The sequence below is a fragment of the Curtobacterium sp. JUb34 genome, assembly GCF_003755065.1.
Classification (GTDB): domain Bacteria; phylum Actinomycetota; class Actinomycetes; order Actinomycetales; family Microbacteriaceae; genus Curtobacterium.
This window is the reverse complement of record NZ_RJVH01000003.1, coordinates 343,938-457,364: the sequence shown is the minus strand read 5'-3', so window position 1 is coordinate 457,364 and position 113,427 is coordinate 343,938. Positions and strand designations below refer to the sequence as shown.

The 113,427-nt window shown below is 70.9% G+C and carries 101 protein-coding genes, 4 tRNA genes and 1 riboswitch (1 of these 106 cut by a window edge); of the genes, 44 read left to right on the top strand and 61 right to left on the bottom strand.

Annotated features, from left to right (window positions below; all coding sequences use genetic code 11):
* Positions 1–58: 58 nt before the first annotated feature.
* Positions 59–331 carry a DUF4031 domain-containing protein gene (locus EDF63_RS13305; RefSeq protein WP_123313478.1) on the top strand — a complete coding sequence of 91 codons (273 nt, stop codon included), beginning with the start codon at positions 59–61 and terminating at the stop codon, positions 329–331.
* Positions 332–635: 304 nt separating this feature from the next.
* Here the strand turns inward: EDF63_RS13305 and EDF63_RS18725 are convergent, their stop codons facing one another.
* Both EDF63_RS18725 and EDF63_RS13295 read right to left on the bottom strand, forming a co-directional pair.
* Positions 636–1,625 (bottom strand): hypothetical protein, encoded by a 990-nt coding sequence (locus tag EDF63_RS18725; protein ID WP_185021438.1) that lies wholly within the window; start codon positions 1,623–1,625, stop codon positions 636–638.
* Between the two features lie 2 nt (positions 1,626–1,627).
* Positions 1,628–4,537, bottom strand: a complete 2,910-nt coding sequence (locus EDF63_RS13295; protein ID WP_123313477.1) for an Rne/Rng family ribonuclease — start codon at positions 4,535–4,537, stop codon at positions 1,628–1,630.
* 349 nt (positions 4,538–4,886) lie between these two features.
* Here EDF63_RS13295 and EDF63_RS13290 point away from each other — a divergent pair, with 349 nt between their 5' ends.
* Entirely contained in the window at positions 4,887–5,489 is a 603-nt protein-coding gene (locus tag EDF63_RS13290) for a vitamin K epoxide reductase family protein (RefSeq protein ID WP_260233111.1), read from the top strand.
* 133 nt (positions 5,490–5,622) lie between these two features.
* Positions 5,623–6,474, top strand: a complete 852-nt coding sequence (locus tag EDF63_RS13285; RefSeq protein ID WP_123313475.1) for a thioredoxin domain-containing protein — start codon at positions 5,623–5,625, stop codon at positions 6,472–6,474.
* A 74-nt stretch (positions 6,475–6,548) separates the two neighbouring features.
* Here the strand turns inward: EDF63_RS13285 and EDF63_RS13280 are convergent, their stop codons facing one another.
* The 5 genes from EDF63_RS13280 to ileS are packed head-to-tail and all read right to left on the bottom strand — an operon-like array spanning position 6,549 to position 13,006.
* Positions 6,549–7,397, bottom strand: coding sequence for a thioredoxin domain-containing protein (locus tag EDF63_RS13280; protein ID WP_123313474.1), 849 nt, complete (start codon positions 7,395–7,397; stop codon positions 6,549–6,551).
* A gap of 14 nt (positions 7,398–7,411) precedes the next feature.
* Positions 7,412–7,831, bottom strand: coding sequence for a nucleoside-diphosphate kinase (gene ndk / locus EDF63_RS13275; RefSeq protein WP_111084529.1), 420 nt, complete (start codon positions 7,829–7,831; stop codon positions 7,412–7,414).
* Between the two features lie 38 nt (positions 7,832–7,869).
* Positions 7,870–8,286, bottom strand: coding sequence for a DUF4233 domain-containing protein (locus tag EDF63_RS13270; RefSeq protein ID WP_123313473.1), 417 nt, complete (start codon positions 8,284–8,286; stop codon positions 7,870–7,872).
* Complete coding sequence (locus EDF63_RS13265) at positions 8,283–9,740, bottom strand: folylpolyglutamate synthase/dihydrofolate synthase family protein (RefSeq protein WP_185021420.1); 1,458 nt, start codon at positions 9,738–9,740, stop codon at positions 8,283–8,285. Before EDF63_RS13265 ends, EDF63_RS13270 begins: the two co-directional genes overlap by 4 nt.
* The gene (gene ileS / locus EDF63_RS13260; RefSeq protein ID WP_123313472.1) at positions 9,737–13,006 is read right to left on the bottom strand and encodes an isoleucine--tRNA ligase; all 3,270 of its coding nucleotides are present in this window, start codon (positions 13,004–13,006) and stop codon (positions 9,737–9,739) included. The genes EDF63_RS13265 and ileS overlap by 4 nt, the downstream gene beginning before the upstream one ends.
* A gap of 249 nt (positions 13,007–13,255) precedes the next feature.
* Between ileS and EDF63_RS13255 the strand changes: the two genes are divergently transcribed.
* Positions 13,256–14,290 carry a cation diffusion facilitator family transporter gene (locus EDF63_RS13255; RefSeq protein ID WP_123313471.1) on the top strand — a complete coding sequence of 345 codons (1,035 nt, stop codon included), beginning with the start codon at positions 13,256–13,258 and terminating at the stop codon, positions 14,288–14,290.
* An 11-nt stretch (positions 14,291–14,301) separates the two neighbouring features.
* Here EDF63_RS13255 and EDF63_RS13250 read toward each other — a convergent pair whose 3' ends face one another.
* The gene (locus EDF63_RS13250; RefSeq protein WP_123313470.1) at positions 14,302–14,901 is read right to left on the bottom strand and encodes a TetR family transcriptional regulator; all 600 of its coding nucleotides are present in this window, start codon (positions 14,899–14,901) and stop codon (positions 14,302–14,304) included.
* A gap of 32 nt (positions 14,902–14,933) precedes the next feature.
* On the opposite strand from EDF63_RS13250, the gene EDF63_RS13245 reads away from it, so the two are divergent.
* From EDF63_RS13245 to EDF63_RS13230, 4 genes are read left to right on the top strand one after another with little or no spacing between them, the layout of a single operon-like run.
* Positions 14,934–16,553 carry an ABC transporter substrate-binding protein gene (locus EDF63_RS13245; protein WP_123313469.1) on the top strand — a complete coding sequence of 540 codons (1,620 nt, stop codon included), beginning with the start codon at positions 14,934–14,936 and terminating at the stop codon, positions 16,551–16,553.
* Between the two features lie 5 nt (positions 16,554–16,558).
* Positions 16,559–17,566: an ABC transporter permease gene (locus EDF63_RS13240; RefSeq protein ID WP_123313468.1), complete on the top strand. Its 1,008-nt coding sequence runs from the start codon at positions 16,559–16,561 to the stop codon at positions 17,564–17,566.
* Positions 17,563–18,462, top strand: a complete 900-nt coding sequence (locus tag EDF63_RS13235) for an ABC transporter permease (RefSeq protein WP_123313467.1) — start codon at positions 17,563–17,565, stop codon at positions 18,460–18,462. The genes EDF63_RS13240 and EDF63_RS13235 overlap by 4 nt, the downstream gene beginning before the upstream one ends.
* Positions 18,459–20,189 carry an ABC transporter ATP-binding protein gene (locus EDF63_RS13230; RefSeq protein WP_123313466.1) on the top strand — a complete coding sequence of 577 codons (1,731 nt, stop codon included), beginning with the start codon at positions 18,459–18,461 and terminating at the stop codon, positions 20,187–20,189. The genes EDF63_RS13235 and EDF63_RS13230 overlap by 4 nt, the downstream gene beginning before the upstream one ends.
* A 102-nt stretch (positions 20,190–20,291) precedes the next feature.
* On the opposite strand, the gene proP is transcribed toward EDF63_RS13230, so the two are convergent.
* On the bottom strand, positions 20,292–21,878 hold the full coding sequence (gene proP / locus EDF63_RS13225) for a glycine betaine/L-proline transporter ProP (RefSeq protein WP_260233110.1): 1,587 nt from the start codon (positions 21,876–21,878) through the stop codon (positions 20,292–20,294).
* Between the two features lie 266 nt (positions 21,879–22,144).
* Between proP and valS the strand changes: the two genes are divergently transcribed.
* Complete coding sequence (valS, locus tag EDF63_RS13220) at positions 22,145–24,739, top strand: valine--tRNA ligase (RefSeq protein WP_260233109.1); 2,595 nt, start codon at positions 22,145–22,147, stop codon at positions 24,737–24,739.
* Positions 24,740–24,804: 65 nt separating this feature from the next.
* Positions 24,805–25,056 (top strand): hypothetical protein, encoded by a 252-nt coding sequence (locus tag EDF63_RS13215; RefSeq protein ID WP_123313465.1) that lies wholly within the window; start codon positions 24,805–24,807, stop codon positions 25,054–25,056.
* A gap of 169 nt (positions 25,057–25,225) precedes the next feature.
* Here the strand turns inward: EDF63_RS13215 and EDF63_RS13210 are convergent, their stop codons facing one another.
* Positions 25,226–26,065 carry an alpha/beta fold hydrolase gene (locus tag EDF63_RS13210; protein WP_123313464.1) on the bottom strand — a complete coding sequence of 280 codons (840 nt, stop codon included), beginning with the start codon at positions 26,063–26,065 and terminating at the stop codon, positions 25,226–25,228.
* A gap of 121 nt (positions 26,066–26,186) precedes the next feature.
* Here EDF63_RS13210 and EDF63_RS13205 point away from each other — a divergent pair, with 121 nt between their 5' ends.
* The gene (locus tag EDF63_RS13205) at positions 26,187–26,780 is read left to right on the top strand and encodes a TetR/AcrR family transcriptional regulator (RefSeq protein ID WP_123313463.1); all 594 of its coding nucleotides are present in this window, start codon (positions 26,187–26,189) and stop codon (positions 26,778–26,780) included.
* Between the two features lie 176 nt (positions 26,781–26,956).
* Positions 26,957–28,981 carry a M3 family metallopeptidase gene (locus tag EDF63_RS13200; protein WP_123313462.1) on the top strand — a complete coding sequence of 675 codons (2,025 nt, stop codon included), beginning with the start codon at positions 26,957–26,959 and terminating at the stop codon, positions 28,979–28,981.
* Positions 28,982–29,202: 221 nt separating this feature from the next.
* Here the strand turns inward: EDF63_RS13200 and clpX are convergent, their stop codons facing one another.
* On the bottom strand, positions 29,203–30,483 hold the full coding sequence (gene clpX / locus EDF63_RS13195) for an ATP-dependent Clp protease ATP-binding subunit ClpX (RefSeq protein WP_111084519.1): 1,281 nt from the start codon (positions 30,481–30,483) through the stop codon (positions 29,203–29,205).
* A 236-nt stretch (positions 30,484–30,719) separates the two neighbouring features.
* On the opposite strand from clpX, the gene EDF63_RS13190 reads away from it, so the two are divergent.
* Positions 30,720–31,448 carry a YcnI family protein gene (locus tag EDF63_RS13190; protein ID WP_123313461.1) on the top strand — a complete coding sequence of 243 codons (729 nt, stop codon included), beginning with the start codon at positions 30,720–30,722 and terminating at the stop codon, positions 31,446–31,448.
* A 50-nt stretch (positions 31,449–31,498) separates the two neighbouring features.
* Positions 31,499–32,104 carry a copper resistance CopC family protein gene (locus tag EDF63_RS13185; RefSeq protein ID WP_185021419.1) on the top strand — a complete coding sequence of 202 codons (606 nt, stop codon included), beginning with the start codon at positions 31,499–31,501 and terminating at the stop codon, positions 32,102–32,104.
* Positions 32,105–32,166: 62 nt separating this feature from the next.
* Here the strand turns inward: EDF63_RS13185 and EDF63_RS13180 are convergent, their stop codons facing one another.
* The 5 genes from EDF63_RS13180 to EDF63_RS13160 form a co-directional block, all read right to left on the bottom strand.
* Positions 32,167–32,826: an ATP-dependent Clp protease proteolytic subunit gene (locus EDF63_RS13180; RefSeq protein ID WP_027464696.1), complete on the bottom strand. Its 660-nt coding sequence runs from the start codon at positions 32,824–32,826 to the stop codon at positions 32,167–32,169.
* Positions 32,827–32,852: 26 nt separating this feature from the next.
* Positions 32,853–33,482, bottom strand: coding sequence for an ATP-dependent Clp protease proteolytic subunit (locus EDF63_RS13175; protein ID WP_123313459.1), 630 nt, complete (start codon positions 33,480–33,482; stop codon positions 32,853–32,855).
* A gap of 168 nt (positions 33,483–33,650) precedes the next feature.
* The gene (gene tig, locus EDF63_RS13170) at positions 33,651–34,958 is read right to left on the bottom strand and encodes a trigger factor (RefSeq protein ID WP_185021418.1); all 1,308 of its coding nucleotides are present in this window, start codon (positions 34,956–34,958) and stop codon (positions 33,651–33,653) included.
* A gap of 52 nt (positions 34,959–35,010) precedes the next feature.
* Positions 35,011–35,087: transfer RNA gene (locus EDF63_RS13165), tRNA-Pro, on the bottom strand.
* Between the two features lie 93 nt (positions 35,088–35,180).
* Positions 35,181–35,456, bottom strand: a complete 276-nt coding sequence (locus tag EDF63_RS13160) for a hypothetical protein (protein WP_123313457.1) — start codon at positions 35,454–35,456, stop codon at positions 35,181–35,183.
* Between the two features lie 68 nt (positions 35,457–35,524).
* On the opposite strand from EDF63_RS13160, the gene EDF63_RS13155 reads away from it, so the two are divergent.
* Positions 35,525–35,595, top strand: a tRNA-Gly gene (locus EDF63_RS13155).
* A gap of 58 nt (positions 35,596–35,653) precedes the next feature.
* Here the strand turns inward: EDF63_RS13155 and EDF63_RS13150 are convergent.
* From EDF63_RS13150 to EDF63_RS13120, 7 genes are all read right to left on the bottom strand, one after another.
* On the bottom strand, positions 35,654–35,944 hold the full coding sequence (locus EDF63_RS13150; RefSeq protein WP_123313456.1) for a DUF1905 domain-containing protein: 291 nt from the start codon (positions 35,942–35,944) through the stop codon (positions 35,654–35,656).
* Between the two features lie 152 nt (positions 35,945–36,096).
* Entirely contained in the window at positions 36,097–37,020 is a 924-nt protein-coding gene (locus EDF63_RS13145) for an endo-beta-N-acetylglucosaminidase H (protein ID WP_123313455.1), read from the bottom strand.
* A 28-nt stretch (positions 37,021–37,048) separates the two neighbouring features.
* A complete protein-coding gene (locus EDF63_RS13140; RefSeq protein WP_123313454.1) occupies positions 37,049–40,057 on the bottom strand; it encodes a glycoside hydrolase family 38 C-terminal domain-containing protein in 3,009 nt (1,002 codons plus the stop codon).
* 32 nt (positions 40,058–40,089) lie between these two features.
* On the bottom strand, positions 40,090–41,472 hold the full coding sequence (locus EDF63_RS13135) for a cellulase family glycosylhydrolase (protein WP_123313453.1): 1,383 nt from the start codon (positions 41,470–41,472) through the stop codon (positions 40,090–40,092).
* The gene (locus EDF63_RS13130; RefSeq protein ID WP_221180565.1) at positions 41,472–42,446 is read right to left on the bottom strand and encodes a carbohydrate ABC transporter permease; all 975 of its coding nucleotides are present in this window, start codon (positions 42,444–42,446) and stop codon (positions 41,472–41,474) included. Before EDF63_RS13130 ends, EDF63_RS13135 begins: the two co-directional genes overlap by 1 nt.
* Positions 42,443–43,321, bottom strand: coding sequence for a carbohydrate ABC transporter permease (locus EDF63_RS13125; protein WP_123313452.1), 879 nt, complete (start codon positions 43,319–43,321; stop codon positions 42,443–42,445). Before EDF63_RS13125 ends, EDF63_RS13130 begins: the two co-directional genes overlap by 4 nt.
* Positions 43,321–44,613, bottom strand: a complete 1,293-nt coding sequence (locus EDF63_RS13120; RefSeq protein ID WP_123313451.1) for an ABC transporter substrate-binding protein — start codon at positions 44,611–44,613, stop codon at positions 43,321–43,323. The genes EDF63_RS13125 and EDF63_RS13120 overlap by 1 nt, the downstream gene beginning before the upstream one ends.
* Positions 44,614–44,728: 115 nt before the next feature.
* Here EDF63_RS13120 and EDF63_RS13115 point away from each other — a divergent pair, with 115 nt between their 5' ends.
* The 3 genes from EDF63_RS13115 (at position 44,729) to EDF63_RS18720 (ending at position 46,454) form a co-directional block, all read left to right on the top strand.
* On the top strand, positions 44,729–45,760 hold the full coding sequence (locus EDF63_RS13115) for a LacI family DNA-binding transcriptional regulator (protein ID WP_123313450.1): 1,032 nt from the start codon (positions 44,729–44,731) through the stop codon (positions 45,758–45,760).
* A gap of 106 nt (positions 45,761–45,866) precedes the next feature.
* Complete coding sequence (locus EDF63_RS13110; RefSeq protein ID WP_123293983.1) at positions 45,867–46,199, top strand: hypothetical protein; 333 nt, start codon at positions 45,867–45,869, stop codon at positions 46,197–46,199.
* A gap of 102 nt (positions 46,200–46,301) precedes the next feature.
* Positions 46,302–46,454, top strand: coding sequence for a hypothetical protein (locus EDF63_RS18720; protein ID WP_159572741.1), 153 nt, complete (start codon positions 46,302–46,304; stop codon positions 46,452–46,454).
* A gap of 8 nt (positions 46,455–46,462) precedes the next feature.
* Here the strand turns inward: EDF63_RS18720 and EDF63_RS13105 are convergent, their stop codons facing one another.
* Genes EDF63_RS13105 through EDF63_RS13095 form a run of 3 tightly spaced genes read right to left on the bottom strand, consistent with a single transcriptional unit; the run spans position 46,463 to position 49,598 of the window.
* Positions 46,463–47,326 (bottom strand): DMT family transporter, encoded by an 864-nt coding sequence (locus tag EDF63_RS13105; RefSeq protein ID WP_123313449.1) that lies wholly within the window; start codon positions 47,324–47,326, stop codon positions 46,463–46,465.
* Positions 47,327–47,339: 13 nt separating this feature from the next.
* Entirely contained in the window at positions 47,340–48,002 is a 663-nt protein-coding gene (locus EDF63_RS13100; protein WP_111084503.1) for a response regulator transcription factor, read from the bottom strand.
* A 39-nt stretch (positions 48,003–48,041) separates the two neighbouring features.
* On the bottom strand, positions 48,042–49,598 hold the full coding sequence (locus EDF63_RS13095) for a sensor histidine kinase (RefSeq protein WP_123313448.1): 1,557 nt from the start codon (positions 49,596–49,598) through the stop codon (positions 48,042–48,044).
* Between the two features lie 133 nt (positions 49,599–49,731).
* On the opposite strand from EDF63_RS13095, the gene EDF63_RS13090 reads away from it, so the two are divergent.
* Both EDF63_RS13090 and EDF63_RS13085 read left to right on the top strand, forming a co-directional pair.
* Positions 49,732–50,574, top strand: a complete 843-nt coding sequence (locus tag EDF63_RS13090) for a helix-turn-helix domain-containing protein (RefSeq protein WP_185021417.1) — start codon at positions 49,732–49,734, stop codon at positions 50,572–50,574.
* Positions 50,575–50,675: 101 nt separating this feature from the next.
* Complete coding sequence (locus EDF63_RS13085) at positions 50,676–51,257, top strand: hypothetical protein (RefSeq protein WP_123313446.1); 582 nt, start codon at positions 50,676–50,678, stop codon at positions 51,255–51,257.
* 66 nt (positions 51,258–51,323) lie between these two features.
* Here the strand turns inward: EDF63_RS13085 and EDF63_RS13080 are convergent, their stop codons facing one another.
* Genes EDF63_RS13080 through EDF63_RS13050 form a run of 7 tightly spaced genes read right to left on the bottom strand, consistent with a single transcriptional unit; the run spans position 51,324 to position 59,807 of the window.
* Positions 51,324–52,976 carry an ABC transporter ATP-binding protein gene (locus tag EDF63_RS13080; RefSeq protein ID WP_123313445.1) on the bottom strand — a complete coding sequence of 551 codons (1,653 nt, stop codon included), beginning with the start codon at positions 52,974–52,976 and terminating at the stop codon, positions 51,324–51,326.
* On the bottom strand, positions 52,973–53,539 hold the full coding sequence (locus EDF63_RS13075; RefSeq protein ID WP_123313646.1) for a GbsR/MarR family transcriptional regulator: 567 nt from the start codon (positions 53,537–53,539) through the stop codon (positions 52,973–52,975). Before EDF63_RS13075 ends, EDF63_RS13080 begins: the two co-directional genes overlap by 4 nt.
* A complete protein-coding gene (locus EDF63_RS13070; RefSeq protein WP_260233108.1) occupies positions 53,536–54,945 on the bottom strand; it encodes a serine hydrolase in 1,410 nt (469 codons plus the stop codon). The genes EDF63_RS13075 and EDF63_RS13070 overlap by 4 nt, the downstream gene beginning before the upstream one ends.
* Positions 54,946–54,986: 41 nt before the next feature.
* Positions 54,987–55,877, bottom strand: a complete 891-nt coding sequence (locus EDF63_RS13065) for an ABC transporter permease (RefSeq protein WP_123313444.1) — start codon at positions 55,875–55,877, stop codon at positions 54,987–54,989.
* Positions 55,874–56,815: an ABC transporter permease gene (locus EDF63_RS13060; protein WP_123313443.1), complete on the bottom strand. Its 942-nt coding sequence runs from the start codon at positions 56,813–56,815 to the stop codon at positions 55,874–55,876. The genes EDF63_RS13065 and EDF63_RS13060 overlap by 4 nt, the downstream gene beginning before the upstream one ends.
* The gene (locus EDF63_RS13055; protein ID WP_123313442.1) at positions 56,815–58,209 is read right to left on the bottom strand and encodes a M14 family zinc carboxypeptidase; all 1,395 of its coding nucleotides are present in this window, start codon (positions 58,207–58,209) and stop codon (positions 56,815–56,817) included. The genes EDF63_RS13060 and EDF63_RS13055 overlap by 1 nt, the downstream gene beginning before the upstream one ends.
* A gap of 11 nt (positions 58,210–58,220) precedes the next feature.
* Positions 58,221–59,807 (bottom strand): ABC transporter substrate-binding protein, encoded by a 1,587-nt coding sequence (locus EDF63_RS13050; protein ID WP_260233107.1) that lies wholly within the window; start codon positions 59,805–59,807, stop codon positions 58,221–58,223.
* Between the two features lie 158 nt (positions 59,808–59,965).
* Here EDF63_RS13050 and EDF63_RS13045 point away from each other — a divergent pair, with 158 nt between their 5' ends.
* Both EDF63_RS13045 and EDF63_RS13040 read left to right on the top strand, forming a co-directional pair.
* Positions 59,966–60,619, top strand: coding sequence for an FMN-binding negative transcriptional regulator (locus EDF63_RS13045; RefSeq protein WP_123313643.1), 654 nt, complete (start codon positions 59,966–59,968; stop codon positions 60,617–60,619).
* Positions 60,616–62,085: an amidohydrolase gene (locus EDF63_RS13040; RefSeq protein ID WP_123313441.1), complete on the top strand. Its 1,470-nt coding sequence runs from the start codon at positions 60,616–60,618 to the stop codon at positions 62,083–62,085. Before EDF63_RS13045 ends, EDF63_RS13040 begins: the two co-directional genes overlap by 4 nt.
* A gap of 7 nt (positions 62,086–62,092) precedes the next feature.
* Here the strand turns inward: EDF63_RS13040 and EDF63_RS13035 are convergent, their stop codons facing one another.
* The 3 genes from EDF63_RS13035 to EDF63_RS13025 are packed head-to-tail and all read right to left on the bottom strand — an operon-like array spanning position 62,093 to position 64,160.
* Positions 62,093–63,022, bottom strand: a complete 930-nt coding sequence (locus tag EDF63_RS13035; RefSeq protein WP_123313440.1) for an Fpg/Nei family DNA glycosylase — start codon at positions 63,020–63,022, stop codon at positions 62,093–62,095.
* 9 nt (positions 63,023–63,031) lie between these two features.
* Positions 63,032–63,529 (bottom strand): ribose-5-phosphate isomerase, encoded by a 498-nt coding sequence (locus EDF63_RS13030; protein WP_123293994.1) that lies wholly within the window; start codon positions 63,527–63,529, stop codon positions 63,032–63,034.
* A gap of 22 nt (positions 63,530–63,551) precedes the next feature.
* The gene (locus EDF63_RS13025) at positions 63,552–64,160 is read right to left on the bottom strand and encodes an XRE family transcriptional regulator (protein WP_123313439.1); all 609 of its coding nucleotides are present in this window, start codon (positions 64,158–64,160) and stop codon (positions 63,552–63,554) included.
* Between EDF63_RS13025 and EDF63_RS13020 the strand changes: the two genes are divergently transcribed.
* Positions 64,159–64,677 carry a GNAT family N-acetyltransferase gene (locus tag EDF63_RS13020; RefSeq protein ID WP_123313438.1) on the top strand — a complete coding sequence of 173 codons (519 nt, stop codon included), beginning with the start codon at positions 64,159–64,161 and terminating at the stop codon, positions 64,675–64,677. The genes EDF63_RS13025 and EDF63_RS13020 overlap by 2 nt on opposite strands.
* Before the next feature lie 36 nt (positions 64,678–64,713).
* On the opposite strand, the gene EDF63_RS13015 is transcribed toward EDF63_RS13020, so the two are convergent.
* Entirely contained in the window at positions 64,714–65,274 is a 561-nt protein-coding gene (locus EDF63_RS13015; protein ID WP_395872071.1) for a disulfide bond formation protein DsbA, read from the bottom strand.
* A gap of 225 nt (positions 65,275–65,499) precedes the next feature.
* Between EDF63_RS13015 and pepN the strand changes: the two genes are divergently transcribed.
* From pepN to EDF63_RS12995, 3 genes are all read left to right on the top strand, one after another.
* Positions 65,500–68,079 (top strand): aminopeptidase N, encoded by a 2,580-nt coding sequence (gene pepN, locus EDF63_RS13010; protein ID WP_123313436.1) that lies wholly within the window; start codon positions 65,500–65,502, stop codon positions 68,077–68,079.
* A gap of 77 nt (positions 68,080–68,156) precedes the next feature.
* Positions 68,157–69,224, top strand: coding sequence for a mechanosensitive ion channel family protein (locus tag EDF63_RS13005; protein WP_123313435.1), 1,068 nt, complete (start codon positions 68,157–68,159; stop codon positions 69,222–69,224).
* An 86-nt stretch (positions 69,225–69,310) separates the two neighbouring features.
* Positions 69,311–69,772, top strand: coding sequence for a globin (locus EDF63_RS12995; protein ID WP_260233124.1), 462 nt, complete (start codon positions 69,311–69,313; stop codon positions 69,770–69,772).
* A gap of 170 nt (positions 69,773–69,942) precedes the next feature.
* On the opposite strand, the gene EDF63_RS12990 is transcribed toward EDF63_RS12995, so the two are convergent.
* Both EDF63_RS12990 and EDF63_RS12985 read right to left on the bottom strand, forming a co-directional pair.
* Positions 69,943–70,785 (bottom strand): NAD(P)H-binding protein, encoded by an 843-nt coding sequence (locus tag EDF63_RS12990; RefSeq protein WP_123313434.1) that lies wholly within the window; start codon positions 70,783–70,785, stop codon positions 69,943–69,945.
* Between the two features lie 37 nt (positions 70,786–70,822).
* Positions 70,823–71,524, bottom strand: a complete 702-nt coding sequence (locus EDF63_RS12985; protein WP_123313433.1) for a hypothetical protein — start codon at positions 71,522–71,524, stop codon at positions 70,823–70,825.
* A gap of 47 nt (positions 71,525–71,571) precedes the next feature.
* On the opposite strand from EDF63_RS12985, the gene EDF63_RS12980 reads away from it, so the two are divergent.
* The gene (locus EDF63_RS12980; protein WP_123313432.1) at positions 71,572–72,435 is read left to right on the top strand and encodes an acyl-CoA thioesterase II; all 864 of its coding nucleotides are present in this window, start codon (positions 71,572–71,574) and stop codon (positions 72,433–72,435) included.
* Here EDF63_RS12980 and EDF63_RS12975 read toward each other — a convergent pair.
* Together EDF63_RS12975 and ettA are read right to left on the bottom strand one after the other, a co-directional pair.
* A complete protein-coding gene (locus EDF63_RS12975) occupies positions 72,422–72,877 on the bottom strand; it encodes a thioesterase family protein (protein WP_123313431.1) in 456 nt (151 codons plus the stop codon). The two genes, EDF63_RS12980 and EDF63_RS12975, sit on opposite strands and share 14 nt — an antisense overlap.
* A 32-nt stretch (positions 72,878–72,909) precedes the next feature.
* Complete coding sequence (gene ettA, locus EDF63_RS12970; protein WP_111086790.1) at positions 72,910–74,595, bottom strand: energy-dependent translational throttle protein EttA; 1,686 nt, start codon at positions 74,593–74,595, stop codon at positions 72,910–72,912.
* A gap of 190 nt (positions 74,596–74,785) precedes the next feature.
* Between ettA and EDF63_RS12965 the strand changes: the two genes are divergently transcribed.
* Complete coding sequence (locus EDF63_RS12965) at positions 74,786–75,511, top strand: hypothetical protein (RefSeq protein WP_123313430.1); 726 nt, start codon at positions 74,786–74,788, stop codon at positions 75,509–75,511.
* Positions 75,512–75,534: 23 nt separating this feature from the next.
* On the opposite strand, the gene EDF63_RS12960 is transcribed toward EDF63_RS12965, so the two are convergent.
* The 3 genes from EDF63_RS12960 to msrA all read right to left on the bottom strand — a co-directional run bounded on the left by EDF63_RS12960 (position 75,535) and on the right by msrA (position 77,128).
* Positions 75,535–76,236 (bottom strand): single-stranded DNA-binding protein, encoded by a 702-nt coding sequence (locus EDF63_RS12960; protein ID WP_123313429.1) that lies wholly within the window; start codon positions 76,234–76,236, stop codon positions 75,535–75,537.
* A 123-nt stretch (positions 76,237–76,359) separates the two neighbouring features.
* Positions 76,360–76,563, bottom strand: a complete 204-nt coding sequence (locus EDF63_RS12955; protein WP_111086793.1) for a methyltransferase — start codon at positions 76,561–76,563, stop codon at positions 76,360–76,362.
* 37 nt (positions 76,564–76,600) lie between these two features.
* Positions 76,601–77,128 (bottom strand): peptide-methionine (S)-S-oxide reductase MsrA, encoded by a 528-nt coding sequence (msrA, locus tag EDF63_RS12950; RefSeq protein ID WP_123313428.1) that lies wholly within the window; start codon positions 77,126–77,128, stop codon positions 76,601–76,603.
* 174 nt (positions 77,129–77,302) lie between these two features.
* Here msrA and EDF63_RS12945 point away from each other — a divergent pair, with 174 nt between their 5' ends.
* Both EDF63_RS12945 and EDF63_RS12940 read left to right on the top strand, forming a co-directional pair.
* Entirely contained in the window at positions 77,303–77,569 is a 267-nt protein-coding gene (locus EDF63_RS12945; protein WP_123313427.1) for a hypothetical protein, read from the top strand.
* 89 nt (positions 77,570–77,658) lie between these two features.
* A complete protein-coding gene (locus tag EDF63_RS12940; protein WP_123313426.1) occupies positions 77,659–78,987 on the top strand; it encodes a hypothetical protein in 1,329 nt (442 codons plus the stop codon).
* 75 nt (positions 78,988–79,062) lie between these two features.
* Here EDF63_RS12940 and EDF63_RS12935 read toward each other — a convergent pair.
* Positions 79,063–79,135 (bottom strand) — tRNA-Arg (locus EDF63_RS12935).
* 112 nt (positions 79,136–79,247) lie between these two features.
* On the opposite strand from EDF63_RS12935, the gene EDF63_RS12930 reads away from it, so the two are divergent.
* From EDF63_RS12930 to EDF63_RS12920, 3 genes are all read left to right on the top strand, one after another.
* Positions 79,248–80,063, top strand: coding sequence for a cytidylyltransferase domain-containing protein (locus EDF63_RS12930; RefSeq protein WP_123313425.1), 816 nt, complete (start codon positions 79,248–79,250; stop codon positions 80,061–80,063).
* Entirely contained in the window at positions 80,060–80,932 is an 873-nt protein-coding gene (locus EDF63_RS12925) for an N-acetylneuraminate synthase family protein (protein ID WP_123313424.1), read from the top strand. The genes EDF63_RS12930 and EDF63_RS12925 overlap by 4 nt, the downstream gene beginning before the upstream one ends.
* A 214-nt stretch (positions 80,933–81,146) precedes the next feature.
* Positions 81,147–82,502: a DUF6716 putative glycosyltransferase gene (locus EDF63_RS12920; RefSeq protein ID WP_148061780.1), complete on the top strand. Its 1,356-nt coding sequence runs from the start codon at positions 81,147–81,149 to the stop codon at positions 82,500–82,502.
* On the opposite strand, the gene EDF63_RS12915 is transcribed toward EDF63_RS12920, so the two are convergent.
* Together EDF63_RS12915 and EDF63_RS12910 are read right to left on the bottom strand one after the other, a co-directional pair.
* On the bottom strand, positions 82,446–82,706 hold the full coding sequence (locus EDF63_RS12915) for a thioredoxin family protein (protein ID WP_123313641.1): 261 nt from the start codon (positions 82,704–82,706) through the stop codon (positions 82,446–82,448). The two genes, EDF63_RS12920 and EDF63_RS12915, sit on opposite strands and share 57 nt — an antisense overlap.
* Positions 82,707–82,735: 29 nt before the next feature.
* Positions 82,736–83,026 (bottom strand): oligoribonuclease, encoded by a 291-nt coding sequence (locus EDF63_RS12910; protein ID WP_123313422.1) that lies wholly within the window; start codon positions 83,024–83,026, stop codon positions 82,736–82,738.
* 71 nt (positions 83,027–83,097) lie between these two features.
* Between EDF63_RS12910 and EDF63_RS12905 the strand changes: the two genes are divergently transcribed.
* The 5 genes from EDF63_RS12905 to EDF63_RS12885 all read left to right on the top strand — a co-directional run bounded on the left by EDF63_RS12905 (position 83,098) and on the right by EDF63_RS12885 (position 86,863).
* Positions 83,098–83,577: a MarR family winged helix-turn-helix transcriptional regulator gene (locus tag EDF63_RS12905; protein WP_123313421.1), complete on the top strand. Its 480-nt coding sequence runs from the start codon at positions 83,098–83,100 to the stop codon at positions 83,575–83,577.
* On the top strand, positions 83,574–84,815 hold the full coding sequence (locus EDF63_RS12900) for an MFS transporter (protein WP_123313420.1): 1,242 nt from the start codon (positions 83,574–83,576) through the stop codon (positions 84,813–84,815). The genes EDF63_RS12905 and EDF63_RS12900 overlap by 4 nt, the downstream gene beginning before the upstream one ends.
* 776 nt (positions 84,816–85,591) lie before the next feature.
* Positions 85,592–86,230 carry an oligoribonuclease gene (orn, locus tag EDF63_RS12895; RefSeq protein WP_123313419.1) on the top strand — a complete coding sequence of 213 codons (639 nt, stop codon included), beginning with the start codon at positions 85,592–85,594 and terminating at the stop codon, positions 86,228–86,230.
* 75 nt (positions 86,231–86,305) lie between these two features.
* A tRNA-His gene (locus EDF63_RS12890) sits at positions 86,306–86,381 on the top strand.
* A 137-nt stretch (positions 86,382–86,518) separates the two neighbouring features.
* Entirely contained in the window at positions 86,519–86,863 is a 345-nt protein-coding gene (locus EDF63_RS12885) for a metallopeptidase family protein (protein WP_123313418.1), read from the top strand.
* A 13-nt stretch (positions 86,864–86,876) separates the two neighbouring features.
* Here EDF63_RS12885 and EDF63_RS12880 read toward each other — a convergent pair whose 3' ends face one another.
* Together EDF63_RS12880 and EDF63_RS12875 are read right to left on the bottom strand one after the other, a co-directional pair.
* A complete protein-coding gene (locus EDF63_RS12880; protein WP_123313417.1) occupies positions 86,877–88,142 on the bottom strand; it encodes an acyl-CoA dehydrogenase family protein in 1,266 nt (421 codons plus the stop codon).
* Positions 88,139–89,575: an LLM class flavin-dependent oxidoreductase gene (locus EDF63_RS12875; protein ID WP_123313416.1), complete on the bottom strand. Its 1,437-nt coding sequence runs from the start codon at positions 89,573–89,575 to the stop codon at positions 88,139–88,141. The genes EDF63_RS12880 and EDF63_RS12875 overlap by 4 nt, the downstream gene beginning before the upstream one ends.
* 102 nt (positions 89,576–89,677) lie before the next feature.
* Here EDF63_RS12875 and EDF63_RS12870 point away from each other — a divergent pair, with 102 nt between their 5' ends.
* Positions 89,678–91,126, top strand: a complete 1,449-nt coding sequence (locus tag EDF63_RS12870; protein ID WP_260233105.1) for an MFS transporter — start codon at positions 89,678–89,680, stop codon at positions 91,124–91,126.
* Here EDF63_RS12870 and EDF63_RS12865 read toward each other — a convergent pair.
* The 4 genes from EDF63_RS12865 to EDF63_RS12850 all read right to left on the bottom strand — a co-directional run bounded on the left by EDF63_RS12865 (position 91,074) and on the right by EDF63_RS12850 (position 95,325).
* Positions 91,074–91,625, bottom strand: coding sequence for an ATP-binding protein (locus tag EDF63_RS12865; RefSeq protein WP_123313415.1), 552 nt, complete (start codon positions 91,623–91,625; stop codon positions 91,074–91,076). The two genes, EDF63_RS12870 and EDF63_RS12865, sit on opposite strands and share 53 nt — an antisense overlap.
* Positions 91,618–94,152, bottom strand: a complete 2,535-nt coding sequence (locus tag EDF63_RS18715) for an ATP-binding cassette domain-containing protein (protein ID WP_221180564.1) — start codon at positions 94,150–94,152, stop codon at positions 91,618–91,620. The genes EDF63_RS12865 and EDF63_RS18715 overlap by 8 nt, the downstream gene beginning before the upstream one ends.
* 2 nt (positions 94,153–94,154) lie before the next feature.
* Complete coding sequence (locus EDF63_RS12855; protein WP_123313414.1) at positions 94,155–94,793, bottom strand: ECF transporter S component; 639 nt, start codon at positions 94,791–94,793, stop codon at positions 94,155–94,157.
* A riboswitch (TPP riboswitch) is annotated at positions 94,789–94,900 on the bottom strand. Its footprint overlaps the gene before it by 5 nt.
* A gap of 98 nt (positions 94,901–94,998) precedes the next feature.
* Positions 94,999–95,325, bottom strand: a complete 327-nt coding sequence (locus tag EDF63_RS12850) for a hypothetical protein (RefSeq protein WP_123313413.1) — start codon at positions 95,323–95,325, stop codon at positions 94,999–95,001.
* A 129-nt stretch (positions 95,326–95,454) separates the two neighbouring features.
* Here EDF63_RS12850 and glgX point away from each other — a divergent pair, with 129 nt between their 5' ends.
* Genes glgX through treZ form a run of 3 tightly spaced genes read left to right on the top strand, consistent with a single transcriptional unit; the run spans position 95,455 to position 101,941 of the window.
* Positions 95,455–97,689 (top strand): glycogen debranching protein GlgX, encoded by a 2,235-nt coding sequence (gene glgX / locus EDF63_RS12845; RefSeq protein ID WP_123313412.1) that lies wholly within the window; start codon positions 95,455–95,457, stop codon positions 97,687–97,689.
* Positions 97,686–100,190 carry a malto-oligosyltrehalose synthase gene (gene treY / locus EDF63_RS12840; protein ID WP_123313411.1) on the top strand — a complete coding sequence of 835 codons (2,505 nt, stop codon included), beginning with the start codon at positions 97,686–97,688 and terminating at the stop codon, positions 100,188–100,190. Before glgX ends, treY begins: the two co-directional genes overlap by 4 nt.
* On the top strand, positions 100,187–101,941 hold the full coding sequence (treZ, locus tag EDF63_RS12835; protein ID WP_123313410.1) for a malto-oligosyltrehalose trehalohydrolase: 1,755 nt from the start codon (positions 100,187–100,189) through the stop codon (positions 101,939–101,941). Before treY ends, treZ begins: the two co-directional genes overlap by 4 nt.
* A 148-nt stretch (positions 101,942–102,089) precedes the next feature.
* Here the strand turns inward: treZ and EDF63_RS12830 are convergent, their stop codons facing one another.
* The 8 genes from EDF63_RS12830 to EDF63_RS12795 all read right to left on the bottom strand — a co-directional run bounded on the left by EDF63_RS12830 (position 102,090) and on the right by EDF63_RS12795 (position 111,391).
* A complete protein-coding gene (locus EDF63_RS12830) occupies positions 102,090–102,884 on the bottom strand; it encodes a polyprenol monophosphomannose synthase (RefSeq protein WP_123313409.1) in 795 nt (264 codons plus the stop codon).
* A 44-nt stretch (positions 102,885–102,928) separates the two neighbouring features.
* Positions 102,929–103,645: a class F sortase gene (locus tag EDF63_RS18710; protein ID WP_185021414.1), complete on the bottom strand. Its 717-nt coding sequence runs from the start codon at positions 103,643–103,645 to the stop codon at positions 102,929–102,931.
* Entirely contained in the window at positions 103,642–104,796 is a 1,155-nt protein-coding gene (locus EDF63_RS12820) for a glycosyl hydrolase family 8 (RefSeq protein ID WP_123313408.1), read from the bottom strand. The genes EDF63_RS18710 and EDF63_RS12820 overlap by 4 nt, the downstream gene beginning before the upstream one ends.
* A gap of 101 nt (positions 104,797–104,897) precedes the next feature.
* Positions 104,898–105,722, bottom strand: coding sequence for a DUF4397 domain-containing protein (locus tag EDF63_RS12815; protein ID WP_123313407.1), 825 nt, complete (start codon positions 105,720–105,722; stop codon positions 104,898–104,900).
* Positions 105,723–106,039: 317 nt separating this feature from the next.
* Entirely contained in the window at positions 106,040–108,028 is a 1,989-nt protein-coding gene (locus tag EDF63_RS12810) for a glycosyltransferase family 39 protein (RefSeq protein ID WP_123313406.1), read from the bottom strand.
* Positions 108,025–109,626, bottom strand: coding sequence for a glycosyltransferase (locus EDF63_RS12805; protein ID WP_185021413.1), 1,602 nt, complete (start codon positions 109,624–109,626; stop codon positions 108,025–108,027). Before EDF63_RS12805 ends, EDF63_RS12810 begins: the two co-directional genes overlap by 4 nt.
* Complete coding sequence (locus tag EDF63_RS12800; protein ID WP_260233104.1) at positions 109,623–110,093, bottom strand: GtrA family protein; 471 nt, start codon at positions 110,091–110,093, stop codon at positions 109,623–109,625. Before EDF63_RS12800 ends, EDF63_RS12805 begins: the two co-directional genes overlap by 4 nt.
* Positions 110,094–110,386: 293 nt before the next feature.
* The gene (locus EDF63_RS12795; RefSeq protein WP_123313404.1) at positions 110,387–111,391 is read right to left on the bottom strand and encodes an aldo/keto reductase family protein; all 1,005 of its coding nucleotides are present in this window, start codon (positions 111,389–111,391) and stop codon (positions 110,387–110,389) included.
* Positions 111,392–112,257: 866 nt separating this feature from the next.
* Between EDF63_RS12795 and EDF63_RS12790 the strand changes: the two genes are divergently transcribed.
* Both EDF63_RS12790 and EDF63_RS12785 read left to right on the top strand, forming a co-directional pair.
* Positions 112,258–112,815 (top strand): hypothetical protein, encoded by a 558-nt coding sequence (locus EDF63_RS12790; protein ID WP_123313403.1) that lies wholly within the window; start codon positions 112,258–112,260, stop codon positions 112,813–112,815.
* 109 nt (positions 112,816–112,924) lie between these two features.
* A protein-coding gene (locus EDF63_RS12785) for a YceI family protein (protein WP_123313402.1) crosses the window boundary here: on the top strand, positions 112,925–113,427 show its 5' portion. Its footprint extends 58 nt past the window's final position; only the first 503 of its 561 coding nucleotides appear in the window; it begins with the start codon at positions 112,925–112,927; its stop codon lies off the right edge, out of view.

Genomic DNA, 113,427 nt, shown 5'->3' with positions numbered 1-113,427 from the left:
TCGAGAATACTCGATCCCCATGGGTCCGGTCAAACGGCGACACACGTACGCTTGCACGGTGACCGTGTTGATCGACCCACCGACGTGGCCCGCTCACGACACTCTGTGGTCGCACCTCGTCAGTGATGAATCCTACGCGGAACTCCACGCGTTCGCTGCACGCGCCGGTGTGCCGCGTCGTGCGTTCGACCACGACCACTACGACGTGCCGCTCGCGAAGTACGACGAACTCGTCGCCGCGGGGGCGTCGGCGGTGTCCGGACGCGAGCTCGTGCTGCGGCTGATCCGCAGCGGGCTGCGCGTGGCGCAGCGCGACAAGCGCGCGCACTGACGCGGGCCACGTGCGTCCGGCACGCACGGTGCGAGGTTCCCGACTCGGTGCGGGGTGTGGCGGCTCGCACGGTGCCCGGAACCTCGCACGGTGCGCACGTGCCCTGGACGTGGCGTCGCACCGTGCGAGGTGAGGCGCGTGGCGGGCGCGGACCGGGCCTCCCGGCCGCACCGTGCGCAGTTCGCCGCAGCGTGCGAGGTTGGTGGCTCGGTGCGGCGCCAGAGGCTCGCACCGCGCCGCGAACGCCGCACCGCCCGGAGAACCTCGCACCGTGCAGCGACCGCGCGTCGACGACCGGGGGGGGTCAGCGGGGCGCTGGACCACCCCACGGCGCGGCCGGCGGCTGCTGGTCCGGACGGGGCTGTGCGCCGTACTGACCGCCGTACTGCCCGTGGGGGTCCGGCTGGACCAGACCCTGTCCGTACGGGCCCTGCTGCGGCTGCTGCGGCCCCGGCTGCACCGTCGCGGGCGGGACGGCGTCTGCGGGCCGCACCGTGCCCGGCAGGCCGGACGTCGGCGCTGCACCGCGGTTCCGTCGCGGGCGGCCGAGCCAGAGCCACGCGGCAGTGGCGGTCGCCAGGAGCATCACCGTGTACGGCACCCCGTTGCGGAGCGGGTTCGTGACGACGTCGATGACCAGGCGGGACCCGCCCGAGGTGATCGCGCCGAACGCGCCGGTGAAGACGCCGACGAGCGCGAGTGCGATCGTCCCCGCGGCGCCGGCGAGCACCGCTCGGAGCAGCACCGTCGGCAGCGGGCTGCGACGGGCGATGGGCGTCAGGAACGCCAGCGCCAGGAAGGCCCCGGCGTAGAACGGGAACGGTGCAAGGAAGACCCCGGCGATGAAGCTGCCGACGAGGCTCGCACCGGCACCGTAGTGCGCGAACGGGCTGACGACGAGCGACGTCCCGATCAGGCCGACGACGCCGGACACGAACTCGACGAGCACGAGCGACACCACGGCGATGAGCGCCCCGGCCGTGTTGTTCACCGAGGCGCCGGGCGCGAAGGCCCGACGCGGGTCGGCCGGCGTGCGCGGCGGCCGTGGCGGGGCGTAGGGCACCCCGGCGGTCGGCTGCGCGCCGTGCGGCGGCTGCCCTCCAGGCTGCCCGCCGCGCGGCGGCTGCCCACCAGGCTGACCACCAGGCTGCCCACCGCGCAGCGGCTTTCCACCAGGCTGCCCACCGGACGGCGGCACGGGACCGCCGGCTCCCCCGGGTCCGGGCGGTGCGGGCTGCTGCCAGCCCGCACCGTAGTACCCACGATCCTGCTGCGGGTCACCGGGGTTCGCCACGCTCAGTTCCCCAGGATGACGGAGCCGTCGGTGTCGTCGCCGGATGCGTCCTCAGTCGTGGCCGGAGCACTGATGCTCGGCGACGACACGCGGCGGGACCGCGAACGGCCCTGGCCCGGCTGCTTCGGCTCCGGCAGCGCCTGGAGCACGGAGTCCAACAGCGACTCGGCGTCCGGGGCCACCTGGCGGGGCTCGCGCTTCGGTGCGGCGTTGAGCGGGATGTCCAGGATCGCGACCGTGTTCTCGGTCGGGGTCACCGTCGCGCTGGAGCTGACCCGACGGCGGGCCGGGGCCTTGGCCTTCGGCTCAGCAGCAGGAGCGGCAGCCGCCGACTGGTCGACAGCCTGACTCCGCGCAGCCTGCTTCGGCTCGTCGCGCTTCGGCGCGGCCTGCTTCGACTCGTCGCGCTTCGGCTCGGCGACGGGCTCCGGCTCGACCGCGGCGGATGCCGACTCGGTGGATGCCGACTCGGTGGCTTCGGTCGTGGCAGCGTTCGACTGCTCACCGCCCCGTCCGCCACGGCCGCCACGGCGCCGACGCTTCGAGCCGCTGGGCTGTTCGCCGGCGTCTGCGGAGTCGGCGGTCACTGCGGGTGCGTCGGCCGAGGTCGGGGCCGCTGCCGAGGTCGGCGATGCCGGCGACTCCTCGTGCGGGATCGTGGAGGCCGCGATCCGGGACAGCGCGTTCTTCACGTCGTCCGTGATCTGGTGCGCCTGGCTCGACTGCCCGTTCGACGAACCCGAGCCACCGCCGGAGTTGCCCCCGCCGTTGCCGTGCCCGTTGCCGCCGTTGCCGCCGTTCCCGTTGCCGCCGTTGCCGCCGTTCCCGGCCGCACCGCTGCGCCCCTTGCGACGCCCCTTGCTCGGGCCCGGGTCGGCGTTGTTGTCGTTGACCTTCGCGTTGACCTCGTCGAGCGACTCGCGCAGGCCGACACCGATCTTCTTGCGGGTCATCTGCACGAGGCCGAGCGAGGTGACCTCGGCGACCTGGTGCTTCGTGCGGTCGCGGCTCAGGCACTCGATCAGGCGACGGAGCACGAGGTCGCGGTTCTCCTCGAGCACCATGTCGATGAAGTCGACGACGATGATGCCGCCGATGTCGCGCAGGCGGAGCTGGCGGACGAGTTCCTCGGCGGCCTCGAGGTTGTTCTTCGTGACGGTCTCCTCGAGGTTGCCCCCGGAGCCGACGAACTTGCCGGTGTTGACGTCGACGACCGTCATGGCCTCGGTGCGGTCGATCACGAGCGAACCACCGGAGGGCAGCCAGACCTTGCGGTCGAGCGCCTTGTCGATCTGCTCGTTCAGGCGGTACTCCTCGAAGGAGTCCGGGCCCTCGTAGCGGACGACGCGGTCCTTCAGGTCGGGTGCGACAGCCGACAGGTACTCGTCGATGGTGCCGCCGGCAGCCTCGCCGTCGATGATGAGCTTCGTGAAGTCCTCGTTGAAGACGTCGCGCACGATCTTGACGAGCAGGTCGGGCTCCGAGTGCAGCATGACCGGGGCCTGGCCACCGGCGACCTTCTTCTGGATGGCCTCCCACTGGCTGGTCAGGCGCTGCACGTCGCGGGTGAGCTGCTCCTCGGTCGCACCTTCGGCAGCGGTGCGCACGATGACGCCCGCGTGCTCCGGCAGGACCTCCTTCAGGATCTTCTTGAGGCGCGCACGCTCGGTGTCGGGCAGCTTGCGCGAGATGCCGTTCATGGAGCCGTTCGGCACGTAGACCAGGTAGCGACCGGGCAGCGAGACCTGGCTCGTCAGACGGGCGCCCTTGTGGCCGACCGGGTCCTTCGTGACCTGGACCAGGACCTTGTCGCCCGGCTTGAGCGCGGCCTCGATGCGACGGCCGTGGCTGGTGTCGACGGAGTTCCAGTCGACCTCGCCGGCGTAGAGCACGGCGTTGCGGCCGCGGCCGATGTCGACGAAGGCTGCCTCCATCGAGGGCAGCACGTTCTGCACCTTGCCGAGGTACACGTTGCCGATGAGCGACACGTTCTCGGACTTGGTGATGTAGTGCTCGGCGAGGATGCCGTCCTCGAGCACGCCGATCTCGATCGTCGACGAGCTGGAGCGGACGATCATCTGACGGTCGACGCTCTCGCGGCGAGCGAGGAACTCGTCCTCGCTCACGACCTGGCGACGACGTCCGGCGTCACGGCCATCGCGGCGACGCTGCTTCTTCGCCTCGAGCCGGGTCGAACCCTTGATGCGCTGCGGCTCGGTGATCAGCTCGGGCTCGCGGCGGCGGGGCTCCTGGTGGTCGCGCGGTTCGCGCGGCGCACGGGACTCGCGGTCGGCGCTGCTCCCCCGACGACGCGAACGACGGCGGGAGCCGCCGGGCTCCTCGTCGTGGTCCTCGCGGTCGAACCGGTCCTCGCGCTCGGAACGGTCGAAGCGGTCGTCACGGTCGTCCTCGTCGCGCTCGTACCGCGCGGCGCGGCGCGGCAGCTCCGGCAGGACGGGGGCGTGGAAGATCAGGCTGAGCGTGCTCGTCGCCTTCGGGACGAACGGCTCGGCCGGGGCGGCGGGTTCGCTCGCCTCGGTCGTCGGCTCGGTCTCCGTCGGACGGGAGGCACCACTCGCCTCCGTCACGTCGGTCGCGGGCTCGGTCGGCTCGGCCGCGACCACCGGCAGGTCGCCGGTCAGCGTGCTCACGTCGTCCGGCTCGGCGCTCTGGGCGGCGACGGCCTCGACCGCGACGGAGACCGTCTCGGCTCCGGTCGGCTCGGCCGCGTCCGCTGCGTCGGCGGACGAACCGTCCGTCAGCGCGGAGGCCTCGTCGACGGCCGGCACCTGCACGGCACCGGCCTGACCCTGCAGGCCGGACGACCGGGCGCGGCGTCCGCCGAACAGGCGGGTCCGACGCTTCGGGGCGTTCTCGTCGTTGGTCGTGTTGTCGTTGTTCTGCTCCACCATGGACTGGCGCACTCCTCGGCCCCACTCGCACCCTTGTCAGGCGGCGGGAATTCTTTGGTTGTGGCGGTGGCGTCGACGCCCCGCGCTCGCTGTCTTCGTGACCGGTCTGCGTCAACTTCTCGTTGCGTCCGCGGCCGTTCCGGTCCGGGCACCCGGCCCGGGTCGGCTCGGCGTCGGAGTGACGCTGTCCCGACCACGGTGCGCTCTCACCGCACCTGATCGTCCGGACACTGCCCCGTGGGGCACCGCCCGGAAAGCTCTCTTCGGTCTGCGGTTGCCCGCACGACCTCCGGCCAGTATCGCACGCCGCTCCCGGAAAGGACCGGAACCCGCGTGCGATGATGACGGCGTGAGCACGTCAGCGCCTGCCCCCCGTCGTCCGGTCGCGATGGCCGTCTTCCTCTTGATCACCGGGTTCGTCGGCCTCTTCGGGTCGTTCTCCCTGGTGCTCGACGAGTTCAAGAAGTACGCAGACCCGGACACCGTGCTGTCGTGCGACGTGAACCCGTTCATCAGCTGCTCGGACGTCATGGCCAGTTGGCAGGGCCACCTGTTCGGGTTCCCGAACCCGCTGCTCGGCGTGATGGGCTTCGTCGCGCCGATCGCCGTCGCCGTGCTGATGCTCGCGGGCTTCCGGAACGGTTCGCGGTGGTTCTGGATCGCGTTCAACGCCGGCGTGTTCCTGGCGTGGGTCTTCGTGACGTGGCTCTTCACCCAGACCGTGTGGTTCATCGGCGCGCTCTGCCCCTGGTGCATGCTCGTGTGGTCGATGACGATCCCGATGTTCTGGGTGTTCACGATCTGGAACGCCGCGCAGGGTCGCTTCGGTGCGAAGACCCAGCGCGTCGGCCGGGTGCTGCTCCCCTTCTGCTGGGCGTTCCCGCTGGCGAACTACCTGTTCATCATCGTGACGATCATCATCAAGTTCCCGACCATCCTCACGGTCTTCTGATCCACTGCTGGACGTTCCCGATGCGGCGACGATGACGCATCGATGACGTGTCGATGACGCGTCACCGAATTCCTGGGCGCTTCCCAGGCAGGACGCCCGATCGGCGTCCGGGCAGCACCTACGCTCGATCTCGATGAGCGAGAACGAGAGCAAGAAGGTCCGTCGCGACGCCGCCCGAGAGCGCGCGCGCGAAGCCCGGGTGAAGGAACAGGCGCGACGTCGCCGCAACAGGACGCTCGGCATCAGCGGCATCATCGTCGGCAGCCTGGCGGTCGTCGCCGTGGTCGTCCTGGTGATCGCGAACTCGGTGCAACCCGCCGGGCCGGGGCCGCGCAACATGGCGAGCGACGGCATCCTGTTCACCGGCCAGAGCGGCAAGATCGTGCCCGTCGAGACGAAGGCGACGCCCGACGGCGGGACCCCGACGGCGACGAAGCAGGACGACTCGGTGGCGAACATCACCGTGTACTCGGACTACATGTGCCCGTACTGCAACCAGTTCGAGACGGCGCAGATGGACCAGATCCAGCAATGGGTCGAGGACGGCTCGGCGACCCTTGAACTGCACCCGTTCAACCTGCTCGACCGGGTGTCCCTCGGGTCGAAGTACTCGACGCGCTCCGCGGCAGCAGCCGCCTGTGTCGCGAACGACGACCCGGACGCCTTCCTGGCCTACAACACGGCGCTCTACGAGAACCAGCCGTCCGAGAGCACCAAGGGGCTCACGAACGACGAGCTGGCGTCCCTGGCGAAGAAGGCCGGCGCGACGAGCAGCAAGGTCGCCTCGTGCATCACCGGGCAGCACTTCGCCGGGTGGGTCGCCGACGCCACGAACCGGGTGATGAACGACCCGATCCCGAACTCGTCGCTCGACAAGGTGACGAGCACCCCCACGATCATCGTGAACGGGAAGCAGTTCACCGGCTCCCTGACCGACACCGACGCCTTCGCGTCCTTCGTCGAGCAGAACGGTGGCGCCGCCTGACCCGAAGGCGCCCGACTCGAGCGAAGGCCCCCGCTTCCGGATGGAAGCGGGGGCCTTCGCTCGTGCGGGTGGCGCTACTTCGCCGCGTCGTCGATCGCGGTGATGACCGTGCTGAGGTTGTCCAGGCGCTTGCCGTTCACGACCACGGTCGGCGTGCCGAAGCCCTGCGGGCCCTGCAGTGCCTCGTCCGCGGTGACGAGCTTCGTGGACTTGGTCACCCAGCCCTTGAACTGCTCGGTCGACAGGCACTCGGAGACGTTCGACCCGGTGGCGCCCCCGGCCTTGACGAGCTTCGCGATCTCGGCGTTCGTCAGGCCCGAGGTGCCCTCGGTGGGCTGGTTGTCGAAGAACTGCGTCTGGACGTCCAGGAACTTGTCCGGCGCGTAGTTCGCGACGCACATCGCGGCGTTCGCGGCCCGGCTGGCGTAGCGCGAGCTCTGGTAGCTGCGGTCGAGGATCGACACCGGCTGGATGGCCAGCGTCGCGTCGCCCGACTTCACCTTGTCCAGGATCTGGTCGGCGTAGGCGGCCTCGAACTGCTTGCAGACCGGGCAGGCCCAGTCGACGTACTCGGTGACCGCCACGGCGCCGTCGGTGTTCGACGTCGGGACCGCCGACGGGGTGCCCTTGGCGGTGACGGCCTTCGTGGTCACCGGGGTGACCTCGCCGCCCTCGCCGGTGAACTGGATCGCACCGGTGGCCATGTTCTTCGGCCCGGCAGCGGAGACGGCGGGCGCGTTGTTCACGTTCACCACGACGAGCGTGATGATCGCGGCGATCGCGATGATCCCCAGGCCGATGCCGCCCTGCAGGAACCACTTGTTGCGGCGCTTGCGGCGCTTCTCGGCGTCGGCGCGCTGTCGCGAGACCTCGCGCGCGTGCTGACGACGTTCGTTCTTGGTGGGTCGGTCGTTGTTCGTCATGCTCTCCCCGTCGCTCAGGCGAACCAGAGCGCGAGCTCGCGCGCCGACGACTCGGTGCTGTCGGATCCGTGCACCAGGTTCTGCTGCACCTTGAGACCCCAGTCGCGACCGAGGTCGCCACGGATGGTCCCGGGTGCGGCGCTGGTCGGGTCGGTGGTGCCGGCGAGCGACCGGAAGCCGGCGATCACGCCGTTGCCGGCGACGCGCACGGCGACGACCGGACCGGACTGCATGAACTCGACGAGCGGCTCGAAGAACGGCTTGCCCTGGTGCTCCTCGTAGTGCGCGTCCAGCAGGTCGCGCGGCGCGGTGAGCATCTTCAGGTCGACGATCTCGTAGCCCTTCGACTCGATGCGGCGGAGGATCTCACCGGTGAGCTGGCGGGCGACGCCGTCGGGCTTGACGAGGACGAGGGTCTCTTCGAGGTCGGACACGCAGTACTCCTAGTGTGTTCGCGGGATCGGAGGGGTGGTCAGTCCTCGCCCATGGCGGCCCGGCGCGCGGCGTTCTGACGGTCGAGCTGACCGCCCTTGACGAAGCAGAAGACCCACAGCGCCAGGAACACCACGGCGACCGCGAACATGAACGGTTCGATGAACCCGGTGGCGAGGATGGCCGCCTGCAGCAGCCACCCGAACCATACACCGGCGGGGTTGCCGGTCAGGCGTGAGGCCAGTGCCAGCACGACCATCGCACCGATGCCGCCGCCGAACGCCAGGGCCGGCGGCAGGGTCCCCTTGCCGAACACGACGAGCATCGGGAAGAAGAACATGATCGCCTCGAGCACGAGCGCGATCGACAGCAGGCTCTCCTGTGCCCCGCGGTCGCGTCGCGGCTTCCGGGTGCGCGGTGGACGCCCCGGCCGGGAGGCACGTGGTGCGTCCGTCACTTCGTCTCGCCTTCCCGGTGGACCAGGTCCATGACCGCACCCACCATCACGATGGAGCCCGCGACGAGCACGAGGGCGTCCTCGGCGTCCGCCTCGTCCGCCAGGTCGCGTGCCTGCTGCAGCGCGGCGGCCAGCGACGGCTCGACGACGACACGGTCCGCGCCGACCTCGTCCACGACGACCTTCGCGAAGGCGTCCGCGTCGAGCGCACGATCCCCCGGCGGCTGCGTGACGACGAAGGTCTCGACGGTGCCCTTCAGCGCGCGGACGAACCCGCGGGCGTCCTTGTCGCCGAGGATCCCCACGACGCCGACGACGTGCTCGGACGGGAACGCCACCGGCAGGGCCTCGGCCAGGGCCTTGGCGCCGTGCGGGTTGTGCGCCGCGTCGACCACCACGGTCGGCTCGGTGGCGATCGGCTGCAGGCGGCCGGGGCTCGTGGCGCCGGCGAGGCCCTCGGACAGGACGTCCTCGTCGAGCGCCTGGGTGCCCCGACCGAGGAACGACTCGACCGCGGCGATCGCGACGGCCGCGTTGTGCGCCTGGTGCCGGCCGAACAGCGGCAGGAACAGGTCGTCGTAGCGGCCGGCGATCCCCTGCACGGTGATGAGCTGACCGCCCACGGCCGGGGTGACGTCGACCACCGAGAAACCCGTGCCCTCGACGGCCAGGGTCGACTCGGTCAGCTCGGCGGCCCGCTCGAGTTCCACGAGGGCCTCGGGGACCTGCTCGCTCGACACCACGGCGGACGACGGCTTGATGATCCCGGACTTGGTGCGGGCGATCTCCGCCACGGTGCTGCCGAGCTGCTTCGCGTGGTCGATGGCGATCGGGGTGAACACCGCGACCTGGCTCTGCACGACGTTCGTGGAGTCCCACTCGCCGCCCATGCCGACCTCGATCACGGCGACGTCGACCGGCGCCTCGGCGAAGCAGGCCAGGGCCAGCACGGTCAGTGCCTCGAAGAAGGTGAGCGGGAACTCGCCCCTGTCGGTGAGCTCCTGGTCGGTCAGCTCGAGGACGGGGGCGATGTCGTCCCAGTTCTCGACGAACCGCTCGGCGGCGATCGGCTGGCCGTCGATGACGATGCGCTCCCGGATCGACACCAGGTGCGGGCTCGTCATCAGGCCGGTGCGCAGACCGTGCGCACGGACGATGCTCTCGGTCGTCCGAGCCGTCGAGGTCTTGCCGTTCGTGCCGGTGATGTGGATCACCGGGTACGCCAGGTGCGGATCGCCGAGCAGCTCGACGGCGCGACGGGTCGCGGTCAGGCGGTGCTCGGGCGACTGCTCGCCGATCCGGGCGTACAGGGCGGCCTCGACGCGCTTGACCTCGTCGTCGTCACCGCCGTACGGCACGGCCTCGAGCGGGGTGTCACCGGACGGACCCACCGGGATCCGGATGCCGTCCTCGTCGTGCTGGTCGTGCTCGTCGTACTGGTCGTCGTCGCTCATGCGCGTGACACCTCCACGGTCACCTTCGCGCCGTCACCGACATCGGTGGTGGCGCCTGCCCCGAGGGGCACGATCTCGACGCTCGTCGCCAGGGTCTCCCCCGCGATGAGCTGCTGGTGGGTGCGCACCGACGCGTCGGCGGCCTCGTCGACCCCGAGGGTGAGGACGATGCGGTCGCTGACGTCCAGGTCGGCGTCGCGTCGGGCCTGCTGGACGGCGCGGACGACGTCGCGGGCGAGCCCCTCGGCCTCGAGCTCGGGCGTGGTCACGGTGTCGAGCACCACGAAACCGCCCTCGTCGAGGAACGCCACGGCGACCGACGGGTCGGCGACGGTGAGGTCGAGCGTGTACTCGCCCTCGACCAGGTCGACACCGCCGACGGTGACGCCGGACTCGGTCGCGGTCCAGTCGCCCTTCTTGGCGGCCGGGATCACCTGCTGCACCTGCTTGCCGATCCGGGGACCGGCGACACGGGCGTTGACGGTGAGCTTCCGCTCGATGCCGTACTGCGCCAGGGATTCCTCGGCCTGAGCCTCGAGCACGACCCGCTTGACGTTCAGCTCGTCGCGCAGGATGTCGGCGAACGGTTCGACCGCCGCCGGGTCCGGCACCACGAGGGTGAGCGTGGCGAGCGGCAGCCGGACGCGCTTGCCGGTCGCCTTGCGGAGCGCGAGGCCCTTCGAGGCGACGTCGCGCACGCGGTCCATCGCCGCGACGAGGGCGTCGTCGGCGGGGAACTCGGCCGCGTCCGGGAAGTCCGTCAGGTGCACGCTCCGACCGCCGGTCAGGCCCTTCCAGATCTCCTCGGTGACGAGCGGGGCGAGCGGGGCCGCCACACGGGTCAGGGTCTCGAGCACGGTGTACAGCGTGTCGAACGCGGCACGGGCGTCGTCCGCTGCCACGCCGTCGGCTCCGGTCCAGAACTTGTCGCGCGACCGGCGGACGTACCAGTTCGTCAGCACGTCGGCGAAGTCGCGGACGGCCTGGGCCGCGAGCGGGGTGTCGAGCGCGTCGAGGTGCTGCTGCACGTCGGACACCAGCACCCGGGTCTTCGCGAGCAGGTAGCGGTCGAGCACGTCGGTGCTGTCCGTGCGGCGGGTGGCCTGGTAGCCGTCCGGCCCGGAGGCGTTCGCGTACAGGGTGAAGAAGTAGTACGTCGACCACAGCGGGAGCATGAACTCGCGGACGCCCTGGCGGATGCCTTCCTCGGTGACGACGAGGTTGCCGCCGCGGATCACCGACGAGGACATCAGGAACCAGCGCATGGCATCCGCACCGTCGCGGTCGAACACCTCGGAGACGTCCGGGTAGTTCCGCAGCGACTTCGACATCTTCTGGCCGTCCGAGCCGAGGACGATGCCGTGGCTGATGACGTTCTTGAAGGCCGGCCGGTCGAACAGCGCCGTGGACAGCACGTGCATGACGTAGAACCAGCCACGGGTCTGCCCGATGTACTCGACGATGAAGTCGGCGGGGTTGTGCGACTCGAACCACTCGCGGTTCTCGAACGGGTAGTGCACCTGGGCGTACGGCATCGACCCGGAGTCGAACCAGACGTCGAACACGTCGGTGATCCGGCGCATCGTCGAGTTCCCCGTGGGGTCGTCGGGGTTCGGACGGGTCAGGTCGTCGATGAACGGGCGGTGCAGGTCGACCTCGCCGTCGGCGTTCAGCGGCAGGCGACCGAAGTCGCGTTCGATGTCGGCGAGCGAGCCGTACACGTCGGTGCGCGGGTACTCGGGGTCGTCCGACTGCCACACCGGGATCGGCGTACCGAAGTAGCGGTTGCGCGAGACCGACCAGTCGATGGCGTTGCCGACCCACTTGCCGAACTGGCCGTCCTTGACGTTGTCCGGCACCCAGTTGATGTCCTGGTTCAGCTGGCCCATGCGGTCACGGAGCTCCGTGACCCGGACGAACCACGACGACACGGCCTTGTAGATGAGGGGCTTCCGGCAGCGCCAGCAGTGCGGGTAGCTGTGCTCGTAGGACGCCTGGCGGAGCAGGCGCCCGGCGTCGCGCACGGCCTTGGTGAGCGGCTTGTTCGCGTCGGACCAGAGCATGCCGGCGACCTCGCCGAACTGCGAGGTGAACACACCGCCCTCGTCCAGCGACAGCACGACGGGGATGCCGGCTGCGGCGCAGACCTCCTGGTCGTCGGCGCCGTAGGCCGGGGCCTGGTGCACGATGCCGGTGCCCTCGCCGGTCTCGACGTAGTCGGCGACCAGGATGCGCCAGGCGTGCTCCATGCCCTCGGCATCGGCCAGGAAGTCGAACAGGCGCTCGTACTCCACGCCGTCGAGCTCCGCGCCCGTCAGGGTGCGGACGACCGCGGCAGCGGCGTCCTCGGCACTCTCGTAGCCGAGGTCCTTCGCGTAGGCGGCCACGGTGTCCGAAGCCAGCAGGTAGTGGACGGAACCGGCGTCGGCACCGTCAGCCGCGCCTCCCGGCCCCGCAGGGAGCACCACGTACGAGACCGCAGGCCCGACGGCCAACGCGGCGTTCGTCGGCAGCGTCCAGGGGGTCGTCGTCCAGGCGAGCGCGCGGACACCGGTCAGGTCGAGCGCGGCAGCGCGGTCGCCGTGCAGCGGGAAGGAGACCGTGACGGACTGGTCCTGGCGCATCTTGTAGACGTCGTCGTCCATGCGCAGCTCGTGGTTCGACAGCGGCGTCTGGTCGTTCCAGCAGTACGGCAGGACCCGGAAGCCCTCGTACGCCAGGCCCTTGTCCCAGAGCTGCTTCCACGCCCACAGCACGCTCTCCATGAACGTGGTGTCGAGCGTCTTGTAGTCGTCCTCGAAGTCGACCCAGCGCGCCTGGCGGGTGACGTACTGCTGCCACTCGTCGGTGTACTGCAGGACGGACTTCTTGGCGGCGGCGTTGAACACGTCGATGCCCATGGCGTCGATCTCGTGCTTCTCGGTGATGCCGAGCTGGCGCATCGCCTCGAGCTCGGCGGGCAGGCCGTGGGTGTCCCAGCCGAAGCGGCGGTGCACCTGCTTGCCGCGCATGGTCTGGTAGCGCGGGAAGACGTCCTTCGCGTACCCGGTCAGCAGGTGGCCGTAGTGCGGCAGGCCGTTCGCGAACGGGGGGCCGTCGTAGAAGGTCCACTCGTCGCACCCCTGGCGCTGGTCGATGGACGCCTGGAACGTGTCGTCGCCCTTCCAGAAGGCGAGGATCCCCCGCTCGACGGCGGGGAAGGACGGCGAGGGGACGACGCCTGCGGCGCCGTCGTGCTCGTCGGGACGGTTCAAGGGGTAGCGCACCGCGGGGCTCCTGTGGGTTGCCGGTTCTCGGACCACGAGGACGGAGCGGACTCCGCGGTACCACCTCGCTTGCCGCGGCGCGCTGTTCGGCGCGTCACGACCGCTCGTGTTCGGGTTCGGCGCGGCCCGGTCCGCCCGGTTCTACTGACGAGCCGCTCGCGCGGACCGCGTTCTTCCGGGAGCTCCCCGGTGATGGCCGGATCGACGCTCGTGTGACACGAGTTTAGCGGACCGGAGCATGCTGGAGGGATGCCCGACGACTCTGCCTCCGGCGAACGCCCGGAGTCCTCCCTCACCGTCATCATCGCCTTCGGCGCGAACCTGCTCGTGGCGATCGCGAAGACCATCGCGTCGCTCCTCTCGGGCTCGGCATCGATGGTGGCCGAGGCGGCACACTCGTGGGCGGACACCGGCAACGAGGTCTTCCTGCTCGTCGCCGAACGACGGGGCGCGCGGAAGCGCGTCACCGCACACCCGCTCGGCTACGGGCGCGAGACGTACATCTGGTCGATGTTCGCCGCGTTCGGCCTGTTCACCGCCGGCGCCATCGTGTCGATCTACCACGGCATCTCGGAGCTCAGGGACACCGGCCCGGCCGAGGACGTCCTGCTCAACTACATCGTGCTGGCGCTGTCCTTCTGCCTCGAGGGCACGAGCTTCCTGCAGGCGTACCGCCAGGCGCACGGTGCCGCGACGAAGCGCAAGGTGCCGGTGCTGCGCCACGTGCTGCAGTCCTCGAACCCGACGCTGCGAGCCGTGTTCGCCGAGGACGCCGCCGCGCTCATCGGCCTCGTCGTCGCGTTCCTCGGGGTGTTCCTGCACCAGGTCACCGGCCTGGCGGTCTTCGACGCGATCGGGTCCATCGCGATCGGCGTGCTGCTCGGGGTCGTGGCGATCGTCCTCATCGACCGCAACCGCCGCTTCCTGCTCGGCGAGAGCACGTCGCCGGAGCTCGAGAACGCCGTGCTCGTCGAGCTGCTCGGCCGCTCGCAGGTCGAACGCGTCACCTACCTGCACCTGGAGTTCGTCGGACCGTCGCGGGTGTACCTCGTCGCCGCCGTCGACCTGACGGGCAACGAGAACGAGGAGCACGTCGCGGTGCGGTTGCGCGACGTCGAGAAGTCGCTCGAGGACAGCCCCTACATCGAGGAAGCCGTCCTCACCCTGAGCTACCCGGGTGACGAGTCCCTGGTGCCGACCGACGACGACGTGCCCGAGGTCGTGCGCGACGGGACGGCCTCGGACGTGGCGTCCGGCGGCGCGGGGACCCTGCGCACGGAGTGAGCGTCCGCGCGTCAGCGCACGTCGAGGCCCGCGACCACCGGCGTCAGCGCTGCGGCGACGTACTCGACGAGCGGCCGGCGCGCCACCCCGTCGGCGACCCACACCCCGAACGCCGCCGCGGCGGCACCGAGCATCGCGCCCGACACGGTCTGCGGCCAGAGCGACCCCGGCTGCTCCCCCGTGCGCCCCGCCACGAAGGCGGCGACGGCCCCGTGCTGCGCCATCACCCGGACGGCGACGCCGGCGACGAGCTCGGATCCGATGCCCATCACCTCGGCCTGCGCGACCGCCCACGGCACCCGCTCGGGGTCGTGGGCCCGGGCCGCAGCGAGCAGGGCCTGCTCCACCGCACGCACCGCACTCGCCTCGGTCGAGGACGCCAGGTACCCGGGCAGCCCCGCCACTGCGGCGTCGAGCTCGAGCCACATGACGTCGGACTTCGCCGTGAAGTAGTTGAAGAACGTCGCTCGGCTGACCCCGGCACGCACGGCGATCTGGTCGACCGTGGTGCGTCCGTACCCCTGCTCGAGGAACAGCTCGGCAGCGGCGTCCGCGAGGACCTCGGCGCTCGAGCGTCGGGGCCGCCCACCGCGGCGGATCGGTTCGTCCATGGGCCCCAGTAAACCGCTAGACTCGTCCAGCCATGATCTTGGACTCAGTACAGAAAACCGTCGCCGCCGTCGCGAGCGCCACCGCCGTCGTCCTCGTCCTCGCCGCCTGCAGCGGCGCGGGGACGAGCACCACGAGCAGCAAGCCGGTGAGCGGCGGGACCCTGACGTACGCGTCCGGCGACGCCGAGCCCACCTGCCTCGACCCGCACGTCGGCGGCAACTACCCGCAGGCGCTCCTGGCGACGCAGTACATCGAGGAGCTCGTCGGGCTCGAGGACGGCGAGCCGACGCCCGAGCTCGCGACGAAGTGGACCACGAGCGACGACGGCAAGACCCTCACCTTCACGCTGCGCGACGACGTCACCTTCACCGACGGCACCCCGTTCGACGCCGCCGCCGTCGTGGCGAACATCGAGCACGTGCAGGACCCGGCCACCGCGTCGAGCACCGGTTACCTCGCGCTGCAGTCCATCACGAAGGCGACCGCCACCGACGACCACACCGTGACGCTCTCGCTGAGCCGTCCGGACAGCGCGCTGCTCGAGTCGTTCTCGCAGCCCTGGGTCGGCATGGAGTCCCCGAAGGCACTCGAGCGCAAGCAGGCGACGAACTGCGAGTCCCCCGTCGGCACCGGGCCCTTCGAAGTGACCGGCTGGAAGCACGGCGACCGCGTCACCCTGACGAAGAACACCGACTACTGGGGGAAGACGAAGCCGCGCCTGTCCGGCATCACGTGGCGGTTCCTGCCCGACTCCACCTCGCGCTACGCCGCGCTGCAGTCCGGCCAGGTCGACGTCATCGACAACGCGCAGCCCGACCAGCTCAAGGCCGCGTCGGCGAAGGGCGCGATCCGTGACCTCGACGCCCCACGCCCCGGCGCCTCGAACCGTCTCGAGCTGAACTCCGGGCACGGGGTGTTCCGCGACGAGGCCGTGCGCCAGGCCTTCATCGCCGGCGCGGAGATCGACCCGGGCCTGCAGTCGCTGTTCCTCGGTACCGCGAAGCGCTCGTACTCGGTGCTCTCGAGCGCCGAGCCCCTGGCGTACTCGGAGAAGAGCCGGTTCGACTACTCCCCCACCAAGGCGAAGCAGCTGCTCGACGACGCCGGCTGGACGGTCGGGTCGGACGGCATCCGGCAGAAGGACGGCCAGCAGCTCACCGTGACGTTCCCGGTGTCGACGAACCAGTCGGTGCCGGCCGAGCGCAGCCTGTTCCAGCAGATCCAGGCGTCCGAGAAGGCCGTCGGGTTCAAGGTCGTGCTGGACGAACTCGACCTGTCCAGCTGGTACGCGGCCCTCGCGGCGAACGAGTACGACGTGGTCAGCGCCCCGTACACGAAGGTCGGCCCCGACGTCCTGCGCATCCTGTACGACAGCGCGAGCATCGAGCCCGCGCCGTCCGGCTACTTCGCGAACCTGGCCCAGCTCGATGACCCCGCGCTCGACACCCTGCTCGAGCAGGCGGCCCGCACCTCGGACGCCGACGAGCGCGCCGACCTGTACGAGCAGGCCCAGAAGGCGATCCTCGCGAGCGACACCGTGCTCCCCCTGTACGACCAGCAGAACCACTTCCTGGTGCGCTCGGCCGTGCACGGCATCCAGACGACCTCCGTCTCGACGCCCTGGTTCGGCACCGCCTGGATCGACCGCTGACACGGATGCGATGGGTCTGGTGGGCCGTCCGGCGGCTCGCCGGGGGCGTCGGTGTGCTCTGGGCCGTCGCGACGATCGTCTTCGTCGCGGTCCGGCTCATCCCCGGCGACCCCGCACTCGCGATCCTTGGGGGTCCGGGTTCGCAGGCCTCCGCCGAGGCCGTCGCCCGGGTCCGCCACGAGTACGGCCTCGACCAGCCCGTGCTCGTGCAGTACGCGGTGTTCCTCGGTCGCCTCGCCACCCTGCAGCTCGGTGACTCCTACGCCTTCCGCACCCCCGTCGCCACCCTGCTCGGCCAGCAGCTCCCGGTCACGCTGACCCTGGCGGTGGCCGGGCTCGTCGTCGCGTGGGTCCTGGCGATCGTCGCGGCCTGGTGGTCGACGCAGCGCGGCCGGTTCGCGGCCGGACTGACGAGCGCACTGAGTGTCACCGCGAGCGTCATGCCGCACTTCTGGCTCGGCAGCGTGCTCATCGTGGTGTTCGCGAGCGCCCTCGGCTGGGTGCCCGCGGTGAGCGACGGCACGGCCCGCGGCTGGGTGCTCCCGGTGCTGACGGTGGCCGTCCCGGTCGCCGGGTACCTGGCCGAGACCGTCCGCGACGGGGTCGTCGACGCGCAACGGTCCGCCTTCGCGCTCGCCGCCCGTGGCCGTGGCGAGACCCGCCTCGGGCTGTTCTCCCGGCACCTGCTCCGCCACGCGGCGCTGCCCGGGATCGCCCTGTCCGCCTGGGCCTTCGGATCCCTGGTGTCCGGGGCCGTCGTCGTCGAGTCGGTGTTCGCGCTCCCGGGCATCGGCCGCGCCCTCGTGACCGCCGTCACGCAGCGGGACATGCCGCTCGTCGCCGGGATCGCGCTGGTGTCCGCAGCCGCGTACGTCGTGGTGCTGGCCGTCGCCGACCTGGTCGAGCGCGTCGTCGACCCGCGCACGTCGGCGGGCAGCAGTGCGCGGAACGGCGGCGCACGCGGCGGCACCGCGCGACGCCGTGGACCCGGCCGACCGGCGGACGCGCGGTGAGCGGGATCGCCGACCCGGGCCTCCAGACCGGAGCGCCCGGCCACCAGACCGCCGCCGGCGCCGAGCGCGTCCGTGGGGGGACGCTCGGCGTCGGCGGCACCGCCGCGGCGGTGGTCGTCCTCGTCGCCGTCGTGGCGGCCGCTTGGCCGGCGCTGCTCGGCGGCGGCGACCCGCTCGCGGTGCACCCCACGGACGCCCTGACCGCCCCGAGCGGCGCCCACCCGTTCGGCACCGACGAGTCCGGTCGCGACGTCCTGGCACGGGTGGTCGCGGGGACCCGCGCATCGCTCGTCGTGGGCGTCGCCGCGACCCTGATCGGGGGCGGAGCGGGCGTCCTGCTCGGCGTCGTCGCCGGGCTCGGTGCCGGGGCGGGCCGGTTCGGCCGCCTGCTCGACGCCGTGATCGGCCGCGTGACCGAGGTGGCGTTCGCCCTGCCGCTGCTGCTCGTCGCCCTGGTGGTCATCGCCGTCACCGGACCCGGCCCGGTCCCCGCCGTGCTCGCCGTCGGCTTCGCCACCGCCCCCGGCTACGCCCGCATCGTCCGTGGGCTGGTCCGTGCCGCCCGGTCGTCGCAGGTGGTCGAGACGGCCGTGCTGCAGGGCCGCTCCCCCGTCCGCATCGTGGTTCGGCACGTCCTGCCCACCGCACTCTGGCCCGTCGTCGCCGTCGCCACGCTCGGCGTCGGTCAGGCGATCGTCTGGGCCTCGGCACTGAGCTACCTCGGCGTCGGCACACCGCCCCCGGCTCCGGAGTGGGGCGCGATGCTCGCCGACGGCCGGACCTACCTGCAGACCGCGCCGTGGATGAGCACCTTCCCCGGACTCGCCATCGTGGTGCTCGCGACCGCCGTCACCGTGCTCGGTCGCGCGATCCGCCGAACAGGAGTCGTCCGATGACCACCGTCCTCGAGGTGCAGGGGCTGCACGTCGCCATCGCCGGCACGCCGATCGTGCACGACGTCACGCTGCGGGTGGACGCCGGCGAGTGTGTCGCGCTGGTCGGCGCATCCGGCTCCGGCAAGACCGTCACCGCGCGCGCCGCGCTCGGCCTGTCCGCGCCCGGCTCCGCCGTCCGCGCCGACGCCTTCACCGTCGCCGGCCTCGACGTCCGGGCGTTCTCCGACCGGCGGTGGCGCCAGGTGCGCGGGTCGCGGGTCGGCTACGTCGGCCAGGAGGCCCTGGGCGCGTTGGACCCGCTGCGACCGGTCGGGCGCGAGGTCGCCGACAGCCTCCGCCTGCACACCGAGATGGGTGCGGCCGAGCGCGTGGACGCCGTGCGCGATGCCCTGCGAGCGGTCGGCCTCGATCCGGACATCGCGACCGACGGCCGACTCGCCGGCACGCTGTCGGGCGGGATGCGGCAGCGGGCCCTCATCGCCGCGGCCACCATCGGGTCGCCCGCGCTCGTGGTCGCCGACGAGCCCACGACCGCCCTGGACGCCGGGGTCGCGGTCACCGTGATGGAACAACTGCGGGCGGCGCAGCAGCGCGGGGCGGGGCTGCTCGTGATCACGCACGACCTCGGGCTCGTCGCGGGGTGGGCCGACCGCGTGGCCGTCATGCACGAGGGGCGGATCGTCGAGCAGGGTCCGGTCGCCTCGGTGTTGCAGGACCCGCAGCACGCCGCGACGCAGGCCTTGGTGCGCGCTGCCTCGCACGGTGCCGATCTGGTCGATCGGTGCGAGGTTGATGGCTCCGTGCAGGCCTCTGACGACGCACGGAGCGGGCAACCTCGCACCGAGCGCACGTCCACGCACCGTGCGCCGATCGGCGACCGCGGCACCCAGCGCGCAACCTCGCACGGTGCGAGGGGCGTGCTCGTCGCCGAGGGCCTCGCGCGCGACTTCGGCGGCGTCCGCGCGGTCGACGACGTGTCGTTCGGACTCGACCGCGGACGGGTGCTCGGGGTGATCGGCGCCTCGGGCTCGGGCAAGACGACCCTCGCGCGCGTCCTGCTCGGGCTCGAGACAACCGACGGCGGCACCGTCGCACTCGACGGCGAACCGTGGGTACCGCTCCCCGAGCACGACCGACGCCCTCGGCGCCACCGCGTCTCGGCTGTCGTGCAGGACCCCGGTGCCACGTTCGACGAACGGTGGTCGGTCGAGCGGGTCCTCGCCGACGCGTTCTCGCGGGGCGACGCTCGACGTGCCCAGGGTCCGCTCGCCGCCCGGGTGGACGCAGCCCTGCGGCAGGTCGACCTCGACCCGGCGCTCCGACCGCGCTCCCCGCGCACGCTGTCCGGCGGGCAACGGCAGCGCCTGGCGATCGCCCGGGCGCTGGCGACCGACCCCGAGGTGATCGTCCTCGACGAGCCGGTGACCGCCCTCGACGCCACCGTGCAGGACGCCGTGCTCACCCTGCTCGAACGGCTCCGCGACGACACCGGGGTCGCGATGGTGTTCGTGTCGCACGACCTGCTGGCGGTCCGGCGGATGGCGGACGACGTGCTCGTCGTGCACGAGGGCGCGGTCGTCGAGCACGGCCCCGCCGCGACGGTGTTCGCGCGCCCGGCGCACCCGGTGACCGCGCACCTGCTGCACGCCGCGGAGCGGCTGGCAGCAGGCCCGAGTCTCGCGCAGGGCGACCCGACTCGGGCCGCAGGCCCCGAGTCGGGTCGCTGACGCCGAGTCTCGGGGCCGCACCACGGCCCTGGACGTGACCGGAGGCCCGGTGCGCGTCCGTGACGGACGTGCACCGGGCCTCCAGGGCGGGTCTGACCGGGGTCAGGAGTCCGCGGACTCCTTCTTCGGCGTGTCACCCGAGATGATCGGGATCTCACTCGTCGCGAACTCCTTCGCCCAGTCGGACTGCGCGAACTCCGAGTTCGGGTCGTTGTAGTCGTCGATCACGCCGGCGACCTCGTCCTCGGAACCGACCGTCGGACCGGAGCCCATGAGCGGCGTGGCCGCGGTCTCCTTCGTGAAGTACACCGCGACGAGTCCGATGACGGCGGCCAGCATCAGGTAGAAGGCCGGGATGTCCTCGGCCCAGCCGTAGCCGGCGTCCTTCGCGGCGTTGATGAGCGCGGACGTCGCGAGCGGGGTCGTCCCACCGAACAGCGACACGGACACGTTGAACGCGATGGCGAGGGCGCCGTAGCGGATGATCGTCGGGAACAGCGCGGGCAGCGTCGACGGCATGGTCGAGGTGAACGTGACGAGCACGACACCGAGGATCAGCAGGCCGGAGAACACCCCGACGCCCGTGCCGGTCTGGACGAGCTTGAGCGCCGGCCAGGACAGCAGGATGAAGCCGATGCAGCCGGCAGCGAGCACCGGACGACGGCCGAACTTGTCGGACAGCCGGCCACCGAACGTGATGACGACCATCATGAGCAGCATCACGACGACGATCAGGATGAGGCCGAACGTGGCGTTCTGGCCGAGGTTCTGCTCGAGGTAGGTCGGCATGTACGACAGCAGCATGTAGTCGGTCACGTTGAAGACCAGGACCAGGCCGATGCAGATGATGAGCGAGCGCCAGTTCTCGGCGAAGAGCTTGAGGAACGGCGTCTTCTGCCCCTCGCGCTCGGCGGCCTGCTCCTGCTGCTTCTGGAAGGCCGGCGTCTCCTCCAGCTTGAGGCGCAGGTAGAGCCCGATCAGACCGAGCGGGCCCGCGATGATGAACGGGATGCGCCAGCCCCAGCTGAGCAGGGCGTCCTCGGACAGGCCGAACTGCAGGCCGGTGACGATCGACGCACCGAGCACGTAGCCGGCGAGGGTGCCGAACTCGAGCCACGAACCCATGAACCCGCGGCGCTTGTCGGGCGAGTACTCGGCGATGAAGGTCGCGGCGCCGCCGTACTCACCACCGGTCGAGAAGCCCTGCACGAAGCGCGCCACGAGCAGCAGGACCGGAGCCCAGAAGCCGATCGAGTCGTACGACGGGATCAGGCCGATCATCAGCGTGCCGGCGGCCATCAGGATCATCGTCAGTGCGAGGACCTTCTGCCGACCGATCTTGTCGCCGATCGGGCCGAACACGGCGCCACCGATCGGTCGGACGATGAACGCCGCGGCGAAGAACCCGAAGGTCGCGACGATGTTCGCGGCCGGGTCGCCCTGCGGCAGGAAGACCTGCGAGATCGTCACGGTCAGGTACGCGAAGATGCCGAAGTCGAACCACTCCATCGCGTTGCCGAGGGCGGCGGCCGCCACGGCGCGCTTGAGCAGCGACTCCTCGACGACGGTGACGTCGTCCTTCGTGAGCTTGCGCCGAGCGCGCTTCGCAGCGCCCTTCGAGCGCAGCGGTCGGTCGCCGTGCGGCAACGGCCGATCGCCGTGCGGGTGGGGTGCGTCGTTCGGTGCCAAGTCGTTCCTCCGGTGTGCGGTGCGTCCTTCGGGCGTCCGGCGGACGGCAACGGTGCAGTTCCTGCGAACCCGCGCTCGCCGGACAAACTCCGACAGACTACCAGGTGTCCGGCGTGTCCGACAGGTCGGTGTGGTAGCCACCGCTCCGACCGCCCGCGAGCGGCGTCGGCCCCGCCCGCTACGATTGGGACACCTCGCATCGCGCAGGGACACTCAGGCACCTCATCACGGACTCGGTGCCGCACACACGCACGGAAGGCGCAGCCATGACCAAGCCCATGCCCGAGAAGCCCAGCGTCGACGGACTCGAGCAGGTCTGGGGGCCGGTCTGGGAGCAGGACGGCACGTACCGCTTCGACCGTGACGCCGCCGGCCACCGCGATGCCGTGTACTCGATCGACACCCCGCCGCCGACCGCCTCCGGGTCGCTGCACATCGGCCACGTGTTCTCGTACACGCACACCGACCTCAAGGCGCGGTTCGAGCGCATGCGCGGCAAGCACGTGTTCTACCCGATGGGCTGGGACGACAACGGCCTGCCGACCGAGCGGCGCGTGCAGAACTACTACGGCGTCCGCTGCGACCCGACCCTGCCCTACGACCCCGACTTCACGCCGCCGTTCGAGGGCGGCGACGGCAAGTCGTCGAAGGCCGCCGACCAGCTGCCGATCTCGCGCCGCAACTTCATCGAGCTGTGCGACCAGCTGACCGTGCAGGACGAGCAGCAGTTCGAGGAGCTCTTCCGCACCCTCGGGCTGTCGGTGGACTGGACGCAGTCGTACCGCACCATCGACGAGACCTCGCGGGCGAGCGCCCAGCGGGCCTTCCTCCGCAACCTCGAGCGCGGCGAGGCCTACCAGGCCGACGCCCCGACCCTGTGGGACGTCACGTTCCGCACCGCGGTCGCGCAGGCCGAGCTCGAGGACAAGGAGATGCCCGGCGCCTACCACGGCATCGCGTTCCACCGTGCGGACGGCGGCGACGACGTCGTGATCCAGACGACCCGCCCCGAGCTGCTGCCGGCGTGCGTCGCCCTCGTCGCGCACCCGGACGACGAGCGGTTCCAGGACCTGTTCGGCACCACGGTCCGCTCCCCCCTGTTCGACGTCGAGGTCCCGGTGCTCGCGCACCACCTGGCACAGAAGGACAAGGGCGCCGGCATCGCGATGGTCTGCACCTTCGGCGACACCACCGACGTCGTGTGGTGGCGCGAGCTGCAGCTGCCGAACCGCGCGATCCTCGGCTTCGATGGCCGTGTCCGCTCCGACGAGCCCGCGTGGATCGAGAGCGAGCAGGGCAAGGCGCTCTACGCCGAGATGGTCGGCAAGACCGTGTTCTCGGCGAAGAAGGTCGTCGTCGACGCCCTGACCGAGTCCGGCGAGCTCGTCGGCGACGTCAAGACGATCAACCACCCGGTGAAGTTCTTCGAGAAGGGCGACAAGCCCCTCGAGATCGTCTCGACCCGCCAGTGGTACATCGTCAACGGCGCCCGCGACGAAGCCCTGAAGGCGACGCTCCGCGCCCGCGGCGAGGAGATCGCGTTCCACCCGGACTTCATGCGCGTCCGGTACGACAACTGGGTCGGTGGCCTGTCCGGCGACTGGCTCATCTCGCGCCAGCGGTTCTTCGGGGTGCCGATCCCGGTCTGGTACCCGCTCGACGCCGACGGCAACCCGGTGTTCGACCAGCCGATCGTCCCGACCGAGGCGCAGCTCCCCGTCGACCCGTCGTCCGACCCGGCGCCGGGCTACTCCGAGGACCAGCGCGGCGTCGCCGGTGGGTTCCAGGGCGAGCTGGACGTCATGGACACCTGGGCCACCTCGTCGCTCACCCCGCAGCTCGCGGGCAAGTGGGAGACCGACCCGGAGCTCTACGACCTGGTGTACCCGTACGACGTCCGCCCGCAGGCGCAGGACATCATCCGCACGTGGCTCTTCACGACGGTGCTCCGCAGCCAGCTCGAAGCGGACACCGTGCCGTGGAAGCACGCGAGCATCTCCGGCTTCATCGTCGACCCCGACCGCAAGAAGATGTCGAAGTCGAAGGGCAACGTCGTCACGCCGCTGTCGATCCTCGAGCAGCACGGCGCCGACGCGGTCCGCTACTGGGCGGCGTCGTCGAAGCTCGGCACCGATGCGGCGTTCGACCCGCAGAACCCGAAGCAGATCAAGGTCGGTCGTCGTCTGGCGATCAAGGTCCTGAACGCGGCGAAGTTCGTCTACGGGTTCCCGCTGCCGGAGGGCGCGAGCGACGTGACCGAGGCACTCGACGTCGACATGCTCGCCGAGCTCGGCGCGGTCGTCGAGCAGGCCACCGCCGCGTTCGACGGGTTCGACCACGCCCGTGCGCTCGAGATCGTGGAGCGGTTCTTCTGGACCTTCTGCGACGACTACCTCGAGCTCGTGAAGGAGCGTGCGTACGGCACGGCGGCCGACGCGACGCACGAGACCCAGGCGAGCGCGGTCCTGGCGCTGCGCGGCGCGATCGACGTGCTGCTCCGACTGCTGGCACCGTTCCTCCCGTACGCGACGGAGGAAGTGTGGGCCTGGACCCACGAGACGAGCGTGCACCGGGCCTCCTGGCCGACCGCTGCCGACCTGCCGACCGACGCGGCCCCCACCGGGCTGCTCGCGGCCGTCGGGCAGGCGTTGATCGGGATCCGCGGGGCGAAGACGGCGGCGAAGGCGTCCCAGAAGACGCCCGTGACGCGCGCCGTGGTCGCCGCGCCGACGGAGACGCGGGTGCTCATCGAGCGCGCGGCGGTCGACCTGGCGGCCGTCGGCCGCATCGAGAACCTGTCGTTCGTCGACGGTGACGAGCTCGCGGTCACCGAGATCGAGCTCGCGGAGCAGCAGGCGTAAGGTCGGCCGTCCGGGCCGGGTCGCGTCGGCGACCCGGCCCGTCCACCACCGGACAGGAGGCACGGATGCAGTTGGGCACACGATGGGGCGTGGGTGCGGAACCACCTGCGCGACTGCCCGAGGCGATGGTCGTCGCCGTGCGCGGGGTCGAGGACGAGCTCGCTGCGGAGTCGGTCGACACCGGGGCGTGGGGCTGGACCCTGACGTTCTTGGAGGGCAAGCCGATCGTCGAGCTCGACGACGGCACCTCGATCCACCTCGACGATGCCGGGCACGCACAGGTCACGAACCCCGACGACGCCGCTGAAGAGGACTAACGCGCGGTCCGCGGTTCGCGGTTCGCGGTTCGCGGCGCGCGGTCCGCGGTTCGCGGTCCGCGGTCCGCGGTTCGCTTGGTGAGCAGAAATGGTCGGGTCCCTGGTGGGGACCCGACCATTCCTGCTCACGATGCGGGGACCGTGAGGCGCCCGCGTGATCGCCGAGGGATCAGGACTCGGCGAGCCAGGTGAGCAGGACCTCGTTCACCTCGGCGGTGTGCGTGGTGAGCAGGCCGTGCGGGGCGCCCTCGATCTCGACGTACGCAGCGGCCGGCAGCGCCTTGGTGAAGCGGCGACCGGTCGCGTCGATCGGCAGGATGTTGTCTGCCGTGCCGTGCACGATGAGTGCCGGGACGGTGACCTTCGGGATGTCCTGGCGGAAGTCCGTCGGCCAGGTCAGCGGTGCTGCGGCGGACGCGATGGAGCCGGAACCGGCGGCGACGTTCCAGGCGTTGCGGACGGCCTCTTCCGAGATGCGCGAGCCGAGGTTCTCCGACAGGTTGAAGAAGTCCTGGTAGAAGTTCGTGAAGTACGCGTACCGGTCCTTCTCGACGTCGGCGGCGATGCCCTCGAAGAACGACATCGGGCCGGCACCGTCCGGGTTGTCCTCGGTGATGGCCAGGAACGGCTCGAGCGAGGCGAGGAACGCGACCTTGGCGATCCGGTCCTGTCCGTGGCGGCCGATGTAGCGGGCGATCTCGCCGGTGCCCATCGAGAAGCCGACCAGGATCACGTCGCGCAGGTCGAGGGTCTCGAGGACCGTGTGCAGGTCGTCGGCGAAGGTGTCGTAGTCGTAGCCGGTGCTCGGCTGCGAGGACTGCCCGAAGCCGCGGCGGTCGTACGTGATCACGCGGTAGCCGGCCTCGAGCAGGGCCGGGGTCTGGCCCTCCCACGAGTTGCCGTCGAGGGGGAAGCCGTGGATCAGCACGATCGGCTGCCCGGTCCCCTTGTCCTCGTAGTGGAGTTCGATGTCGACGCTGTTCTCGGTTCCGACGGTGATGGCACCCATGATCGTTCCTTCCCTGAGTATCGCGGAGAACGACCGTTCTCCGCCGATGTGGATTACACTAGAGAACGATCGTTCCCGGCGCAACTCGGGAACGGTGAACACACAGCGAACGGGGTACGTCATGGCAACCAGCACCGTCGAACCGGGTGTCCGCGCCCACATCGTGGACGTCGCGGACCAGTTGTTCTACACGCGCGGCATCCAGTCGGTCGGCATGGACGAGATCCGCACCGGCGCCGGCGTTTCGCTGAAGAAGCTCTACGCGGCCTTCCCCGGCAAGGAGCAGCTCATCGCGGCCGTCCTGTCCGGGCGCCACGACCTGTGGGAGCGCGGCGTGCACGGTGCGGTCGAGGCCGCCACCACCCCGCGCGACAAACTGCTCGCCGTGTACGACTTCCTCGAGTCGTGGTTCGGGGACGACACGTTCCGTGGCTGCGGCTTCATCAACGCCTTCGGGGAGCTCGGGGCCACGTCGCCCGCGGTCGCCGAGATCGCCCGCGAGCACAAGGACTCGTTCCAGCGATTCGTGCAGGAGCTCACCGCCGAAGTCGTCACCGATCCGGAGCGTGCCGAGGAGCTCGCCGCCCAGCTCGCGCTGCTGGCCGAGGGCGCGCAGACCACGGCCGCCATCGCCGGCACCACGGTGCCGGCCGCGCACGCCCGCCGTGCGGCTTCCACGCTGATCGACGCCGCGACGGGGCCGTCCCGCGCCTAGCTGGTCGTTTCGGGCGTACCGGGTCGTTTCTTCAGACCCGGTACGCCCGATTCCGCTTTCCAGACCGGTCGCGATGGGAAGGAACGCACTCACAGGGCGGACGGGAGGCGCGGGGCGGGGCCGCCACGGGCCTCCCGTCCGTCCCGTCCCGGCGCGACGTCCGTAGTGTGGTGACCATGGCAACTCCGTTCGACGTCCCGAGCACCCTCCCCTACGCGCTGCCGCCCTTCGGCGACGTGCGACTCGAGCACTACCGGCCGGCCTTCGAGGCCGGCATGGCCGAGCAGCGCGCCGAGGTCGAGGCCATCGCCACCGATCCGCACGCACCGACGGTCGAGAACACCCTCATCGCCCTCGAACGCTCCGGGCAGTTGCTGACCCGCGTCAGCCACGTGTTCTTCACGCTGTCGTCGGCGGACTCGACGGCGGAGCTGCACGACCTCGAAGCCGAGATCTCGCCGCTGCTCGCCGCACACCGCGACGCCATCACGCTGGACTCGCGGCTCTACGCCCGGGTGCAGTCCGTGCTCGACGGCGCCGAAGCTGCCGGGCTCGAGGGCGAAGCGCTCCGACTGGTCGAGCGTACCCACGCCGAGATGACCCTGGCGGGCGCCGGACTCGACGATGCCGGCAAGGAGCGCCTGACCGCGATCAACCAGGAGTTGTCGACGCTCACCACCACCTTCGAGCGCAACCTGCTCGAGGACACCAACGACTCCGCCGTGCACGTGACCGACGAGGCCGAGCTCGAGGGCCTCGACGACGGTGCGAAGTCCGCCGCCGCCGGATCCGCCGCCGACCGCGGGCTCGCGGGGTGGCTCATCACGCTGCCGCTCTACACCGGACACCCGTGGCTGCCGTCGCTGGCGAACCGCGACCTGCGCGAGCGGATCATGCGCGCCTCGCTCGCCCGCGGTCGCCGCGGGAACCAGTACGACAACCGCAAGGTGCTGCTGCGCATCGTGCGGCTCCGGGCCGAGCGTGCCGAACTGCTCGGGTTCCCGAACCACGCCGCCGTCGTCACCGCCGACGAGACCGCCAAGACCCCCGAGGCCGTCGACGGGCTGCTGTCGTCGCTCGTCGGCGCCGCGGCACGGAACGCCGACGACGAACGAGCCGTCCGGTCCCGCACCGTCGGGTTCGACATCGAGTCGTGGGACTGGGCCTACGCCACCGAGATCCTGCGCGGGGAGCAGTTCGCCGCGGACAGCTCCGCGCTCCGGCCCTACTTCGAGGCCGACCGGGTCCTGCGCGACGGCGTCTTCCACGCTGCCGGAGCACTGTACGGCCTGACGTTCACCGAGCGTCCGGACCTGCACGGCTACAACGACGAGGTCCGTGTCTTCGAGGTCACCGGCGACGACGACGAGCCCGTCGGGCTCTACCTGCTCGACCTGTACACGCGCGACGGCAAGCGCGGCGGTGCCTGGATGAACCCGGTCGTCGAGCAGTCCGAGCTGCTCGGCACCCTGCCCGTCGTGGTGAACAACCTCAACGTCGCGAAGCCGGCACCCGGGTCGCCGACGCTGCTCATCCAGGACGAGGTCGAGACGCTCTTCCACGAGTTCGGCCACGCGCTGCACGGCCTCATCGCCCGCACCACCTACCCCCGCTTCTCCGGCACGAACGTCGAACGCGACTTCGTCGAGTTCCCGAGCCAGGTGAACGAGATGTGGGTGTCGTGGCCGTCGGTCCTGGCGAACTACGCCAAGCACCACGAGACCGGTGCCCCGCTGCCGCCCGAGCTCGTCCTGGGCCTGAGCGAGTCCGAGGGCTTCAACGAGGGCTTCGGCACGACCGAGTACCTGGCCGCAGCACTGCTCGACCAGGCGTGGCACCGACTCTCCGCCGCGGAGGCCGCGGCGGTGACGTCCGTCGAGGACTTCGAGCGTTCGGCGCTCGAGTCAGCCGGGATCGCCGTCGAGGCCGTCCCGCCGCGGTACTCGTCGACGTACTTCGCGCACACGTTCTCGGGCGGGTACGACGCCGGGTACTACGGGTACATCTGGTCCGAGGTGCTCGACGCCGACACGGTCGAGTGGTTCCGCGAGAACGGCGGGCTCTCCCGGGACGCCGGCCGTCGATTCGCTTCGCTCCTGCTGGGTGTCGGTGGGTCGAAGGACCCGCTCGAGGCGTACCGCGACTTCCGCGGCCGTGACGCCGAGGTCGGGCCGCTGCTGCGGCGCCGCGGGCTGGAGTAGGGCGCCGCGCGGGCGCCGTGCGGGGCGGGCCGGGCGCTTCCGGGCGTACCGGGTCGAATCGGGCATACCTGGTCGGAACTTTCGACCAGGTACGCCCGATCTCACCTTCCATCGCAGCCGTCATGGGAAGAACCAGACGTCGATCCGCGGGCCGCGCCGACCGCCCCACCACGACGAAGGCCCGCACCGAACGGTGCGGGCCTTCGCGGCGTTCCGGAGCGCTACGCCGACTTCTCGACGCGCTTCGCCCGAGGCCGCGGCACGATGGTCGGCGCGGCGTTCTCGAGCACGGACTCGCGGGTGATCACCACGCGGGCCACGTCGTCGTCGGAGGGGACGTCGAACATCACCGGGCCGAGCACTTCTTCGAGGATGGCACGCAGGCCGCGGGCACCGGTCTGGCGCAGCACGGCCAGGTCGGCGATCGCCTCGAGCGCGCCCTGGTCGAACTCGAGCTCGACGCCGTCGATCTGGAACATCCGCTGGTACTGCTTGATCAGCGCGTTCTTCGGCTCGGTCAGGATCTGCATGAGCGCCGCCTGGTCGAGCTGCGACACCGTGGTGACGACGGGCAGACGACCGATGAACTCGGGGATCAGGCCGAACTTGTGCAGGTCTTCCGGCAGGACCTCGGAGTACAGGTCCTGGTGGTCGGTCGCACTGTGCAGCGGCGCCCCGAAGCCGATCCCCCGCTTGCCGACGCGTGAGGACACGATGTCCTCGAGCCCGGCGAACGCACCGGCCACGATGAACAGGACGTTCGTCGTGTCGATCTGGATGAACTCCTGGTGCGGGTGCTTGCGACCACCCTGCGGCGGGACGGAGGCGACGGTGCCCTCGAGGATCTTGAGCAGTGCCTGCTGCACGCCTTCGCCCGAGACGTCGCGCGTGATCGACGGGTTCTCGGCCTTGCGGGCGATCTTGTCGACCTCGTCGATGTAGATGATGCCGGTCTCGGCGCGCTTGACGTCGTAGTCGGCGGCCTGGATGAGCTTGAGCAGGATGTTCTCGACGTCCTCGCCCACGTAGCCGGCCTCGGTCAGGGCCGTGGCGTCGGCGACGGCGAACGGCACGTTGAGGCGCTTCGCCAGGGTCTGCGCCAGGTAGGTCTTGCCGCAACCCGTCGGGCCGATGAGCAGGATGTTCGACTTCGCGATCTCGATGTCGTCGCGGTCTTCGGCAGCGGTGATCTGCCCCTGTGCCCGGATGCGCTTGTAGTGGTTGTAGACGGCCACGGCGAGGGCGCGCTTCGCCGGGTCCTGCCCGATGACGTACTCCTGCAGGAAGTCGAAGATCTCGCGCGGCTTCGGCAGTTCGAAGTCACCGCTCGAGGTGTCCTCGCCGGCTTCGGCCAGGCGCTCCTCGATGATCTCGTTGCACAGCTCGACGCACTCGTCACAGATGTAGACACCCGGACCGGCGATCAACTGCTGGACCTGCTTCTGGCTCTTGCCGCAGAAGGAGCACTTGAGGAGGTCCCCGCTCTCTCCGATGCGTGCCATTGCCGTGCCTCCCTGGTTGGACATGCCGGCCCGCGCGCTCGCACCGGCCGCTGGTGCACCGCTGCTGGTGGGCACCTCGTCGTGGACACGAGCCTAACCGCAACCGGTGACACCGACCGTGCGGCGCCGCGGGATTTCGCGCGCGCGTTCGCCCAGGGCGTTCGGGCCTGCTAGCGTGATCCCGTCGTCTCTACAAGTTGTAGAAACCCCGTCGAACCAACCCCCGAAGGATCCCCATGCAGAAGCGTCTCGCCGCCGGCGGCGTCGTCACCCTCGGAGCAGTGGCCGTCATCGTCCTCGGCACCGCCGGCGCAGCCAGCGCGCACGTGTCCGCGACGGCCACCTCGACCGCCGCGAATTCGTACACCACGGCCACCTTCTCCGTCCCGCACGGCTGCGACGGCTCCCCCACCACGAAGATCGAGTTCCAGGTGCCGGAGTCGGTCATCGAGGTCACCCCCACCGTGAACCCGAACTGGAAGATCACGAAGGCGACCGAGCCGTACACGAGCCCCTCCGCCGCGGCCGACGGTGAGCACGCCGAGGACGCCGCCGAGCGCGTCACGAGCATCACCTACACCGCGAAGACCCCGCTCCCCGCCGACGAGCGCGACACCTTCGCGCTGTCCTTCTCGCTGCCCGACGGCAAGGCCGGCGACCTCGTCGAGTTCCCCGCGATCCAGACCTGCGAGAAGGGCTCGGTCGAGTGGAACCAGGAGCAGCAGGCCGGCGAAGCCGAGCCCGAGCACCCGGCCCCCTCGATCACGCTGACCGCGGCCGAGGCGACGGACGACGACGGTGACCCGGTCGCCGCCACGCCAACCGCCGAGGCCGCAGCCGGCTCGACGGCCCCCGCGGACCCCGACCTGGTCGGCCGTTTCCTCGGCCTGGGCGGCCTGGTCCTCGGCGCCGTCGCCCTGGTCGTCGCCGTCGCCGGCACGCGCCGCCGGAGCTCGGCCAAGTGACGCAGCGCGGCTCGCGTCGGACTCGACTGCGGTCCTCTGCCTGGAGGCTCGTGGCCGGGTCCGCCGCGGCCGTCGCGATCGCGGGCGGTGCGGTCCTCGGGCTCGCGGGGCCCGCCAGCGCGCACAACTACCTGATCGCGTCCACCCCGGAGGTCGACGGCACGCTCACGAGCCTGCCGAAGACGTTCGAGATCACCACGAACGACAAGCTGCTCGACATCGGCGACTCCGGGTCGGGCTTCGCCTTCCGGGTCGTGGGTCCGGACGGGAAGTACTACGAGGACGGCTGCGTCGACGTCGACGGCCCCTCGATGACGACGCCCGCCGCGCTCGGCGACTCCGGGAAGTACACCGTCGAGTGGCAGATCGTCTCCGCCGACGGCCACACCGTCTCCGACGAGTACGCCTTCACGTGGAAGGCCCCGTCCGGGTTCTCGGCCGCGACGGGATCGTCGACGCCGCCGACCTGCGCCACCGCGGGCGACGACTCGACCGAGGCCGCCACCACCGGCACCGCCTCGGGCGACACCGACTCGGCCGCGACCGACGCGCTCTGGATCGGCGCCGGAGGCGTCGTCCTCGTCGCCGCGGTCGTCGCGGTGCTTCTGCTCCTGCGGCGGCGCCCCGCGCCCGAGACGGACGACGCCGACGACTGACACCGCTGCACGACGAAGGCCCCACACCGATCGGTGCGGGGCCTTCGTCGTTCCTGCTGGTGCTACTTGACGAGCGCCGGCAGGTTCTTGCGGCTGGTGAGGACCTGGTCGATCAGGCCGTACTCCACGGCTTCCTGCGCGGACATGATCTTGTCGCGCTCGATGTCGTGGTTGATCTCCTCCGGCGTCTTGTTGGAGTGCTTCGACAGCGTCTCCTCGAGCCAGGTGCGCATGCGGAGGATCTCCGCCGCCTGGATCTCGATGTCGGACGCCTGACCGCCACCCTGCTGGGTCGCGGGCTGGTGGATCAGCACACGGGCGTTCGGCAGCGCGAGGCGCTTGCCCGGCGTCCCACCGGCGAGGAGCACCGACGCGGCCGAGGCCGCCTGACCGAGGCAGACCGTCTGGATCTGCGGACGGATGTACTGCATCGTGTCGTAGATCGCGGTCATCGCGGTGAACGAGCCACCGGGCGAGTTGATGTACATGACGATGTCGCGGTCCGGGTCCATCGACTCGAGCACGAGCAGCTGGGCCATGACGTCGTCAGCCGACGCGTCGTCGACCTGGACACCGAGGAACACGATGCGGTCCTCGAAGAGCTTCGCGTACGGGTCCTGGCGCTTGTAGCCGTAGGCCGTGCGCTCCTCGAAGCTCGGCAGGATGTACCGATTGGACGGAGCCGGGACGTTCTGCGCGCCACCGAGCATTGGGAGATGCATTCTCGTTTCCTTTTCTTCGGTGGGGATCAGGACTGGGCGTCGGGGTCGGCCGCGCTGGTGGGCGTCTCGCCGTCGGCGACGGTGCCGCCGCCACCGATGACCTCGGCGCTCGAGGCGCGGAGGTGGTCGACGAAGCCGTACTCGAGCGCTTCCTGCGCCGTGAACCAGTTGTCACGGTCGTTGTCCTTGAGGATCTGCTCGATCGACTTGCCGGTCTGCTCGGCCGTGAGCTCCGCCATGCGCTGCTTCATGTCGAGGATGACCTTGGCCTGCGTCTGGATGTCGGCAGCGGTACCACCGAACCCGCCGGACGGCTGGTGCAGCAGGACGCGGGCGTTCGGCGTGATGTAGCGCTTGCCCGGCGTGCCGGAGGACAGCAGGAACTGTCCCATCGACGCGGCCAGGCCGATGCCCACGGTGACGATGTCGTTCGGGACGAACTGCATCGTGTCGTAGATCGCCATGCCGGCGGTGATCGAACCACCGGGCGAGTTGATGTAGAGGTAGATGTCCTTCTCAGGGTCCTCGGCGGCGAGCAGCAGCAGCTTGGCTGCGATCTCGTTCGAGTTGTCGTCGCGGACCTCGGAGCCGAGCCACACGATCCGGTCTCTCAGAAGGCGGTCAAAAACACTGGGGTTCAGTGTTGCTTCGGCCATGGAAAAGCTCCCGTTCAGTTGTCGCTTGTTGTCGAACTTATCGGTTGCAACGCACCACTTCGCGTGTGTTCGCCGACAGCAATGCGGTGGTGCGGAAATACGAGACGGGAGGCACGGTGCCAGCTGGCACCGTGCCTCCCGTCCGTCGTTCTGGTGGCGTCGAGATCGTTACTCGGCGTCCTCAGCAGGAGCCTGCGCAACGCCCGCCGTGAAGGCGGACAGGTCGACGGCGTCGCCGTTGGTGTCCTTGACGGTCACCTTCGACAGGACGGTCGCGACGGCCTTGGAACGGGCGACCTCGCCGACCATCCCGGGGATCTGGCCGTTCTGGTCGATGACCTTGATGAACTCGGCCGGCTCCATGCCGTACTGCGCAGCAGCCTGGATGAGGTACTGGGTCAGTTCCTCCTGCGAGACCTGGATCTCTTCCTTCTCGGCGATCGAGTCGAGGAGGATCTGCGAGCGGAAGGCCGTCTCGCTGGACTCCGAGACCTCCTTGCGGTGCTCGTCGTCCTCGAGGCGGTTCTCCTGCTCGAGGTGACGGTGCACCTCGTCCTCGATGAGCTGCGCCGAGATCGGGATGTTGACGTCCTCGATGAGCTTCTCGACGAGCTTGTCGCGAGCCGCTGCGCCCTGACCGAAGGTTTTGGACTTCGCGATCTGCTCCTTCAGGTCCGCCTTGAGCTCGTCGATCGTGTCGAACTGGCTGGCGATCTGCGCGAACTCGTCGTCGGCCTCGGGCAGCTCGCGCTCCTTGACGGCGGTGACGGTGACGGCGATCTGGGCGGTCTCGCCCTCGCGGTCGCCACCGACGAGCTTCGACTCGAAGTTCGTCGACTCACCGGCGGTCAGGGACTCGAGCGCCTCGTCGATGCCCTCGAGCAGGTCGCCGGAGCCGATCTCGTAGGAGACGCCGGTGGCCGAGTCGACCTCGTCGTCGCCGATGCTGGCGGTCAGGTCGATCTGCGCGAAGTCGCCGGTCTTCGCCGGACGGTCGACCGTCACGAGCGTGCCGAAGCGGGTGCGCAGGTTCTGCAGCTCCTCTTCGATCTCGTCGTCCGACACCTCGACGGCGTCGACGGTGAGCTCGTACGCGGAGTAGTCCGGCAGGTCGAACTCGGGACGCACGTCGACCTCGAAGGTGAGGACGAGGTCGCCGGCGAAGTCGGCGAGGTTCGGCAGCTCGGCGACGTCGGCCTCGGCACGGCCGAGGATGCGCAGCTCCTGCTCTTCGACCGCCTGGCGGTAGAAGTTGTCGATGGCGTCACCGACGGCGTGGTTCAGGACCTCGCCACGGCCGACGCGCTGGTCGACGATCGCCGGCGGGACCTTGCCCTTGCGGAAGCCGGGGATGTTGATCTGCTCGGCGATGTGCTTGTACGCGTGGTCGATGCTCGGCTTGAGATCTTCCGGCGTCACGTTCACGGTGAGCTTGACGCGGGTGTCGCTCACCTTGTCGACGGTGCTGGTGGCCACGGGATGTTCTCCTGTTGGTTGACGTTCGTGTGGTCGATGGTTCTCGAGGACCTGGTCGGGGCGACAGGAGTTGAACCTGCGACCTCCCGCTCCCAAAGCGGGCGCTCTACCAAGCTGAGCTACGCCCCGTTTGACTGGGCCAGGGTGTTCGCGCACGCCGAAGGGCGCACGCGACGCCGATGAGTCTAGCGGTCCGGGGCCGGGCGGTTCCCGGGAGGAACGTCACTCGTCCGCTGCGGCGCGTCGCAGGCCGTTGCGCCACCGCACACCGACGAGCACCTGGACCCCGAGCGCCGCCACCCCGAGCACGATCCCGACGACGATCCGCCACACGTGCAACAGGGCGTGCGCGGGCTGCGACTGCGGATCACCGAACAGCTCCGGGCGCATCGAGAAGACGATCGCCGCGAGGACCACCAGCGCGTACGAGACCACCCGCGACCAGCGGATCGTGCGCTCGGCGCCGGCGTCCGGCTTGGGGATGACGCGCCCTGGCATGTCGTGCTCGTTCGTTCGGTGCTCGTTCGTCCGCTACGATGGTCTGGCTGCGCCTGGTGCGCAGGCGCGGGGATGTAGCTCAATGGTAGAGCCCCAGTCTTCCAAACTGGCCACGCGGGTTCGATTCCCGTCATCCCCTCTCTTCTTCCCCTGTCTGCCGTCGCCGCACGGTGCGAACACGAGCGCACCGTGGGTGGTCAGGGGCCGCCGAGTTCGAGCGTGATCTGCGGGGCCTCGCCGACCTCCACCTGAGCACGGCGACGCTCGGCAGCACGAAGGGGCACGAGGTACCCGCCGTCCTTCGGGAACAACGAGGTGGTCCAGGTGACGGCGCCGATCGTCACCCGGGCGGGGATCACACCCCACCCGTAGGTGAGCATCGGCGCGAGGTCGGCGATGACCTCGGCGGCGTCCGGCGGCACGACGGCGAAGAAGAACGGCGACGGGCCGCGCCACTCGACGACCTCGCCGCGGAACTCGAGCTCCATGCGGCGATCGTACGGCCGCACCCCTCGCACGGTGCGAGGTCGACGGAACTCCGTGCGAGGTTCCACACTCGGTGCGACGGCCGGGGGCTCGCACCGAGTGCGGAACCTCGCACCAGGCCGAGCCCCCAGCCGCCGCCGTCAGGACGCGAGCGTCAGCGGTACGACGCGGCCTGCCCGTACAGCTTCTGCGTCAGCGCGGAGACGTAGGCGGACTTGTCGCCTCCCGGCAGGTTGTACGTCATGAAGACGCCGTACCGGTCGGCCTTGGTGCGCGAGGCGAGCGACACCGCGGTCGACTGCGAGGTGTTCTGGATGTCCACCGCGGCAGCCGACAACCGGGACTTGTCGAGCCCCGGGATCGACGGCGCCGAGTACGTGCCGTAGTAGGGGTTCCAGGCGTAGTCGAGCTTCGAGCCGATGGTGCTGCTCGACTGCGACAGCGAGGACGACGCCGGGCCGATGTCGTAGAACGAGATGAGCTTGCCGGGCATCTGGGCACGCAGCGCGGTGATGAGCCAACCGATGGACTGCTGGTTCGGCTGCGGGGTGCCGTTCGCGCCGTAGTCGGAGTACTCGTCGTCGAGGTCGACGCCGTCGAGTCCGCACTTCGACACGGTGGCGGCGATCTGGGACGCGAAGTCCGACGCCGCTGCCTGGGTCGGGAAGTTGGCGATGCCCGCGCCCTGGTGGTTGCCGAGGACCGACAGCGACACCTTGATGCCCTTCGCCTGCAGCGGCTTGATCTGCGTCGCGGCGTTGTCGAGGGTCGCCTGCACCTTGTCGTTGTTGACCAGGACGGCCTTGGAGCCGTTCCAGTTGATGTTCGCCGCGAAGATGATCGCGACGTCGAAGGCGTTCGCCCCGCCGGACAGCGTGTACCGGCCGACGTTGGCGAGCTGGTCGTTGTTGACCTCGACGTAGGCGATGCTCGTCGGCCCGGACTTGGTTCCGGCGGCAGCGCCGACGGCAGTCGCGGCGGCCGCACCGGGCGCGGCCGTCGCTGCGGACGGCACGAGCGGTGCCGCCACCATCGCGGCGATGGCCGCCACGATCCCGAACTTCATGGACTTCTTCATGTCATTCCTCCTTGAATGGGTCGGTCGTTCAGTTGTGTGGGAAGCGGAAGGTGCGGACCTCGTACGCGTCGACGGCGAACGAGGACGCGTCGACGGTCCCGGCCGAGGCCAACGGCTCTTCGAGCAGGGTGACCTCGGCAGCCGGACCGAACGGCCCGTCCACCGCGACCCCACCGGTCCCCCGCCGCCCCACCGGCTCGTAGACGCGCACGACCAGGTCACCGGAGCGGTCGTCGGCGAGCTTGACGCTCGACAGCACGACCCCGCCGGACACCCGCACGAGCGGTGCGAACCCGTGCGCCCCGGTGACGGTCCGCACTCCCGCGTTCATCCGCACGCCGGCCGCCGTCGCCCCGAGCTGGTCCGTCCCGATGACGATGCCGTACCGGTGCGTCTGCACGCCCTGATCGGTCTCGGGGTCCGGGAACCGCGGTGCCCGCAGCAGCGACAGCCGCACGGTGGTGGTGACGTGCCCGTCGACGGCGTCGCGGGTGGTGTCGAACCCGTGGATCGAGTCGTTCACGAGCGCCACACCGAAGCCCGGCTCCGACACGAGCACGTAGCGGTGCATCGACGTCTCGAACTTCGCGGCCTCCCACGAGGTGTTCGTGTGCGTCACCCGCTTCTGCGCACCGAACTGCGTCTCGGCGACGGTGTGCTCGGCGCGGACGTCGAGCGGGAACGCGACCTTGAGGAACTTCTCGGTCTCGTGCCAGTCGGTGGTCTGGTCGAACTCGAGGGTGCGGGAGTCCGGCGCGAGCGTGATCTCCTGGCGCACGGTCGAGTCGCCGAAGGCCCGCGAGACGACGACGCGCGCGACGCCGTCGGCATCGACGGACGCGTCGAGCGACGTCAGCGCGACGAGGTCCTCGACCCGGTTCCGGTAGTACCGGTCGACGTCCCACGCGTCCCACATGTTCGGGAAGTCCTGGTGCAGCTGCAGCAGGTTCGCGGCCTGTCCGGCAGCGATCGCCTCGCGGCCGCTCGCCAGGTCGACGGCACTCGTCACGAGCCCCTGCGCGTCGACGACGATCCGCACCAGGTCGTTCGCCAGCACGTACCCGCCGTCCTGCTCGGTCAGGGTGGCGGCGGTGGCTTCCGGCACGTCGGTCGCCAGGACCGCGCCCTGCGCGGGTGCGCCGGCCTGGAGGAACGGGGCCGGGTTCACGACGACGACCGCGTCCCCGGTACCGGCGAGCGCCGAGAGCGCCTGGTCGATGATCGCGGTCAGGGCCGCGGCCGTCTCGGCGTAGCGCTCGACCGCTTCCCGGTGCACCCACGCGATCGAGGTGCCCGGCAGGATGTCGTGGAACTGCTGGAGCAGGACCTGCTGCCACAGGGCGTCGAGTTCGTCGTACGGGTAGGCGAAGTCGGTGCGGGCGGCGGCGGTCGCGGCCCAGAGCTCGGCCTCGATGAGCAGCTGCTCACACCGGCGGTTGCCCTGCTTCGTGCCGTGCTGGCTGGTCAGCGTGGCGCGGTGCAGCTCGAGGTACAGCTCCCCCACCCACACCGGCGGGTCGGTCAGCTCGGACTTCGCGCGGTCGAAGAACGTGTCCGGGTGCTCCCACCGGACCTTCGCACTGCCCTCGAGGTCGGCAAGGCGTGCGGCCGTGCCGGTCATCTCGCGGGTCGTGCCACCACCGCCGTCGCCCCAGCCGACCGGTGCGATCGAGCCCGTGGCGAGCCGGTTCTCACGGAACTGGCGGGAGGCCTTCGCGACCTCGCTTCCGGACAGGCGGGAGTTGTAGGTGTCCATCGACGGGAAGTGCGAGAACACCCGCGAGCCGTCGATGCCCTCCCACAGGAACGTGTGGTGCGGGAACTTGTTCACCTGGTTCCACGAGATCTTCTGCGTGAAGAACCACTCGAAGCCCGCGCGGCGCATGAGCTGCGGCAGCGCCGGCGAGTACCCGAAGCTGTCGGGCAGCCAGACGCCCTTGGGTCGGATGCCGAACTCGCGCTCGAAGAACCGCTGACCCTGCGAGAACTGGCGGACGATGCTCTCGCCGGTCGGCATCACGGTGTCGGACTCGACCCACATGCCGCCGATCGGCAGGAACCGGCCGGCCTCGACCGCGGCCTGCACCCGCGCGTAGACCTCGGGGCGGTGCTCCTTGATCCACGCGTACTGCTGCGCGCTCGACATGCCGTACAGGAAGTCGTCGGTCTGGTCGATGAGTTCGGTCATCGTCGAGGTGGTGCGGGCGACCTTGCGGATCGTCTCGCGGACTGGCCAGAGCCACGCGGAGTCGATGTGGGCGTGGCCGATCGCCGAGATCGTGTGGGCGGAAGCCTCGGCGGGGGCGGCGAGCACGTCGGCGAGCGCCGCGCGGGCGTCGCCCGCGGTCGCGGCGATGTGCTGCAGGTCGAGCCGGTCCAGCGCGTCGTCGAGGGCCTGCAGGATCCGCATCCGCCGTGGGCCCTCGGGCAGCTCTGCCTGCAGTTCGAGCAGGACGTCGATGTCGAGCGCGAGTTCGTGCACCTCGGACTCGAAGACGGCGAGGTCCATCCGGCGCGAGGTGTAGAGCCGCTTCGACGACGAGGTCTGCACATCCCCCTGCTGCGTCGGCAGGAAGGGGTGGTAGTCGAGCAGGACGGGGTTCGACGCGGCCTCGACGAAGAGCTCGATCGTCTCGCCGCCCTCGGCCCGCTCGGTGACCAGGACCCACTGGTTGCGCGGGTTGATCGACTTCACGGGTGTGCCGTCGGCCAGGTAGACGAGTCCCTCGCACTGGAACCCGGGCATGTTCTTGTCGAACCCGAGGTCGATCACGGCCTCCACCCGACGTCCGACCCACTCGGCCGGCACGGTCCCGGTCAGCCGGAACCACGTGGTGCCCCACGCCGCGCCCCACGGAGTGCCCACCTCGTACGGTTCGAAGGCGAGCTGCAGGCCCTCGGTCGGCGGGATGGGCTCACCGGGCAGTTCGTGCCACGCGGTCTCCAGCGGCACGGCGGTGGCGTGCACCGCGGGCGTGATCCGCTCGTCGAGGACCCGGCGGGCCCGTCCGGTGGTGAGGGGGATGTCGTCGTGCATGGAGCCTTCCAGGGTCGGGGCGTTGCCGCAGGTCAGGGCGTGGTCGCGGGGTGCGCGACGCGGATGGTGGTGGAGTCGAGGTCGGCGGGCACGTCCACGCAGCGGTCGATGCCACGGGCGGCGAGCATCTCGGTGTCGCCGAGTCGGGAACGGAGGACGACCTGCGGACCGCGACCGTCCGGTTCCGCCGACGCGACCGCGAGCCAGGCGGCGGCGAACCGACCTCCGGGGGCGCAGTCGGCACGCATCCCGTGCCGGTCCGAGCCGTCGGGCAGCACGTCGTCGAGCACGAGCGCGGTGGCCGGCGGCGCAGCGGCGGCGGCGGCGCTTGACCGTGCGACGGCGGCGAAGGCCTCTCCCGCCGGCTTGACGCGGCCGTCGTTGGTGAAGAGCCCGAGGTCGTACTCGAGCTCCGGGAAGTCGGCGAGCGACCGGGCGACGTCGTGCGAGCACCACCACGTGACACCGAGCACCTGCTGCGCCCCGAGCACGTGCCGGATGGTCTGCTCGGTGAACGAGGCGGCGTCCTCCGGGGCGATGACGTTGGTGGGCGCTCCCACTTCTTGCAGCCAGTTCGGTCGTGCGGGGTCGCGGTTCGAGGCGGCGGCGAGCTGGAGCAGGTACTCACCGTGCCGCACCGATCCCGGTCCGAGTGCGCCGTGCAGCGCTGCCGAGCCGTTGAACACCCACGAGTGCGTGACGGTGGCGTCACCGTGGTCCGCCGCGTGCTCCGGACCGAAGGGCTGGGCGTCGTCGTACCAGGCGGCGTCGTACTGCGCGACGGTGACCAGCGGCCGTGGACGCGACCCGGTGCCGGACGGCGCCGACGTGGCGGGGTCGAGCCGTGCCTCCAGGCCGGACCCGCCGGACGAACCGGCCGAATCGGCCGACAGCCCGTCACGCGCCGCCGCGACCATCGCCGCCGCCCACGCGTGGCCCTGCTCCGCCGTGATGTCGTGCGGCGCGGGGTGCGGCGCGTGCGCGAACTGGTTCACCTCGTTGCCGATGGTGATGCCGAGCAGGTTCGGCTTGTCCGCGACCGCTCGGGCGAGCGCCCGGACGTACGCCGCGGTCGACGCGACGACGTCCGGGTCGGTGAACATGTTCCGGCGGTGCCAGCTGTCCAGCCACGCGGGCACGAAGTCGAAGCTCGACAGGTGCCCCTGCAGGGCGTCGACGTTGACGTCGAGCCCGAACGACCCGGCGATGTCCACGACCGTCGCGACGTCCTGCAGCGCCGAGGCCCGGATGAGCGTCCGGTTCGGCTGCACGACCGGCCAGAGCGGGAAGATCCGCACGTGGTCGGCGCCGAGCGAGGCGATCGCCTCGAGGTCCCTGGCGGTGTCCGACGGCGAGAAGTCGAGCCACGAGTGGAACCAGCCGACCGAGGGCGTGTAGTTGACCCCGAAGCGCATCAGCCCTTCACACCGCCCTCTTCGACGCCCTTGAAGAAGAAGCGCTGCAGGACGGCGAAGATCACGGCGATCGGGATGAACGCGATCATGGTGCCGGCGGCGATCATGCGCTGGTCGGTCGCGAACGTGCCCTGCAGGTACTGCAGCCCGACGGTCAGGGTGAGGTTCTCCGGCGACTGCAGCACGATGAGCGGCCACAGGAAGTCGTCCCACGCACCGATGAACGAGAAGATCGCGATGACGGCGATGGTCCCCTGCACGGCGGGCAGCGAGATGTACCGCAGCCGCTGCATCGCGTTCGCGCCGTCCATCACGGCGGCCTGGTCGATCTCCTCCGGGATCTGCCGGAACGCGTTGAACATGAGCAGCACGTTGAGCGCGGCGATCATCCCCGGCAGGGCGACACCGACGAGGTTGTCGGCGAGGCCGAGGTCCTTGACGGTGACGAACTGCGAGATGATCGTCGCCTCGCCGGGCAGGACGAGCGTGGCGAGGAACAGCCCGAGGACGAGCTTGCGGTGCCGCCACTGCAGCCGCGCCAGGGCGAAGCCGGCGAGCGTCGCGAAGACGATGTTGCCGAACACGTCGATCGCGGCGACGAGCAGCGAGTTGCCGATGTACCGCCAGACCGGGATCGCGGCGGCCACCTTGAGGTAGTTCTCGAAGGTCGGCTCGGTCGGGATGAAGGACGGGTTCGCGGTGTAGATGTCCTCGCCGGCGCCCTTGAGCGAGGTGGACAGCTGCCACAGGAACGGGCCGATCGTGATGAAGAGCACCACGATGAGCAGGACGTAGCGCAGCACTTTCTCGCGGGTGGACATGACGCCCCAGACCGCGCGACGGCGCTTGCGTCCGTCTCGTCCGTTCGGTCGGGAGGCCCGTCCCGCGTCCGTCGCGCCGGTCACGTCCGGCGTCGGGCTGGCTGCACCGCGCGCCCCGCCCAGTGCGGGTTCGGTGGTCGTCGTGTTCGTCACTTGTCCGCCTTGCTGTTCATCCGCGCGAGGGCGAGCATCGGGACGAGCGTCACGACGAAGAGCAGGAGGCTCAGGGCGGACGCGTACCCGAGGTTGCCGGTGAAACCGCGGGCGTACTGCTGGATGAGCATGACGAGCGAGTTGTCCTGCCCGCCGGGTCCACCGGTGCCGTTGGTGAGGATGTAGAGCTCGCTGAACACCCGGAGCGCGGAGACGCACACCAGGATCCCGACGAGCGTCATGGTGCCGCGGACCCCCGGCATGGTGACCGACCAGAACCGTCGCACCGATCCGGCGCCGTCGAGGGCGGCCGCTTCGTGCAAGTCCTTGCCGACGTTCCCGAGGGCCGCGAGGAAGATGATCATGTAGTAGCCGAGGCCCTTCCAGACCGTCAGGCTGATGGCGCTGAGGAGCAGCAGCCACCGGTCGGTCAGGAACGGGACGCTGCCCTGCACGACGCCGAGCGCCTGCGCCATCTCGTTGATGACGCCGCGGTCGTCGAGGATCCAGGTCCAGATGAGCCCGACGACCACGGCCGAGGCGATGACCGGCGTGTAGAACGCCGTGCGGAAGAACGCGATCCCCGGGAGCTTCTGCTGGACGAGCACCGCGATGAGCAGCGGCAGCACGGTCAGCAGGGGCAGGCAGATCGCCATGTAGATGACGCTGTTGAGCAGCGCCTCCCACACCTGCGGATCGGCCAGCAGGGTCTCGAAGTTCGCAAGGCCCACCCACTGGCTCACGCCCCCCAGCGGGCTGGCGTTCGTGAACGACAGCCGGACGGTGTTGATCGACGGCCAGAGGCTGAACGCGACGAGCCAGACGAGGGCCGGCAGGACGAGCAGCCAGGGCGTGAACCAGCGGTTGGCGCGCATCAGCCGTTGGCCAGCAGACTGTTCATCTTGGTCTGCGCCGTCTGCAGTGCCTGCTCCGGCGCGACCTGGCCCTTCATCGCGAGGGCGATCTGCTGGTCGAGGAAGTCCGTCATCGCGGAGTTCGCCTCGACCGGGTTGATCACCTTCGCGGTCTTCAGGGCCTCGTTCGCCAGGACACGGGCCTCACCGTTGACGGTGCCGTCGTCCTTCGAGAAGTACGGGTCGGACTGCGACGACGTGGTCGACGGGAAGATGTTGACCTCGTGCGCGAACGCCTCCTGGTTCTTCGCGTTCGTCATGAACTTCGCGAACGCCTCAGCCGTGGCGAGGTGCTTCGACTTCGCCGACACCGACAGCCCCTGCACGTACAGCGGCGGGGTGTCGAGTGCGGGGCTGACGGTGACCTTGCCCTTGAGCGACGGGTTGTTCTTCTCGAAGTCGGCGAGCGAGGTGGCGCCGCCGGTGGTCCACGCGACCTTCTGCTGCGTGAACAGCGTCGAGTTGCCGAGGTAGTCGCTGTTCAGCACGTTCGAGGGCATGTAGCCGTCCTGGTACGCGTCCTTGTACCGCTCGATCAGGTCGGCGGCCTTCGACGAGTCGGCGAAGGTGAACTTCGTGCCGTCCGCGTTGAGGACCTTCACGCCTGCCAGGGTGAAGTCGCCGAGGCCGGGCTTGCGGCTCATCAGGTAGTCGGTCGGGCAGTTCTCGTGCATGGTCTTCGCCTGCGTGAACAGCTCGTCGGTGGTCTTCGGCGGGTTCTTCGCATCGAGGCCGCACTTCGCGAACATCGTCGCGTTCCAGTAGTCGACGTCGGTGTTGAGGTACCAGGGGTACCCGAACGTGCCGTCCACGCCCTTGTACTCGTACGAGTCCAGCGCACCGGCGACGTAGGTGCTCGCGAGCTCGGTGTCGTCCTTCGCGACGTCCTGCAGGAACCCGCGCTTGGCGAGCGGCAGGGCGATGTCCGGCGGCAGGTTGATGACGTCGGGCAACGAGTTCGACGACGCCTGGCTGAGCACCTTGTCGGCGTAGCCGTCGCCCGGCTGGTCTTGCAGCTTCACCTTCGCGTCCGGGTGGGCCTTCTCGAAGTCGGCGATCACCCCGTTGAGGTAGTCCGTGTACGTCGGCGTGAGCGCCCACGTCTGCAGCGTGATCGACCCGCTGATCTCCCCGCCGCCGTTGTCGGCCGCGGTGCTGCCGCCCGAGCAGCCGGTCAGGACGAGTGCCGTGGCGGCAGCTCCTGCGAGCAGCGCCGCAGCACGGCTCCTCGTCGTACGTGTGGTGGTCCTCATGGCGTCTGACTCCCTCGTCATCCTGCTTCGTCAGTGTGCTGAACCGGTTCAGTTCCTGTCCTTGAACCTGCTTGTGGCAGTGACTATGAAGGACTAAAACGCTATAGTCAAGCGCATGGCCGCGAACCGTCGAACGACGATCTCCGACATCGCCGCGCGTGCCGGCGTGTCCGTCAGCGCGGTCTCGTTCGCCCTGAACGACCGCCCCGGTGTGTCCGACGAGACCCGCGCTCGCGTGCGCGCGATCGCCCGCGAACTCGACTGGCAACCGCACACCGCAGCCCGCGCACTGGGCGGCGCCAAGGCCGGCTCGATCGGCTTCGTGCTGAACCGGCCGGCCCGCACCCTCGGCACCGAGTCGTTCTTCGGCGACCTGATCTCCGGCATCCAGCTCGGACTCGCCGGCACCCACGTCGGGATGAACCTGCTCGTGGCGCGCGACGCCGCCGAGGAACTCGAGACCTACCGGGCGTGGTGGCGTGGGCACCGCGTCGACGGGGTGGTCGTCATCGACCCGCGGCGCGACGACGACCGGTTGACCCTGCTCGCCGAACTCGGCATGCCCACGGTCGTCGTCGGGTCCCACCCCTCGCCCGAGGGCTCCGCACCGAGCGTGTGGATCGACGACGGTGCCGCGACGGACACCGTCCTGCGGTACCTGCACGCGCTCGGGCACCGACGCATCGCGCACGTCGCCGGGCGCCCCGAGTTCGAGCACACCGCCATGCGGATCGGCCGTGTGCGGGCGTTCGCCGCGGCCGAGGGGCTCGCCGACGCCGTGTCGATCCCGACCGACTACTCGGCCGAGGCCGGTGCGAGTGCGACCCGCACGCTGCTGTCCCGCAGCAGCCGACCGACGGCGATCGTCTACGACAACGACGTCCTGGCGGTGGCCGGGCTCGGGGTCGCGAGCGAGATGGGCGTCGCCGTGCCGACCGACGTCTCGATCGTGTCGTTCGACGACTCGGCGATGATCCAGCTGGTCCGGCCGTCCATCACCTCGCTGACCCGCGACACCGTGGAGCTCGGGCAGCGGGCGGCAACGCTCCTGCGCGCGCAGATCGACGCCGACGCGCCGCTGCCGTCACGCCCCGGGCCACCGCTGACGCTGAGCGTCCGGGAGTCGACGGCGCGCGCCGGGTCCTGAGACGCCGCACCGGCGCTCCGCTGCGACACGCCCAGCGGGCGTCCGACCGAGGTCCACAGCACGCGGCGGACTTGACTCCCGTTCGAACACACGTTCGAATACCGTCGTGGGACGGCGTCGCGAGAACCGGTGGCAGCCCCCGGAACACCCGGAGGTCGAACGTCCGCGCGCCTACTCGCTGTCCGAGGACGCCCGCGGGCCCGACGTCTGCCACGCCGTCACCCCCGTGCCGGTCTGGGCGTGGATCCAGTTCCCGACCTTCCACGTCCGGGTGAAGGCCTTCGCGAAGAGCTGGACCCGCGACGCCGTCATGGTCGAGTGGGCGCAGTTCGGACAGCAGGCGGACGCCTGGGTGTGGCGATCGGCCGTGAAGCACCGCACCCTGCGTGCCGACCAGGCGGAACGCGCGATGCGGAGTCCGCAGAACGCAGCGCGTTGACTTCCGGTCGCACCCCGAGGATGGTTTAGCGAACACCGGTTCGGCAAGTAACTCACTGATCGAGGCATTCGTTCGAGTGCCGCTCCGGAACGAGGAGGCACCATGAAGAACACCGCGGTGCCGTCCTGGGTCGCCCACGTGCTCACCCCGCCCGAGGTCATCAGCGCCTACGTCGAGGCCCGGGTCAACGACCCCGCTCTGCTGTCGGGCGAGCACACGGAACCCACGTACGCCGACTTCCTCGGCGACGAGTAGACGGTCGTTCAGCGGCGTCGGCGGCGCGCCGAGAGCGTGACGCCGACGCTCGCAGCGGTGACGCACACCAGCGCCACCGTCTCCAGCACCGACAGCCCCTCACTGAGCACCACGAGGCCGGCCAGCGCCGCGATCGCCGGGCCGAGGCTCTGCAGGACGCCGAACACCCGCGTCGGCATCCGCCGCAACGCCGCCATCTCGAGGGCGTAGGGCAGCACGCTCGACAACACCGCGACCGCGCCGAAGACCAGCAGGAGCACGGGTTCGCGGACCACGCCGTCCACCGCGGACGGGAGCCCGAACGGCAGCGACACGAGCATCGCGACCACCATCGACACCACCAGGCCGTCGACCCCGGGGATCGCCGCGCCGACGTGCCGGTTCATCACGATGTAGCCCGCCCAGCACGCCGCCGCGAGCACGGCCCAGACGACCCCGCCGACCTCGGTCACGGCGCTCGGGCCGACTCCGAGCAGCACGACGCCGGCGAGCGCCAGGGCAGCCCAGAGCGCGTCCCGCCAGCGTCGGGTGTGCACGAGGGACAGGGCAAGCGGGCCGAGGAACTCGATCGTCACCGCGACCCCGATCGGGATGCTCGCGAACGCCAGGTAGATGAAGACGTTCATCCCGCCGAGCGCCAGCCCGAGACCGACGGCACCGACCCACTGCGCGCGGGTCCAGTGCCGGACGCGGGGACGGACGACCAGGGCGAGCACCACCGCGCCGATGACGAGCCGGAGCGCCGCGGCCCCGACCGCGCCGACGTCGTCGAAGTGGGTCTTCGCGATCGCGGCGCCGAGCTGGACGGACACCATCGCGGTGAGGGCGAGCAGCGGAGCCGGGACCCGATCGGTGCCGCGGGCCTGGTTCATCCGCGCGCCCGGGTCATCCGAGGTAGGCGAGCACGGCGAGGACGCGGCGGTGGTCCTCGCCGGTGTCCTCGAGCGCGAGCTTGCCGAAGATGCTCGACACGTGCTTCTCGACGGCGCCGGTGCCGATGACGAGCGCGCGGGCGATGGCTGCGTTCGTGCGCCCCTCGGCCATCAGGCCGAGCACGTCGCGTTCACGAGGGGTGAGCGCGGCGAGGGGGTCGCGCCGACGGCTCATCAACTGCGTGACGACCTCGGGGTCGAGCACGGTGCCGCCGGCCGCGATCCGGCGCACGGCGTCGTCGATCTCCTCGAGCCGGGTGACGCGGTCCTTGAGCAGGTAGCCGATGCCCGTCGCGCCGGCGGCGAGGACGTCTTCGGCGTAGGTGGCCTCGACGTACTGCGAGAGCAGGAGCACGCCCGTGCGCGGGGCGATCCGGCGGGTCTCGACGGCCGCGCGGACGCCTTCGTCGGTGAAGGTCGGCGGCATCCGGACGTCCATGACCACGACGTCGGGAGCGCCGTCGGGCAGCGTCGCGAGGAACGCGCGGGCGTCGGCGTACTGCCCGATGACGTCGATGCCGGCTTCGTCGAGCACGCGGGCCAAGCCCTCGCGCAGCAGGACGGCGTCGTCGACGACGACGGCCCGGATGCGTGCTGCATCCGGGCCGTCTGTCATGCCGACCAGCCTAGTGGGAGCGCGCGCGCTCCCGTGGGGTCACGACCGCGGGTTCGCCGTCGTGGGGACGCCGTTCAGGGCACCGAGCGGGATCCGGGCCGTGGCCTCGGTGGGTCCGCCCTCGGGGCTCGCGACGACCAGGTCGCCGTCGAGCGCGCGCATCCGGCCGATCAGGCCCTCGATGCCGTGGCCCTGCTGGGGCCGGGCGCCACCACGGCCGTCGTCGGTGACGCTGACGGTCAGGTACCAGAGCCCGGAGGCGTCGACCACGAGCCCGAGGTACACCCCGGCGGTCGTCGCACCGGCGTGCTTCATGGTGTTCGTGAGGAGCTCGCTCACCGTGAAGTACACGTTGCGCTGGATCTCCGTCGCGAGCTCGAGGCCCTCGGGCAGACGGACGTCGAGGCCGACCGGGATCGGGGTGCGGACGACGAGCGCCTCGAGAGCCGCCACGAGCCCGCGGTCGAGCAGGATCGGCGGGGCGAACCCGCGGGACAGCGCACGCAGTTCGTCGAGGGCGTCCTGCGCGTGCTCCGATGCCTCGCCGATCAGCTGCTTCGCCTTCTGCGGGTCCTTGTCGAACGCGCGCTCGGCGGCGGACAGGTCCATCCGGAGCCGCACCAGGCGCTGCTGGGGGCCGTCGTGCAGGTCGCGCTCGATCTGGCGCAGGGCCTGTCCCTCGGCGGTCACCGCACCGGCACGGGATGCCTGCAGTCCGGCGACGCGCTGCTCGAGTTGCTCCGCACGGAACCCGCCGAGCAGGCCGAAGTCCACCCAGTAGTGCGCGATGACCGAACCGCGGGCCCACAGCGGGAACAGCACGACCGAGGCCGCCATCGACAGCAGCCCGAGGAACCCGATGCCCGTGGCGAACCCGATGCCGTCCGGGAAGTACCCGGACCGGACGTTGTTGAGCAGGAACAACCCGCCGACGGCGATCGGCCAGAGGAACCCAGCGAGCAGGATCGCTCCGGCGCCGACGGTCACCAGGGCGACGAGCGGGTACACGACCGCTGCGTGCAGCAGGTAGAGCCAGTAGTGCGGGTTGGCGACCGCGGACCCCGTGCGGGTCCACCAGTTCTGCTGCCAGCGGGGCGTCCAGTCCACCGGCCGGATCGGACGCCGGTCTGCCCATCCGATGCGGAGCTTCTCGAACTGTCCGAGCCACCGCGCCACGAACAGCGCGATGAAGAACATCAGCAGCACGAACGGGTTGAACAGGTCGCGGAACCCGCCACCGAAGATCGCTGCGGGGAACGCGACGTACAGGGTGCACAGCAGCACGGCCGTCAGGGCCATGTAGCCGAAGTCGCGCGGCAGGCGCTTCCAGGACTCGCGGTAGAACGCACCGGCGGTCATGCCGGAACCCGGACCGCGGCCGTGGCCACCGACGGGTGCCGATCCGTTCGGCGGGGTCGCGCCCCACGACGCCGGCGGCGTCTGCTGGTCGTGCTGTCGCGGGTACTGCGGCATCGGCTTGGTGGCTCCAGGTGGGACGGAGTCGCCCAGCGGGACGGTCTGGGCCTGGTCGGGCGAGGGCGTGACGTCGTCCAGCGGGACGGTTCGCGCCTGGTCGAGGCGGTCGGTGTCGGTCATGACTCCAGCCTCGCGATCACGGGGCCGTTCCCCCATCCTGCCCCCTCCCCACCCCGGGTGGGGTTATCCCCCCTCTCCACAGATCGCCCGAGGTCGATCGTCGCGGGACGGCCCGCCGGACATGCTCTTGGCGATGGGCGACGCACTCCGAGCACTGATCGACGCCGTCGGCCTCGAGGTCGGCTCCGGCCAGGAGATCCGTTCGGACGACGACCTCTGGACGCTCGATCCCGATCCGGGCGGCACGCATGCCTGGGTCGCGTCCCTGCGCCGGCCGGTCTGGGTCCGTCACGACGACACGCTCGTGTTCGTCGAGGCGGGTGGAGCCGCACTGGTCGAGCAGCACCCGACGATGTCGATCGGCTCCGACCCTGAACGGCACGGCCCGCCTCGTACTGCTTCTTCGTACGACTTCCCGCACGAGGCCCTGTTCGCCGACACCGGCGTCGTCGTCGGATCAGCGTCGCTCGGGCCACTCGCTGCCGAGGCCCTCGCGCTCCCGCCGATCGCCACCACGCAGCCCGCGGGCTTCCCGTCGGCGGACGTCGTGCTGGCGCTGCGTCACGTCGGTCACCTCGACGGCGGCCGGTGGCACGGCGTGCAGCAGGATGCGCTCGCGCGACTCGTGGTCACGACCGTGCTCCACGACAACCCACCACCCTTGCTGCGCGACAACAGTCTGGCGAGGGTCCTCGACCGGCTCTTCGAACCGGCGGGCGGACACTCGACCGCGGACCTGCTCGACGGCGTCCGCATGTCTCCGCGCACCCTCAAGCGTCGGTGCTTCGAGACAACGGGCTGCACGCAGGCCCAGCTCGGGCGGTGGTTCCGGAGCCTCGGTGTCCGGAGTGCACTCACCCGGGGTGACCGTCCCGCCGAGGTCGCTGCACGCTTCGGCTTCAGCACCACCGCCTCCATGCGGCGCGCGCTGCAGCGGGTCCACGCACCGGACACCGACATCCCTCGGCCGATCTGACGGTTCTGGTTCACGGATCCCCCGGTTCGCGAACCAGGACCGTCAGCGGCCCGGCCAGAACGTGCTTTCCCTGCCGTACTGGGTGCGCGTAGTGTGCGGGCATGCAGAACATCACGGGGGTTCGGGTGGTCTCGGCCGCGGCAGTCGTCGCAGCGGTCGTGTTCGGGGCGCGCGGACTGGTGGGGACGATCTGGCTCGCGTCGTGGGACCTGCCGAACGGGCTGCTCCTCGTCGCCACGGCGCTCGCCGGGCTGGCAGCTGCGGTCGTGCTCGTCGCAGCGGTGCGCGCTCGGGACCGCCGGGCGCTCGCGTTCGCGGTGTCGGTCCTGGCGTTCGCGCTCCTGTGGCCGGCGCCGGGCTGGGCCACCGAGGTGCTCCTCGTGGTCGCGCAGGGCGCACTCGTGGCGTTCGGCGTGCTGACCGTCCGGAACGAGGACGGCGTGCAGCGGGCCTTCGGCTGGGTCGTCACCGTGGCGGCGTCGCTGTGGTTCGTCGCGGCGCTCCTGTCGAACACGGCGCTGATCCTGGCGACCCCACAGGAGGCGCTGGGCATCGTGCTGGCCGTCCCGGGGCTGCTGCAGACAGTGGCGTACCTGGCGGCGACGGTGCTCGTCGCCGTCCCGCTCCTGCGTCCGGTCGGTCGGGGCGCGAACGCCCTGTGGGTCTCAGCCGAGGTGCGCTGACGCCACACGGACGCCGACCCCGCAGCTGCGCTGACCCCGCAGCGGCGCCGAGCCTGCGAGTGCCCCTCAGCCGACCCGTGCCGCCAGGCGCTCGGATCGGCGGACGGCCTGCTCGGCCGGGTCGGGTACCGGCGCGGCCTGGATGAGCCGGCGCGTGTAGGGATCCTGCGGCGACCGGAGGATGGCGTCGCGGGTCCCCTGCTCGGCGACCTTCCCGCCGTGCAGCACGACGACCCGGTCGCACAGCGTGTCGACCACGGCCAGGTCGTGCGTCACGAACAGGCACGCGAAGCCCAGGCGCTCCTGCAGTTCCCGGAAGACGTCGAGCACCCGCGCCTGCACCGAGACGTCGAGGGCACTCGTCGGCTCGTCGGCGATGAGCAGTGCGGGGTCGAGCGCGACCGCGCGGGCGATCGCGACGCGCTGCCGTTGCCCGCCGGAGAGCTCGTGTGGGAAGCGCTCGCGGTACCCGCCGTCCAGGCCGACGTCGGCGAGCAGCCGGTCCACCCGTTCGTCGATCTGCGCCGACGGCAGGCGCAGGACCTGCCGGAGCGGCTCGGCGACGGTCTGTCCGACCGTGTACCGCGGGTTGAGCGACCGCAGCGGGTTCTGGAAGACCACACCGACGTGTCGCCGCATCTCGCGACGAGCTGCTCGCCGGGCGACCGCCACGTCGGTGCCCTCGACGACGACCGATCCGGACGTGATCGGTGCGAGTCCCACGGCGGCGCGGCCGATGGTGGTCTTGCCGCTGCCGGACTCCCCCACGAGTCCGACGATCTCACCGCGACCGACCGTGAACGACACGTCGTCGACCGCGCGGAACCGCCCGCGCAGCGCACCGCCGTACTCGACCACGAGGTGCCGGACGTCGAGGACGACCGAGGGGGCCTCCGAGACGGGGTCGACCCGGGCCTCCTGGCCGGACCCGGCGCCCATGCGTGGGACCGCAGCGAGCAGGTCGCGGGTGTACTCGGCGGACGGCGCGGCGAAGACCGCGGCGACGGTGCCCGTCTCGACGACGCGACCGCGTCGCATGACGACCACGCGGTCGGCGATGTCGGCGACGACGCCCATGTCGTGGGTGATGAGGAGGATCGCGGTGCCGGTGCGTTCCCGCAGCGCACGCAGGACGTCGAGCACCTCGGCCTGCACCGTGACGTCGAGTGCCGTCGTCGGCTCGTCGGCGATGAGCAGGTCTGGGTCGGCGGCGAGCGCCATCGCGATCATCACACGCTGCGCCTGTCCGCCGGAGAGCTCGTGCGGGTACTGGCCGAGCCGGCGTTCGGGCTCCGGCACCTCGACGGCGCGCAGGAGTTCGAGCGATCGTTCGCGGACGGCGGCGCGGTCGTGCGAGGCGTCGGCGCGGCGGACGGCCTCGGCCAGCTGGAACCCGACCGTGAACACCGGGTTGAGCGCGGCCGACGGGTCCTGGAAGACCATGGACACGCTGCGGCCGCGGACCCCGCGCAGGGTGCGCTCGTCGGAGCCGATGACCTCGAGGTCGCCGAGCCGGATGCTGCCGGAGGCGCGCGCGCCGTCGGGGGCGATCCCCATCGCCGTCATCGCGGTCATGCTCTTGCCCGACCCGGACTCCCCGACGACGGCGACGACCTCGCCACGGCCGACGGTGAACGAGGCGTCGTCGACCGCGCGGACCTCGGCGCCGTCGACGTCGAAGGTCACGGACAGGTGGTCGACGGTCAGGACGTCGGTCATGGGGTCTCCGAACGGTCGGTGTGGTCGCGGGCGGCCTTGAACGCCTCCCACTCCTCGAGCATCTTGCGGTGGTACCCCTGCAGCCACTGCATGTAGTCGCGGCCGTTGAGCAGGCGCTCGCGGACCTCGGCGTCGACGTCGCCCTCGCCGGTGCGGCCCGCGGCCTCGACGACGGTGAGTCCGCGGCCGATGATGTCGCGCTGCCGGTCGAGGTACTTCCGCTCGCTCGCGAGCCAGGAACCCCAGACGTCCGCCTCGGCGCGGAAGTAGTGGCTGCGTTCGCCGGCGACGATGTGGCGCTTCACGAACCCGGAGTCGACGAGCCGTCGCGTGGCCATCGACACCGAGCCCGAGCTGGCGCCGAGGGCGTCCTGCAGGTCGGCGGAGGACGAGTGCGGCGCGCGGGTCATCATGAGGTAGCCGAGCACGCGGGCGTCGGTGAGGGGCATGCCGGCACCGTCGTTGAGCATCAGGGCGAACTCCTCGACGAACGCCTGCCGCTCGGGTTCGAGCACGACGTCGTCGTGCCCGACACCGTCCTCCCGACCGTCGACGCCGCTCACGGTGCCAGCCCCGCCGCGACCTCGGGCGACTCGGTCGGGATCGTCCACGGTTCCTCGGTCATGCCGCCACCGGCGCGGATCGACCGGACGGTACCGTCGGCGTCGCGCGTGAAGGTGATGTCCTCGTCGATCGAACCGAAGCGGTTGCCGTGCGTCATCCGGAGCGTGTCCGCGTCGACGACCTCGAGCCGGGTGGGGGTGTCGAGCGGTTCGGGTCCGGACGGGTCGACCTCGACGAGCCGGTCGCCGATGCGGGCGATGTCGCTGACGCCCCACGGGTTGGCGAAACGGCCGGTGTACGCAGCGGTGTCGACGTCGTCGGGCACGGGGGTGCCGGGTGCGGACGCGTCCGCCGCGGCGTCGAGCATCTGCACGACGGCGGTGGCGATGAGGGTGGCGGGTCCGGCGGCAGCGCTCGTCAGCACGGAGACGACGAGGCCCGATGCCGGGTCGAACAGCGACTGCGTGATGTGCCCGGGGAACCCGCCGGAGTGGCCGCGGACCTCACGGCCTCCGATGCGGTCGACGATGAAGCCGGCGCCGTACCCGCGGGCGGCCGGGTCGTCGGTGGCGCTCCAGGCCTTGCGCTGTGCGAGCCGCTTCGAGTGGTCGTCGAGCAGGCTGCCGTGCCCGATGACGTGCTGCGAGAAGTACCTGACCAGGTCGGAGGCGGTGCCGTGGAACCCGGTGGCGGCGGCCATCGCGCGGGTGTCCACGTGGTCGATGCGCTGCCGGCGCCGCGCGGTGTGGAACCCGGTGTACCCGACCACGAAGTCGTCGGCGCGGGTGGAGTCCCAGTCCGGGCCGGTGTTGCGGAGTCCCAGGGGTTCGGTGATCGACTCGCGGACGAAGTCGTTGTAGGACCGGCCGGAGACCGCGGCGATGACGAGTCCGAGCAGCGAGTAGCCGAGGTTCGAGTAGTTGAAGGACGACCCGGTGGGGACCTTCTGACCGCGGTCGAGCACGAGTGCCAGGAGCTCCTGCTCGTCGGGGAACGGCCGCAGGAGCGACCAGTAGTCGCCGTCGTGGCCGTCGCGGATGACCCCGGCGCCCATCTCCATGAGCTCCCGGATCGTGGCGTCGGCGAGCGGGGAGCCGCCGTCGACCAGGGCGGGGATGTACGTGCCGACGGTGTCGTCGAGCCGGAGTGACCCGCGCTCGGCGAGCTGGAGCAGGGCCGTCGCGGTGAAGGTCTTCGAGTGCGAGGCGATGCGGAACAGGTCGGTGGTGGTCAGGCGACGCCCGGCCTCGACGTCGGCGTAGCCCCAGGCCTCGTCGAACAGCACCTCGCCGCCGAACCCGATGGCGACCTGTACGCCCGGCACCCGCAGCTGCCAGACCTTGTACGACACCCACTCGTGGATGTAGGGCAGGGTCTTCCGGTACGCGGAGAGGGTGTCGGTCACGGTGGTCCTTTCGAGAACGGTTCTGCAGCGAGTCTGGCGTGTCAGCGCCGACGCGGGTCGAGCGCGGCGCGCAGCGTGTCGCCGAGCGCGATGACGGAGAGCACGGTGACGGCGAGGAACGTCGCCGGTGCGATGAGCATGTGCGGGGCGCGGAGGAACTGCGAGGTCGCGGCGGAGAGCTGCAGTCCCCACGAGATCGCGGGGCTCTCGAGCCCGATGCCGAGGTAGGTCAGTGACGACTCGGACACGATGACGCCGCCGACGGTGATCGTCGCGAGCACGAGCAGCGGCGAGATCGACGACGGCAGGACGTACCGGGTGGTGATCCGCCAGGTGGACAACCCCATCGTGCGGGCGGCGAGCACGAACTCGGCGTTCCGCACGCTGCGGACGCTCGACCGCACGAGCCGGGCCATCGTCGGCCACCCGAACAGTGCGAGCACGAGCGACACGGTGAGCACCGAGCGCTCCCCCACGCTGTTGAGCACCACGACGGCGCCGAGCAGGAACGGGAAGCCGAGGAACACGTCGGTCAGGCGGGCGAGCACGGCGTCGACCCAGCCGCCGACCATGCCCGCGATCGTCCCGACGACGACGGCGACCATGCCGGCGAGCACGGTGGTGAGCACCGCGACGGCGATCGACGACCGGGTGCCGTACACGACGTTGGCGTACACGTCGCAGCCCTGCAGGTCGAAGCCGAACGGGTGACCGCCGGTCGGCGAGGCGCCGCTCTGCCCGAGGTCGCACACCCGGGGGTCGCCGTGGCCGAACAGTCCGGCGAACAGCTGCGGGAACGACGCGACGAGCAGCACGACGACCAGGACCGAGGCGGGCACCCAGAAGCCGGGGGTCCGGGCCGCGGCCAGCAGGGGCCGGCGGCGACCGCCGACGACGGGTTCGACGGTGGCGCTGAGCGCTGAGGTGGTCATGCGGCTGCTCCGGTCCGGACGCGGGGGTCGAGGGCGGCGTGCAGCAGGTCGACGAGCACGCTCGTGACGAGGAACACCAGGATGAGCGCGGTCGAGATGCCGACGACGACCGCGCCCTCGTGCGACCGGATGCCCTGGAACAGCAGGTTGCCGACGCCGGGCAGGTTGAAGATGCCCTCGATGATCACGGTGCCGCCCATCAGGTACCCGAGGTCGGTCGCCAGGTAGGTGGCGGTGGGGATGAGCGAGTTCCGCATCACGTGCACGCCGACGATCCGACCGGGCGCGAGCCCCTTGGCCCGTGCGGTGCGGACGTAGTCGGCGTCGAGCGTCTCGATCATCGAGGTGCGGGTGAGCCGGGACACCGCGGCGAGGCCGAACAGCGCGATGACGAACGCCGGCAGGATGTACGCCGTCGGCCAGCCCGCGGTGACGCCGGCGACCGGGAACCAGTGCAGCCGCACCGAGAACACCAGCTGCAGGGCGACCCCGAGGACGAACACGGGGATCGCGCCGACGACGATGGTGCCGACCAGGACCGTCTTGTCGAGGGCGGTGCCGCGCTTCAGGGCGGAGAGCACCCCGAGCCCGATGCCCAGCACGATCTCGAGGGCCCAGGCGGTGAGCGCCAGGGTGATCGTGACGGGCCACCGCGAGGCCATCTGCTCGCCGACGGACTGCCCGTTGAAGTCGGTGCCGAAGTCGCCACGGAACAGCCCGCCGAGGTACTGCACGTACTGCAGCCAGAGCGGCTGGTCCAGGTGGTACTCGGCGCGGAGCGTGCGGACGACCGCGTCGCTGAGCGGACGCTCGCCGCCGAGCGCCTTGATCGGGTCGCCGGGCAGCGCGAAGGTCATCGCGTAGATGAGGAACGTCACCCCGAGGAACACGATGGCCAGGCCGCCGAGCCGGCGACCGACGGCGAGCGTCGGACGCATCACGCGCCTCCCGACACGGCCGCCGACACCGGACGGGAGGCACGGGCCGGGTCCGCCACGTGGCTCGCGCAGGCGAGGATCGCCCCGTACTGCACCCCCACCAGTTTCCGCACCGGGATCGGCTGGGCGCCCGTGGACGCGTCCGCCTGCCAGCGCGCGTACCGCTCCACCAGGCGGTCGCACAGGCGCCGGAGCGGCGCGGACGCCGTGCCGGCGGTGGTCTCCGCCTCGACCGCACGGAGCAGCATGCCGCCGTAGCGCAGTCGGAAGCAGCGGACCAGGTCTTCGCAGCCGAAACGCTCCGCGACCGTGGCCATCCGCTCGGCCGGCTCGCGGTCGGCGCGACGGCGGTCCGTGTCGGCCGTGCTGACGAGCATCGGCACGAAGGCGCGCGACGCCTCGAGGAACGGCGACTCGATCGACAGCATCGGCGACGCCTCGTCGAGGAGCTGCTGGAGTTCCTCGCCCGAGGCACCGAGCTCGGCGGAGCAGCGCCGGAGCAGGTCGGCGTACGACTCGTCGGTCGGGGTCTGGTCGTCGGCGTCCGGGTGGCTCCAGTACGGCAGTTCGGCGACCATGCACAGCGCCCCGTGCCGCATCGCCCACGCCGCGCTCGACGCACCGTGGATGTGCTCGCCCGGGTCGACCCCGAGTCCCTCGAGGTAGTCGTACGCGGTCTCGATCCCGTCCATCGCGAACACCGCGGGGGCGAGTGCACGCAGGAACGGCGACTCGGGCTCCCCGGTGTCGAGCGGCAGCCCGAGCGCGGCCGGTACCGCGTGCAGGGTGTCGACGACGTCGGGCAGGTCCTCGGACAGGTAGTAGTAGACCCCGCCCATCTCGCCGTTGTGCAGGCTCACGAGCAGGTCCGGCTCGGTGTCGTCGATGAGCCGCATGAACGCGAGCGTCTCGGGCAGCACCTGGTCGAAGTACACCGACCGGTAGCTGTTCGGGAACGTCCACTCCACCTGGCTGTCCGGGGCCGGGCGGTAGAAGTGCCGCGAGTAGAACACCCGGTCGTGCGGGTCGTGGAACCAGGCCTCGTTGAGCCGCATGCCGTCCGGGTCGATCGTCGGGACGATGTGCCAGGTGACGTCGAGCGCACGGGCCTCGTCGTCGGTGGTCATCGTCTCGGCGAGGTGCAGGGCCGTCCACGAGCCGATCGGTTCGTTCGGGTGCACGCCGCCGACCACGACGGCGGCGTGCGACCCGGTGCCGATCCGGTAGGAGTGCAGCGGTTCGCCGAGGCGGCTGGTGCCGATCCGGGTGACCGTGACCCGGTCCGGGTGCGCCGCGGCGAGTGCGTCGAACCGGGCGTGCAGGTCGTCGACGAGCGGGAAGCCGTCGCGGTCGGGGACCTCGGCCGCCAGGCGGAGGATGGTGCGCTGGTCCATGTGGTGGTGCCCTACTTCACGGCGATCTGTGCGACGACCGGGCTGCCGGCGACCGCGGGGAGCTTCGTGACCTTGTCGCTCGTGACGTACGAGTACTTGTCGAAGAAGGTCGGGACGACGGGGAAGTCCTCGAGCACGGCCTCCTGCGTCTTCGTGTAGTACTCGTTCGCCTCGTCCTGCGACCCGGCCGAGTCGGCCTTCGCGAGCAGGGCGTCCACGGTGTCGGACTGGTAGTACCCGGTGCAGGGTGCGCAGCCGCCGGCCGTGGTGAACAGCGCGCGGAGGGTGTTCTGCTGGCTGATGTACAGCGCGCCCCAGTGGCCGAAGTGCGGGCCGGCGACCTTCTTGTCCGTCAGCTCGGAGTAGTACGAGGCCCAGTCGGTGGTGGCCTTCGCGACGGTGTCGACGCCGAGGTTCTGCCGGATCTGGTTGGCGTACGCCTCGTAGAGGGAGTCGAGGCCGCTGCCGCCGGGGTAGACGAGCGTGATCGTGCCGTCGAAGCCGCCGGACTTCGCGAGGAGCTTCTTCGCCGCGGCGGGGTCGAACTCGCACGCCTCGCCGCAGATGCCCTCTTCCGTGCCGGACATCGACGGCGGCGTGAGCGCGGTGGCGGGTTCGTACAGGCCGCCGTAGATGGCGGTGTTCACCTCGTCGCGGTCGATCGACATCGAGATCGCGCGTCGGACGTCGGGGTCGGAGTACCGGTCGTCCCAGAGCGGGAACCCGAGGTAGTCGATGCCGGGGGCGTCGAAGGAGTGCAGGCGGTCGCCGAAGTCGGCCTCCGCGCTGGTCATCTTGTCGGTCGGCAGGAACAGCACGTCGGCGTTGCCCGCGAGGACGTCGGTGTAGGCGGTGTTCATGTCGGAGTAGCTCCGGAACGTGACGTCCTTCGTGACCGGCTTCGTCCCCTCGTAGTCCTTCCACGCGGTGACGGTGAACTCCTTGTCCGCTTTCCACGCCGACTGCATCTCGTAGGGGCCGTTGCCGATCGGCTTCTTGTCGTACGCCTTCAGGTCGTCGTACGCGGCCGACGGCATCGGGTAGAACGCCGTCTGGGCCTGGCTGAGCTGCAGCGGGAACTGACTGTCGGCGTGGGTGAGCGTCACCGTGAAGGTGTCCTTACCGGTGACCTTGAGCCCCGACATCTCCTTCGTCTTCGGGGTGCCCTTCGCCGGGTTGAGGTCCGTGTAGCCGACGATCGCGGCGAGCTGGCCGCTGTTCTCCCACGCGTTGGGTCCGTAGGCGACGTGGTTCCAGGCCGTCACGTAGCTCTCCGGGGTGACGGCCTCGCCGTTCTGGAACGTCCAGCCGTCCCGGAGCGTGATGGTCCACGTGGTGGCGTCGTCGCTCTCGACGCTCTTCGCGGCGACGTCGTGGAGCTCGCCCTTCGCATCGGTCTGCGTCAGCGGCGCGAACAGGCTCTGCACCTGGTCGAACGCGACGGTCTGCCGTCCGGGCGTGAGGTGGTCGGGCTCGCCGGTGGCGTACACCAGGCTGGATCCGCCGTCGGAGTCGGCCGTGCCGCTCGCCGAACAGCCGGTCACCACGAGTGCCAGCGTGGCCGCCGTGGCCAGCGTGGCGATGGTCCTGCGTCGCATGGGGTCTCCTCCGGGTCGTCGTTGATGAGTGAAGCTAGGCCCGCAGCCCTACCCGGCACAATGCTTCTTTCAATGAACTCTGAAACTTTTACCGTGCTGAAACACTCGCGAAACGACAGGTGTCGCGCTCGGCCGGGGCCGTGTGCCACGCTCGGACCATGCGGCACACACCCCACTTCCTGATGACGGACGTCGACGAGGTCAAGCGCCTCGTCGCCGGCAACCCGTGGGCCACGATCGTGTCGCACACCGACGCCGGGATCGTCGCGTCGCACTACCCGTTCCTGCTCGAGGCACCCGGCCCGGACGACGACCCCGACGAGATCGTGCTCGTCTCGCACGTCGGCCGTCCGGACGAGGTCGCGCACGAACTCGGCCGGCACGAGGTCCTGGTCGTGGTGCAGGGTCCGCACGGGTACGTCTCCCCCGCCTGGTACCCGCCGGAACAGTTCGTGCCCACCTGGAACCACGTCACCGCACACCTGTGGGGCACGCCGGAGCTGCTGTCCGACGACGAGAACTTCCGGGTGCTCGGCGAACTCGTCGACCACTTCGAGCGCGTCATGCCCGAGCCGGTGTCCCTCGAGATCGACGAGGAGACCGCGCGCCGGATGGCGAAGGGCACCGTGGGCATCCGCATCCGGATCACCCGGTTCGACGCCCGCGCGAAGCTCTCGCAGAACAAGGCGCCCGAGGTCGTCGACCGGATCATCGCCGGCCTGCGCGGCGACGGCCCCTACGCGTCGCCGGCGCTCGCCGACGAGATGGAACGAGCGCACGCTGCGCACGCTGACGACCGGGAGGAACGGTGAGCGAGATCCTGCTCAGGACCGTCCGCAGGGTGGGCACCTCCGGGGCCCCTGCCGACGTCCGCATCACCGACGGCCGGGTCGCCGAGATCGCGCCGGCCGGCACGCTCGACCCTGCGGGCCCCGACACCGAGGTCGTCGAGACCGCCGGCGCGTGGCTCGGCCCCGGCCTCCGCGACCACCACACGCACTTCGACCAGTGGGCGCTGGTGCGCCGCCGCGTCGACGTCTCCGGCTGCGACTCCGCGGAGTCGACCGCCGACCTCCTCGCAGCGGTCGCGCGGACCGGGGCGCCGGACCGCGTGCTGATCGGACACGGCTACCGCGACGGGTTGTGGCCGACCCCCGCACGACGCGAGCTGCTCGACCAGGCCGCACCGGGCCTCCCGACCGTCGTCATCAGCGGTGACCTGCACGCGGTCTGGTGCAACGCCCTCGCGCTCGCCCACTTCTCCGCACTCGTCGGCCGCCCGCTCGAGGCGGGTGCCGACGGGGTGCTGCGCGAGCAGGACGCCTTCGACGTGACCGGTGCGCTCTCGCAGGTGCCGGACGACCTGCTCGACGGGTACGTCGCCGACGCGGCGGAGGCCGCTGCCGCCCGCGGCGTGACGGGCATCGTCGACCTCGAGATGCGCTTCGGCCTCGACCGCTGGGCGCGCCGGATCCACGCCGGCACCGACGCACTGCGGGTGGCGTCGGGCGTCTACCCGGTGGAACTCGATGCCGGGATCGACCGCGGGCTCCGCACCGGCGACGTCGTCGACGGCACACGCGGCCTGCTGACGATGGGGCCGTTCAAGGTCGTCACCGACGGCTCCCTCGGCACCCGGACCGCAGCCATGACCGACGGGTCCGGCGTGCTCGCGTGGGAGTTCGACGACCTCGTGGCCATCACCCGCCGGGCCGTCGACGCCGGACTCGTGCCCGCGATCCACGCGATCGGCGACCGGGCGAACACCCTCGCGCTCGACGTCTTCGAGGCCGTCGGCGCCCGTGGCACCATCGAGCACGCGCAACTGCTCGTCGACACCGACGTCGACCGGTTCGCCAGGCTCGGGGTGGCCGCCTCGGTGCAGCCCGAGCACGCCATGGACGACCGCGACATCGCCGACCGGCACTGGGCGGGCCGCACCGACCGGGCCTTCGCCTTCGCCTCGCTCGCACGGGCCGGCGCGCGCCTGCTGCTCGGGTCGGACGCGCCGGTGGCGCCGCTCGACCCGTGGGTGTCGATGGCGGCGGCCGTCGGGCGCGACCGCGACGGCCGCGACCCGTGGCACCCCGCCGAACGGCTCTCGGCGCTCGCCGCGTGGCAGGGTTCGACGGACGGACGGGTCAGCGTGGCCGTCGGCGACGTCGCGGACCTCGTGCTCGTCGGGTCGGACCCGCTCACGGCGTCGTCGTCCGCGTTGCGTTCGATGCCGGTGCTCGCGACCGCGATCGCCGGGCGGTTCACGTACTGCGAACTCTGAAGGCGCGCTACTTCTGGTCCTTCGGGCACCAGTAGAGCTTCCGGCCGGCCATGTCGGCCATCCGGATCTCGGTGCCGCAGACCCGGCAGGGCTCGCCCTGCCGGTGGTAGACCCAGTGGCGGTCCTTGCGCGAGCGCAGGGCCTTCTTGTGGTCGGCCTCGGACAGGTCGTCCATCGTCATCATCAGGCCGTCACGGACGCCGTCGTGCAGCAGCTTCGACCAGTCCGCCCAGAGCGCCTTCGCCTGCTTGACGGTGATCTTCTTGCCCGGCTTGTACGGGTCGATGCGCTGCCGGAACAGCAGTTCGGCACGGTAGATGTTGCCGATGCCGGCCACGACCGACTGGTCCATGAGCAGCTGCCCGATGGCGACGTTCCGCTTCCGGACGTTGTCGACGAACACCTTCTCGGCCTCGGGGCCGTCGTCGTTCATCGGGTCGGGGCCGAGCTTGTCGAGGGCGCGCTGCACCTCGGCCGGCGTCTCCACGACGCACGCGGTCGGGCCGCGCAGGTCGGCGACGGTGTCCTCGGTCAGGATCCGGACGCGCACCTGGCCGACGGGGTCCGGTGGGAAGGACTCGATCGGGTCCTCCGCCTTCTCCTGCTCGGCCATCCGGTACCGGGCCAGCCGCGGTGCGCCGATCGAGCTGAGCGACTCTTCGCGGTCGTCGTCGTCCGACAGCGCCTCGGCGGTCGAGATCACCCCCGCGAAGTCCCACGCGCCGTAGAGGCCGAGGTGGACGCGGAGGAACAGGTCGCCCTCGAACTCGAGGAACATCTGCTTCGCCACCGCCCGGGCAGCGATCATCCGCTTGCCGTCGAGCTGCGCGGCTCCGGCGGCGAACCGCCCCTGCGGACTGGACACCTCGCAGCGCTTGCCGACGAAGTGCCGGGTGAACTGGTTGGCGATTCGGTGGACGGAGTGACCCTCGGGCATGGGACCTGTCTACTCGGCCGAGCCGTCGATCTGCTTGCCGGCGATGTGCCCCGTCTGCTCGTACTCGGCGAGCTGGGCGATGCGGCGGGCGTGACGCTCCTCGCCCGAGAACGGCTCGGCGATGAACAGGTCGACGAAGCGGATCGCTTCGTCCTCGGTGTGCTGGCGGGCACCGATCGAGATGACGTTGGCGTCGTTGTGCTGACGCGCGAGGAGCGCGGTCGACTCGTTCCAGACGAGCGCTGCGCGGACGCCCTCGACCTTGTTCGCGGCGATCTGCTCGCCGTTGCCGGAGCCGCCGAACACGACGCCGAGCGCCTGGACACCGGCGCGCTGGTCCTGCACCACGGCGTGCGCGGCGTTGATGCAGAACGAGGGGTAGTCGTCGAGCGCGTCGTACTCGGTCGGTCCGTGGTCCACGACCTCGTGCCCGGCTTCCGTCAGGTGCGTCGCGAGGGTCTGGTTGAACTCGAGGCCGGCGTGGTCCGTTCCGAGGTGGATGCGCATGGAACCGATCCTATTCCTGCGGCTACTGCCCCCGGACCACCACGACGACGTACCGGGTGGGCCCGTCGCCGGGGTTCCGGTAGACCACGTCGGCGGGGTCGCCGAGCTCGATCCGGTCGCCCGCGGCGAGCCGCGTCGACTCGCCGCCGACGACGAGCTCGAGCACGCCGTCGACCACCCAGATGCAGTGGCGCAGGAACGCGTAGGCGGACGCCGGGTAGGCCACTTCGCGGCCGGCCGGGAGGCGCACCTCGGTGACGTCAGCGGGGAAGGTCGCGCTCGAGACCGGACGGCGGCGGTACCCGGTGTCGGGATCGGTCCAGGACTCGGCGGTCGCGCCGCGTTGGATGCCGCGTGCGTCGTCGGGATCGGTCACCCTGGGCACCTCGTGCTCGAGGGCCTCGTCGAGGAGCTGCGAGATCGTCAGGCCGAAGGCGCCGGAGAGCCGCCCGAGGATCGTCGCGGTGGGGCTGGAGACCCCGCGCTCGACGCGGTTGATCATGGCGCGGGAGACGCCGGACTCCTCGGCGAGCTCGGTGAGGCTCCACTTCCGTTCGGTCCGGAGGCGCTGGAGTCGCTCGCCGAGGGCCCGTTCCGCGAGACCCGGCTCGTCGTCTACGATGTGAGACATGACGACAGCATATGCGACGAACGGGGTCGTGGTCCGCGACTGCACCCCGGCCGACCTCGACGTCGTGCACGCCCTGCACGTCGACGCCGTGCTGCACTCCACCGCCATCTGGCAGGAGGAGCCGCACCCGCGCGCGTACTTCGACACCTGGCTGTCCGAACGGCAGGGCGACGGGTACCCCGTGCTCGTCGCCGAGGTCGACGGCGTCGTGGCCGGGTACGCCACGTACTCGCAGTGGCGGCCGCACCACGGGTACCGCCTGACCGTCGAGCACAGCGTCTACGTGGTCGAGTCGTTCCGCGGCCGGGGCATCGCCTCGACACTGATGCGGTCCCTCGTCGAGCGGGCGACCGCCGAGGGCCGGCACGTCATGATGGCGGGGATCTGCAGCACGAACACCGGGTCGATCGCCCTGCACGAGAAGCTCGGGTTCAGCACGGTCGCGGTCGTGCCCGAGGTCGGACGCAAGTTCGACCGCTGGCTGGACCTGACGCTCATGCGTCTGCCCCTCGCCTGACGGAACGGGCGGGGCGGTGGCGAGCCGGGCCTCCCGTCAGTCGGTGGTGTCGAAGACCGGGCCGACCGTGCGCGAGCGCTTGAGCTCGAAGAAGCCGGGGTACTTCGCCACGGCGACGACGCCATCCCACAGGTCGAGCGCCTCCTGGCCCTTGGGTGCCGGGGAGATGACCGGTCCGAAGAACGCGGTGCCGGCGACCGCGATGACGGGCGTGCCGACGTCCTGTCCGACCCGGTCGATGCCGTCCTGGTGGCTGGCCCGCACGGCGGCGTCGACCTCGTCGGTCCACGCGTACTCGAGCAGGTCGGCGTCGAGACCGAGCTCGGCGAGCACGGCGGGGACGACCTGGTCGGGGTCCTGCTCCTGGCGGTGGTGGACGTGCTCACCGAGCGCGTCGTAGAGCGGCTTGACGACGTCCTGGCCGAGCCGGAGCCGCGCCGCCGTGACGATGCGCGGGTAGAGCTGTCCCTTGTGGATGCGCTCGCGGTACTCCTCGGGGATGTCCTGGTCCTCGTTGAGGACGAAGAGGCTCATCACCTTCCACGTCACGTCGAGGTCGCGGTGCTCGGCGACCTCGCCCACCCAGCGGCTCGTCATCCAGGCCCAGGGGCAGTTCGGGTCGAACCAGAACTCCACGGTGGTTCGTTCGGTCGTGTCTCCGGTCGGGTGTTCCGTCGTCTTGTCCACAGTCGTCTCGCTCACGCTCCGAGCGTACGCGGCGTCGCTAGGCTGGAACCCATCGTCCCGCCGGTGCACGACGCCGTGCCGGGACTCCCCTCGCGGACACGATCGTCCGCGTCCCCAGCGAAGATGGAGCGTTGCGTGCCCGGAGAGAACCTCACCAGAACCGAAGCCCAGGAACGTGCCGGCATCGTCAGCGTGCAGACGTACGACGTCGAGCTCGACCTGACCCGCGGCGCCGAGACCTTCGGCAGCACCACCCGCGTGCGCTTCACCGCGACCGCCGGTGCGTCCACGTTCATCGACGCGATCACGAAGACCGTGCACTCCGTCACCCTGAACGGCACCGCGCTCGACGTCGCCGCGGTGAACGACGGTGTCCGCATCCAGCTCGACGACCTGCAGGAGCAGAACGAGCTCGTGGTCGTCAGCGACGCGCTGTACACGAACACGGGCGAGGGCCTGCACCGCTTCGTCGACCCGGTGGACGACGAGGTGTACCTGTACTCCCAGTTCGAGGTCCCCGACTCGCGCCGCATGTTCGCGGTGTTCGAGCAGCCCGACCTCAAGGCACAGTTCTCCTTCACCGTGACGGCGCCGTCACGGTGGCAGGTCGTGTCGAACTCCCCGACGCCCGAGCCCCACGTCGACGGCGACGTCGCGACCTGGGCCTTCCCGCCCACCGCCACCATCTCGAGCTACATCACCGCGCTCATCGCCGGCCCGTACGAGGTCGTCCGCGACGAACTGACGAGCAGCGACGGCCGCACCATCCCGCTCGGCGTCTTCGCGCGCAAGTCGCTGGCCGAGTACCTCGACCCCGAGTACGTGTTCGAGACCACGAAGAAGGGCTTCGCCTACTACGAGGAGAAGTTCGACGTCCCGTACCCGTTCGAGAAGTACGACCAGCTCTTCGTGCCGGAGTTCAACGCCGGCGCGATGGAGAACGCGGGCGCCGTCACGTTCACCGAGACCTACGTCTTCCGCTCGAAGGTGACCGACGCCATCAAGGAGCGTCGGGTCGTCACGATCCTGCACGAGCTCGCGCACATGTGGTTCGGCGACCTCGTCACGATGAAGTGGTGGAACGACCTCTGGCTGAACGAGTCGTTCGCCGAGTGGGCGTCCACGATCGCCACCGCCGAGGCCACCGAGTGGACCGAGGCCTGGACCACGTTCCAGGCGATGGAGAAGTCCTGGGCCTACCGCCAGGACCAGCTCCCCTCGACGCACCCGATCGTCGCGACGATCAACGACCTCGAGGACGTCCAGGTCAACTTCGACGGCATCACCTACGCCAAGGGCGGCTCCGTCCTGAAGCAGCTCGTGGCGTGGGTCGGCATCGACGCGTTCTTCGCGGGTGTCTCCGCCTACTTCAAGAAGCACCACCACTCGAACACCGAACTGCGTGACCTGCTCGTCGAGCTCGAGGCCACCAGCGGCCGCGACCTGTCCGGGTGGTCGAAGCTCTGGCTCGAGACCGCGGGCGTCAACACGCTCCGCCCGGAGATCGAGGTCGACGCGTCCGGCGCGATCACCTCGTTCGCCGTCCTGCAGGAAGCGCCGGCCGACCACCCCACGCTCCGCCCGCACCGCCTCGCCATCGGCGTCTACGCCTTCGGGACGGACGACTCCGCGCCGTTCGGTGCCGACACCGCGTCGTCCGGCGGCAAGCTCGAGCGCGTGCACCGCGTCGAGATCGACGTCGACGGCGCACGCACCGAGGTCCCCGAGCTCGTCGGTGTGCAGCGCGGCGACCTCGTGCTCCTCAACGACGACGACCTGGCCTACGCCAAGATCCGTCTCGACGAGCAGTCCCGCACGACGGCGATCGAGCACCTCGCGGCCATCGCGAACCCGCTCGCCCGTTCGATCGTCTGGGGCGCGATGTGGGACGCCACGCGCGACGCCGAGTCGCCCGCCAGCGACTACGTCCGGCTCGCGCTCGGCAACATCGCGACCGAGTCCGAGTCGACGACCATCCGCACGACCCTGTCGCAGCTGCTCCTGACGACGCGCAACTACGTGGCACCGTCGAAGGTCGACGCCACGGTCCGCACGGTGGGCGACACCCTCTGGCAGCTCGCGGCCTCGGCCGAGGCCGGTTCGGACGCGCAGTTCCAGTTCGTGAAGTTCTTCGCGCAGATCGCATCGACGCCCGAGCACGTCGCCACCCTGCAGGGGCTGCGCGACGGGTCGGTCACGCTGCAGGGCCTCGAGATCGACACCGACCTGCGCTGGGAGCTGCTCGAGGGCCTCGTGCTCGCCGGTGCTGCCTCCGACGCCGAGGTCGACGCCGAACTCGCGGCGGACAAGACCGCGTCGGGTGAGCAGGCCGCGGCCCGCGCCCGTGCGACGATCCCCACCGCCGAGGGCAAGCTCGCGGCCTTCGCGTCGCTCGTCGACTCGTCCGAGCTGCCGAACGCGATCGTGCGGCAGACCACGGTCGGGTTCCAGCACGTGAACAGCCCCGTCGTGCTCGAGGGCCTCGTGCCGAAGTACTTCGAGGTGCTCACGCGCATCTGGGCCGAGCGCAGCTACCACATGGCCGACACGATCGTCTCGGGCCTGTACCCGTCGCCGCTCGCGTCCGCCGAGCTCCGCGACGCCGCGCACGCATGGCTCGAGGCGCACCCGGAGACCCCGGCGCTGCGGCGCATCGTCTCCGAGAGCGTCGCGGGTACGGAGCGTGCGCTCCGGGTGCAGGCGGCGGACGCCTGAGCGTCGAGCTCTGATCGGCGGGGTCTTGGCGTTCCTCATGGAACGCCGAGGCCCCGCCCTCTAGCATCGTCCGGATCATGAGCCTCGCTGCAACCACCGATGAGACCACGAAGGTCGTCTCGAACGCCTTCACCGACTTCGTGACCACCTGGCACGACGCGATCGTCATCGTGATCACGATCCTCGTCGCCGTCGTCCTCCGGCTGATCCTGCGCCGAGTGATCCGTCAGGTCGTCGACCGCGTCGTCTCCGGCGTCAAGAAGCGGCAGGGAGCGACCGACACGCAGGCGCTCATCGCGTCGCCGGTGCAGACCGCACGCGTCGTGCAGCGCACCCGCACACTCGGGAGCGTCCTGCAGAACCTGGCCACCGTCATCGTCGTGGTCATCGCCCTCGTCGTGATCATCCCGCTCCTGGTTCCGAACGCCGCAGTCGGCATCGTCGGTGGCGCTTCGCTCGTCGCCGCGGGCCTCGCTGTCGGCGCGCAGTCGATCGTCAAGGACCTGCTGTCCGGCATCTTCATGATCCTCGAGGACCAGGCCGGCGTCGGGGACGTCGTCGACACCGGACAGGCAACGGGCGTGGTCGAGAACGTCGGGCTGCGCGTCATGCAGGTGCGTGACGTCAACGGCATCCTGTGGTTCGTGCCGAACGGCCAGATCCTGCGCGTCGGCAACCTGTCGCAGGGTTGGTCACGCGTCCTCGTCGACATCACGGTCCCCTACGACACCGACATCGACGCCGTGCAGGACGCCCTGCTCGCGGCCGCGGTCACCATGTCGCAGGAGCCCCGCTGGCGCCAGCGCATCGTCGAGAAGCCCGAGATCTGGGGGCTGCAGTCGATCTCCGAGGACGGCATGGTCTTCCGGCTCGTCGTGAAGACCCGCGCGTCCGAGCTCGACGTCGTCGGACGCGAACTCCGCGCCCGCCTCAAGCACGCCGTCGACGACCTCGGCGTCACCCTTCCCGCCATGGCGATGATCATGCCCGAGGGCTGGGAGAACGCGACCTCGATCAACGGGCTGCGATCCGTCCAGACCCGGCCCACCCCGGCACCGACCAAGCCGCGCCGCACCAAGCGCAACGTGCTCGGGCAGCCGATCCGCACCGACGACCACCACGACGGTGGGAAGGACCCCCAGTGACCGATACCACTCCCCCGAGCAACGGCCCCGGCAAGTCCGGTGGGGCTGGCGGCCTCGGCATGCCCGGCGGGGCTGGCGGCCCCGGCATGCCCGGCGGGGCTGGCGGCCTCGGCGTGCCCGGCGTCCCGGCGCAACCGATCACGCTGCGGGTCGGCGAGCACGGGGCCTCGGCCGCCGGCTCGCTCTTCGACCGCATCGGCGGCGCTCCGACCTTCGACCGGCTCGTCCGCCGCTTCTACGAGGGCGTGCAGCACGACGAGGTCATCTGGCCGATGTACCCGGCCGACGACCTCGAGGGCGCGATCTGGCGCCTGTCGGCCTTCCTGCAGCAGTACTGGGGCGGGCCGGGCACCTACAGCGAACAGCGCGGACACCCCCGGCTGCGCATGCGGCACAACCCCTTCCGCATCACGTCCGAGGCCCGCGAGCGGTGGTTGCACCACATGCGTGAGGCCGTCGAGTCACTCGAACTCGCGCCCCTGGACGAGGCCGAGCTCTGGGCGTACCTCGACCGCGCCGCGCACGCCATGACGAACACCTTCGACTGACCCCTGCCGGCAGGTCCTGACTGCCCGCAGGCCCTGACCGCCCTTCAGGTTCCAAAATCTGCACATCTCGGCGGCCCCTCGCGCCGTTCGTGGAACCTCGGCGAACGGTGCGCGGCGTGTTGTGGAACCTCGGCGGCGCTGAAGCCGTCGTCGAGGGCCGCTGGTCGTCCTCAGCGCACGTACGAGCCGGTGGCGAGGTCCTCGACGAGGGACGGGTGCGTCGGGTTCCAGCCGTACGCGGAGCGGGCATGTGCGCCGGAAGCCTCCTGGTGCAGGAGCAGGGCCTCGGCGAACGTCGTGCCGAGTCGCTCACGCGAGGCGTCGACGCTCTCGGGGACGACACGAGCGCCGTGCGCCCCAGCCTCGGCGAGCTCGCGCACCGTGGGGTTGTCGCCGGTGGCGGCGACGATGTAGCCGTCCTGCTCGGCCCGCTCCAGCGCGAGGACGTAGAGCTCGCCGAGGTCGTCGACGTGCACCGTGGTCCAGGGCTGCGAGCCGTCACCGACCAGGGTGACCGGCTGCGTGCCGTCGCTCACGAACATCGCGGGGATCCCCGCACCGTGCCCGTACACGATGCCCGGGGCGACGATCGTGGTCCGCGCGTCGCTCGCCCGGACGGCTGCCTCGTTCGCCGTGCGCCACGACGTCAGCTCGGGCGGGTCGATCGGCGACTGCTCGGAGATGTCCGTCGAGTTGCCGAAGGTGAAGATGCCGCCCGTGTGCACGAACGGCTTCGGGGTGCCGGAGTAGGCGCGGAGGACCGTCGCCACGAAGTCGGGGTCGACATCGGGAGCGGACGCGGTGTGGACGACGCCGTCGGTCTCGTGCAGCAGCCGTTCGACGACCTCGGTGTCGGTGACGTCCTCGACGAGGGCGTGCCCGCCGGCGTCACGGACGCGCTGCGCCTTCTCGTCGGAGCGCACGATGGCGGTCACCTGGTGCCCGTGGGCGACGAGGGCGCGGAGGACGGAGGAACCGATGTAGCCGGACGCGCCGGTGAGGAAGACGTGCATGCCGCCAGCCAACCACCCGGGCAGGACGCGACGCTCGCTACGGGTTCAGGGTCCAGGCGCGGCGCTTGACGAGGACGTGCCCGCGCGACGTCGTCAGACGGCTCCACGGACCCGTCTCGAACAGTCGGACGGGGTCGTGACCGAGGAAGCCGAGGCTCTCCCCCGCGAAGCCTGCACCAGCGGGCAGGTGCTCGATGCCCGGCACCGGACGGCCCCAGACCTCGGAGCGCACCTTGCGGATGATCGCCTCGCCCGCGTTGGTCGGGACGGCGTCGGCGACCTCGGCGATGCCGTCGCGGGTGGCGCGGCGCAGCAGCTCCGGCGAGATGTCCGGCAGCGGCACCCACCCACCACGAGGCGGTGAGATCGCTGCCCAGGTCACGGTGTGGACCTCGTGCGGGAGCTCGACCTCGATCGGGGTGGCCCGCGTCGGGTCGGCACCGTCGGCGTGCTCGGCGTCCTGTTCCTCGGCGAGGAGTCGCAGCCGCTCGAGCAGCGACTGCAGCGGCACCACGGCATCGATCGTCGCGGGCTCGGTGAGCGAGAACGTCCGGAGTCCGAGGACCGTCGGCAGCTCGTCGAGGAGCCCGAGGGGGTAGAGGATCGCCGTGTAGACCGCGAGGACGCCGGAGTCGGCGATGAACCGGACCGAGCCGTCCTCGATCCGAGCGGCACGTCCGAGGTACGTGCGGAGGTCCCCGAGGGAGGCGGCGTCGGGAAGCGTGAACGAGGTGCCCATGTCGCACCGATCCTACCGGCGCACCCTGTGTTCGTAGACTGCACCTCGTGAACGGCGAACCCGACTTCCTGCGGACACTCCGACTCGAGGACACCGGTGCGAGCACGGGTGAGACGATCCTCACCGGCGCGAACCACTGGTCCCCCGGCGGGCGGGTGTTCGGCGGCCAGGTGCTCGCCCAGTGCATCGTCGCCGCGCAGGCCACCATCGAGGGGCGTGACATCCACTCGATGCACGGGTACTTCCTGCGCCCCGGTGACATCGACGTGCCGATCACCTTCGGCGTCGAACGCATCCACGACGGACGGTCGTTCGCGACCCGGCGGGTGCAGGCCTACCAGCGCGGCGTGCCGATCTTCTCGATGATCGCGTCGTTCCAGGTGCCGGACACCGGGGTCGAGCACCAGGACCCGTACCCCGTCGACACCCCGGAGCCGGAGTCGTTGCCGTCGGCCGCGTCGATCCTGTCCGCCATCGACCACCCCGTCGCCAAGGCCTGGGCAGAGCGGTCGATCGACCTCCGGCACGTCGAGGGCCCGGTGTTCGTCGACGTGCAGGGCGAACACGTCCCGCACCAGGCGGTCTGGTTCCGCGTGCAGGGCGACCTGCCCGACGACCCGGCCCTGCACCGCGCGGTCCTCGGGTACGCCAGCGACCTGTCGATCCTCGAACCGATCATGCGGCGGCACGGTGTCGCCTGGGGCACACCCGGCGTGAAGAGCGCCAGCCTGGACCACGCGATGTGGTGGCACCGCGACGGTCGGGCCGACGAGTGGATCCTGTACACGCAGGAGTCCCCCAGCGCCCAGGGCGGCCGGGGACTCGCGTTCGGTCGGATGTTCTCCCGCGACGGCCGCCTGCTGGCGACCGTGGCGCAGGAGGGCATGATGCGGGTGCCTACGGGCGGCTGAACTCCACCGGGGCCTCGAGGTACGGCTCGCACGCCGTACGCTCGGCCTCGGTCAGCCGCCGAGGACGGTTCGTGGCGGCGTCCACCATGACGAGCGCCGTCGTCGCCCGGGTGTAGAGCTCGGCCGGCTGCTGCCCGACCGGCGACCAGACCTCGTACGACACGTCGATGCTCGCTCCACCGAGGCGGCCGATCCACATCTGGATGTCGAGCGGCTGGCGGAGGTACGGGATCGACGCGAGGTACTCGAGACGCTGTCCGGCGATCACCGTCATCGTGCCGGAGCCCGGCCGACCGTCGATGATCGGCTCGGGCAGGCTGCCGTCGTCCGTCAGCTCGCCCGCATCCGGCCCCCAGAACCCCACGATGCGCGCCTCTTCGAGCAGGCGCAGCATCGCGGAGTTGTTGACGTGACCGTAGGCGTCGATGTCGCTCCACCGCATGCGGATGGGAGCGTGCAGTCTCGCCACGCGGGTCAGTCGCGGGTGAGCTTGCGGTACGTCGCGCGACCGGGCTTCGCGGCGTCGGCACCGAGGCGCTCGATCTTGTTCTCCTCGTACGCCTCGAAGTTGCCCTCGAACCAGTACCAGTTCGGCGTGCCGTCCTCGTTGAGGCCTTCCCACGCCAGGATGTGCGTCGCGATGCGGTCGAGGAACCACCGGTCGTGGGTGATGACCACGGCGCAACCGGGGTACTCGAGCAGGGCGTTCTCGAGGCTGCCGAGGGTCTCGACGTCCAGGTCGTTCGTCGGCTCGTCGAGGAGCAGCAGGTTGCCGCCCTGCTTGAGGGTCAGCGCGAGGTTCAGACGGTTGCGCTCACCACCCGACAGGATGCCGGCCCGCTTCTGCTGGTCCGGGCCCTTGAACCCGAACTGCGAGACGTAGGCGCGGGACGGGATCTCGGTCTTGCCGACCTGGATGTAGTCGAGCCCGTCAGACACGACCTCCCACAGGTTCTTGTTCGGGTCGATGCCGCCACGGCTCTGGTCGACGTAGGAGATGTCGACCGTGTCGCCGATCTTCAGCGTGCCGCCGTCGAGGGGCTCGAGGCCGACGATCGTCTTGAACAGCGTCGTCTTGCCGACACCGTTCGGGCCGATGACGCCGACGATGCCGTTGCGGGGCAGCGTGAAGGACAGGTCGCCGATGATGACGCGCTCACCGAACTGCTTGTGCAGCTTCTCGGCGTCGATGACCTGCGAGCCCAGACGCGGGCCCACGGGGATCACGATCTCCTCGAAGTCGAGCTTGCGGGTGCGCTCGGCCTCGGTGACCATCTCTTCGTACCGGGCGAGACGGGCCTTCGACTTCGCCTGACGGCCCTTGGTGTTGCTGCGGACCCAGTCGAGCTCCGAGGACAGGCGCTTCGCGAGCTTCGCGTCCTTCTTGCCCTGCACCTCGAGGCGCGCACGCTTCTTCTCGAGGTACGTCGAGTAGTTGCCCTCGTACGGGTAGAGGCGACCACGGTCGACCTCGGCGATCCACTGGGCCACGTGGTCCAGGAAGTACCGGTCGTGGGTCACGGCGAGGACGGCACCGTGGTACTGCTGCAGGTGCTGCTCGAGCCACTGCACGCTCTCGGCGTCCAGGTGGTTGGTTGGCTCGTCGAGCAGGAGCAGGTCGGGCTTCTGGAGCAGGAGCTTGCAGAGCGCGACGCGACGCTTCTCACCGCCGGAGAGGTGCGTGACGAGTTCGTCCCCCGGGGGGCACTGGAGCGCGGCCATGGCCTGCTCGAGCTGCGAGTCGAGGTCCCACGCGTCGGCGGCGTCGATCTCCTCCTGCAGCGTGCCCATCTCGGCGAGGAGCGCGTCGAAGTCGGCGTCGGGCTCGGCCATCAGCGCGGAGATCTCGTTGAAGCGGGCGAGCTTCGCGTGGATCTCGCCGACGCCTTCCTGGACGTTCTCGAGCACGGTCTTCGTCTCGTCGAGCTCCGGCTCCTGCATGAGGATGCCGACGGTGAAGCCCGGCGTGAGCTTCGCCTCACCGTTCGACGGCTGGTCGAGACCGGCCATGATCTTCAGGATCGTCGACTTGCCGGCACCGTTCGGTCCCACGACGCCGATCTTGGCGCCGGGGAGGAACGACATCGTGACGTCGTCGAGGATCAGCTTGTCGCCGACCGCCTTGCGGGCGCGGACCATCTGGTAGATGTACTCAGCCATATCGGCCCCAAGTGTAGTGACACCGCCGGTGCGTCGCGCGCCCGGAACCGGATCGCCGCTTCGCGCACCCGACCGGACGGGGGTCTGTCGGGATCCGTGGCGACGACGTAGGTTGTCCTCGCCAACCACCTCGGGGCCCGTCGCTCACCACGACGCGGACCGGCTCAGGATCACGGACGGGATGACAACCATGACCAGGCACGCCACACGACTGCGCCGACTCGCGCTCCCCTTCGTCGGAGCGATCGCGCTCACCGTCGCCCTCGTCGCTCCGGCCGCGCCGGCATCGGCCGCCGGAGCCGTCCCGAAGGGCGACCCCTACCTGCTCTACACGGCGAGCATCAGCGCCAGCGGGTCCGGCACGGGGTACTCGTCGTACATCAACGTCCACGACGCCCACAACAACGCCTACTCGTTCGGCATCCAGTCGGACAAGGGGTCCCCCGAGAGCAAGGGCAAGCCGCGCTACATCTGGGAGCGTGTGCAGAACGGCAAGTTCACCTACGGCTACCTCGGTCCGGCGACGAACAAGCTCACGCCGATCGGGATGCGCTGGTACAAGAACGACGTCGCGACCATGATCGTGAACCACAAGACGATCGGCACCCTCAAGCTCAACCTGGACGGCCGGCTGTTCTTCAACGCCGAGGCGAACGCCCGCCTGAACGGTGACGTCGTGCACTCGACCGTGCAGAACACGCGCATCACCGTCGGCGACCGCAAGGGCCAGATCGGGCTGAACGGCAAGTGGGACACGAGCTTCTCGTTCCACGGGCTGAAGGCGACGCAGACGAACAAGCCACGGATCCAGGGCGCGAGCTTCAAGATCGACGGCCGGGTCGCCGGGCTGCCGCGCGGTGGGAACTGGGACACCGAGCAGGTGTCCGGCATCGCGATGATCGCGCAGAAGTGGTGACCGTCCGGCGCGTCTGACCGGGTTCACGCGGCGACCCCCGTGAGGGGTCCGTCGTCGTCCGCTGATTCGGGGTCGAACGCGGCACCGTCCTGTTCGAGCATGCGCTCCGACGGCCCGACCGGGTCGGCGTCGTCGAGTCCGTGGTCGATCCCGGAGTCGTTCCCCTGGTCGGTCCCTGGCTCGAGCCCGTCCTCGTCCTCGCGGTCGGCACCGGCACCGGCACCGGCACCGGCCTCGTGCTCGGTGTCGTGCTCGTGCCGCGGGCCGTCGAGCGCCGGAGCAGCGACCAGGCCGCCGCCGTGCACCTCGCCGGTCCGAGGGTCGACGCCCCGCACCCCGCCGTGCCCGGACGTCGTGTCGTTCACCTGCCGCGGCACCCGGACCCAGTTGCTGATGCCCCACGCCAGGTCGTGCCCGATGCCGTCGGCGTCGATCTCGACGGACGTGCCACCGCGGCCGTCGCGCTCCCAGGTGCGGATCCGGACACGGCCGGACACGACGATGCGGTCGCCCTTCTTCAGGGACTTGAACACGTTCGACGCGAGGGAGCGGAACGCGGTGACGGTGTACCAGTTGGTCGCACCGTTGACCCAGGCGGCGCTGGCCCGGTCCCATCGGCGTGACGGTGAGGCGAGGCGCAGGCTCGTGATGGCGATGCCGGTCTCGGTGACGAGGTGACGGGGTTCCGTGGCGACGATTCCGCAGACGGTGATGATGTCGTTCATGCGTCGATCGTCATCGAGCCCGGGGCTGCCGAAGCAGCCCCGGGCTCGATCTGTGGCGTGTGGACCCGATCAGGCGACCTGTGGAGGACGAGTCCCCCGGGCCTCCTGTCCGGCCCTGGACCGCTAGTGCGCTCGGAACTCGGGCCGCGCCGCGAGCGGCCCGAGCGCGGCGTGGACCGCACCCTTCGCGGACTCGAGCGACGGGTAGAGCCCGCCGGTGCGCCCTCGTCCGTAGAGTTCGACCTGGAAGCCGTCCGCGGCACGGTGGATGCTGCCCACCGCACCTGCCGGACCGATCGCGACCCAGGTCCCGGTGTTGTTCGTCATCGTTCGACCACCTCCTCGTGGCCCCGACGCCCGAGGATCAGGACGCCAGGATGTACTGACTGTAGGCCTTGCGGACCTTGTTCACCTTGGGCAGCGCGACTGCGAGGCAGTAGCCCTGGCCGGGGTTCTTCGCGAAGAAGTCCTGGTGGTACTCCTCCGCCGGGTAGAACGTCGTGAGCGGTTCGATCGTGGTGACGATGCCGCCGTCCCAGATCTCGGATGCGCGCGCGATCGCCTGCTCGAACAGCACGCGCTGGGGGTCGTCCACCGGGAACATCGCCGACCGGTACTGCGTGCCGACGTCGGCGCCCTGCCGGTTCAGCTGCCGCGGGTCGTGCAGCGTGAAGAAGACGTCGAGGATCACGTCGGCCGGGATCACCGTCTCGTCGAACGTGACCGCGACGGCCTCGGCGTGACCGGTCGACCCGGTGCACACCAGCTCGTACGAGGGGTTCTCCACCCGACCGCCGATGTAGCCGGACTCCACGTCCTGCACACCCTGGAGCGTGCGGTACACGGCGTCGAGACACCAGAAACATCCACCTGCGAGCACGAACGTGGTCATGGCCACAACCTACCTCCCGGAGTCCGGCAGCGGACCGGGCTGCGGACGGCCCGCACCGGGGACATCCCCTCCACAGCGCGCTGCGTCCGTCCCACCGTCCACGATGCGTCGGCAGAGCCCCGGCGTGTCGGTGGTGGCCCGTAGCGTCGGGACCACACCGACCAGGAGGCCACGATGCAGACCACGACCGAACCCGCACTGCGGATCCGCTCCGTCCCGCTCTCCCGGTCGCGCGGCGACTACCGCATCCTCGACGTCCGCGACGACCTGAGCCGTGTGACCCGCGCCAACGGCGAGATCGTCGGGTACGTGGACCGCATCGACGTCGCCGGTGACACCGCCTACCGAGCCCGTCGCTACGTCGCCGCCGAGCGTCGGTTCGTCGAACTGCCGAACGTGTGGTCCGCCGACGACGCCGTGGACTGCCTCCGCTGGTCATGATGTTCCAGATTGGAATCATCTGGGATCGGATGTGCGGAACGCCGTTCGTCCTCCCCAGGGCCTGACCGTTTCGTGAGTATGGTGCGCGCATGGACTGGTGGAACGACCTGACCGACTGGACTGCGTCCGACGACGGGTGGCGGGTGATCTCGGGTGCCGTGATCCCCTTCGTCGCCATCGTCGTCGCCGGCGTGATCGCGGCGCTCATCGGACGGGGTGCGACCAAGCGGGTCGTCGCCCTGCAGGAGCGTGAGTCGAAGAACGCCGCCGTCGCGGCGATCATCTCCGCGGCGCGCAAGGCCGCTGCCTGGGGTTCGCTCGGGCACGACGAACGCGGGTACGCGGACCACCTGGCAGAGGACGCCGACATCCGGCTCCGGCTGCTCCCCGTGCAGGGTGCGCCCCTCGCCGCCAGCTGGGCGCAGCACGAGATCGCCGACATCAAGAAGAACTCGTCGACCTTCAGCTTCCAGGCCGACCAGTCGCTCGCCGAGTTCCGCGACCGCCTGCTCGAGTGGCAGGCCCGCCCGGGCCGCGCCCGCAAGCTCTTCAAGGCCGACCTCGAGCGCTGGAAGTTCGAGTCCCCCGACCCCGATGCCGACCTGATCAAGCGCCAGCAGGACTGGAACGCCGACCAGAACGGCACCGCCCGGCCGCAGCGCCCGACCCCGGCGGCTCCCGCACCGGCGGCTCCCGTCGAGCGCCCCACGCCGACGACGACGTCCCTGCGTCCGGCGCAGCGAGCAGCAGGAGCTCCCACCTCCGCACCGTCGACCCCGGCCAACGCCGGGTCGACCCCCGGCGGTGCACCCCCCGCAGCGCCCGCTGCCTCCGCCGCCTCCACTCCCGCAGCTCCCGCGGCAGGACCCGGGTTCTCGGTGAAGCGCGGTGGGTCGGACGCCAACGCCACCCGCTCCTACGGCGAGAACACCACCCGCGTCTACGGCGACGACACCGCGCCCCCGGTACGCCCGGCACTCGGCACCCCCACGTCACCCGTACGCTCGACCCCGACCCGCGGGACCGACGACACCGAGGTCGTGGACGACGACGCCGTCACCCAGGCGTTCGGCGACTCCGACCGGGTGACCCCGGCCCGCAGCACCGACCGTCCCGCGTCGTCCGCCGTGGTGACGCCGACGCCGACCTCGGCCGACGCGCACGTCAACCGGACCCCCGCCAACGACGTCCCGACGGCCCAGGCGTCACCGGCTGCTCCGTCGTCCCCGGCTGCCCCGGCGTCCGCCCCGGCCCCGAAGGTCGAGACCCCGGGCACGACGAACACGACGTCCATCCCGACCCGCATCACCCAGGCCCCGGCGGAACCGACCGACGCGAACGAGACGTCCGAGGCGCCGTACACGCAGCCGATCAGTGCCGCCGAACTCCGCCGCCGCGCAGCGGACGACGACGAGTAACGGGCCAGGACACCCAGCACCCGCTCGAACGAGCAACGGGCCGCCATCCGATCGGATGGCGGCCCGTTCGCGTCGTGCCCCCGGCAGGAATCGAACCCGCGGCACGGTGGGTAGAAACCACCTGCTCTATCCACTGAGCTACGGAGGCGAGCGACGTCGATTCTAACCGGGACCCGCCGGCCGAGCGGTTCCGGAACGGTTCGGCCCGCGTCTGCTCGCAGTTCGCCTCCGGGACACCCGCACTTCGTACCGTCCGGGAGATGCACTCCTCTCCCACCGTCCTCGCCGTCGTCCCCGCGCGCGCCGGCTCGAAGGGCATCCCGGGCAAGAACCTGCGGACGGTCGCCGGCCGGTCGCTCGTCCGCCGGGCCGTGGAGTCGGCGCGGAGCGCGGCACTGATCGACGCCGTGGTCGTCACGACCGACGGCGACGCCATCGCGGCGGAGGCACGAGCAGCCGGCGCCGACGTGGTCCGACGGCCGGCCGACCTCGCGGGCGACGAGGCGTCGTCGGAGTCCGCGCTGCTCCACGTGCTCGACGAACTCGAGGCCGCGGGCACCGGACTGCCCGAGGTCCTGGTGTTCCTGCAGGCGACCTCGCCGTTCATCGACCCGGATGACCTCGACACGGCGATTCGGCGCGTCTCGGAGGGGCACGCCGACGTCGTGTTCGCCGCGGCGCCGTCGCACGCGTTCCTGTGGCGCGTCGCCGCGGACGGTTCAGCCGTCGCCGTGAACCACGACGCCGCCACCCGTCCGCGTCGCCAGGACCGCGCGGCCGAGTACCGCGAGACCGGCGCCTCGTACGTCATGCGGACCGATGGCTTCCGGCAGCACCGGCACCGCTTCCACGGCCGCGTCGAACTCATCGCCGTCGACCCCGCCGGCGCGATCGACATCGACGACGAGACGGACCTGATCGTGGCCGAAGCCACGGCCGACGTCACGGCCGAAGCCAGGTCCGAAGTCGCGGCCGACATCACGGCCGACGCCACGGCCGGTGCCGTCGCTCCCCAGACCCAGGACCACGACCCATCCCCGACGCGGGCAGCCCCCGCACTGAACGGAGCACCATGACCGTCACCATCGGCACGTCAACGATCGGCGCTGGCCACCCCGCGTACCTCATCGGCGAGATCGGCCTCAACCACAACGGGGACGTCGACATCGCCAAGCAGCTGATCGACGTCGCAGCCGACGCCGGGCTGCAGGCCGTGAAGTTCCAGAAGCGCACCCCGGCCATCGCCACCCCGGAGCACATGAAGAACACGCCCCGCAGCACCCCGTGGGGCGAGATGACCTACCTGGAGTACCGCTACCGCGTCGAGTTCGACCGCGACCAGTACATCGAGATCGGCGACCACGCGACCCTCCGTGGTCTCGACTGGTTCGCGTCGCCGTGGGACGAGCCGTCCGTGGACTTCCTCGAGGACCTCAACGTCGTCGCGTACAAGATCGCCTCGGCATCGGTGACCGACCTCGGGATGCTCGCCGCCGTCGCCGCGACCGGCAAGCCCGTCATCCTGTCGACGGGCATGTCGACCCTCGAGCAGATCGACGCCGCCGTCGACGCCCTCGGCACCGACCGCCTCGTGCTCATGCACGCCACGTCGACGTACCCGCTGCCCGCCGAGGAGGCGAACCTCCGCATGATCGACACCCTCGCCCACCGCTACTCGGGCGTGCCGGTCGGGTACTCCGGCCACGAGCCGGGCCTGCAGATCTCCATCGCCGCCGTGGCCCTCGGCGCGACCGCGGTCGAACGCCACATCACGCTCGACCGCACCATGTGGGGCTCGGACCACGCGGCCTCGCTCGAGCCGCACGGCCTGAAGACCCTGGCGCGGGACATCCGCATCATCGAGACGGCACTCGGCGACGGCGTCAAGAGGATCTTCCCCGGCGAGCAGGCACCGCTCGCCAAGCTGCGCCGCGTCGGCGCGTGAGCGGATGCAGTCCCCATCCAACCGCCGGCGAGCAGGCACCGCTCGCGAAGCTGCGCCGCGTCGGCGCGTGACCGGAGGTCGCGCGGGTGGAGCGCTGCACGTGAGCGGCCCGGTCGACGGGACCCACGCCATGGACGCGCCGGCTGACGGGGGTGCGCCGAGCAGCGGACGGGAGGCGCGCCTCCCGTCCGACGCGTCACCACGCGTCCGACGCGTGGTCGGCCTGGTCGACACCGATTCGTTCGCGAAGTGGGGCGCGCACCTGCTGGCGACGGCCCCGGCCGACTGGGACCTGGAGCTGCGCACCGTGGCGACCCCGCGGTCTGCGAGTCCGGAACAGCTGCGGTCGGCGTTCCGCGGACTGGACCGGCGGCTCGCCCACCTGCGCCACGATCCGCCGGCACCGAATGACGTCGACGCCGTCGTCGAGGAGCTCCGCGTCGACCCGCCGGACGCCGTCCTCGTGTCGTTGATCGGCCCCGTCGCCGAACTCGTCATCGACGAGGTGCACCGGCGGATCCCGGACCGGCCGGTGCTGGTGTCGGGACTGCCGGGGATCTCGTTCCCGGCGAAGTGGAAGGGCATCTTCTTCCGCGCCCGAGCCGACCTGTTCGTGCTGCACAGCCACCGTGAGGTCCGGGCGTACGACGAGATGGCGCGCGAGGGCGGGGTGCAGCCGCACTTCGCGCTCGCCACGCTGCCCTTCGCGCGGAGCGCGACCGCCGGCGCGAGCGCGAGCGCGAGCGCGACCGTCCGTGACTCCGTCGTCTTCGCCGCCCAGCCGAGTGTCCCGCTGGAGCGCGCCGACCGGGCCCTCGTGGTGCAGTGGCTCGTCGCGACCGCACGGCAGCACCCGGAGTGGCGCGTCGTGATCAAGACCCGCGCGGCCGCTGGCGAACACCAGACGCACCACGAGGAACACCCCTACCCCGACCTCGTGCCGGCCGACGCACCGGCGAACCTGGTGGTCGAGAGCGGTCCGATGGCCGAGCACCTCGACCGTGCGGTGGCCCTCGTGACGATCAGCTCGACAGCGGTGCTCGAAGCGGCCGCCCGCGGTGTGCCCGCACTGACGCTCACGGACTTCGGCATCGGACGGCACCTGATCAACGAGGTGTTCGTGTCGAGCGGCCTCGAGGGCGACTCGGTCGACCTGGTGGACGGCCGGTTCGGCACGGTCCGACCGAGCTGGATGCGGGACAACTACTTCCACCCGACCTCGGAGGACGACTGGCAGCAGCGGCTGACCGAGCTCATGGCACGGCGGGACGCCGGGACGCTCGTCGACCGCGCACCCGCACGCCGCAGCCGGGGCGGAGTGCTGCGCCGGGCCTGGGAGCGGAAGAACGCCCTCGGCAGTGCGGACCGCTCGGCGCTCGGCTGGCTCGCACTCGCGATCGGGGCCCCGATCCGCACGGTGAAGCGGCTGGCGCGGAAGGCGAGGGCGCTGGTCGACCCGCCGGAGCCGGTCGTGGTGGCGGCGCCGACGTCGCAGCGCGCGACGAGCGGTCGTTCAGAGGGCCTTGGCGATCGCCAGCAGCAGTTGGTCTCGGGTGGGGACCCCGGGTGAACGGAAGACCTCGGCTCCGTCCTCCCGCCGCACGATGATCGTGGGCGTGGAACGGATGCCGAGGTCCTCCGCGTCGTCGGGGTACGACGCCACGTCGCGTTCGGTCACGGCGAGCCCGGGGACGAGTGCCGACGCCTCGGCCGACACCCGGCGGGCGGCGGCGCACGGCGCACAGAAGGCGGACGTCCAGAGGTCGAGCTGCATGTGACCCTGCAACACGGCGGCGTGGGGTTCTACTCCCGGTCGAACTCGCCGCTGCGGTCGCCGCGGTCGGCCAGGTCGTCCACCGGGTCGGACTCCCCCGGCTCGTAGGTGAACTCGACGGAGATCTGGTCGAGGACCTGCCGCGACTTGGTCGCGCGGTAGGTGAAGGCCGTCTGCAGGCCCTCGACGTCGGCGAACACCGTGACCTCGTCGTCCAGCGCGTCGCTCGTCGCGGTGCGGGTGTCGGTCGTGCCGTCGAAGGGGCCGCCGTGGAAGATCGCGGTGTACTCGTCGCCTTCGTGGATGGTGATGTCGCTCATGCGTCCCTTCTACCAGGCGGTGCCTGTTGCGGTCTGTTGCGCATTGCATAGCATGGCTATATAGTTCAGCTATGGAAACAACGCGTGCGCAGACGATCGAGACGCTCCTCGTCTCCGTCAACCGCCTGATCCGCAGCGCCGTGCAGTCGACGGGAAACACCACGTCGGCAGCGGTCTGGCGCACGCTCGGCATCCTCGAGTCCGACGAGCCGCTCCGACTGGGTGAGCTCGCGGTCGCCTCGCGCGTGGCGCAGCCCACGATGACCCGGCTCGTCACCGGCATGCTCGCCGACGGCCTGGTCTCGCGCAGCGTCGACCCCGACGACTCCCGCGGGCAGCTCATCGAGATCACCGACGCGGGCCGCGCACGACTCACCGCCTGGCGCGCCACGCTCACCGACACGGTCGGCCCGCTGTTCGCCGACCTCACCGACGACGACTGGGACGTCCTGCACCACGCGGCCGTCCTGATCGCACAGCGCACGAACACCACCACCCCCGCGACGTCGTCCACCGGGACGGCACCGACCAGAACGGAGACCACCGCGTGAACGCCCACGCACCTGCCGGCCAGTCCGGCTCCATCCTCAAGCAGTCGTCGGCGGTCTGGGCGATCGCGTTCGCCTGCGTCGTCGCCTTCATGGGCATCGGTCTCGTCGACCCGATCCTCCCCGCGATCGCTGCGTCGCTCAAGGCGACCCCGGCGCAGACCGAACTGCTGTTCACGAGCTACCTGGCGGTCACCGGCGTCGCGATGTTCTTCACCAGCTGGGTCTCGAGCCGCATCGGCGCGAAGCGCACCCTGCTCATCGGTCTGGCGCTCATCGTCGTGTTCTCGGTCCTCGCCGCCACGTCGAACAGCGTGTGGAGCATCATCGACTTCCGCGCCGGCTGGGGCCTCGGCAACGCGCTCTTCATCTCCACCGCGCTGGCCACCATCGTCGGTGCGGCATCGGGTGGCACCGCCTCGGCGATCATCCTCTACGAGGCAGCACTCGGTCTCGGCATCGCCGTCGGTCCGCTCGTCGGCGGCCTGCTCGGCTCGGTCAGCTGGCGCGGTCCGTTCTTCGGCGTCACCACCCTGATGGCCGTCGCGTTCATCGCCATCGTCGCCTTGCTGAAGACCGGCAGCCTCGAGAAGCCCACCCCGACGAAGCTCTCGGCACCGTTCCGCGCCCTCGGCCGTCCCGCGCTCGCCGCACTCGCCGCGACCGCGCTGTTCTACAACATCGGCTTCTTCGTCCTGCTCGCCTACACGCCCTTCCCGCTCGGCTTCGGCGCGCTCGGCATCGGCTTCACGTTCTTCGGGTGGGGGCTCGGTCTCGCGATCACGTCCGTCTGGGTCGCGCCGATGCTCACCGCCCGTCTCCGCCGGACGACCGTGCTAAAGATCGCGTTGCCCTTGCTGGCGCTCGACCTGTTCGCCGCGGCCGTCGTCGTGGACTCGCAGGTCGGCCTCATCATCTGCGTCATCGTCGGCGGACTCGTCCTCGGTGTGCTGAACACGGTGCTCACCGAGTGCGTCATGGAGGCCACGGACCTGCCCCGCTCGGTCGCCTCGAGCGCGTACTCGGCCGTCCGCTTCATCGGCGGAGCCATCGCCCCGCCGGTCGCGACCCTGCTCGCCGACGCGTTCGCTCCCTCGGCCGCGTACGTGTTCGCCGGAGCGTCGGTCGCCGTCGCGTTCGTCGTCGTCCTCTGCACCACGAAGGTCCTGCGCCGCGTGGACGACGGTGCCGAGCCGGAGCGCGTCGAGGCCGAGGCCATCGGCGCCGGAGAGATGTCCTAGCCCCGAGCCTCGCCCCGGCGGTCCGGGTCCCGCTTCCAGTCCCGGTCCCGCTCCCGCGTCCGCTTCCGGTCCCGCTTCTCCGCGAACGGGCGAAACACCCGGGTGCCGCGCCACGCGACCGCGCCATTTCGCCCGCTCGCGGTGCGCAGCGGCCGTCCCGCTTGCCCGCGCTGCCGAGCGGGCGAAACACCCGGGTCGACCGCGACGCGACCGCGGCATTTCGCCCGCTCGCGGTGGGCGCACTGGTCGCGACCAGCCTGGAGGCCCGGCGCCCGCCCGGCGGACCGGCTCCGGGCCTCCAGGCAGTCACCGCAACCGCCCCGCGCGCCCTCGGCGCGTCCGGTGTGCGTCCGCGCGCCACGCGCTCGTCGAGCGGGCGAAACACCCGGGTCGTCTCGCCACGCAAGCCTGGCATTTCGCCCGCTCGCGGTCGCCGTGGGGTTGGGTCCGCGCGCCAACCCTGCCTTCTGGTCCCGCTTCCCCGCGAGCGGGCGAAACACCCGGGTCGACCGCGACGCGACCGCGGCATTTCGCCCGCTCGCGGTGGGCGCACTGGTCGCGACCAGCCTGGAGGCCCGGCGCCCGCCCGGCGGACCGGCACCGGGCCTCCAGGCCGTCACCACCACCGCCCCGCGCGCCTCCGCGTCGAGCGGCCTGCTGAGCGGGCGGAACGCCCGGGTCGCCCCGCCACACGACCGCGGCATTTCGCCCGCTCGCGCGCTCGACGGACGCCGCTGCGCACGGGGCGCACGCGGGCCGGGAATAGGATCGTGCACATGGCAACCGCGAATGACCGCCTCGTCTGGATCGACTGCGAGATGACCGGCCTCGACCTCGAGGTCGACGAACTCGTCGAGGTGGCCGTGGTCATCACCGACTTCGATCTCGAGCCCGTGCACCCCGGCTTCGACATCGTGATCAAGCCCGACCAGTCCGCGCTCGACAACATGAACGAGTTCGTGACGAACATGCACGTCACGTCGGGGCTCATCGAGGAGATCCCGAACGGCGTCAGCCTGGCGGACGCCGAGTACCAGGTGCTCGAGTACATCCTCGAGCACGTCCCGGCGGAGGGCACCGCCCCCCTGGCCGGCAACACCATCGGCACCGACCGGGCGTTCCTGTCCAAGTACATGCCCCGCGTCGACGGCCACCTGCACTACCGGAGCGTTGACGTCTCGAGCATCAAGGAGCTCTGCCGCCGCTGGTTCCCGCGCGTGTACTTCAACTCGCCGGAGAAGCACGGCGGGCACCGCGCGCTCGCGGACATCCTCGAGTCGATCCGCGAGCTCGAGTACTACCGCCGCGCCGGCTTCGTCGCCGAACCCGGCCCGACCACCGAGGACGTCCGCGCCGTCCAGGCCGAGGTCGTCGAGAAGTGGGAACCGCGCCTGGCGCAGCCCGCAGCCGAGTGACGACACGGGTGGTCGGCACCACCCGCAGCATGTACTACTATTGAGTGGTCGCGCCGGTCCGCCGGTGTGTGCATGGTGGATATAGCTCAGTTGGTAGAGCGCCTGGTTGTGGTCTAGGAGGTCGCGGGTTCGAGACCCGTTATTCACCCCAGTCGAGGGAGAGTCCTGTTGCGTGTGACGCAACCGGGACTCTCCCTAGTGTTTGTCTGGGCGCCTCCGGCGCCGTGCGGGCTCGCCGCGAGTGGTGAACCACGAGTGGTCAGCGCGGTGTGGGACGATCCCTGCGTGATGGAGATGTCCGCCGACGACTTCGAGCAGCTCGTGACCGATGAACTCGACCTGCTCCCCGATGAGATGGTCGACGGCCTCGACAACGTGGTGTTCGTGGTCGAGGACGAACCGGAGAACGGCGAAGAGCTGTTCGGCGTGTACGACGGCATCGCGGCCACCGAGCGCGGGCAGTACGGCTTCGGCGAGCTGCCTGACCGGATCGTGGTGTTCCGCAAGCAGCACCTGGCCGAGTGCGACACCCTCGAGGACCTCAAGGACGAAGTGCACACCACGCTCGTCCACGAGATCGGGCACTTCTACGGCATCGACGACGAGCGCCTGCACGAACTCGGCTGGGCGTAGCGGGCGCCGCCCCTCAGAACCGCGTCGGCCCCACCTCGTGGTACTTCTCCCACGCACCCACCGGCCCCCGCCCGTGCAGCGCGTACTCCCCCACGAGCCGCTCCTTGTAGACCGCCGGGTTGTGCGACGCCACGACGCGGGCGTTCCGCCAGTGCCGGTCCAGCGCCCGGGTGCGGTCGGCCGCTGACGCCCCACCGACCTCGAACAGCTCGGACGCCGACCGCAGCACCCGCGGCCCGATCTCGACCTGTGCCTGGTACACGGCGTTCTCGGCCGCGTCGAGCAGCACGCGGTCCACGCCGACCCCGGGTTCGTTCGTCGCCACCACGGCGTCGAGCAGTCCCGCTGCGGCGGCGACGAGCGACCGGGCGGTGAAGGCCCCACTCGACAGCCGACCGAGGACCGCCAGGACCTGCGGGTCCTCCCCCGGCATGGCCGCGTTCGCGTGGATGTACGTGCGGGTCCGTGGTCGGACGAAGGCCACGGCGTCGTCGGACACCGCCTGCCCGATCCCGGCGAGGACCGCCAGCAGGTACAGCTGGTAGAAGGCCTGGATGTGCGAGAGCGGGGCGTCCCGGTACGCCGACACCAACGCGGGGTCGACCGACACCCCGTCGAACACGGTGGTGCCGGACGCGGTCAGCCGCTGCCCGAAGCCGTCCCAGTCGTCGATGCTCGTCACGCCGGGTGCGGTGGCGTCGACGGCGAACGTCACGCGTTCGCCGTCGCGGTCCGCCGCCAGGTAGATCCAGTCCGCGTAGAGCGTGCCGGTCGAGTAGAACTTCCGACCGTCGAGGCGGAGGGAGTCACCGGCCGGCGTCACCGTCGTCGAGATGTCGGCCAGGGTCGTGCCGGTCCGCTCCGAGGTCGCGTTCCCGATGATCGCTCCGTCGACGATCCGGTCGAGCCACTCGTCGCGCGACGCGGAGTTCGGCCGGAGCAGCACGAGCTCGGTGTACCCGAAGTGTCCCCGCCACAGGTGCGCGATGTTCGAGTCCGCCGCCGCCAGGTCCGCCACCAGGTGCCCGAGTTCGACCAGGGTCGCGCCGAACCCGCCGCGGTCCTCCGGCACGCGCAACCGTCCGAACCCCGCGTCGGCCAGCGCGCGGACCTCGGCGTGCGGCAACGGCCGGTCGCCGGGAGCACCGGAGGCGAGCTCGCGCTCGACCGCGCCCTCGCGGATGGTCGCGAACACCGGTGCGAAGCGCGCCCGCAGCGTGGCCAGGCGGTCGGCCGGGAGGCCCGGCGTGCGCCCGTCGGTCGTCGTCGCGTCCGTCATGCGGGCACCTCCACGGCGCGGGGTGCGTCGTCCGGGTGGGCCGCGGTCGCGCCGCTCGCGCCACCGGAGAACGCGCCGCGCCACTGCCGGGCGGGGTGCGAGTCCGGCAGCTGCGCGTGCCCGAAGAGCTTCTCGCGCAGGGTGCCCGCGCGGTACTCGGACTGCATCAGGCCACGCTCCTGCAGGGTCGGGGCGATGTGGTCGACGAACTCCTCGTACGAACCGGGCAGCGTCCAGTTGATGACGTTCACCCCGTCGACGCCGACCCGCTGCCAGTCGGCGAGCTCGTCGGCGATCTGCTCCGGCGTGCCGACGACCCGGGCGCGGAGCTTCGCGGACAGGCGTGCGAGGTCGGCGATCGTGGGTTCGCGGTCGCCGGCGGCTTCACGGAGCCATTGCAGGTGCGACTGCCCGGCGTGGGTGCGGACCTCGGACAGCGGGGTGTCCGGATCGAGGGCCTCGCCGGTGTCCGGGTCGAAGCCGAGGTTCGAGTGCACCAGGAAGCCGTCGGCCGCCAGGTACTCGTCGATCTCCGCTTCCTTGGCCTTCGCCTCGGCTTCGGTCGAGCCGGTGACGAACGTCAGGCCGAGGAAGAACGCGATGTCCTCCCGCCGGCGCCCGGCTGCCTGGGCGAGGTCGCGGGTCTCGCGGATGAGCTGCTCGGTGGCGTCGCGGTTCGAGGTCAGGATGAACTGGGCCTCGGCGTTCCGTGCCGCGAAGGCCCGACCGGCGGGTGAGGAGCCGGCTTGGAAGAGCACCGGCGTGCGCTGCGGGCTGGGCGCGCTCAGGTGCGGACCCTGCACGTCGTAGCGGGTGCCGTGGTGGTCGATGCGGTGCACCTTGTCGGGGTCGGCGTAGCCGCGGACCGGGTCCTTCAGCACGGCGCCGTCCTCCCACGAACCCTCCCAGAGCTTCGCGCAGACCTCGAGGTACTCCTCGGCCCAGACGTAGCGCTCGTCGTGCTCCTCGAGCCGGTCGGCGCCGAAGTTGCGGGCGGCGCTGTCGAGCGCACTCGTGACGACGTTCCAGCCGATGCGGCCCCGCGTGATGTGGTCGAGCGTGGAGACCTTGCGGGCGAAGTCGAACGGGTGCGCCTGGATGACGCTCGACGTGAACGCCAGCCCGAGGTGCTCGGTCGACACGGCGAGCGCGGAGAGCAGCACCGAGGGGTCGTTCGAGGGGATCTGCAGTCCCTCGCGCAGGTTGGTCGAGTAGTCGCCGCGGCCGGGACCGTAGGTACCGACGACGTCGGCGAAGAACACGGCGTCGAACTTGCCGCGCTCGAGGGTCTTGGCCAGGTCGGTCCAGAGCGTCACCTCGTCGAAGTCGGCCTGGCGGGCGTCCGGGTGCCGCCACAGGCCGTGCTGGATGTGCGACGTCGTGTTCATGACGAAGGCCGCGAAGCGCAGCGGACGGTTCGGTGCATCGCTCATGCGTCCCATCGTGGTCGGCGGGCACCGCCCGACGACAGCGACGTGACCTTCCGTTACGCGCGGTGTTCCCCGCGGCCCTGGAGGCGACCATGCTCCTGAGGCATGCCGACCCCGAGTACCGTCACCGCGCCTCCCGGCCGTCCTGCCGCACCGTCGACCACCGCGACCCGCCGTCGCGTCGCCTTGGCCTCGTTCGTCGGCACGACGGTCGAGTACTACGACTTCTACCTGTACGCGACGGCGTCCGCCCTGGTGTTCGCGCCGACGTTCTTCCCGTCGGTGACGCCCGCCGTCGGCGTGATCGCGTCGTTCGCGACCTACGGGGTCGGCTTCGTCGCGCGGCCGCTCGGCGGGGTGATCGCCGGACACCTGGGCGACCGCATCGGACGCAAGAAGCTGCTCGTCGCGTCCCTGGTGCTGATGGGCATCGCGTCGACGCTGATCGGTGTCGTGCCGTCGGCAGCGACCATCGGTGTCGGTGCCGTCGTCGCGCTGGTGTTCCTGCGGCTGCTGCAGGGCGTCGCGGCCGGCGCGGAGTGGGGCGGGTCGGCGCTCCTGTCCGTCGAGCACGCACCCGAGCGGCACCGCGGGCTGTTCGGGGCGTTCACGCAGATGGGGTCGGCGGGCGGGATGCTGCTCGCGACCGGCGTGTTCACCCTGGTGCGCTCGCTGCTCGGCAACGAGGCGTTCCTCGCCTGGGGCTGGCGTCTGCCGTTCCTGTTCTCCGCGGTGATCGTGGCGGTCGGCCTGGTGATCCGGCTCGGCGTGCAGGACGCTCCGGTGTTCCAGGAGCTGCGGGCCTCCGGCGGGGTCGAGCGGTTCCCGGTCTGGCAGGCGATCCGGCACCACCCGCGCGCGATCCTGGTGACGGCCGGACTGCGCCTGGTGCAGCCCGCGCTGTACTCGATCCTGACGACGTACTCGCTGACCTACCTCGCGGCCGTGCGGGGACCGTCCGGCTCCGATGCGGGGTTGCAGGCCGTGCTCGTGATCTCGGCGGTGTCGCTCGTGTCGACGCCGTTCTGGGGCTGGCTCTCCGACCGGGTGGGTCGCCGCGTGCTCACGATCTGGTCGGCAGTGGGCATCGCGGTGCTCATCTGGCCGTTCTTCGCGTTCCTCGACGCCGGGCCGCTCGTGCTGCTGCCGCTCGTGGCGCTCATCGGGATGTGCGTGTTCCACGACAGCATCTACGGGCCGCAGGCAGCCTGGTTCGCGGAGCAGTTCCCGACCGGGCGGCGGTACTCGGGGATGTCGCTCGGGTACCAGATCGGGTCGATCTTCTCGGTGGGACTGACGCCGCTGCTGGCCGCGGTGTTCGTGGAGCTCGGTGGGGGCTCGCCGTGGATCCTGTGCGGGTACCTCGGGGTGTACGCGGTGCTGACCATCGTGGCGGCGGTGTTCGCGGTGGACCCCGCTGCGCGTGCGCGCGCGGGCGCGGGCGGCGGCGCGGGCGGCGGCGCGGGCGGCGGCGCGGGCGGCAGCGGCGCGGGCGGCAGCGCTACGTCCGCAGCACCACGTCGGCCAGGGACGCCGGGTCCTCGGCGACGATGAAGTCCTGCTCCTGCGCCGCCCACCGGTCCCACTCGCGCGCGAAGGTGTCGCCGTCGCGGCCGATCGCCCGGTCCCACCGGACTGCGTCGTCGGCCTCGAGCCACACCGCCAGCGAGGCGAGCGCCACCGACGCCCGGGACACCGCCCCGCAGCCCTCGATCACGATCGGCAGGTCGGGGTCGACGGCGGTCCACTCCGCAGGACCGTCGGTCGCCCAGTCCCACCGGCGGTAGCCGCTGGGTGCGCCGAGCACGTCACGGACCACGGCGTCGGCCGCCGCGCGGAGTCCGTCCCACCCCGGGTAGACGTCGTCGAGGTGCACGACCTGCGCGCCCAGCAGCCGGGCGAGCTGGTCGCCGAGGGTCGTCTTGCCGGTACCGGAGCGGCCGTCGACGAGCACCACGAGGCGCCCTCCCGACGCCGCCGCGGTGCCGGCAGCGGCTGCGGCGACACCCGCGGCGAGACCGTCGCCACCCGCCGCGTCCGTCGCATCAGACACGCCAGGTCCCCGCTGCCACCGCGACCGCGATCGACACCACGCCGATCCCGACGAGCACCGCGACCATCGCCCACTCCGGCCCCGCGAACCGCGCGACCCGCGCCCACGTCCGTCGTCCGGGAGCCCCGAACCCACGCGACTCCATCGCCACCGCCAACGTCGTCGCCCGTCGCAGTGCCAGGACCAGCAGCGCGAACGCCATCGATGCCCCACGTCGCAGCCGCCCGGTGTCGGCCAGCCCCCGAGCGCGCCGCGCCATCGCGAGCTGCCGCCAGTCGTCCACGAGCAGCGTCATCATCCGGATGGCCGCGAGCGCTCCGAGCACGAACCGCGCGGGCAGTCGCAGCACCTGCGCGAGCCCGTCGGCCAGGTCGGTCGGGTCGACACGCACGAACAACGCGACCGCGGGCAGCCCCACCGCGAGCACGCGCAGTGCCGTCGCCAGCGCGAGCGTCAGCGACCCGTCGGTGACGTGGGCGAAGCCGAAGTCGAACCACTCCCGCCCGGAGGGTCGTCCGTACAGCGCGATGCTCACCGCCGTGAGCGGCACGGCCACCAGGACCGGGGACACCCGCAGCAGCAGGGTCCGCACCGGCAGCCGCAGGAGCGGCAGCAGGGCGAGCTCGAGGGCGAGGGCGACGGCTGCGGACACGACGTCCAGGCTCAGCACGAGGCACACGCCGAGTGCGAGGACGCCGACGAGTGAGGCGACCGGTTGGACGGCGCGGACGCCGCGGTGGTGGTCGGGCGCGGGGGCGGTCGCGGTCGCGCGGGTCGGGTCGGGCGCGGGCGCGGTCGCGTGCGGCGGGTCGGTCGCGGTCGTTGCGTCTCTTCGGTCTGGAGGCGCGGTTCGGCCCGTCGTCGTCGGCCCCGTCTCCGGGGTGGTCGCCGTCGCACCCCCCTGGTCGCGTTCCACGTGCCCTTGGTCGCCCTCCACGCGCCGGGCTCCGTCCGCCGCGAGCACGACCTCGTCGGCGTCGAGTGCACGGATCAGGTCGCGGTCGTGCGTGACGGCGACGATGGTGGTGCCGGCGTCGGCGAGCACTCCGAGGTGACGGACGACGGCGTCCCACGTGGCGCGGTCCTGCCCGGAGGTCGGTTCGTCGAGCACGACGACGGGCGGCCGTGCGGCGACCACCGCGGCGATGGCGAGCCGTCGCTGCTCGCCGCCGGACAGCGTGAAGGGATTGGCGTCGGCGAGGTGGGCGAGCCCGAACTCGCCGAGGAGCGCGTCCACCCGGTCCACGGCGTCCGGTGTGCCGAGCGCTCTGGGGCCGGCCTCGACCTCGTCGCGGACGGAGCGGGCGACGAACTGGTGCTCGGGGTCCTGGAAGACGGTGCCGATGCGGGCGGACAGCTCGCGGCTCGACCAGGTGTGCGGTGCGGGGTCGAGGCCGGCGGCGAGTTCCGTCGTCGCCGAGAGCTCCCCCTCGGCCGGAGGCAGGAGCCCCGCGAGCGTGAGGCCGAGCGTCGACTTGCCGATGCCGTTCGGTCCTGTGACCGCCACGACCTGACCGGCTCGGAGCTCGAGGTCGATCCCGCTGCCCACCCGCTGCCGCCTGCCGCGGGCGGTCCCGAGGTCCCGGGCCTCGAGCAGCGCCGCGCCCGCCCCCGCGCCCTCCCCCGCGCCGAGCGGGCGAAATGCCGCGGTGCCCTCGGCGGCCGACTCGGGTATTTCGCCCGCTCGCGCAGCCGCACGGCGCCCGCGGGCCGCACCACGTCGGGGCTCGGCGCCGGGCACCCACACCCCGGCCGCGGTGAGCGCGGCGCCGTGCCGTGCGAGGACCTCCGCCGGGGCGCCGTCCGCGACGACTCCGCCGCCGGGTGCGAGCAGCACGAGCCGGTCGACCAGGTCGAGCCAGGTGCCGATCCGGTGCTCCACCACGAGCAGGGTCGCCCCGGTCTCGTCGAGCAGCGCCCGGACGGCGTCGTGCACCTGGAGCACGCCGGCCGGGTCGAGGTTCGCGCAGGGTTCGTCGAGCACGAGGGCTCCCGGACGCATCGCGAGCACCCCGGCGAGCGCCAGCCGTTGCCGCTGGCCGCCGGACAGCATCGCGGTGGAACGGTCGAGGGGCAGGTCGAGGCCGACGACCTCGAGGGCCGACCGCACCCGCGCCCAGGTCTCGTCGCGCGGGACGCCGAGGTTCTCACAGCCGAACGCCACGTCGTCACCGATCCGCGACATCACGGTGTGCGCCTCGGGGTCCTGCATGACGAGGCCGACACGCCCGCGGACCGCGCGGGGGTCGGCACCGTCGACCAGGACCGAGCCCTGCGCGGAGGCAGCCGTGTCGTCGGTGGCGTCGGGTTCGTCGGGCAGGACGGCGGCGACCGCTCGGAGCAGCGTCGACTTGCCGGAGCCGGACGGTCCGACGATCGCGACCCGCTCCCCCGGTTCGACGCTCAGGTCGACTCCGCGCACGGCCCACTCGGCGCGTTCGGGGTAGCGCCATCCCCAGTCGCGGAACGCGATGCGTGCGGCGCGGACGCCGACGGCGTCCGGGGACGTCGACGACGGAGCGGACACCGTCACACCAGTTCGCGCGGCCGACGTCGGCTGTGCTCGCGACCCGCCGCGAACGAGGACAGCACGCCGGTGCGGGCGAGTGCGCGGACGAGCAACCACGAGCCGGCACCCGCGATCACCGCGCCCGAGATGACCGCGCAGACGACGTAGACGATCTTGAACGCGGCGTCGAGGCCGGGGTACCACAGCACGGTGTCGTTGATGCCGAGGGCGAGGCCGGCCGCGGCGCCCGCCAGGACGACGACCGGCAGCCGGTACACGCGGTACAGGAACAGGGCGAGGACGATCTCGGCTCCGAGGCCCTGGACGAGCCCGGCCTCGAGCGTCAGCCAGCCCCACTGGGTGCCGAAGAGCGCCTCGACGGACGCGGCGACCATCTCACCGTAGAGGGCGGCGCCGGGCTTGCGGACGACGATGGCGACGAGTGGGCCGGCGAGCAGCCAGACCCCGCCGAACAGCGCTTTCGTCCCCGGCAGGACGAGGTCCATGACGGCGCTGATGGGTTCGTAGCCGAACTCCCAGAGCCGGAAGACGACGCCGAGTGCCACCGCGAGCACGCTCGCGACGACGATGTCGACGACCCGCCAGCGCAGCGATCGCCGCGGGGCGGTGTGGACGGTTGATGACGTGCCAGAAGACATGGTGCTGGACTCCTCCCTGCGCCGGCATGATCCGGATCAGGTTCGACGGTCGGAGCGCCACTCGCTCCCTCTCAGCCCGGCGGTCCCGGACTCCCGTGTGTGTCCCAGCAGTCTAGACGTGGTCGCGACCACATGACGGGTCGCGACCACGGATCGGACGGGAGGCCCGTGGCGGGTCCGCCACGGGCCTCCCGTCCGATCGTCGCTACTTCTTCAGGACGCGCACCAGTTTCCGGAGCACGGTGCCGGTCACCCAGACGAGCGGGATGCTGACGGCGACGAGCGAGATGAGGTTCGGCTCGAACTCGAGGTCCTTGCCGGGGCGACGGACGTACGCGCCGACCGGGATCGACGCGCCGCCGCCGCCGCCACCGCCGCCGCCGTTCTCGTCGTCCCCGCCGCCCCCGAAGCCGAACCAGCCGAGGGACACCGGGATGAGGGTCTGGTCTCCGACCTCGACGGGGTCCCCGTAGTTCGTGGAGACGCCGATCGGGCGTACCTTGTCTGCGATCTGCGTGACGATGTTGGCCATGCGCGCGACGCTACTCGTCCGTTCCTCCACAGGGCGGGCCACGCGCGCAGGGGTGCACAGCTGGGGCTTGTCTGCGGACGCGGACGGGCGTCACCGATATGTTGGCGCGACCATCACCTGGAGGACCGTTTGCACACCTGGCCCGGCAACCCGTACCCGCTCGGGGCGACCTACGACGGAAGCGGCACGAACTTCGCGCTCTTCAGCGAGGTCGCCGAGCGCGTCGAACTCTGTCTGTTCGACACCGACGGCAACGAAGAGTGCATCCCCCTCGTCGAGGTCGACGCCTACGTCTGGCACGCCTACCTGCCGAACATCGGCCCCGGGCAGGAGTACGGCTTCCGTGTCCACGGCCCGTACGACCCCGACAGCGGTGCACGCTGCAACCCGTCGAAGCTCCTGCTCGACCCCTACGCCAAGGCGACGAGCGGCGAGATCGACTGGGACCAGTCACTCTTCGCGTACACGTTCGGCGACCCGGACTCGACGAACGACGACGACTCCGCGGCGCACATGATGAAGGGCGTCGTGATCAACCCGTTCTTCGACTGGCAGGGCGACCGCGCACCGCGCACGCCCTACGGCGAGACGGTGATCTACGAAGCACACGTCAAGGGCCTCACCGAGACCCACCCCGACGTGCCGGAGGAGCAGCGCGGCACCTACGCCGGCGTCTCCCACCCCGCGGTCATCGAGCACCTGCAGCGACTCGGCATCACGACGCTCGAGCTCATGCCCGTGCACCAGTTCGTGAACGACTCCACCCTGCAGGACAAGGGGCTGTCGAACTACTGGGGCTACAACACCATCGGCTTCTTCGCGCCGCACTCCTCGTACTCGTCCTCGGGCGACCAGGGGCAGCAGGTGCAGGAGTTCAAGACCATGGTGCGGGAACTCCACCGCGCCGGCATCGAGGTCGTGCTCGACGTCGTCTACAACCACACCGCCGAGGGCAACCACCTCGGACCGACACTGTCGTTCCGCGGCATCGACAACGCGGCGTACTACCGCCTGGTCGACGACGACAAGAAGTTCTACATGGACTACACGGGCACCGGGAACTCGCTCAACGTCGGGCACCCGCACTCGCTGCAGCTCATCCTCGACTCGCTGCGCTACTGGGTGACCGAGATGCACGTCGACGGCTTCCGCTTCGACCTCGCCTCGGCGCTCGCCCGCGAGTTCTACGAGGTCGACCGGCTGTCCGCGTTCTTCGAGCTCGTGCAGCAGGACCCGATCGTGTCGCAGGTCAAGCTCATCGCCGAGCCCTGGGACGTCGGCCCCGGCGGCTACCAGGTCGGCAACTTCCCGCCCCAGTGGTCGGAGTGGAACGGCAAGTACCGCGACACCGTGCGTGACTTCTGGCGCGGTGAGTCGTCCACGCTCGGCGAGTTCGCCTCCCGCATCTCCGGCTCGGCCGACCTGTACGAGCACGACGGCCGCACGCCCAAAGCGAGCATCAACTTCATCACCGCGCACGACGGCTTCACGCTGTACGACCTCGTCGCCTACAACGAGAAGCACAACGAGGCCAACGGCGAGGACAACAACGACGGCGAGAGCCACAACCGGTCCTGGAACTCCGGCGCCGAGGGTCCGACCGACGACGAGGCCGTGAACGCCCTGCGGCTGCAGCGACGCCGGAACTTCCTGGCGACGCTGCTGCTGAGCCAGGGCGTGCCGATGATCGCCCACGGTGACGAGCTCGGCCGTTCGCAGTCCGGCAACAACAACGTCTACGCGCAGGACTCCGAGCTCAGCTGGATCGACTGGGAGACCGCGGACGACGACCTCGTCCAGTTCACGGCCGACGTCGTGAAGCTCCGCCACGACCACCCGACGTTCCGCCGCACCCGGTACTTCAACGGGCGCCCGGTCCGCCGCGGCCAGGACGAGCCGCTGCCCGACGTGGTGTGGCTCACCCCCGAGGGCGAGGCCATGTCGCCGGAGGACTGGGACTCCGGCTTCGGCAAGAGCGTCGGCATGTACCTGAACGGCGACGGGATCCGTGGGCGCGACTCCCGCGGTGAGCGTGTCACCGACGTGGCGTTCATCACGTACTTCAACGCCCACGACGACGTCGTGACCTTCACCCTGCCGCCCGAGGAGTACGCACCGGGGTGGACGGTCCGCATCGACACCGCCGAGCCCGGCGCCCGCGACGAGGTCATCGACGCCGGTACGCCGCTCGACGTCCCCGCCCGGTCGATGATCGTCCTCCGCGCCGAGCCGAACCACGAGGTCTCCGCCGCGCCGGTCGAGGTCCAGCACCACGAGGGCGATCCGGAACTCCGGTCCCCGCAGGACGCCGTCACCCCGGCGAACCCCGCCGGCTCCACCGCGCCGAGCGGTACCGCACGATGAGCGCCGGCGCACCGGGAACCGGGCGTCGCGTCCCGGTATCGACGTACCGGCTGCAGGTCTCCGCGGACTTCGACCTGGCCGCAGCACGCGACCTCGTCGACTACGTGCACGACCTCGGCGCCGACTGGCTGTACCTGTCGCCCGTCCTGCAGTCGGAACCCGGCTCGAACCACGGCTACGACGTCGTCGACCACACGCACGTCGACACCGACCGCGGCGGTGACGAGGCCCTCCGGGTCCTCGCCGAGGCCGCGCACGCCGTCGGCCTCGGCGTGCTGGTCGACGTCGTCCCGAACCACGTCGGGGTCGCCACCCCGGAGATCAACCCGTGGTGGTGGTCCCTGCTCGAACTCGGCCAGGGCTCCCCCGTCGCGTGGGCGTTCGACGTCGACTGGGACGCCGGCGACGGCAAGGTCCGGGTGCCGGTCCTCGACGACCGGCTGCTCGACGCCGTGTCGCTCGACACGTCCGACCCGGAACGCCCGGTGCTGCGGGTCGGTGAGACCGCCTACCCGACCGCGCCCGGCACCGCCCACCCGGGTGATTCGGTCGAGGCAGTGCACGAGCTGCAGCACTACGCGTTCGTGCACTGGAAGCGCGCCGACCACGAACTCAACTACCGTCGGTTCTTTGCGGTGAACACGCTCGCGGCGATCCGAGTCGAGGAGCCCGAGGTCTTCGCGGCCTCGCACGGTGTCATCGGAGCCTGGTTCCGCGACGGCCTCGTCGACGGCCTGCGCATCGACCACCCGGACGGACTGTACGACCCCGCCGGGTACCTGCAGGACCTCGCCGAGCTGACCGGCGGCGCGTACACCCTCGTCGAGAAGATCCTCGAGCCCGGCGAGGAACTGCCGAGCTCGTGGCCCGTCGACGGCACCACCGGGTACGACGCCCTGGGCATCCTGGACCGCGTGCTCGTCGACCCCGCGGGCGAACCGACGCTGACGGCCGCGTCCGGAGCGGAACCGGCCGACTGGCAGCAGCTCACGCACGACACCCGCCGCGGCATCGCCGACGGGATCCTCGGCAGCGAGGTCGAGCGGCTCGCCCGCCTCCTCGCTCCGGTCGCCGCCGGGGCGGACGCGATCACGCACGAACGACTCGTGGACGCCCTCGCCGAGGTCGTCGCGTCGTTCGACGTGTACCGCACCTACCTGCCCGAGGGCGCGCACCACCTCATCGCCGCGCTCGAACGTGCCGCCGAGGCCCGCCCGGACCTCGACGACGTCATCGACCGCATCGCCCCGGCGCTCGTCGACCCGGAGAACGCCGCCGCCGTCCGCCTGCAGCAGACGAGCGGCATGGTGATGGCCAAGGGCGTCGAGGACACGGCGTTCTACCGCACGTCCCGCCTGACGTCCCTGAGCGAAGTCGGCGGCGACCCGAGCGTGTTCGCGGTGTCCGTGGCCGACTTCCACCAGGCGCAGCGCGACCGGCTCGGCAGCTGGCCGCACACCATGACGACGCTCACCACCCACGACACGAAGCGCAGCGAGGACACCCGGGCACGCATCGCAGTCCTGGCCGAACTCGGCAGCGAGTGGGCCGACACCCTCGACCGGTTGCAGTCCCTCGTCCCGCTCGAGGACCGCGTGTTCGCGGACCTGCTCTGGCAGGCCATCGTCGGTGCCCGGCCCGCGAGTCGCGAGCGGCTGCACGCGTACGCCGAGAAGGCGTCGCGCGAAGCCGGCGACAGCACGACCTGGACCGAGCCGGACACGGCGTTCGAGGAGCGCATGCACGCGCTCGTCGACGCGGCGTTCGACGAGCCCGCGGTGGTGGCCGTGCTCGATGCCCTCGACGAGCGGATCGACGCGGCCGGGTGGTCGAACGGGCTCGCGCAGAAGCTCGTGCAGCTCACGGCGCCCGGCGTCCCCGACGTCTACCAGGGCACCGAGTTCTGGGACCGTTCCCTCGTCGACCCCGACAACCGCCGTGCGGTGGACTACGCCGAACGGCGCCACGTCCTCGCCGAGATCGACGGCCCGGACGACGACGGCCCCGAGGACCTGCCCGCGATCGGGATCGACGGCGCTGCGAAGCTCCTCGTGACCGCGCGTGCGCTCCGTCTCCGCCGCGACCACCCGGAGCTCTTCACGCGGTACCTCGCGCTCGAGGCGACGGGCAGCGCGGCGGACCACGTCGTCGCGTTCGACCGCGGTGGTGCCGTGACGGTCGCCACGCGCCTGCCGATCGGCCTCGAACGGGTCGGCGGCTGGGGCGACACCCTCGTGCACGCCGTCCCCGTCGATCGGGTCGACCTGCTCACCGGCAGGTCGTTCCCGGCCAGCCGGGGTATCGCGCTCGCGGACCTGCTCACCACCTACCCGGTCGCGCTGCTCGTCCCGGCCGCCACGGTCGGGGAACCCGGCCACGCCGACACGGTGACCGACGCGTCCGACGCGGAACGGGCCTCCCGGTCGACCGCCGGAACCGCCCCGGCGACCACCGAGTCCGACGCACAAGCCGAGATCGACATCCTGGAGGGTCACGCATGACCGCACCCGACCGCTACGCCGTCTGGGCGCCCGAGCCGGACCGTGTCCGGCTGGTCGTCGACGACGTCGAGTACCCGCTGACCCGGGGCGACGACGACTGGTGGTCGACCGACGCGATCATGCCGGTCGTCGGTGCCCGCTACGGGTTCCGCCTCGGCGACGACGACGCGGTCCGACCCGACCCCCGCAGTCGCTTCCAACCGGACGGCGTGCACGGCACCTCGGCAGTGGTCGACCCGGCGCGCTTCGCGTGGACCGACGAGTCGTGGACCGGACGCCCGGCCCGCGGTGCCGTCATCTACGAGATGCACGTCGGCACGTACACGCCGGAGGGCACCCTCGACGCAGCCGCGCAGAAGCTCGACCACCTGGTCGAGCTCGGAGTCGAGTTCGTCGAACTGCTGCCCGTCAACGGTGTGAACGGCGAGTGGAACTGGGGTTACGACGGCGTCGCGTGGTTCGCGGTGCACGCGCCGTACGGCGGCCCGGACGCGTACGACCGCTTCGTCGACACCGCGCACTCGCTCGGTCTCGGCGTCATCCAGGACGTCGTCTACAACCACCTCGGTCCGAGCGGCAACTACCTGCCGCTGTACGGGCCGTACCTGGTGCAGGGCCTCGCGAACACGTGGGGCGACTCGGTGAACGTGGAGCACCCCGAGGTCCGCCGGTACGTCCTCGACAACGTGCGCATGTGGTTCCGCGACCACCACGTCGACGGGCTCCGGCTCGACGCCGTGCACGCGATCCGCGACACCACCCGACCGCACGTGCTGGCCGAGATGGCCGACGAGACGGACGCGTACGGCGCCTTCGTCGGTCGTCCGCTGTCCCTGATCGCCGAGTCGGACCTCAACGACCCCGTGATGTTCCGCCCGCGTGAAGCCGCCGGGTACGGACTCTCGGGGCAGTGGTCCGACGACTTCCACCACGCCGTGCACGTCGCGCTGACGGGTGAGACGAACGGCTACTACGCCGACTTCGCACCGCTGTCGGCGCTCGCGAAGGTGCTCGACCACGGGTTCTTCCACGACGGCACGTGGTCGTCGTTCCGTGGCCGGCGGCACGGGCAGCCGATCGACCGCGGCACCTCGCCGGCGACGGCCCTGGTCGTCACGAACCAGAACCACGACCAGATCGGCAACCGCGCGGCGGGCGATCGTCTGGCAGCCACGCTCGACGACGAGGGCCTCGTCATCGCGGCGGCGCTGACCCTGCTCGGGCCCTTCACGCCCATGCTGTTCATGGGCGAGGAGTTCGCCGCGACGACGCCGTGGCAGTTCTTCACCTCGCACCCGGAGCCCGAGCTCGGCACCGCCACCGCCGAGGGGCGCATCGCCGAGTTCGCCGAGCACGGGTGGGACGAGTCCGCCGTGCCGGACCCGCAGGACCCGACGACGTTCACGAACTCCAAGCTCGACTGGGCCGACGTCAGTTCCGAGCGGGGCGCGGCGATCCTGCGTGCCTACCGGGTGCTGGTCGCCCTGCGGCGCACCGACCAGGCCTTCGTCGACCACCGGTACGAGGCGAACGCCGTGCGGTTCAGTGAGGACCGGCGGTGGCTGGTGCTCACACGCGGGCTGCTCGGGCCCGACGTCGCTCCGGTGCACGTCGTGGTGAACTTCCTCGACGACGCTGCCGAGGTGCCGGTCCCCGGTGCCACCGGCGAGGAGCTCTACCGCTTCGGTGCGGCCGAGGTCGCGACGGACTGCGTGCGGTTCCGCGGACGGGGCGTGGTGGTGCTGCGCTAGTCGCTGCGCTGTCGTCCGGGCTGCCCACGGGGGTCCGATCCGCGAAAGCGACAGTGTCCCGCGAACGGTTCGCGGGACACTGTCGCTTTCGCGGTACCGACGCCGAGCGCAGCCGCCGAGCGCCGACGCCGAGCGCCGCTGCCGCGGATCAGGCGGCGTGGTCGGCGACCGCGTGTGCGTTCTTCCGCACGGACGGCAGCTTCCGGTGGTCCTTGACCAGGGAACGGGTCTCGCGGATGCGGCGGTCGATGCCCCACTTCGTCACGAGGGCGAGGCTCTCACGCACGATGTTGCCGCTCATCTTCGAGACGCCGAACTCCCGCTCGGTGAACGTGATCGGGGTCTCGACGACGCGCAGACCGGCCTCGAGGGCGCGCCAGCACAGGTCGACCTGGAAGCAGTAGCCCTTCGACGCAACGCCGGCCAGGTCGATCCGCTCGAACGCCCGCGAGGTGAAGACCCGGAACCCGCCGGTGGCGTCGCGGACCGCGATGCCGAGGGCCAGGCGCGTGTAGAGGTTGCCGCCGCGGGACAGCAGTTCGCGGTACCAGGGCCAGTTCTCCACCTTCCCGCCCTTGATCCAGCGGGACCCGAGCACCAGGTCGTTCGTGTCCGCGAGCTCGAGCATCCACGGCAGGTACTCGGGGTGGTGCGAGCCGTCGGCGTCCATCTCGACGAGCTTGGCGTACCCGTGCTCGAGGCCCCACGCGAAGCCGGACAGGTACGCGCCGCCGAGGCCGTCCTTCACCGTGCGGTGCATCACGTGCACCCGGTCGCTCTCGCTCGCGATCGCGTCGGCGATGTCACCGGTGCCGTCGGGCGAGTTGTCGTCGACGACGAGCACGTGGACGCTGTCGTCGGTGGCCGCGAGCGTGCGCTCGACGATGGGACGGACGTTCTCCGCCTCGTCGTAGGTCGGGATGATGACCAGGGTCTCGCTCATGGTGCTCCTCGTGCTCCACATCGAATGTATCGGTCGGTCGTGGGTCAGTCCGACGAGAGGTCTGCGAACACGATCAGATTGTCCGTGTAGTGCCCGGTGGCGGTGTCGAACACGCCGTCGCAGGTGATCAGTCGGAGTTGGGCTGTCGGGGTGGTGCCGTAGACGTCGCTCGTCGGGAACGCCGACTTGGCGGCGCGTTCCGAGCGGTCGACGGTGAAGGTGCGGGTGGTGCCGTCGGACATCGCGACGTGGATCTCGTCACCGGCGACCAGTTCGTCGAGGCGGAAGAACACCGCGGCGCTCGTCGGGCTGTCCACGTGGCCGGCGATCACGGCCGGGCCGACCTCACCGGGGACGATGCCGTCGCTGAACCAGCCCGCACTGTCCCAGTCGACGGGCGGGTCGAGCTCACCGGCGGAGCCGCGGTGCAGGTCCTCGAGGTCCGACTGCACGCCGATCGCGGGGATCGAGACGCTGACGGGGGTCGCCGAGGAACGGGCAGCGGGCGCTGCCGGGTCCTGGAACCCCTCGGTGCCCGAGCCGGACGACCCGGCCCCGGCAGAACCCGACCCGGCAGCAGCCGACGCAGGACTCGACGGCGCCGAGCCGGCACGCCCACCCGACCCGTCGCTGCCGACGGTCGACGCGAGGGCCACACCCGTGACGCCGCCGCCCAGGACGACCGCGGCCAGGACGGCCCCGATCACCACACCACGGCGCCGGACCGCCGGACCGCGCCCGGCGGACCGCCGGCCGGTCACGATGCACCTCCGGCCGTCGTCGCACAGCCGCCGAGCACGTCCGAGGTGAGCATGGTCGCACCGAGGGCGGCCCAGGCGTCCCCGTAGTAGGTCGGCGTGGTGGCCGCCGTGCGGTCGGCCCGCTCCAGGTCGTCGGCAGCCGCACCGGAGGACCCGGCTGCGTGCTCCGCCGCGGCCCTGGCGGTGTACGCCAGCGCGTTCGTGTCCTCGGTCACGGCGGTCCCGCCGAGGTCGAGCTGGGCCGCGAGCTGCGTCGTCCGACGCAGGGTCGGGGCGAGCGAACCGGCGAGGGCGCGGTCGTCGGCGGAGCAGGCCTCCGCGTAGCGGACGGGCGTCCGCATCGCGTCGTAGCCGTAGAGCACGCGCTGGTCCCCGCCGGTCGCGGGCATCGGGTCGACGGTGCCGTCGGCGTGTACCTGCGACCAGTCGCTCGGCAGCTGCGACTCGTCGAGCACGGCCGTCGTCACCGCTCGGGAACCGCGGTTCAGCGCGGTCCACCGGTCGTCGCCCGTGGCCTTCGCCAGCACCGCGAAGGCTGCCGGCGACGCGTACGAGGCGTTGTAGCGGTAGGGCTCGGAGTCCGCCCACGGCCCGGGCAGCAGGATCGTGCCGAGTTCCGTGGTCGCGGTCTCGTGCTCCAGGATCGCCGACGCGATGCGCGTGCCGGCTGCCGTGTAGCGGTCCTCGCCCCAGGCGTCTCCGGCGAGCACCAGGGCCCGCGCGGCGTCGAGGTCGGCGTCGCTCGCCGGCTGCTCGTCGGCGACACCGTCGTCCGGCGTCCAACGCCAGGCGAGCAGGTCGTCGTCGGTCAGCATGTGCGTCTTCGTCCACTTCCAGATGTCGCCGAACCGGTCGCGGTCGCCGTTCGCGAACGCGATGAGCAGCCCGTAGGCCTGCCCTTCGCTGACGGTGTCGTCGCCCTGGTCGGTGCGGACGACGCGGCCGTCCTGCACGTAGCGGTCCAGGAACTCGGTGCGGAGCTGCTCCGGGGAACGGGCCGCGTCGGGCGCGCTGGTCGAGGTCGGGGTGGCGGCCGAGCCGTTCTCGGCTGCGGTGTCCTGCCCCCACGGCCGCACTGCGATGAGCGCGACGCCGACGGCGACGACCACCGCCGCCGCGGCGGTGACGGGTATCCAGGTCCTGCGGGTCATGCTGGCCTGCCTTTCCGTGGATGGTGAGCGGGGCTCTGACCGGGAGGCCCGGATCACGTGAGCGTGTCGGCGCACGTGATCCGGGCCTCCCGGCCAGGGCGTCAGCGGTACAGCGAGCGGAGCGCTGCGACGGCCGCGTGGACGGCCTCCGTCATCGGGCGGTCGGCGGCTGCGCCGCCGCCACCCGTCTGCACGCCGCCGGTCGGGGTCGCGGCGGTGGCCGCTGCGTCCGTCACCGGCACGACCGTCAGGTCACCCTTGCTGTCGTCGAGGACGAACAGGGTGGAGACGGTGTTGCCGGCGAGGTCGACGCTGGCGGTGCCCTGCTGGCCGCTGCCGGAGACGTCGAGCGTCCACTTGCCGGAGTCGACCGTGGCGTACTGGGTGGCGGTGCCGAACTCCGCGCCCTCGGCGATGGCGGTGCCCTCGGAGGTGCTCACGTCGACCTGCTTCGCCGTGGTGGCGGCCTGGACCAGCCGGAGCTTCGCCTTGCCGTCGCCCGGCTGCTGCAGGTCGTCGGTGAACGCCGTCGTCTTGAGGTCGGTGTTCTTGCCGTAGGCGACGACCGTGCTCGCGTCGCCCTTGTCGACCTGCACGTCGGTGGAGATCACCGGCGTGGAGTCCGGAGCGTCGGAGGCCCGCATCGACAGCACGTAGGTGCCGACCGGGAGTTCCTGGTACTTGCTGACCTGGCCGTAGGTGACGTCGTCGAGTTCGAAGACCGTCTTGCCGCCGGACAGGCTGGACAGCTCGACGTCGACGCTCTTGGTGTCGGGCGAGAGGTGGCCGACGCGGAGCCAGCCCTCGTCGGTGGTGGTGGCGGCGGTGGCGGTCTGGGGTGCTGCGAGTCCGACGGTCGCGGCGACGAGGGTCGCTGCGAGTGCGCCGACGACGACGGTGCGGCGTCGCTGGGTGTGTGCGGTCATGGTCGTGCTCCTTCGGGTCGTGGTGCTGGTCGTGTTCGGTTCCGGGGTGGCGCGGGCGGCGCGGGTGTCGCGGGCGTCGTTACGGGCGGCGCGGGAGCCCTCCCCGCGAGCGGGCGAAATACCGGGGTCCGCGCCGGACGCACCCGGGTGTTTCGCCCGCTCGGCGAACCCGCGGGTGGAGGTGGCGCGCCCCGCCCCTCGAGCGCCCCCACGTGCCACGGCGCGAGCGGGCGGAATGCCGGGGTCCGCGCGCGGCGCACCCGGGTGTTTCGCCCGCTCGGCGAACCGCTGCGCGGCCCGGGCATCGGCCGCGCGCGTCACGAAGCGCTCGTCGCGGTCGTCGTCGGGTCCGCCGGGGTGTAGGTGACGGTGAGCCGCTCGCCCTCACGCTCGACCGACGCCGGCCGGAACGACTCGGACATCGCGTCGAGGGTCGCGGCCACACGCTCGGCCGAGGCGACGTCACTGGTGTGCAGGACGGCGGTGCGGAACGGCTGGCCGGTCTCGCCCGTGAGCGGTGTGAACCGGTCGACGCGGACGTCCTGGTCGGCGAGCACCTGGCCGAGCGCGATCATCGCCCGCGAGTCGACCTGACCCGCGCGGAACTGCGACTTGGTGCCGTCGTCGGCCCGGAGCGCCGGGTTCGACGCCAGCTCGGTGCCCATGGTCTTCCGCAGGTCGCTGGCCCGGGTGATCGCGGTCTGCGCGGCGGTCCGCCCCTCGGCGTGGATGCGTCGGACCTCGACCTGCTGGTCGCCGGAGCCGAAGGTCGCGACGGCCGTCGAGTTCTCGATCGCCTGGCGGACGTCGGATGACGAGTTGCCGCCGGTCCGCATGGAGTCCGTCGTGATGACGTAGTCCGAGTCCTTCCACCCGTTGGGCGACTGGCGCTCCACGGCTCCGTCGGTGTCGAGCTTGTAGTACCAGACCACGTTGTTCCGGGCGAAGCCGTCCTCGACGAGGTCGACCCACATGGCGTCGTCCACCAGCAGTCGGGAGGACTTCGAGACGTTGTCCCCGACCCACTGCTCGGCCTGCTGCATCGGCAGGTCGAGGTTGCCCAGGACGAAGCCGCGCAGCTGTGTTCCCCAGAGCGGCACCGACACGACGAGTGCGACTGCGGTGGTGACGGCCCAGGTGATGCCGAGGCCACGACGGGTCCCGGTGCCGAGGCGGGTACGGGTACGGACCCGACCGGCGATCGACAGGACGGCACGCTCGGCCGTGTACGCGACCAGCAGGGCGGCGAACGGGATGAGCATGATGACGTACGGCACCGGCAGGTACCCGTTCGGGCGGAACATCATCGCGAGCAGGAAGACGAGCATCGCGGCGATCGGACGGACCCGGCGCAGGAAGAGTCCCACGACCGCGGAGGCCGAGCCGAGCACGATGAACACCGGGTCGAGCGCCCACCACTGCGACGCGGCGGCGTTGGCCAGGCTTCCCGGGTCGAACAGCGAACCCGATGCCGAGCGCGAGCCGAGCTGGTAGGTGATGCCCTCGAACAGGCTGACCCGACCGCTGCCCGGCAACAACTCGCCCTTGACTGCGGCGAGCAGCAGGTACCCGCCGCCGATGATGACGAGGACGGCCCCGGCGACGCTCAGCGTGTACCGGCGGGTGCTCCTGTCGGCACGGCGGACCGCCATCCAGACGAGGAACGGCAGGGCGAGCAGGTACGTCTCCTTGGAGAGCACCGCGATGCCGAGGCACGCAGCTGCTCCGGCGAACCCGGCGAGCTGCTGGCGACGGCTGAGCACGAGGACGAACGCGGCGAGCAGCCACGGCGTCGCGACGTTGTCGATGTAGACCGTGCGGTGGTACTGCAGGGCGAGCGGCGACAGCGCGAAGACGAGACCGGCTGCGGCCGCGGTGATCCGGCCGGCACCGAGGCGGCGGGCCAGGACGAACAGCAGGATGCTCGAGACGGCGGAGAAGAAGACCATCGCCTCGCGGCCGGCCTCGACGGCGAACGGGTAGCGCGCGAACGCCCCGGTCAGACCGGTGTAGCCGGCGATCTGGATCCAGCCGAGCGGCGGGTGGTCGTACCAGTAGGTGTAGTGCGTGATCTCGCCGAGGTGCATGATCGCCCAGGCCTGCGCGGTGTACGTGCCTTCGTCGTCGATCCGCTGCGGGGTGCCGGACATGTTCCACGCCTGAACGATGACGGTGATCGCGACGACCGGCAGCAGCCAGGTCAGGCTCGCAGCGTGTCGGCGGAACCAGGCGCTGATGCCGGCGTGGTCCCCGGCGACGGCACCGCGGATCGGGATGCCGGTGGTGTTGGTGATGCTGGCGCTCATCGGGTCCCTCCGGTGGTCGTGCCGGCGAGCTCACGCTCGGAAGCGGTGCCAGCGGAGCCAGCGGAACCGGCGGAACCGGCGGAACCGGCGGATGCGGAACCGGCGGACGCGGAACCAGCGGCAGAGCCCGCCGCGGCCGACGAACCGTCCGTGACGCCGGCGTTGCTCAGGTCCGACGCGAAGCCGACGACCTCGGCCGGCTGCTCGGCGTTCCGGTGCTGGCCCGTGTGCTCCGTCTTCTCCCAGCCGTTCTGCCCCTTGGCGTGGCGGACGACGGCCCGGACGGCCGCTGCGGCGAGGAAGACCTGGTACGGCACGAGACCGAGCACGAGCTTCACGTAGTCCCGGAAGCGGACCTTCTCCTTGTAGATGCGACCGAACTCGTTGAGGCCCACGACCTCGACGGCCAGCAGCATGAGCGTCGGTGCCACCGGGATGAACGACACCAGGGCGATCGCCGTCGGCACCTTGACGAACAGGATCATCAGGACGCTCAGCGGGATGAGCAGACCGGTGGCCGCTTGGATGAACGGCATGGTCAGCATGTAGCGCGCGAAGAAGCGCTGGCGGAACGAGGGCAGCTTCTTCCACTCCCCCTTGCCGAGCACCTGCAGGAAGCCCTGGTTCCAGCGCGTCCGCTGCTTGAGCAGGGAGGCGAAGGTCGGCGGGGTCTCCTCGCGGGTGACGGCCTCGGGGCTGTAGGCGACGACGACCTTCGCGCCGTCGGCGGACAGGCGGACACCGAGCTCGCAGTCCTCGGCGAGGCAGTGCGCGTCCCAGCCGTTCGACCAGTCGAGGCGTTCCTTCGTCACGAAGACGGTGTTGCCACCGAGCGGGATGAACTTCGAGCCGGCGTGGAAGTGCAGGCGCGAACGGAACCAGAAGTAGTACTCCAGGACGTTCCGGAGGGACCACCAGCTGGACTTGAAGTTCATCAGCTGCACGCCGCCTTGCACCACGTCGGCGCCGGTCTCCTGGAACCGCGAGTCCACCAGGGTCAGCAGGTGCGGGTAGACCTCGTCCTCGGCGTCGAACACGCCGACGACGTCACCGGTCGCGTACTGGAGCGCCAGGTTCATCGCCTTCGGCTTGTTCTTCGGCAGCGTGTCGTCGACGACCACGCGGATCAGCTCGGGGTGGCGCGCGGCGGCGGCGCGCACGACGGCGTCCGTCTCCGGGTCGTCCTCGCCGACGATCGCGATGATCTCGAAGTCCGGGTGGTCCTGCTTCGCGAGCATGTCGAGCGTCTGGCCCATGACCTCCTGCTCGTGCCGCCCGGGCACCAGCAGGGTGAAGCGGTGCGCGGCCGGGCGCGGGGTCTGGCTGAAGCTCGTCGACTTCAGTGCGTCCCGCGAGCGCCAGGCGTGCAGCATCCACCACAACGTGGTGAGCGCGACGATCGTCAGGAGCACGGAGATGGCGATGAGGGCGGAGTAGCCGATCCACTCGCCCAGCGACCATGCGGCCTGCTGGACGGCGCCGGAGCCTCCGCTCGGGACGTCGGTGGTCCCACGGTTCGGAACGCTCGACGGAGCGGTTCCCTCGTTCGGCTGGAGCAGCGGCCCTGCGGCCGTCAGCAGCGTGGCGGAGATGGTCATGCGGCGAACCCCTTCGTGCGACGAGCATCGGTGGATCGGAAGACGAGGGCTTTGTACGCGGCGAACCGGAAGGCGGTTCCGAGCACGAGGCCGACGCCGTTGCCGGCGACGTTGTCGGCGAGGGTCGAGGTGAACCCGAGGACGTAGTGCGAGACGAACAGGCAGGCCGCGGCGATGCCGAGCCCGATCAGGTTCGTGGCAGCGAAGAGCAGCCCCTCGCGCACGGTCTCGCGGCGGCCGGTCTGGCGCTCGGCGCGGAACGTGATGAAGCGGTTGCCGATCCACGCCACGGCGGTCGACACGACGGCCGACACGATCTTCGCGGCGATGGGACCGTCGGGCATGACGGTGGCGCGCAGCAGGTTGTAGAGCCCCAGGTCGATGACGAAGCAGACGGCACCGATCGTGCCGAACGACGCGAGTTGCCTCGCGGTGGCGAGCAGGCGCCGGACCGTGCCGGGTCGCACGGTCGGCACCGTACCGGTGTCGGGTGACACCAGAACGGGGGTATCAGTTCGGGTCATGCCCCCGATTCGGGGGTAACGGGACTGCGGTTTGGGTGGGGTACGGACTTACCCAGGCCTCTGCCAGTTCCACGACACGTGCTGTTCACACGGGACACGCAGATGCGTCGTCAGACGCGTTCCGCGGACTGGGACCGGCAGGATCACCGTACGTCGTGTAGTGGGCTGGGTCCACGACGGACGGGAGGCCCGTGGCGGCGTCGCCACGGGCCTCCCGTCCGATGGTGGGTCGCGTCTCAGGCGGGACGCTGCGCCGGGGACACGGTCTTGGCCGCGTCGCGCTCCGGGAGGTCACCCAGGGCCTCGTCGATGGCTGCGAGCGCGTCGGCGTCGAGCGTGACGCCCGCTGCCTTGACGTTGTCCGTGACCTGCTCCGGACGCGAGGCACCGACGATGGCGCTGGCGACGTTGTCGTTCTGCAGCGTCCACGCGATCGCGAGCTGCGCGAGGGTGAGGCCGGCCTGGTCGGCGACGGGCTGCAGGCGCTGCACGGCCTCGAGGACCTCGTCGCGCATGAACCGCTTGATCATGTCCGCACCGCCCTTCTCGTCCGTGGCACGCGAGCCCTCGGGCAGCGGCTGACCCGGCTTGTACTTGCCGGTCAGCACGCCCTGCGCGATGGGCGACCAGACGATCTGCGACAGGCCGAGCTGCTTCGAGGCGGGGACGACCTCACCCTCGATGACCCGCCACAGCATCGAGTACTGCGGCTGGTTCGAGATGAGCTGGAACCCGAGCTCCTTCGCGAGGGCAGCGCCGGCGCGGATCTGCTCGGCGTTCCACTCGCTGACCCCGATGTAGAGCGCCTTGCCCTGGCGGACGACGTCCGCGAAGGCCTGCATGGTCTCTTCGAGCGGCGTCTCGTGGTCGTACCGGTGCGCCTGGTAGAGGTCGACGTAGTCGGTCTGCAGGCGGGTCAGCGAGCCGTCGATCGACTCGAAGATGTGCTTGCGGGAGAGTCCGACGTCGTTGTGCTGCTTGGGGCCGGTGGGCCAGTACACCTTGGTGAAGACCTCGAGACCCGCACGCCGCTCGCCCTTGAGTGCTTCGCCGAGGACGGTCTCGGCTGCGGTGTTGGCGTACGTGTCCGCGGTGTCGAAGGTGGTGATGCCGGCGTCGAGCGCTGCCCGCACGCACTGGGAGGCGACGTCGTTCTCGACCTGCGAGCCGTGCGTCAGCCAGTTGCCGTAGGTGATCTCGGAGATCTTGAGTCCGGAGTTGCCCAGGTACCTGAATTCCATGGCTCCGACGCTACTGGAGGCCGCCGACACCTGAGGGGCCCCGCGAGTGCCTGCCGGGCGCGGCCGCGCGGTGCGGGGCGTGCGGCGCGGCGAGCGGGGCGTGCGGGGCGTACGGGGCGTACGCTCGTGCGCTTGGCCTTCTCCGCGAGCGGGCGAAATGCCGGGGTGCCCGGCCACGACACCCTGGCAAACCGCCCGCTCGCATCATCGCCGATCTGGTGGCCGCCGCACCCTCCCCGAGGCCCGACATCGTGACGCCGCCCTTCCCGGTCACGACCGCTCCGCCGACTCTCGGCGGGCAGCGCGGCGGTTCGCGCCGGTGGTCGCCCCCGCGAGCGGGCGAAATGCCGCGGTCGCGAGCAGCAGGACCCTGGTGTTCCGCCCGCTCGGGCAGCGGCGCGACTCCTCCACAAGGGCACCAGCACCGCGGGCCGTCCACACAGGAGGCACGACCCACCTCCGCCGCGCCCGCTCGGCTGCACGATGTGGAGATGACCGCCAGACGCCGACTCCCGTTGGCGCTGCGGGACGCCTCGTTCCGCGTCCGTGACGCACTGCACCGAGGGGTGTCCCGCGGCCGCCTCGATGCGCATGATCTCGTTCGCCCGTTCCACGGCATCCGCTCAGCGGTTCCGCCGCGAACGGTCGACGAACGCGCCCGAGCACTGGCTCCCCGACTACGCCCCGACCAGGTGTTCAGCCACGTCACTGCCGCCGCGATCCTCGGTATCCCGCTCCCCCGCCGGTTCGAGGGCACGCCACGACTCCACGTCACGACGATCGGGGCCGATCAGGCGCTTCGTGTCCGAGGTGCCGTCGGACACCGCGCCCACCACGGCAGAGTCCGTGCGACCCGGAGCCGGGGTGTGCGGCTGACCACCCCCGCGGACACCTTCGTCGCCCTCGGCACGATGTTGACGCTCGACGAACTGATCATCGCCGGTGACGCCCTCGTCGGGTGGCTCGGATGGGCGACGGCCGACGAACTCGTCCGGGCAGTCAGTCGGCGGCGCGGACTCCGGGGCGTCGTCAAGCTCCGCCGCGCGCTCGCCGAGATCAGGCCCGGCTCACGTTCGCCGGGCGAGACCAGGGCCCGGCTGGCGCTCGTGCGCCGTGGACTCCCGGAGCCCGCCCTGAACCACGACGTGGTCGTGGACGGCAGATGGATCGCATGCGTTGACCTCGCCTACCTCGCTGCTCGGGTGGCGATCGAGTACGAGAGCGATCTGCACCGCACCGATCCAGCCACCTTCCGGAAGGACCTCACCCGTGGCGAGCGATTGAAGGACGTCGATTGGTGGTTGGTCCGCGCCACCGCGGACGACGTCGGCCGCGGGATCGACCGCTTCGTGCAGCGCGTACGCCGCCTTCTGGACGTCGGGTACCGGGCACCGCACGACCACCGCCTTGCGACACTTCGGTGAACAATGGTTGACGCTTCAACCAAAAGGGTGCACACTGGCGTAGTATCAGGTTGATGCAGGCGCATGGATCGCGTCGCACCACAGACTCTCGTTCGGAAGAAGGACCACCATGACGCTCACCGCCACGACCATCCCCGGCTACCAGACCGGCACCTGGAAGATCGACCCCACCCACTCCGAGGTCACCTTCTCGGTCCGCCACCTCGCCATCAGCAAGGTCAAGGGCAAGTTCGAGACCTTCGACGCCACCGTCGTCACCGCCGAGAACCCCCTCGAGTCGACCGTCGAGGCGAACATCGACGTCGCGTCGATCAACACCGGCCAGGAGCAGCGCGACCAGCACCTCAAGACGAGCGACTTCTTCCTCACCGAAGAGCACCCGCAGCTCACCTTCCGCTCGACGGGCATCGAGACCAAGGGCGACGACCTGCACATCGCCGGCGACCTGACCCTGCGTGGCGTCACCAAGCCGGTCGTCCTCAAGGCCGAGCTCGGTGGCTTCACGACCGATGGCTACGGCCAGGTCAAGTTCGGCGCCGAGGCGACCACCAAGATCGACCGCACCGAGTTCGGTGTGAACTGGAACGCAGCGCTCGAGGCCGGCGGCTTCAC

What these genes read in the sequence shown, in the direction of transcription:
- EDF63_RS12945 (WP_123313427.1), top strand. Translation starts at nt 77,303, where the DNA reads ATGCAGACCACGACCGAACCCGCACTGCGGATCCGCTCCGTCCCGCTC.
- EDF63_RS13120 (WP_123313451.1), bottom strand. Translation starts at nt 44,613, where the DNA reads ATGAGGACCACCACACGTACGACGAGGAGCCGTGCTGCGGCGCTGCTC.
- EDF63_RS13105 (WP_123313449.1), bottom strand. Translation starts at nt 47,326, where the DNA reads ATGAACCAGGCCCGCGGCACCGATCGGGTCCCGGCTCCGCTGCTCGCC.
- EDF63_RS13080 (WP_123313445.1), bottom strand. Translation starts at nt 52,976, where the DNA reads ATGACCGACGTCCTGACCGTCGACCACCTGTCCGTGACCTTCGACGTC.
- EDF63_RS12795 (WP_123313404.1), bottom strand. Translation starts at nt 111,391, where the DNA reads ATGGAATTCAGGTACCTGGGCAACTCCGGACTCAAGATCTCCGAGATC.
- EDF63_RS18720 (WP_159572741.1), top strand. Translation starts at nt 46,302, where the DNA reads ATGAAGAACACCGCGGTGCCGTCCTGGGTCGCCCACGTGCTCACCCCG.
- EDF63_RS13055 (WP_123313442.1), bottom strand. Translation starts at nt 58,209, where the DNA reads ATGGACCAGCGCACCATCCTCCGCCTGGCGGCCGAGGTCCCCGACCGC.
- EDF63_RS12985 (WP_123313433.1), bottom strand. Translation starts at nt 71,524, where the DNA reads ATGGGCACCTCGTTCACGCTTCCCGACGCCGCCTCCCTCGGGGACCTC.
- EDF63_RS13280 (WP_123313474.1), bottom strand. Translation starts at nt 7,397, where the DNA reads ATGACGAACAACGACCGACCCACCAAGAACGAACGTCGTCAGCACGCG.
- EDF63_RS13175 (WP_123313459.1), bottom strand. Translation starts at nt 33,482, where the DNA reads ATGGCCGAAGCAACACTGAACCCCAGTGTTTTTGACCGCCTTCTGAGA.
- clpX (WP_111084519.1), bottom strand. Translation starts at nt 30,483, where the DNA reads ATGGCACGCATCGGAGAGAGCGGGGACCTCCTCAAGTGCTCCTTCTGC.
- treY (WP_123313411.1), top strand. Translation starts at nt 97,686, where the DNA reads ATGAGCGCCGGCGCACCGGGAACCGGGCGTCGCGTCCCGGTATCGACG.
- EDF63_RS12930 (WP_123313425.1), top strand. Translation starts at nt 79,248, where the DNA reads ATGCACTCCTCTCCCACCGTCCTCGCCGTCGTCCCCGCGCGCGCCGGC.
- EDF63_RS13160 (WP_123313457.1), bottom strand. Translation starts at nt 35,456, where the DNA reads ATGCCAGGGCGCGTCATCCCCAAGCCGGACGCCGGCGCCGAGCGCACG.
- EDF63_RS12810 (WP_123313406.1), bottom strand. Translation starts at nt 108,028, where the DNA reads ATGAGCGCCAGCATCACCAACACCACCGGCATCCCGATCCGCGGTGCC.
- EDF63_RS13255 (WP_123313471.1), top strand. Translation starts at nt 13,256, where the DNA reads ATGCCCGACGACTCTGCCTCCGGCGAACGCCCGGAGTCCTCCCTCACC.
- EDF63_RS12990 (WP_123313434.1), bottom strand. Translation starts at nt 70,785, where the DNA reads ATGCACGTCTTCCTCACCGGCGCGTCCGGCTACATCGGTTCCTCCGTC.
- EDF63_RS12975 (WP_123313431.1), bottom strand. Translation starts at nt 72,877, where the DNA reads ATGCGGTGGAGCGACATCGACGCCTACGGTCACGTCAACAACTCCGCG.
- EDF63_RS12995 (WP_260233124.1), top strand. Translation starts at nt 69,311, where the DNA reads ATGCCCGGCGGGGCTGGCGGCCTCGGCGTGCCCGGCGTCCCGGCGCAA.
- EDF63_RS13150 (WP_123313456.1), bottom strand. Translation starts at nt 35,944, where the DNA reads ATGGAGCTCGAGTTCCGCGGCGAGGTCGTCGAGTGGCGCGGCCCGTCG.
- EDF63_RS12820 (WP_123313408.1), bottom strand. Translation starts at nt 104,796, where the DNA reads ATGACCCGCAGGACCTGGATACCCGTCACCGCCGCGGCGGCGGTGGTC.
- EDF63_RS13200 (WP_123313462.1), top strand. Translation starts at nt 26,957, where the DNA reads ATGGCAACTCCGTTCGACGTCCCGAGCACCCTCCCCTACGCGCTGCCG.
- EDF63_RS13180 (WP_027464696.1), bottom strand. Translation starts at nt 32,826, where the DNA reads ATGCATCTCCCAATGCTCGGTGGCGCGCAGAACGTCCCGGCTCCGTCC.
- EDF63_RS12885 (WP_123313418.1), top strand. Translation starts at nt 86,519, where the DNA reads ATGGAGATGTCCGCCGACGACTTCGAGCAGCTCGTGACCGATGAACTC.
- EDF63_RS13020 (WP_123313438.1), top strand. Translation starts at nt 64,159, where the DNA reads ATGACGACAGCATATGCGACGAACGGGGTCGTGGTCCGCGACTGCACC.
- EDF63_RS13090 (WP_185021417.1), top strand. Translation starts at nt 49,732, where the DNA reads ATGGGCGACGCACTCCGAGCACTGATCGACGCCGTCGGCCTCGAGGTC.
- EDF63_RS13005 (WP_123313435.1), top strand. Translation starts at nt 68,157, where the DNA reads ATGAGCCTCGCTGCAACCACCGATGAGACCACGAAGGTCGTCTCGAAC.
- EDF63_RS13230 (WP_123313466.1), top strand. Translation starts at nt 18,459, where the DNA reads ATGACCACCGTCCTCGAGGTGCAGGGGCTGCACGTCGCCATCGCCGGC.
- valS (WP_260233109.1), top strand. Translation starts at nt 22,145, where the DNA reads ATGACCAAGCCCATGCCCGAGAAGCCCAGCGTCGACGGACTCGAGCAG.
- EDF63_RS13210 (WP_123313464.1), bottom strand. Translation starts at nt 26,065, where the DNA reads ATGGGTGCCATCACCGTCGGAACCGAGAACAGCGTCGACATCGAACTC.
- EDF63_RS13085 (WP_123313446.1), top strand. Translation starts at nt 50,676, where the DNA reads ATGCAGAACATCACGGGGGTTCGGGTGGTCTCGGCCGCGGCAGTCGTC.
- EDF63_RS12880 (WP_123313417.1), bottom strand. Translation starts at nt 88,142, where the DNA reads ATGACGGACGCGACGACGACCGACGGGCGCACGCCGGGCCTCCCGGCC.
- EDF63_RS13035 (WP_123313440.1), bottom strand. Translation starts at nt 63,022, where the DNA reads ATGCCCGAGGGTCACTCCGTCCACCGAATCGCCAACCAGTTCACCCGG.
- EDF63_RS13125 (WP_123313452.1), bottom strand. Translation starts at nt 43,321, where the DNA reads ATGCGCGCCAACCGCTGGTTCACGCCCTGGCTGCTCGTCCTGCCGGCC.
- EDF63_RS13030 (WP_123293994.1), bottom strand. Translation starts at nt 63,529, where the DNA reads ATGCGCATCCACCTCGGAACGGACCACGCCGGCCTCGAGTTCAACCAG.
- orn (WP_123313419.1), top strand. Translation starts at nt 85,592, where the DNA reads ATGGCAACCGCGAATGACCGCCTCGTCTGGATCGACTGCGAGATGACC.
- EDF63_RS13115 (WP_123313450.1), top strand. Translation starts at nt 44,729, where the DNA reads ATGGCCGCGAACCGTCGAACGACGATCTCCGACATCGCCGCGCGTGCC.
- EDF63_RS13250 (WP_123313470.1), bottom strand. Translation starts at nt 14,901, where the DNA reads ATGGACGAACCGATCCGCCGCGGTGGGCGGCCCCGACGCTCGAGCGCC.
- EDF63_RS13095 (WP_123313448.1), bottom strand. Translation starts at nt 49,598, where the DNA reads ATGACCGACACCGACCGCCTCGACCAGGCGCGAACCGTCCCGCTGGAC.
- EDF63_RS13060 (WP_123313443.1), bottom strand. Translation starts at nt 56,815, where the DNA reads ATGCGTCCGACGCTCGCCGTCGGTCGCCGGCTCGGCGGCCTGGCCATC.
- EDF63_RS13100 (WP_111084503.1), bottom strand. Translation starts at nt 48,002, where the DNA reads ATGACAGACGGCCCGGATGCAGCACGCATCCGGGCCGTCGTCGTCGAC.
- EDF63_RS13295 (WP_123313477.1), bottom strand. Translation starts at nt 4,537, where the DNA reads ATGGTGGAGCAGAACAACGACAACACGACCAACGACGAGAACGCCCCG.
- EDF63_RS12910 (WP_123313422.1), bottom strand. Translation starts at nt 83,026, where the DNA reads ATGAGCGACATCACCATCCACGAAGGCGACGAGTACACCGCGATCTTC.
- EDF63_RS12815 (WP_123313407.1), bottom strand. Translation starts at nt 105,722, where the DNA reads ATGACCGCACACACCCAGCGACGCCGCACCGTCGTCGTCGGCGCACTC.
- EDF63_RS12905 (WP_123313421.1), top strand. Translation starts at nt 83,098, where the DNA reads ATGGAAACAACGCGTGCGCAGACGATCGAGACGCTCCTCGTCTCCGTC.
- EDF63_RS12805 (WP_185021413.1), bottom strand. Translation starts at nt 109,626, where the DNA reads ATGACCATCTCCGCCACGCTGCTGACGGCCGCAGGGCCGCTGCTCCAG.
- EDF63_RS13045 (WP_123313643.1), top strand. Translation starts at nt 59,966, where the DNA reads ATGCGGCACACACCCCACTTCCTGATGACGGACGTCGACGAGGTCAAG.
- EDF63_RS12870 (WP_260233105.1), top strand. Translation starts at nt 89,678, where the DNA reads ATGCCGACCCCGAGTACCGTCACCGCGCCTCCCGGCCGTCCTGCCGCA.
- msrA (WP_123313428.1), bottom strand. Translation starts at nt 77,128, where the DNA reads ATGACCACGTTCGTGCTCGCAGGTGGATGTTTCTGGTGTCTCGACGCC.
- EDF63_RS13065 (WP_123313444.1), bottom strand. Translation starts at nt 55,877, where the DNA reads ATGACCACCTCAGCGCTCAGCGCCACCGTCGAACCCGTCGTCGGCGGT.
- EDF63_RS13025 (WP_123313439.1), bottom strand. Translation starts at nt 64,160, where the DNA reads ATGTCTCACATCGTAGACGACGAGCCGGGTCTCGCGGAACGGGCCCTC.
- EDF63_RS13240 (WP_123313468.1), top strand. Translation starts at nt 16,559, where the DNA reads ATGCGATGGGTCTGGTGGGCCGTCCGGCGGCTCGCCGGGGGCGTCGGT.
- EDF63_RS13205 (WP_123313463.1), top strand. Translation starts at nt 26,187, where the DNA reads ATGGCAACCAGCACCGTCGAACCGGGTGTCCGCGCCCACATCGTGGAC.
- EDF63_RS12850 (WP_123313413.1), bottom strand. Translation starts at nt 95,325, where the DNA reads ATGGCCAACATCGTCACGCAGATCGCAGACAAGGTACGCCCGATCGGC.
- EDF63_RS12940 (WP_123313426.1), top strand. Translation starts at nt 77,659, where the DNA reads ATGGACTGGTGGAACGACCTGACCGACTGGACTGCGTCCGACGACGGG.
- EDF63_RS13140 (WP_123313454.1), bottom strand. Translation starts at nt 40,057, where the DNA reads ATGCACGACGACATCCCCCTCACCACCGGACGGGCCCGCCGGGTCCTC.
- EDF63_RS12960 (WP_123313429.1), bottom strand. Translation starts at nt 76,236, where the DNA reads ATGAACGACATCATCACCGTCTGCGGAATCGTCGCCACGGAACCCCGT.
- ettA (WP_111086790.1), bottom strand. Translation starts at nt 74,595, where the DNA reads ATGGCTGAGTACATCTACCAGATGGTCCGCGCCCGCAAGGCGGTCGGC.
- EDF63_RS12830 (WP_123313409.1), bottom strand. Translation starts at nt 102,884, where the DNA reads ATGAGCGAGACCCTGGTCATCATCCCGACCTACGACGAGGCGGAGAAC.
- EDF63_RS13265 (WP_185021420.1), bottom strand. Translation starts at nt 9,740, where the DNA reads ATGAGCGACGACGACCAGTACGACGAGCACGACCAGCACGACGAGGAC.
- EDF63_RS12855 (WP_123313414.1), bottom strand. Translation starts at nt 94,793, where the DNA reads ATGTCTTCTGGCACGTCATCAACCGTCCACACCGCCCCGCGGCGATCG.
- EDF63_RS13015 (WP_395872071.1), bottom strand. Translation starts at nt 65,274, where the DNA reads ATGACGAGCCGCTGGGTGGGCGAGGTCGCCGAGCACCGCGACCTCGAC.
- EDF63_RS12875 (WP_123313416.1), bottom strand. Translation starts at nt 89,575, where the DNA reads ATGAGCGATGCACCGAACCGTCCGCTGCGCTTCGCGGCCTTCGTCATG.
- EDF63_RS13245 (WP_123313469.1), top strand. Translation starts at nt 14,934, where the DNA reads ATGATCTTGGACTCAGTACAGAAAACCGTCGCCGCCGTCGCGAGCGCC.
- EDF63_RS13215 (WP_123313465.1), top strand. Translation starts at nt 24,805, where the DNA reads ATGCAGTTGGGCACACGATGGGGCGTGGGTGCGGAACCACCTGCGCGA.
- EDF63_RS13190 (WP_123313461.1), top strand. Translation starts at nt 30,720, where the DNA reads ATGCAGAAGCGTCTCGCCGCCGGCGGCGTCGTCACCCTCGGAGCAGTG.
- EDF63_RS12965 (WP_123313430.1), top strand. Translation starts at nt 74,786, where the DNA reads ATGACCAGGCACGCCACACGACTGCGCCGACTCGCGCTCCCCTTCGTC.
- EDF63_RS13135 (WP_123313453.1), bottom strand. Translation starts at nt 41,472, where the DNA reads ATGCGCTTCGGGGTCAACTACACGCCCTCGGTCGGCTGGTTCCACTCG.
- treZ (WP_123313410.1), top strand. Translation starts at nt 100,187, where the DNA reads ATGACCGCACCCGACCGCTACGCCGTCTGGGCGCCCGAGCCGGACCGT.
- EDF63_RS12925 (WP_123313424.1), top strand. Translation starts at nt 80,060, where the DNA reads ATGACCGTCACCATCGGCACGTCAACGATCGGCGCTGGCCACCCCGCG.
- EDF63_RS13285 (WP_123313475.1), top strand. Translation starts at nt 5,623, where the DNA reads ATGAGCGAGAACGAGAGCAAGAAGGTCCGTCGCGACGCCGCCCGAGAG.
- EDF63_RS12955 (WP_111086793.1), bottom strand. Translation starts at nt 76,563, where the DNA reads ATGACGAACAACACCGGGACCTGGGTCGCGATCGGTCCGGCAGGTGCG.
- EDF63_RS12915 (WP_123313641.1), bottom strand. Translation starts at nt 82,706, where the DNA reads ATGCAGCTCGACCTCTGGACGTCCGCCTTCTGTGCGCCGTGCGCCGCC.
- EDF63_RS13050 (WP_260233107.1), bottom strand. Translation starts at nt 59,807, where the DNA reads ATGCGACGCAGGACCATCGCCACGCTGGCCACGGCGGCCACGCTGGCA.
- EDF63_RS13145 (WP_123313455.1), bottom strand. Translation starts at nt 37,020, where the DNA reads ATGAAGAAGTCCATGAAGTTCGGGATCGTGGCGGCCATCGCCGCGATG.